Origin of the sequence: Bradyrhizobium sp. CCBAU 11357, assembly GCF_028128865.1 — a bacterium.
Classification (GTDB): domain Bacteria; phylum Pseudomonadota; class Alphaproteobacteria; order Rhizobiales; family Xanthobacteraceae; genus Bradyrhizobium.
In genome coordinates, this window is sequence record NZ_LBJW01000110.1 from 1 (window position 1) to 113,900 (window position 113,900).

At 64.5% G+C, this 113,900-nt stretch carries 108 protein-coding genes and 1 tRNA gene (1 of these 109 running past the window's edge); 54 read left to right on the forward strand and 55 right to left on the reverse strand.

Annotated features, from left to right (window positions below; translation table 11 throughout):
- Together XI05_RS30115 and chpT are read right to left on the reverse strand one after the other, a co-directional pair.
- The coding region (locus XI05_RS30115; protein WP_271508576.1) for an Hpt domain-containing protein at positions 1-317 on the reverse strand (317 nt) is incomplete at its 3' end.
- A 198-nt stretch (positions 318-515) separates the two neighbouring features.
- A complete protein-coding gene (gene chpT, locus XI05_RS30120; protein WP_271508578.1) occupies positions 516-1,169 on the reverse strand; it encodes a histidine phosphotransferase ChpT in 654 nt (217 codons plus the stop codon).
- A gap of 198 nt (positions 1,170-1,367) precedes the next feature.
- Here chpT and XI05_RS30125 point away from each other — a divergent pair, with 198 nt between their 5' ends.
- Complete coding sequence (locus XI05_RS30125; RefSeq protein WP_271508580.1) at positions 1,368-2,198, forward strand: 3'(2'),5'-bisphosphate nucleotidase CysQ family protein; 831 nt, start codon at positions 1,368-1,370, stop codon at positions 2,196-2,198.
- A 10-nt stretch (positions 2,199-2,208) separates the two neighbouring features.
- Here the strand turns inward: XI05_RS30125 and XI05_RS30130 are convergent, their stop codons facing one another.
- Positions 2,209-2,694 carry a YHS domain-containing (seleno)protein gene (locus tag XI05_RS30130; RefSeq protein ID WP_271508583.1) on the reverse strand — a complete coding sequence of 162 codons (486 nt, stop codon included), beginning with the start codon at positions 2,692-2,694 and terminating at the stop codon, positions 2,209-2,211.
- Positions 2,695-2,833: 139 nt separating this feature from the next.
- Here XI05_RS30130 and XI05_RS30135 point away from each other — a divergent pair, with 139 nt between their 5' ends.
- The 3 genes from XI05_RS30135 to XI05_RS30145 all read left to right on the forward strand — a co-directional run bounded on the left by XI05_RS30135 (position 2,834) and on the right by XI05_RS30145 (position 5,092).
- Positions 2,834-3,439: a DUF1134 domain-containing protein gene (locus tag XI05_RS30135; RefSeq protein WP_172788390.1), complete on the forward strand. Its 606-nt coding sequence runs from the start codon at positions 2,834-2,836 to the stop codon at positions 3,437-3,439.
- A gap of 120 nt (positions 3,440-3,559) precedes the next feature.
- Positions 3,560-4,858, forward strand: coding sequence for a hypothetical protein (locus XI05_RS30140; protein ID WP_271508585.1), 1,299 nt, complete (start codon positions 3,560-3,562; stop codon positions 4,856-4,858).
- A gap of 159 nt (positions 4,859-5,017) precedes the next feature.
- Positions 5,018-5,092: transfer RNA gene (locus tag XI05_RS30145), tRNA-Val, on the forward strand.
- A gap of 288 nt (positions 5,093-5,380) precedes the next feature.
- On the opposite strand, the gene XI05_RS30150 is transcribed toward XI05_RS30145, so the two are convergent.
- From XI05_RS30150 to XI05_RS30165, 4 genes are all read right to left on the reverse strand, one after another.
- The gene (locus XI05_RS30150) at positions 5,381-5,923 is read right to left on the reverse strand and encodes a 2'-5' RNA ligase family protein (RefSeq protein ID WP_271508587.1); all 543 of its coding nucleotides are present in this window, start codon (positions 5,921-5,923) and stop codon (positions 5,381-5,383) included.
- Positions 5,924-5,988: 65 nt separating this feature from the next.
- Positions 5,989-6,828, reverse strand: a complete 840-nt coding sequence (locus tag XI05_RS30155) for a universal stress protein (RefSeq protein WP_271508588.1) — start codon at positions 6,826-6,828, stop codon at positions 5,989-5,991.
- A gap of 113 nt (positions 6,829-6,941) precedes the next feature.
- Positions 6,942-7,331 carry a response regulator gene (locus XI05_RS30160; protein WP_260382285.1) on the reverse strand — a complete coding sequence of 130 codons (390 nt, stop codon included), beginning with the start codon at positions 7,329-7,331 and terminating at the stop codon, positions 6,942-6,944.
- Positions 7,328-10,906, reverse strand: coding sequence for a GAF domain-containing protein (locus XI05_RS30165; protein WP_442869339.1), 3,579 nt, complete (start codon positions 10,904-10,906; stop codon positions 7,328-7,330). Before XI05_RS30165 ends, XI05_RS30160 begins: the two co-directional genes overlap by 4 nt.
- A 280-nt stretch (positions 10,907-11,186) precedes the next feature.
- On the opposite strand from XI05_RS30165, the gene XI05_RS30170 reads away from it, so the two are divergent.
- Positions 11,187-11,960 (forward strand): SDR family NAD(P)-dependent oxidoreductase, encoded by a 774-nt coding sequence (locus XI05_RS30170; protein WP_271508590.1) that lies wholly within the window; start codon positions 11,187-11,189, stop codon positions 11,958-11,960.
- Positions 11,961-12,068: 108 nt separating this feature from the next.
- On the opposite strand, the gene XI05_RS30175 is transcribed toward XI05_RS30170, so the two are convergent.
- The 7 genes from XI05_RS30175 to XI05_RS30205 all read right to left on the reverse strand — a co-directional run bounded on the left by XI05_RS30175 (position 12,069) and on the right by XI05_RS30205 (position 16,929).
- Positions 12,069-12,746, reverse strand: a complete 678-nt coding sequence (locus tag XI05_RS30175) for a hypothetical protein (RefSeq protein WP_271508591.1) — start codon at positions 12,744-12,746, stop codon at positions 12,069-12,071.
- 126 nt (positions 12,747-12,872) lie between these two features.
- The gene (greA, locus tag XI05_RS30180; RefSeq protein WP_271508593.1) at positions 12,873-13,355 is read right to left on the reverse strand and encodes a transcription elongation factor GreA; all 483 of its coding nucleotides are present in this window, start codon (positions 13,353-13,355) and stop codon (positions 12,873-12,875) included.
- A 57-nt stretch (positions 13,356-13,412) separates the two neighbouring features.
- Positions 13,413-13,889, reverse strand: coding sequence for a hypothetical protein (locus XI05_RS30185; protein ID WP_271508595.1), 477 nt, complete (start codon positions 13,887-13,889; stop codon positions 13,413-13,415).
- 65 nt (positions 13,890-13,954) lie between these two features.
- Complete coding sequence (locus XI05_RS30190; protein WP_271508597.1) at positions 13,955-14,293, reverse strand: hypothetical protein; 339 nt, start codon at positions 14,291-14,293, stop codon at positions 13,955-13,957.
- A gap of 176 nt (positions 14,294-14,469) precedes the next feature.
- The gene (locus XI05_RS30195) at positions 14,470-14,988 is read right to left on the reverse strand and encodes a hypothetical protein (RefSeq protein WP_172788464.1); all 519 of its coding nucleotides are present in this window, start codon (positions 14,986-14,988) and stop codon (positions 14,470-14,472) included.
- 38 nt (positions 14,989-15,026) lie between these two features.
- Entirely contained in the window at positions 15,027-16,574 is a 1,548-nt protein-coding gene (locus XI05_RS30200) for an acetolactate synthase large subunit (protein WP_271508599.1), read from the reverse strand.
- A 46-nt stretch (positions 16,575-16,620) separates the two neighbouring features.
- Complete coding sequence (locus XI05_RS30205; RefSeq protein WP_271509387.1) at positions 16,621-16,929, reverse strand: hypothetical protein; 309 nt, start codon at positions 16,927-16,929, stop codon at positions 16,621-16,623.
- On the opposite strand from XI05_RS30205, the gene XI05_RS30210 reads away from it, so the two are divergent.
- Positions 16,838-17,413, forward strand: a complete 576-nt coding sequence (locus XI05_RS30210; RefSeq protein ID WP_271508601.1) for a L,D-transpeptidase — start codon at positions 16,838-16,840, stop codon at positions 17,411-17,413. The two genes, XI05_RS30205 and XI05_RS30210, sit on opposite strands and share 92 nt — an antisense overlap.
- A gap of 234 nt (positions 17,414-17,647) precedes the next feature.
- Positions 17,648-18,463: a DUF2927 domain-containing protein gene (locus XI05_RS30215; protein ID WP_442869332.1), complete on the forward strand. Its 816-nt coding sequence runs from the start codon at positions 17,648-17,650 to the stop codon at positions 18,461-18,463.
- A 39-nt stretch (positions 18,464-18,502) separates the two neighbouring features.
- Here the strand turns inward: XI05_RS30215 and XI05_RS30220 are convergent, their stop codons facing one another.
- Complete coding sequence (locus XI05_RS30220; protein ID WP_271508604.1) at positions 18,503-19,630, reverse strand: threonine synthase; 1,128 nt, start codon at positions 19,628-19,630, stop codon at positions 18,503-18,505.
- A gap of 347 nt (positions 19,631-19,977) precedes the next feature.
- Between XI05_RS30220 and XI05_RS30225 the strand changes: the two genes are divergently transcribed.
- The 4 genes from XI05_RS30225 (at position 19,978) to XI05_RS30240 (ending at position 23,524) form a co-directional block, all read left to right on the forward strand.
- Positions 19,978-21,234, forward strand: coding sequence for a GTP cyclohydrolase II (locus XI05_RS30225; RefSeq protein WP_271508606.1), 1,257 nt, complete (start codon positions 19,978-19,980; stop codon positions 21,232-21,234).
- A gap of 5 nt (positions 21,235-21,239) precedes the next feature.
- Complete coding sequence (locus XI05_RS30230; protein ID WP_271508608.1) at positions 21,240-22,478, forward strand: URC4/urg3 family protein; 1,239 nt, start codon at positions 21,240-21,242, stop codon at positions 22,476-22,478.
- 136 nt (positions 22,479-22,614) lie between these two features.
- Positions 22,615-23,244, forward strand: a complete 630-nt coding sequence (gene upp / locus XI05_RS30235; protein ID WP_172788408.1) for a uracil phosphoribosyltransferase — start codon at positions 22,615-22,617, stop codon at positions 23,242-23,244.
- 67 nt (positions 23,245-23,311) lie between these two features.
- Positions 23,312-23,524, forward strand: a complete 213-nt coding sequence (locus XI05_RS30240) for a hypothetical protein (protein ID WP_271508613.1) — start codon at positions 23,312-23,314, stop codon at positions 23,522-23,524.
- An 18-nt stretch (positions 23,525-23,542) separates the two neighbouring features.
- Here the strand turns inward: XI05_RS30240 and XI05_RS30245 are convergent, their stop codons facing one another.
- Both XI05_RS30245 and XI05_RS30250 read right to left on the reverse strand, forming a co-directional pair.
- Positions 23,543-24,652, reverse strand: a complete 1,110-nt coding sequence (locus XI05_RS30245; protein WP_271508615.1) for a M48 family metallopeptidase — start codon at positions 24,650-24,652, stop codon at positions 23,543-23,545.
- Positions 24,653-24,655: 3 nt separating this feature from the next.
- The gene (locus XI05_RS30250) at positions 24,656-25,801 is read right to left on the reverse strand and encodes a YjgN family protein (RefSeq protein WP_271508616.1); all 1,146 of its coding nucleotides are present in this window, start codon (positions 25,799-25,801) and stop codon (positions 24,656-24,658) included.
- A 309-nt stretch (positions 25,802-26,110) separates the two neighbouring features.
- On the opposite strand from XI05_RS30250, the gene XI05_RS30255 reads away from it, so the two are divergent.
- Positions 26,111-27,376 (forward strand): cytochrome P450, encoded by a 1,266-nt coding sequence (locus tag XI05_RS30255; protein ID WP_271508617.1) that lies wholly within the window; start codon positions 26,111-26,113, stop codon positions 27,374-27,376.
- A 25-nt stretch (positions 27,377-27,401) separates the two neighbouring features.
- Complete coding sequence (locus XI05_RS30260) at positions 27,402-28,676, forward strand: cytochrome P450 (RefSeq protein ID WP_271508618.1); 1,275 nt, start codon at positions 27,402-27,404, stop codon at positions 28,674-28,676.
- A 280-nt stretch (positions 28,677-28,956) separates the two neighbouring features.
- Here the strand turns inward: XI05_RS30260 and XI05_RS30265 are convergent, their stop codons facing one another.
- Positions 28,957-29,877 (reverse strand): LysR substrate-binding domain-containing protein, encoded by a 921-nt coding sequence (locus tag XI05_RS30265; protein ID WP_271508620.1) that lies wholly within the window; start codon positions 29,875-29,877, stop codon positions 28,957-28,959.
- Positions 29,878-30,002: 125 nt separating this feature from the next.
- Here XI05_RS30265 and XI05_RS30270 point away from each other — a divergent pair, with 125 nt between their 5' ends.
- The 4 genes from XI05_RS30270 to mdlC all read left to right on the forward strand — a co-directional run bounded on the left by XI05_RS30270 (position 30,003) and on the right by mdlC (position 34,910).
- Entirely contained in the window at positions 30,003-31,172 is a 1,170-nt protein-coding gene (locus XI05_RS30270) for an acyl-CoA dehydrogenase family protein (protein WP_271508622.1), read from the forward strand.
- Positions 31,173-31,181: 9 nt separating this feature from the next.
- A complete protein-coding gene (locus tag XI05_RS30275; RefSeq protein ID WP_271508624.1) occupies positions 31,182-32,282 on the forward strand; it encodes a CaiB/BaiF CoA transferase family protein in 1,101 nt (366 codons plus the stop codon).
- 15 nt (positions 32,283-32,297) lie between these two features.
- A complete protein-coding gene (locus tag XI05_RS30280; protein ID WP_271508627.1) occupies positions 32,298-33,149 on the forward strand; it encodes an FAS1-like dehydratase domain-containing protein in 852 nt (283 codons plus the stop codon).
- A gap of 138 nt (positions 33,150-33,287) precedes the next feature.
- Positions 33,288-34,910 carry a benzoylformate decarboxylase gene (mdlC, locus tag XI05_RS30285; RefSeq protein ID WP_271508632.1) on the forward strand — a complete coding sequence of 541 codons (1,623 nt, stop codon included), beginning with the start codon at positions 33,288-33,290 and terminating at the stop codon, positions 34,908-34,910.
- 24 nt (positions 34,911-34,934) lie between these two features.
- Here mdlC and XI05_RS30290 read toward each other — a convergent pair whose 3' ends face one another.
- Positions 34,935-35,711, reverse strand: a complete 777-nt coding sequence (locus tag XI05_RS30290) for an SDR family NAD(P)-dependent oxidoreductase (RefSeq protein WP_271508635.1) — start codon at positions 35,709-35,711, stop codon at positions 34,935-34,937.
- 75 nt (positions 35,712-35,786) lie between these two features.
- Here XI05_RS30290 and XI05_RS30295 point away from each other — a divergent pair, with 75 nt between their 5' ends.
- Positions 35,787-36,242 carry a MarR family winged helix-turn-helix transcriptional regulator gene (locus XI05_RS30295; RefSeq protein WP_271508639.1) on the forward strand — a complete coding sequence of 152 codons (456 nt, stop codon included), beginning with the start codon at positions 35,787-35,789 and terminating at the stop codon, positions 36,240-36,242.
- A 125-nt stretch (positions 36,243-36,367) separates the two neighbouring features.
- On the opposite strand, the gene XI05_RS30300 is transcribed toward XI05_RS30295, so the two are convergent.
- Positions 36,368-37,162: an SDR family oxidoreductase gene (locus XI05_RS30300; RefSeq protein WP_271508642.1), complete on the reverse strand. Its 795-nt coding sequence runs from the start codon at positions 37,160-37,162 to the stop codon at positions 36,368-36,370.
- A 69-nt stretch (positions 37,163-37,231) separates the two neighbouring features.
- Positions 37,232-37,927 carry a PAQR family membrane homeostasis protein TrhA gene (gene trhA, locus XI05_RS30305; protein WP_271508644.1) on the reverse strand — a complete coding sequence of 232 codons (696 nt, stop codon included), beginning with the start codon at positions 37,925-37,927 and terminating at the stop codon, positions 37,232-37,234.
- A gap of 182 nt (positions 37,928-38,109) precedes the next feature.
- Here trhA and XI05_RS30310 point away from each other — a divergent pair, with 182 nt between their 5' ends.
- Complete coding sequence (locus XI05_RS30310) at positions 38,110-39,579, forward strand: YcjX family protein (protein WP_271508646.1); 1,470 nt, start codon at positions 38,110-38,112, stop codon at positions 39,577-39,579.
- Positions 39,576-40,604: a YcjF family protein gene (locus tag XI05_RS30315; protein WP_271508649.1), complete on the forward strand. Its 1,029-nt coding sequence runs from the start codon at positions 39,576-39,578 to the stop codon at positions 40,602-40,604. Before XI05_RS30310 ends, XI05_RS30315 begins: the two co-directional genes overlap by 4 nt.
- Positions 40,605-40,732: 128 nt before the next feature.
- Here the strand turns inward: XI05_RS30315 and XI05_RS30320 are convergent, their stop codons facing one another.
- The gene (locus XI05_RS30320) at positions 40,733-42,316 is read right to left on the reverse strand and encodes a glycosyltransferase family 39 protein (protein WP_271509374.1); all 1,584 of its coding nucleotides are present in this window, start codon (positions 42,314-42,316) and stop codon (positions 40,733-40,735) included.
- A gap of 389 nt (positions 42,317-42,705) precedes the next feature.
- Here XI05_RS30320 and XI05_RS30325 point away from each other — a divergent pair, with 389 nt between their 5' ends.
- From XI05_RS30325 to XI05_RS30340, 4 genes are all read left to right on the forward strand, one after another.
- Positions 42,706-44,436, forward strand: a complete 1,731-nt coding sequence (locus tag XI05_RS30325) for an adenylate/guanylate cyclase domain-containing protein (RefSeq protein WP_271508653.1) — start codon at positions 42,706-42,708, stop codon at positions 44,434-44,436.
- Positions 44,437-44,772: 336 nt separating this feature from the next.
- A complete protein-coding gene (sorA, locus tag XI05_RS30330; RefSeq protein WP_271508656.1) occupies positions 44,773-45,972 on the forward strand; it encodes a SorA family sulfite dehydrogenase catalytic subunit in 1,200 nt (399 codons plus the stop codon).
- 12 nt (positions 45,973-45,984) lie between these two features.
- Positions 45,985-46,293 (forward strand): SorB family sulfite dehydrogenase c-type cytochrome subunit, encoded by a 309-nt coding sequence (gene sorB, locus XI05_RS30335; protein ID WP_271508658.1) that lies wholly within the window; start codon positions 45,985-45,987, stop codon positions 46,291-46,293.
- 428 nt (positions 46,294-46,721) lie between these two features.
- On the forward strand, positions 46,722-46,922 hold the full coding sequence (locus XI05_RS30340; RefSeq protein WP_008563500.1) for a cold-shock protein: 201 nt from the start codon (positions 46,722-46,724) through the stop codon (positions 46,920-46,922).
- Positions 46,923-47,092: 170 nt separating this feature from the next.
- Here XI05_RS30340 and XI05_RS30345 read toward each other — a convergent pair whose 3' ends face one another.
- A complete protein-coding gene (locus tag XI05_RS30345; protein WP_036009699.1) occupies positions 47,093-47,554 on the reverse strand; it encodes an Lrp/AsnC ligand binding domain-containing protein in 462 nt (153 codons plus the stop codon).
- Between the two features lie 114 nt (positions 47,555-47,668).
- Between XI05_RS30345 and putA the strand changes: the two genes are divergently transcribed.
- The 3 genes from putA to XI05_RS30360 all read left to right on the forward strand — a co-directional run bounded on the left by putA (position 47,669) and on the right by XI05_RS30360 (position 52,829).
- On the forward strand, positions 47,669-50,668 hold the full coding sequence (gene putA, locus XI05_RS30350; protein WP_271508661.1) for a bifunctional proline dehydrogenase/L-glutamate gamma-semialdehyde dehydrogenase PutA: 3,000 nt from the start codon (positions 47,669-47,671) through the stop codon (positions 50,666-50,668).
- A 116-nt stretch (positions 50,669-50,784) separates the two neighbouring features.
- Positions 50,785-51,990 carry a CaiB/BaiF CoA transferase family protein gene (locus XI05_RS30355; protein ID WP_271508664.1) on the forward strand — a complete coding sequence of 402 codons (1,206 nt, stop codon included), beginning with the start codon at positions 50,785-50,787 and terminating at the stop codon, positions 51,988-51,990.
- A 191-nt stretch (positions 51,991-52,181) separates the two neighbouring features.
- On the forward strand, positions 52,182-52,829 hold the full coding sequence (locus XI05_RS30360) for a glutathione S-transferase family protein (protein WP_271508665.1): 648 nt from the start codon (positions 52,182-52,184) through the stop codon (positions 52,827-52,829).
- Positions 52,830-52,838: 9 nt separating this feature from the next.
- Here XI05_RS30360 and XI05_RS30365 read toward each other — a convergent pair whose 3' ends face one another.
- From XI05_RS30365 to XI05_RS30390, 6 genes are all read right to left on the reverse strand, one after another.
- On the reverse strand, positions 52,839-53,003 hold the full coding sequence (locus XI05_RS30365) for a hypothetical protein (protein WP_271508669.1): 165 nt from the start codon (positions 53,001-53,003) through the stop codon (positions 52,839-52,841).
- 101 nt (positions 53,004-53,104) lie between these two features.
- Positions 53,105-54,643 carry a hypothetical protein gene (locus tag XI05_RS30370; RefSeq protein WP_271508672.1) on the reverse strand — a complete coding sequence of 513 codons (1,539 nt, stop codon included), beginning with the start codon at positions 54,641-54,643 and terminating at the stop codon, positions 53,105-53,107.
- Between the two features lie 94 nt (positions 54,644-54,737).
- Positions 54,738-55,760, reverse strand: a complete 1,023-nt coding sequence (locus XI05_RS30375; RefSeq protein WP_271509375.1) for a hypothetical protein — start codon at positions 55,758-55,760, stop codon at positions 54,738-54,740.
- A gap of 382 nt (positions 55,761-56,142) precedes the next feature.
- On the reverse strand, positions 56,143-56,640 hold the full coding sequence (locus XI05_RS30380; RefSeq protein ID WP_271508675.1) for a TPM domain-containing protein: 498 nt from the start codon (positions 56,638-56,640) through the stop codon (positions 56,143-56,145).
- Positions 56,641-56,643: 3 nt separating this feature from the next.
- Positions 56,644-57,570, reverse strand: coding sequence for a TPM domain-containing protein (locus XI05_RS30385; RefSeq protein ID WP_271508678.1), 927 nt, complete (start codon positions 57,568-57,570; stop codon positions 56,644-56,646).
- 136 nt (positions 57,571-57,706) lie between these two features.
- Complete coding sequence (locus XI05_RS30390) at positions 57,707-58,315, reverse strand: LemA family protein (RefSeq protein WP_271508681.1); 609 nt, start codon at positions 58,313-58,315, stop codon at positions 57,707-57,709.
- A 143-nt stretch (positions 58,316-58,458) separates the two neighbouring features.
- Here XI05_RS30390 and XI05_RS30395 point away from each other — a divergent pair, with 143 nt between their 5' ends.
- From XI05_RS30395 to XI05_RS30405, 3 genes are read left to right on the forward strand one after another with little or no spacing between them, the layout of a single operon-like run.
- Positions 58,459-59,313: an enoyl-CoA hydratase gene (locus XI05_RS30395; RefSeq protein ID WP_172788434.1), complete on the forward strand. Its 855-nt coding sequence runs from the start codon at positions 58,459-58,461 to the stop codon at positions 59,311-59,313.
- 5 nt (positions 59,314-59,318) lie between these two features.
- Positions 59,319-60,467: an acyl-CoA dehydrogenase family protein gene (locus XI05_RS30400; protein ID WP_271508682.1), complete on the forward strand. Its 1,149-nt coding sequence runs from the start codon at positions 59,319-59,321 to the stop codon at positions 60,465-60,467.
- A gap of 13 nt (positions 60,468-60,480) precedes the next feature.
- On the forward strand, positions 60,481-61,677 hold the full coding sequence (locus tag XI05_RS30405) for an acyl-CoA dehydrogenase family protein (RefSeq protein WP_271508685.1): 1,197 nt from the start codon (positions 60,481-60,483) through the stop codon (positions 61,675-61,677).
- 108 nt (positions 61,678-61,785) lie between these two features.
- Here the strand turns inward: XI05_RS30405 and XI05_RS30410 are convergent, their stop codons facing one another.
- The 4 genes from XI05_RS30410 to XI05_RS30425 all read right to left on the reverse strand — a co-directional run bounded on the left by XI05_RS30410 (position 61,786) and on the right by XI05_RS30425 (position 67,417).
- Positions 61,786-64,110, reverse strand: a complete 2,325-nt coding sequence (locus XI05_RS30410) for a xanthine dehydrogenase family protein molybdopterin-binding subunit (RefSeq protein WP_271508688.1) — start codon at positions 64,108-64,110, stop codon at positions 61,786-61,788.
- Positions 64,111-64,233: 123 nt separating this feature from the next.
- Entirely contained in the window at positions 64,234-65,340 is a 1,107-nt protein-coding gene (locus XI05_RS30415; protein ID WP_271508690.1) for a S1C family serine protease, read from the reverse strand.
- 171 nt (positions 65,341-65,511) lie between these two features.
- Complete coding sequence (locus tag XI05_RS30420) at positions 65,512-66,387, reverse strand: dihydrodipicolinate synthase family protein (RefSeq protein WP_271508693.1); 876 nt, start codon at positions 66,385-66,387, stop codon at positions 65,512-65,514.
- 64 nt (positions 66,388-66,451) lie between these two features.
- Entirely contained in the window at positions 66,452-67,417 is a 966-nt protein-coding gene (locus tag XI05_RS30425) for a VOC family protein (protein WP_271508695.1), read from the reverse strand.
- A 185-nt stretch (positions 67,418-67,602) separates the two neighbouring features.
- On the opposite strand from XI05_RS30425, the gene XI05_RS30430 reads away from it, so the two are divergent.
- Together XI05_RS30430 and XI05_RS30435 are read left to right on the forward strand one after the other, a co-directional pair.
- The gene (locus XI05_RS30430) at positions 67,603-68,469 is read left to right on the forward strand and encodes a S1C family serine protease (protein ID WP_271508697.1); all 867 of its coding nucleotides are present in this window, start codon (positions 67,603-67,605) and stop codon (positions 68,467-68,469) included.
- A complete protein-coding gene (locus XI05_RS30435) occupies positions 68,466-68,837 on the forward strand; it encodes a response regulator transcription factor (RefSeq protein WP_271508700.1) in 372 nt (123 codons plus the stop codon). Before XI05_RS30430 ends, XI05_RS30435 begins: the two co-directional genes overlap by 4 nt.
- A gap of 11 nt (positions 68,838-68,848) precedes the next feature.
- Here the strand turns inward: XI05_RS30435 and XI05_RS30440 are convergent, their stop codons facing one another.
- From XI05_RS30440 to XI05_RS30455, 4 genes are all read right to left on the reverse strand, one after another.
- A complete protein-coding gene (locus tag XI05_RS30440; RefSeq protein WP_271508703.1) occupies positions 68,849-69,925 on the reverse strand; it encodes a sensor histidine kinase in 1,077 nt (358 codons plus the stop codon).
- Positions 69,912-70,604, reverse strand: a complete 693-nt coding sequence (locus XI05_RS30445) for a response regulator transcription factor (RefSeq protein ID WP_172788444.1) — start codon at positions 70,602-70,604, stop codon at positions 69,912-69,914. Before XI05_RS30445 ends, XI05_RS30440 begins: the two co-directional genes overlap by 14 nt.
- A 97-nt stretch (positions 70,605-70,701) precedes the next feature.
- Positions 70,702-71,148, reverse strand: a complete 447-nt coding sequence (locus XI05_RS30450) for a hypothetical protein (protein ID WP_271508705.1) — start codon at positions 71,146-71,148, stop codon at positions 70,702-70,704.
- A 271-nt stretch (positions 71,149-71,419) separates the two neighbouring features.
- Positions 71,420-73,756, reverse strand: a complete 2,337-nt coding sequence (locus XI05_RS30455; RefSeq protein WP_271508707.1) for a Tex family protein — start codon at positions 73,754-73,756, stop codon at positions 71,420-71,422.
- A 699-nt stretch (positions 73,757-74,455) separates the two neighbouring features.
- On the opposite strand from XI05_RS30455, the gene XI05_RS30460 reads away from it, so the two are divergent.
- From XI05_RS30460 to XI05_RS30480, 5 genes are all read left to right on the forward strand, one after another.
- Positions 74,456-75,706: a tyrosine-type recombinase/integrase gene (locus XI05_RS30460; RefSeq protein WP_271508709.1), complete on the forward strand. Its 1,251-nt coding sequence runs from the start codon at positions 74,456-74,458 to the stop codon at positions 75,704-75,706.
- A gap of 188 nt (positions 75,707-75,894) precedes the next feature.
- On the forward strand, positions 75,895-76,146 hold the full coding sequence (locus XI05_RS30465) for a hypothetical protein (protein WP_271508714.1): 252 nt from the start codon (positions 75,895-75,897) through the stop codon (positions 76,144-76,146).
- Positions 76,147-76,211: 65 nt separating this feature from the next.
- Positions 76,212-77,300, forward strand: a complete 1,089-nt coding sequence (locus tag XI05_RS30470; protein ID WP_271508718.1) for a hypothetical protein — start codon at positions 76,212-76,214, stop codon at positions 77,298-77,300.
- Positions 77,300-78,907 (forward strand): hypothetical protein, encoded by a 1,608-nt coding sequence (locus XI05_RS30475; RefSeq protein ID WP_271508720.1) that lies wholly within the window; start codon positions 77,300-77,302, stop codon positions 78,905-78,907. The genes XI05_RS30470 and XI05_RS30475 overlap by 1 nt, the downstream gene beginning before the upstream one ends.
- A 476-nt stretch (positions 78,908-79,383) precedes the next feature.
- Positions 79,384-79,794: a hypothetical protein gene (locus tag XI05_RS30480; RefSeq protein ID WP_271508722.1), complete on the forward strand. Its 411-nt coding sequence runs from the start codon at positions 79,384-79,386 to the stop codon at positions 79,792-79,794.
- Between the two features lie 245 nt (positions 79,795-80,039).
- Here XI05_RS30480 and XI05_RS30485 read toward each other — a convergent pair whose 3' ends face one another.
- Complete coding sequence (locus tag XI05_RS30485) at positions 80,040-80,330, reverse strand: hypothetical protein (RefSeq protein WP_271508724.1); 291 nt, start codon at positions 80,328-80,330, stop codon at positions 80,040-80,042.
- A gap of 39 nt (positions 80,331-80,369) precedes the next feature.
- Positions 80,370-80,687, reverse strand: a complete 318-nt coding sequence (locus tag XI05_RS30490; protein WP_271508726.1) for a DUF1648 domain-containing protein — start codon at positions 80,685-80,687, stop codon at positions 80,370-80,372.
- A gap of 365 nt (positions 80,688-81,052) precedes the next feature.
- Between XI05_RS30490 and XI05_RS30495 the strand changes: the two genes are divergently transcribed.
- From XI05_RS30495 to XI05_RS30505, 3 genes are all read left to right on the forward strand, one after another.
- A complete protein-coding gene (locus XI05_RS30495; protein WP_271508729.1) occupies positions 81,053-81,979 on the forward strand; it encodes a hypothetical protein in 927 nt (308 codons plus the stop codon).
- The gene (locus XI05_RS30500; RefSeq protein ID WP_271508730.1) at positions 81,976-82,197 is read left to right on the forward strand and encodes a hypothetical protein; all 222 of its coding nucleotides are present in this window, start codon (positions 81,976-81,978) and stop codon (positions 82,195-82,197) included. Before XI05_RS30495 ends, XI05_RS30500 begins: the two co-directional genes overlap by 4 nt.
- A 113-nt stretch (positions 82,198-82,310) precedes the next feature.
- Positions 82,311-83,027, forward strand: a complete 717-nt coding sequence (locus tag XI05_RS30505; RefSeq protein ID WP_271508733.1) for a hypothetical protein — start codon at positions 82,311-82,313, stop codon at positions 83,025-83,027.
- 237 nt (positions 83,028-83,264) lie between these two features.
- On the opposite strand, the gene XI05_RS30510 is transcribed toward XI05_RS30505, so the two are convergent.
- The 3 genes from XI05_RS30510 to XI05_RS30520 form a co-directional block, all read right to left on the reverse strand.
- Positions 83,265-83,762 (reverse strand): cupin domain-containing protein, encoded by a 498-nt coding sequence (locus tag XI05_RS30510; RefSeq protein WP_271508735.1) that lies wholly within the window; start codon positions 83,760-83,762, stop codon positions 83,265-83,267.
- A 50-nt stretch (positions 83,763-83,812) separates the two neighbouring features.
- Positions 83,813-85,471: an Ig-like domain-containing protein gene (locus XI05_RS30515; protein WP_271508737.1), complete on the reverse strand. Its 1,659-nt coding sequence runs from the start codon at positions 85,469-85,471 to the stop codon at positions 83,813-83,815.
- 321 nt (positions 85,472-85,792) lie between these two features.
- On the reverse strand, positions 85,793-86,386 hold the full coding sequence (locus XI05_RS30520; protein ID WP_271508739.1) for an ATP-dependent DNA ligase: 594 nt from the start codon (positions 86,384-86,386) through the stop codon (positions 85,793-85,795).
- A 238-nt stretch (positions 86,387-86,624) separates the two neighbouring features.
- Between XI05_RS30520 and XI05_RS30525 the strand changes: the two genes are divergently transcribed.
- The 5 genes from XI05_RS30525 (at position 86,625) to XI05_RS30550 (ending at position 89,171) form a co-directional block, all read left to right on the forward strand.
- Positions 86,625-86,903 (forward strand): hypothetical protein, encoded by a 279-nt coding sequence (locus tag XI05_RS30525; protein WP_271508741.1) that lies wholly within the window; start codon positions 86,625-86,627, stop codon positions 86,901-86,903.
- Between the two features lie 138 nt (positions 86,904-87,041).
- Positions 87,042-87,590, forward strand: coding sequence for a hypothetical protein (locus XI05_RS30530; protein WP_271508743.1), 549 nt, complete (start codon positions 87,042-87,044; stop codon positions 87,588-87,590).
- 365 nt (positions 87,591-87,955) lie between these two features.
- A complete protein-coding gene (locus XI05_RS30535) occupies positions 87,956-88,369 on the forward strand; it encodes a hypothetical protein (RefSeq protein WP_271508746.1) in 414 nt (137 codons plus the stop codon).
- Positions 88,370-88,471: 102 nt separating this feature from the next.
- Positions 88,472-88,654 (forward strand): hypothetical protein, encoded by a 183-nt coding sequence (locus XI05_RS30540; protein ID WP_271508747.1) that lies wholly within the window; start codon positions 88,472-88,474, stop codon positions 88,652-88,654.
- Positions 88,655-88,826: 172 nt separating this feature from the next.
- Positions 88,827-89,171, forward strand: a complete 345-nt coding sequence (locus XI05_RS30550) for a hypothetical protein (RefSeq protein ID WP_271508749.1) — start codon at positions 88,827-88,829, stop codon at positions 89,169-89,171.
- 32 nt (positions 89,172-89,203) lie between these two features.
- On the opposite strand, the gene XI05_RS30555 is transcribed toward XI05_RS30550, so the two are convergent.
- The 3 genes from XI05_RS30555 to XI05_RS30565 all read right to left on the reverse strand — a co-directional run bounded on the left by XI05_RS30555 (position 89,204) and on the right by XI05_RS30565 (position 90,410).
- Entirely contained in the window at positions 89,204-89,704 is a 501-nt protein-coding gene (locus XI05_RS30555; protein ID WP_271508751.1) for a hypothetical protein, read from the reverse strand.
- Between the two features lie 55 nt (positions 89,705-89,759).
- Positions 89,760-90,170, reverse strand: coding sequence for an HNH endonuclease (locus XI05_RS30560; protein ID WP_271508753.1), 411 nt, complete (start codon positions 90,168-90,170; stop codon positions 89,760-89,762).
- A gap of 66 nt (positions 90,171-90,236) precedes the next feature.
- Positions 90,237-90,410, reverse strand: a complete 174-nt coding sequence (locus XI05_RS30565) for a hypothetical protein (RefSeq protein ID WP_271508755.1) — start codon at positions 90,408-90,410, stop codon at positions 90,237-90,239.
- A 1,165-nt stretch (positions 90,411-91,575) separates the two neighbouring features.
- On the opposite strand from XI05_RS30565, the gene XI05_RS30570 reads away from it, so the two are divergent.
- The 4 genes from XI05_RS30570 to XI05_RS30585 all read left to right on the forward strand — a co-directional run bounded on the left by XI05_RS30570 (position 91,576) and on the right by XI05_RS30585 (position 97,438).
- Positions 91,576-91,788 carry a hypothetical protein gene (locus tag XI05_RS30570; protein ID WP_271508759.1) on the forward strand — a complete coding sequence of 71 codons (213 nt, stop codon included), beginning with the start codon at positions 91,576-91,578 and terminating at the stop codon, positions 91,786-91,788.
- A 626-nt stretch (positions 91,789-92,414) separates the two neighbouring features.
- Entirely contained in the window at positions 92,415-93,404 is a 990-nt protein-coding gene (locus XI05_RS30575) for a hypothetical protein (RefSeq protein WP_271508760.1), read from the forward strand.
- 1,335 nt (positions 93,405-94,739) lie between these two features.
- Entirely contained in the window at positions 94,740-95,843 is a 1,104-nt protein-coding gene (locus XI05_RS30580) for a ring-opening amidohydrolase (RefSeq protein ID WP_271508762.1), read from the forward strand.
- A 119-nt stretch (positions 95,844-95,962) separates the two neighbouring features.
- Complete coding sequence (locus XI05_RS30585) at positions 95,963-97,438, forward strand: amidase (protein WP_271508765.1); 1,476 nt, start codon at positions 95,963-95,965, stop codon at positions 97,436-97,438.
- A gap of 1 nt (position 97,439) precedes the next feature.
- Here XI05_RS30585 and XI05_RS30590 read toward each other — a convergent pair whose 3' ends face one another.
- The gene (locus XI05_RS30590; protein ID WP_271508768.1) at positions 97,440-98,666 is read right to left on the reverse strand and encodes an LON peptidase substrate-binding domain-containing protein; all 1,227 of its coding nucleotides are present in this window, start codon (positions 98,664-98,666) and stop codon (positions 97,440-97,442) included.
- A 182-nt stretch (positions 98,667-98,848) separates the two neighbouring features.
- On the reverse strand, positions 98,849-99,169 hold the full coding sequence (locus XI05_RS30595; protein WP_172788450.1) for a hypothetical protein: 321 nt from the start codon (positions 99,167-99,169) through the stop codon (positions 98,849-98,851).
- A 134-nt stretch (positions 99,170-99,303) separates the two neighbouring features.
- Between XI05_RS30595 and XI05_RS30600 the strand changes: the two genes are divergently transcribed.
- Both XI05_RS30600 and XI05_RS30605 read left to right on the forward strand, forming a co-directional pair.
- Positions 99,304-100,212 carry a PaaI family thioesterase gene (locus XI05_RS30600; protein ID WP_271508771.1) on the forward strand — a complete coding sequence of 303 codons (909 nt, stop codon included), beginning with the start codon at positions 99,304-99,306 and terminating at the stop codon, positions 100,210-100,212.
- Positions 100,213-100,280: 68 nt separating this feature from the next.
- On the forward strand, positions 100,281-100,673 hold the full coding sequence (locus XI05_RS30605; protein ID WP_271508774.1) for a hypothetical protein: 393 nt from the start codon (positions 100,281-100,283) through the stop codon (positions 100,671-100,673).
- Positions 100,674-100,749: 76 nt separating this feature from the next.
- On the opposite strand, the gene poxB is transcribed toward XI05_RS30605, so the two are convergent.
- The 6 genes from poxB to XI05_RS30635 form a co-directional block, all read right to left on the reverse strand.
- Entirely contained in the window at positions 100,750-102,486 is a 1,737-nt protein-coding gene (gene poxB / locus XI05_RS30610; RefSeq protein WP_271508777.1) for a ubiquinone-dependent pyruvate dehydrogenase, read from the reverse strand.
- 109 nt (positions 102,487-102,595) lie between these two features.
- Positions 102,596-103,228 carry a 2-dehydro-3-deoxy-6-phosphogalactonate aldolase gene (locus XI05_RS30615; protein ID WP_271508780.1) on the reverse strand — a complete coding sequence of 211 codons (633 nt, stop codon included), beginning with the start codon at positions 103,226-103,228 and terminating at the stop codon, positions 102,596-102,598.
- 14 nt (positions 103,229-103,242) lie between these two features.
- Positions 103,243-104,157, reverse strand: coding sequence for a 2-dehydro-3-deoxygalactonokinase (locus tag XI05_RS30620; RefSeq protein ID WP_271508782.1), 915 nt, complete (start codon positions 104,155-104,157; stop codon positions 103,243-103,245).
- Positions 104,158-104,295: 138 nt separating this feature from the next.
- Positions 104,296-107,601: an acetyl-CoA carboxylase family protein gene (locus XI05_RS30625; RefSeq protein WP_271508785.1), complete on the reverse strand. Its 3,306-nt coding sequence runs from the start codon at positions 107,599-107,601 to the stop codon at positions 104,296-104,298.
- Positions 107,602-107,609: 8 nt separating this feature from the next.
- On the reverse strand, positions 107,610-109,337 hold the full coding sequence (locus tag XI05_RS30630; RefSeq protein WP_271508788.1) for an AMP-binding protein: 1,728 nt from the start codon (positions 109,335-109,337) through the stop codon (positions 107,610-107,612).
- 160 nt (positions 109,338-109,497) lie between these two features.
- Positions 109,498-111,180: a methyl-accepting chemotaxis protein gene (locus XI05_RS30635; RefSeq protein ID WP_271508791.1), complete on the reverse strand. Its 1,683-nt coding sequence runs from the start codon at positions 111,178-111,180 to the stop codon at positions 109,498-109,500.
- Positions 111,181-111,468: 288 nt separating this feature from the next.
- On the opposite strand from XI05_RS30635, the gene XI05_RS30640 reads away from it, so the two are divergent.
- Complete coding sequence (locus XI05_RS30640) at positions 111,469-111,969, forward strand: hypothetical protein (RefSeq protein ID WP_271508793.1); 501 nt, start codon at positions 111,469-111,471, stop codon at positions 111,967-111,969.
- 14 nt (positions 111,970-111,983) lie between these two features.
- The gene (locus tag XI05_RS30645; RefSeq protein WP_271508796.1) at positions 111,984-112,460 is read left to right on the forward strand and encodes a hypothetical protein; all 477 of its coding nucleotides are present in this window, start codon (positions 111,984-111,986) and stop codon (positions 112,458-112,460) included.
- A gap of 3 nt (positions 112,461-112,463) precedes the next feature.
- Here the strand turns inward: XI05_RS30645 and XI05_RS30650 are convergent, their stop codons facing one another.
- Positions 112,464-113,060 (reverse strand): TetR/AcrR family transcriptional regulator, encoded by a 597-nt coding sequence (locus XI05_RS30650; RefSeq protein WP_271508799.1) that lies wholly within the window; start codon positions 113,058-113,060, stop codon positions 112,464-112,466.
- Between the two features lie 155 nt (positions 113,061-113,215).
- On the opposite strand from XI05_RS30650, the gene XI05_RS30655 reads away from it, so the two are divergent.
- Positions 113,216-113,593, forward strand: a complete 378-nt coding sequence (locus XI05_RS30655; protein WP_271508803.1) for a tautomerase family protein — start codon at positions 113,216-113,218, stop codon at positions 113,591-113,593.
- 37 nt (positions 113,594-113,630) lie between these two features.
- Here XI05_RS30655 and XI05_RS30660 read toward each other — a convergent pair whose 3' ends face one another.
- Positions 113,631-113,900, reverse strand: the 3' portion of a protein-coding gene (locus tag XI05_RS30660; RefSeq protein ID WP_271508805.1) for an urea carboxylase-associated family protein. Its footprint extends 597 nt past the window's final position; only the last 270 of its 867 coding nucleotides appear in the window; its start codon lies beyond the right edge, outside the window; its stop codon occupies positions 113,631-113,633.

Here is a 113,900-nt window from a genome sequence, read left to right on the forward strand (position 1 = left end):
TCGGCCTCGGTCGCCTCCAGGCCGGCCAGAATCTCCTTGATGCGGTCGATCGAGGACAGGATCACTGTCACCGCCTCGGCGGTGACAGGCATGCCGTCACGGAATTTGCCCATCAGGGTCTCGCCGGCATGTGCCAGCGCTTCCAGCCGCGGCAGGCCGAGGAAGCCGCAGGTGCCCTTGATGGTGTGGACCAGGCGGAAGATGTTATCCAGGATCTTGGCGTTGTTCGGCTCCTGCTCGAACTTCACCAGCTGATTGTCCACGGTGTCCAGGCTCTCGCTGGTCTCCGTCAGAAACTCCCGCAACAGATCATCCATGAAAACAGGCCTTCATACAGGAAGGGCGCGCACGAGGCGTGATGCGCCATTTCGGAATGGGGCCAGCTTCACCGCAAAGCGTTTAATATTGGTTGAGTATGTGCAAAAGAACGGAACCAACAAAGAGATAAGGCGCTCCGGACAAGCCGAAGCGCCTCGTCAAGATTGAATTAACGCTTCGCGAGCGACGCTTCGCGTTTACGAAGCGATAACGATGATGGCTTCGCCGTCCGGCTTGAGCGTCACGGTGAGCCCGCAGGCCTGCGCGAGCAGCCGCGTATAATAAGGCTGGATCGCATGCGCATCCGCAGCAGGCCCGCGCTCGCCGCTCAGGAGCTCGGAGATGTTCTGCGGCAGGCGCGCATTGTGTCCGGTCGCGGTGATGCGAAAGCTCATCGCCTCGCCCTCGCCGACCGGATCGACCGTCAGCATGCCGCCGCGCGGGATCGTGTGCTGGGCGACGACCAGCATGTTGAGAAGCAGCTTGACGCGGTTCTTCGGCAGCAGCAGCCGCGGCAGATTCCAGGTGATCGAGCACTTGCCGTCCTCGATATGGCCTTTCGCCATGGTCTGGGCATCGCCGAGATCGATCTGCGCGCCGGAGGAGCCGGCCGCACCGAAGGCAAGACGGCAGAACTGGAGCCGGGCGGAGGCCGTCTTGGCGCTCTTGCGAATCAGGTCGAGCGCGAACTCGCGGTCCTCGGGCTTGGGATCGTCGTCGAGCACTTCGAGCCCGTTGACGATGGCGCCGACGGGGCTGATGAGATCATGGCAGACCCGCGAGCACAGCAGCGCGGCGAGTTCGAGCATATCGGGAGCAGTAGCGGTCGCGGGCGACGAAGCGTCAGACATATAATGGGGTCCTGGAGGGTTCCTGGAATTGCACGGCGCTGGACGCCGCGAATCACGCATGCTTGACGGATGCTGCGGGTTCTAACATTCGCAAGCCCGGGGCAGCTAGCTTGCGATCGGCTCGGGGCGGCCATAAGCCCAAGCGAATCGATCGGGGCGAATCAGTGGACGAGGAACGATTTTGCCGACAGATGAGGCATGCAGGTGAAGCGGATCATTGACGGAGCGGCCGCCTTTGGCCTGATGGAGCCGCTGACCGCGCTGGTGGTGAAGGCGGGCGAGGCGATCCTCGCCATCAACCGCGCTGCCATGCGGATCGACGGCAAGCAGGATGGCTCGCCAGTGACCGAGGCCGACCTTGCCGCCGACCGCATCATCGCGGACGGTCTCGCGCAGCTCGCGGGCGACGTTCCGACGCTGTCGGAGGAGCGGACCCAGCTCGCTTCCCCGCCGTTTCAGGGCAGCTTCTTCCTGATCGATCCGCTCGACGGCACCAAGGAATTCGTCGCTGGCCGCGACGAATTCACGGTCAATCTCGCATTGGTGACGGAAGGCGTACCGCTGCTCGGCATCGTCTCCGCCCCCGCGCTCGGCCTGCTCTGGCGCGGCATCGTCGGCCATGGCGCCGAACGCGTGAGGTTCAACGGCGCGACGATCGCCGCCGCCGAGCCGATCCGCACCCGCAAGCTGCCGACGCGAGGGGAGCCCTGGATCGCGGCGGTGAGCCGTTCGCACGGCGATGCCAGAAGCGAGGCGTTCATCGACAACAGGCCCAGTGCGGTCAGGATGACGTGCGGCTCGGCCGTGAAATTCGGCCGGATTGCGGAAGGCAGCGCCGACATCTATCCCCGTTTCGGGCCGACCTCGGAATGGGACGTCGGGGCCGGCTGCGCGGTCGTGACCGCGGCCGGCGGCAAGGTAACCGACGGCAAGGGCGGCGAGCTCCGATTCGGCCAGCGCAGCGATACCGGCTTCATCATCCCGGAATTCATCGCCTGGGGCGACCCGCAGGCGGTAGGCTGCTACTGACCGGGCTCGCTTACTGCCCGAGCTTCTCCTGCAGGGCCGGCCAGCGCTTGGCCACCTCATAGAGGAAGCGCTCGGGATCGGCGACGAAGGCATCGCGATTGTCCTCCCGGCTAAACAAATAGAGCCGCTGCGCCACGATCGCGAAGAAATGCGGATTGCCGGCGACGATGACGCCGCGGGCGATGTCGGCCGGATCATAGCCGCCGAACTGCGGTCCGTAGATCTCGGGATGGGCCTGGAAAGAGGCGCGGTTGCCCTCGTTCCGGAAGCGCCAGACAGCCCCCCAGAGGTTCGCCTCGAACTCCGCCGTCCCCTGCACGGCCGCGCCGGCGACGAAATAGGCGACGGGGTCGAAACCCTCGATGGCGACGCCGGTGAAGCGGTTGACGACGATCCGCTCGGTGGTGGCGGCCACTGCCGGCCACCCCGCGCCGACGATCCAAATGCCCGCCAGCAGGCAGAGGCGGCGGGTGATCAAGGCAATTCCGGGGCGCAAAGGGCTATCTTCCTGCCGTTGTGCCGTCATAGTTGCTGCGGATAACATCCGAGTCGAGGGGACATCCGGCGCAACCTAGAGCCGTGCCTGTTGGCGTCAGGTTAAGGAAGCGACCGGATTCGGTACCAGGGGTTCTTTTATGACTTTCGCATCACGCCTTGCTGCGCTCGCGCTTGCCGGGATGATCGGCTGGATCGTGCCGGCCTCCGCCCAGCAGGCGCCGCCGCCTGACCTGCCGCCGCCGCAACGGACCCCGACGCCCAACACCTATGGGCCGGACGAGCTCGTCACCGCCGGCCATCGCTTCTTCGGCAACGTCTCGCGCGGGCTCGCCTCGATCATCGAGAAGGCGGTCAGCCAATGGGGCCTGCCGAACGGCTACATCCTGGGTGAGGAAGGCTCCGGCGCCTTCGTCGCGGGCCTGCGCTACGGCGAAGGCACGCTCTACACCAAGAACGCCGGCGATTTGCGCGTCTATTGGCAGGGCCCCTCGCTCGGCTTCGACTGGGGCGGCGACGGCGCGCGCACCATGACGCTGGTCTACAATCTGCCCGCCACCAATGCGATCTACCAGCGCTTCGGCGGCATCGACGGTTCGGCCTACATCATCGGCGGCTTCGGCATGACGGCGCTCACCGCCAACAACATCGTGCTGGTGCCGATCCGCTCCGGGCTCGGCCTGCGCCTGGGCGCCAATATCGGCTATCTCAAATACACCCCGCGGGCGACCTGGAACCCGTTCTAGGCCCTCGCCCTCCCCACTGCCCACCGATCAAGGTTAACGACAGCGCGGGGCTGGCTTTTTGCCGGCCCGCCATGGCATTGTCGTTGGTGAATTTTTCCTTAAGCTTGGGAGTTCTGGCCCATGGTCGAACCGATCATGTACCTGGCGATCGGTTTCCTGCTCTCGATGCTGTGCGGGCTCGCAATCGTGCCGCTGGTGCATAACCGCGCGGTGCGCCTGACCACGCGCCGGTTAGAGGCCGCCACCCCGCTGTCGATGGCCGAGATCCAGGCCGACAAGGACCAGCTCCGCGCCGAGTTCGCCATGTCCGCCCGGCGGCTCGAGATGAGCGTCGAGCAGCTCAAGAACAAGACCACGAGCCAGCTCGCCGAGCTCGGCAAGAAGAGCGACGCCATCAACCGCATGAAGATCGAGCTCGGCGAGAAGAACGCCACGATCTTCGCGCTGGAAGCGCGCGAGAAGGCGGTGAAGGAGCAGCTCCGCGCCACCGAGGAGGAGTTCAGTGCCAAGACGGAAGCCTTGCGCCAGGCCGAGATCGCGCTGGCCGACAAGCAGGCCGAGCTCGCCAAGATCAACTCCGAACTGTCCGACCGCTCGATGATGGCGGAGAGCCGCCAGGTCGAGCTGGTCGCGGTGCGGACGCAAATCGAGGAATTGAAGCATCGCGTCGGCGATGCCGAGAAGGAATTTGCCGCGACGCAAGCGCGTCTCGCACAGGAGCGCACCGAATCCGAGACCGCCTCGCGCGAGCTCAACGAGGCGCGCGGCCGCGTCGAGAATCTGAGCCAGCGCGTCACCGAGCTCGACCGCCAGCTCATCGTGCAGGTCAAGGAGGCCGAGATGCTGTCGGGCCGCGTCGCCGATCTCGAGGGACGCCTTGCCACGCAGGGCAAGCTGCTCGCCGAGCGCGACTACGAGAACAACCAGCTGCGCCAGGCCAACGAGGCCAACGAGCGCACCATCAAGGAGCTGCGCGTCGAGATCGCGGGCCTCAGCGGCGGCAAGTCGTCGGCTGCGATGGAGCAGCTGCGTGCGGAAAAGGCCACGCTGGAGGAGCAGCTGCGCTGCGCGCGCGACGAGCGCGCGAAACTCCAGCGCGACATCAACGCGATCCAGCAGCAGGCCGAGAGTTCCTGGGCGACAGAGCGGATGGAGAACGCGCTGCTGCGCGAACGCATCAACGACATCGCGGCCGAAGTCGCCAAGCTTGCGATGCAGCTCGAAGGCCCGAACTCGCCGATCGAGGCGCTGCTCGCGGCCGAGGCCGGCCAGCCGCCGAAGCCGGCGCCGCGCCCGGCCAATGACGCCGCGACCAACGGCGCTCCGGCGGCCCGCCTGCCCGAAGGCGGCGGAACGCTCGCCGAGCGCATCCGCGCGCTCCAGGCCCACGCCTCCCGCGCCCGCCAGCAGGGCGCGTAACCGGCCAAAATCCGGCTTCCCTAGCAAATGGCGCGACCTGCCGAAGGTTTTCCGCCCCCGCGACGCCTTCAAAACTTGACACCTTCGGCCGGCACTTCTAAATCGCGGGCTCCAATGTGCCGGCCGGCCGAAAGGTCCGGCCGCCTGCATGATGGTCCCGGGCGCATAGCTCAGCGGGAGAGCGTTCCCTTCACACGGGAGAGGTCCAAGGTTCGATCCCTTGTGCGCCCACCACGCTTCGCCGAGGCTTCGCGTGGCGCAGCCACGCCCGATGGTAGCGAAGCGTGTCCGGCGTAGCTCGAAGAGCGTAGACCGACTGGGGGGCTTGCTTCCGCTCTGTCAAAATTCGAAAACAACCCCATGCACAGTAGACGGCATCAGCGGGATCAAGGGGTTACGCCTTTTCCGAAGTCGCGTTGACTTGTCGGGCAAAACAGGGGCAGAAGGGCATCATCGGCAGAGGCCTTACGGATAGTCGTCGCGGCTGGAGCGGCCGGATGCATCGATGAGCGGGAAGTCGGCTCACGGAACCCGAACCGGCAACCGCTGTTCTGCAACCACACGCACAGGCGGAAAAGAAACGCAGTCCACGACATCGAACATCACGCTGATGCTGCCGTTGAATGACTGCGCGAAAGCGATCGCGTCATCACGCTTTGCGTCGGCGGTTTGTGTGCCGAGCGTGCAATGCGGCCGCCAGTTTCCCGGCCGATAGTGCGGCCGACAAAAGGCTGGATCGATCGCAGCGCTGATCGAAGCATGCCACCGGACGAGCGTGTCATCGAATTCGGGCTCCGCCCAGAGCACCAGCGGCGGACCTGCAAACCAGCGAATTCGCTTGAACGCGACCAGCAATTGCCCTTCGCCTTCAACTGCGCGGAGCATGGTCTCCCACGCGATCTCCGCGGTAACCTCGGGCGCATCATAGATGGCGAATGTAAAATGCGGCCGATAGGCGAGAGCCCTCATCGAAGGCTGGCTCTCAAACGCGGCAACTTCATCCCACAAGGCTTCGATCTGCTTTGCCGAGGGATCGTCGGACCGAATGTTGATAGCCAAAGCCAAGCGCTGTCGCTCCGTGAACCAATAGATTGTCTCACCAGCGACGAAAGAACCATGCCTTTTGTGCGCTAGTGAGCCATGAGAACGGGGATATCCGCGTGCTCCAGGATATGGCTGGTCGCCCCGCCGAATATCATCTGCCGTAGCCGCGTGCGGGTGAAGGCTCCCTTGATCAATAGATCGCAACCGTGTGCCCTGGCGGCATCGAGGACCGCCTCACCAGTTTCGCGCCCCTCCAGCTCGACGCTGATCAAGCTGGCCGCAATGCCATTGTATTGCAGTTGCCGAGCGATCTGACCGGCAGACGGTCCCGGCACCGCTTGGCCGCCGACAACGGTTAGGACCGATACCCTTTCGGCCAGACGAAGCAACGGCATGGCAAATGCGTTTGCCCGAGCTTGCTCGGTGCTCCCGTTCCAGTGGATCATGATGTTTGTTGCGACGCTTCTTGGTGCATTCGACGGCGCCAGCAGAACGGGCCTGCCGCTCTCAAACAGCGCGGACTCGATCGCGCGGCGGTGAGGGCCCGCAGCATCAACGTCAGACCGCGCCATCACGATCAGATCGAAAGCGCGCCCATAACTTCCGACAAAGTCTTCGCCCTCAGGCACGTTTTCCAGCCAGCCGAAGCATGGCGGGTTCGACCCTGCGGTGGCTCGAGGAACAACATGCTTCAGCATGAATGCTTCGAAGAAGTTGCGCATGTCGTTCAGTTCGGCTTCGCTCTTCACTTGATACGAATCCAGGAGAATGCCGGTGGCCAATTCGGCGGCCGCATATTGAGGGATGCCGAACCGGAGTGGAAAACCTTCGATATAGGCGCCGGAACGTCGCGCGATATCCAAGGCCACAGCGAGCGTGGCTGTCATCATCGGAATATTCTGAAGCGGGACCAAGAGCGTCTTCATTTTGAATCTCCGATTTTCGTGACGAACAATGACGGAGGATGCCTGCTTTCAATTGGGGTAGCGTCTGCGAAGTTGCACTTTGCGAGCGATTCAGTTTGTCACAATGGCTGCAATCATGCGGCCTGCTCAAGCCTCGTATCGATCTCCTGGCGCAGCGCCGCGAAGTCGATTGGTTTGGTCAGTAGGTCGGCGGCGCCCTTCTCCAGCGCCTTGCGCCTGGTCTCGGCATCACCGTAGGCCGTGATCATGATAACCGGCACATCGGGGCGGGCCGAGCGCACGATAGGCAGCATCTCCAGTCCGCTCATTCCGGGCATGTTGATGTCGGACAGGATCAGAATCAGGGTGGCATCCGCAATCTCTGCCGCGCGCTGCAATGCCAGGGGTGCCGAGGATACAAACTCCATCAGAAAACGACCGGCGCGCAGATCGCGCCGAAACTGCTGGCGGAACAGGGCCTCGACATCGGGCTCGTCGTCAACGACCATTATATAGACGCTCAACTTCTGCCTCCCGTCTGCAACGGTGCCGCCCGCGTGCGTGGCAGCGTAATGATGAACTCGGTATATTCGCCCGGCTCGGTATCGACCTTGATGCTGCCGCCGTGCTGCTTCACGATGATGTCGTGGCAGATCGAAAGGCCGAGGCCCGTTCCTTCGCCGGCCGGCTTGGTCGTGAAGAATGGATTGAATATCTTCTCTCTGACATCGGCCGGGATGCCGGTGCCATTGTCGCGAATGCGGATTTCGACGGCGCCGCCGAGGTCTATGGTCGTCGCGCGCAGCCTCGGCTCGAAGCCGTCACCGGCGGCGTCCTTTTGCTTGCTTGCCGCGTAGAAACCGTTTGAAACCAGATTGAGGAACACCCGTGTGATTTCCTGCGGATACAGCTCGAGCGCGCCCGCAGACGGATCGAGTTTTCGTTCAAGCGTGATATTGAAGCCGGCTCTTTCCGCGCGGGCTCCGTGATAAGCGAGATTAAGACTTTCTTCGAGGATGGCGTTGATGTCCGCCGCGCGGCGTTCGCCAGACCCTTCGCGGGAATGCAGAAGCATATTCTTGACAATGGAATCGGCACGCGTTCCGTGCTGTACGATCTTTTCCAGGTTACCTCTCAGCATGTGTAGCAGCGCGTCGAGGTCCTGCCTTTCCGCCTCGCCCAGGCTGGCTGAGCGCAGCGCGTCACCGACCTCGTCGGTGAGCTCGGAGGACAGCGCAGCAAAATTGTTGACGAAATTGAGCGGGTTCTTGATCTCGTGCGCAATGCCGGCGGTGAGTTGCCCGAGCGAGGCAAGCTTCTCGGTCTGGATCAGCCGATCCTGCGTATTTCGCAATTCCTCGAGCGATTGCGACAATTCCATCGTGCGCTCGCGGAGTTCATTCAGCAGGCGTGCATTCTCGATCGCGATCACGCCCTGGTGTGCGAAATTGGACACGAGCTCGATCTGCTTGTCCGTGAAGGGTTTGACTTCCTGGCGGAAGATCGTGATGGTGCCAATCAGCTCGTCTTCCTTGAGCATGGGCACGATGACGACGGTCCTTGCGCCGGCAAGGTCGGCGAGCGCACGAACGTTGGGGTTGCCTTCGATATAGGGCGGCTGCGTCCTGATGTCGTCGATATGAACCGTCTGATGCGTCTTCTCGACGGTGCCGAGCCCGCTCGCGGGATGTGGGCGAATGTGCTGGTAGAGCCGGGTATCGACATAAGCCTGCGGCGCGTTGTGCAATGCGACGGTACGAAAGCCGCCTTCCTCGTAGAGATTCATGGTGCCAAAGCCGGCGCCGCAAATTCGCGTCGCATTCTCCAGCATCTTGTGGAAGACCGGAGTGAGTGCGCCCGATGAAGCGCTTATGATTTCCAGCACCTCCGACGTTGCCGTCTGCCGCTCCAGCGATTCATTCAATTGCTCGAACAGACGCACATTGCCGATGGCGATGACAGCCTGATCGGCAAAGGTCTGCAGCAGGGTGATCTGCTTGTCGTCGAATGGGCGGACCTCCATACGACGCAGCACGATCGCCCCCATGCTCTCGCCTTCGCGCAAGAGCGGCACACTCAAAACAGTCCGAACGTTGGAGCGAAGCGCATATTCGCGTCCTGTCGGATATTGTTCCCCCTCGGGCCCGAGCAAGTCGTGCACATGAACGGTGCGACGATCGATAATCGATCTGCCGCTAGGCGATTTGACACTGATCGATCGTCGGCTCCACACCAGGGGAACCTCGCCATGGTGCGCCTGGATGACGATATCGTCGCCATCCCTCAGTACGACCAGCGCATCATATGCCTCGCAGAGCCCGCATGCGCTTTCCACGATCGCCTCGAGCACCGGTCCGACTTCGGTCGGGGAGGAAGCGATGACCCTCAAGATATTGGCGCTGCCGGTCTGGTAGGTCAGCGCCTCGGACAGGTCGCGTGTCCTGGTTTGCAATTGTTCGAAGAGCCGGACATTCTCGATGGCGATCACCGCCTGATCGGCGAACGTGGCGACGAGCTCGATCTGCTTTTCGGTGAAGGGCTGCACGCGCTTGCGGGCGATCACGATCGCGCCGATCGGCTCATTCTCGCGCAGGAGTGGGACACCGAGCGCCGTGCGCTGACCAGCCATCGTGATCGACGCCTGCAGGCCGTATTCGGGATCGGCAGCGACGTCGAGGATTTGCACCGGACGGCGTTCGAGGACGGCTCGCCCCGTGACCGTGCCCCGGCCGGGGGCGATCGGATGAGCCTGCAGGAAGGCGATGTAGTCCTCGGAAAACCCGACCGCTGCTCCGGCCTGATATTCATCGCCCTCGCGGCGCATGATGAAGGCCATGTCCGCTTCGCACAGGCGTGCCGCCGAATCCACCAGCGTGTCGAGCACGGTTTGCAGATCGAAGGTCGAGCGGCTGATCACCTTCAGCACATCGGCAGTCGCGGTTTGCTGCTGGAGCGATTCGGCGAGGTCGCGCGTCTTCGCCTGGACCTCATCGAACAGCCGCACATTCTCGATCGCGATCACGGCCTGATCGGCGAAAGTGGAGACCAGGTCGATCTGCTTGTCCGTGAACGAGTTCACGGTCTTGCGGCCCAGGAATAGCACGCCGATCGTTTCTCCGGACCGGAGCAGGGGTACGCCCAGGAGGGTGCGGTAACCGCCGGCCCTCTGTTGCTCGGGATAGGCATAGTCGGGATCGACCAGGACGTCCGGGATCTGAACAGCCTTGCCGCACAGCAGGACGCGCCCGACCAGGCTACCGCGTCCCGCATTGAGCCGAACGCCCGCCGAGGCCTTGGCCCACTCGGGCGAGAAATTGTAGCGAGTTGCATGATAGTAGCCACCATCGCCATCGTGCCGGACGATTGCCGCCATGTCGGCTCCACACAGCCACGCCGCCGATTCCGTCAGCGTGTCGAGAACCGTCTGCAGATCGAACGCGGAGCGGCTGATGACTTTCAACACATCGGCGGTCGCGGTCTGCTGCTGCAGCGATTCCCGCAAATCGTCGGTACGCGCCTGCACCTCGTCGAACAGCCGCACGTTCTCTATGGCGATGACAGCCTGATCGGCGAAGGTCTGCAGAAGCTGCACATGATGCGGAGCGAAGGCCCCCGGCTCGGCTCGCGTTACGCTGATCATGCCGATCACCACGCCGCCGGTCGCGAGCGGAACGAACAACATGCTGCGAAAGCCGCGGGCGCGCGCGATGAATTTGATGTCGTTCGTCAGCGCTTCAGTATCGGGGGTCGGCACCACCTTACCGGCCTCCGCCCTCGCAAAACTCTCGAAATCGGCGATCGGACGCGGAAACATCTTCTTCAAAGCTTCATCGGCGGCCGGATTCGTCGGCGTGAACGCCGCCAAGTGGGCATTGCCGTCGATGAAGCGGAATACGGTCGTCGAAAAGCCGCCGAGCAAGGCATTTGCGCGCCTCGCGATCGCATCGAAGACCGGTTTCACCTCCGATGGCGAACTGGCAATGATCTTGAGAATGTCCGCGGTGGCGGTCTCGCGATCTTGTGCGGCGCGCAATTCGGCCAGGAGCCGCGCGTTCTCCTGCTGCAAATCCGCCACAACGTCCTGAGGAAGCGCGGCCATGATGAAAATCCACGTCGCCAGCCGGGTCGCGGCCGACGTCAAAATCTAATCAAGAATGTGTCGGGAATTATTCCACCATCAGGTGCTTCCGACCAGAGGTACCGTGAGTTGATTTTCGATCGACTACGCGTCAATTCGCCTATCGTGATCGACGAAAGCGGCGAGTTCCGCAAAATGCCGCTGGAGGCCGCTTGGCTTCGGGTCGGCAGGCCTTGGGGGCGCGGGACCCGAGTGCCGCGAGCGCCGTAGATTGCGTGCTGAAACACCCTAGGAGAACCCCATGGCGACCATATTCATCACCGGCAGCACGGACGGCCTCGGCCGGGCGGCGGCGCAATCGCTGCTTGATCGGGGCCACCACGTCGTGCTGCACGCGCGTTCGGCCGATCGTGCTGCGGCCCTCGGCGGACTCACTTCGCGCGCCCGGGGATTGGTGATCGGCGATCTCGGAAGCGCCGGGGAGACGCGGAGCATCGCCGACCAGGTCAACGCGATCGGGCGCATGGATGCGGTCATCCACAATGCCGGCGTCTACACGCGGCCGAGCCGCGGCGCGACCCCTGAAGGCCATGCCGAGACGCTGGCCATCAACACGCTTGCGCCGTTCATGCTGACGGCCCTGATCGCGCGGCCCGCCCGACTGATCTATCTCAGCAGCGGATTGCACCGCGGCGGAGAGGGCTCGCTCGACGACCTCGATTGGACCAAGCGGGCCTGGAATGCGGCCAAGGCCTATGCCGAGAGCAAGCTGCACGTCGTCGCGCTCGCCTACGCGCTGGCGCAGCGCTGGCCCAACGTCCTCTGCAACGCTGTCGATCCCGGTTGGGTGCGCACGAAGATGGGCGGCGCGGGCGCCCCGGTCGATATCGACACGGGGCAACGGACCCAGACCTGGCTGGCGGTGAGCGAGGATCACGCGGCGCGGGTGAGCGGGCGCTACTGGCATCAGCTCGAGCAGCAAGAGCCGGCCCGTGAGGCGACCGATCCGAGATTTCAGCACCAGCTCATCGGCCAATTGAGCGAGCTGACGGGCGTCGAGCTGCCGGAGGCATAATGTTCGATGTAATCCTCGTCATTGCGAGCGCAGCGAAGCAATCCAGCGGAAAGACTCTGGATTGCTTCGTCGCAAGAGCTCCTCGCAATGACGGCGGAGAGCGGCATTTCACGCCGCGCGCTGTGGCCGCCAGGCCGTGTAGAGACCGATCAGCGTCCCGATGGCGACCAGCGCGGCGGCCAGCAGCACCTGCAATTCGCCATCGTCGGTGGGGCCGATGGACGACACCAGCCTGGTCACGATGAGGAACAGAATGCCCACCGCCGCCGCCGCACCCACGCCGAGATAAGCGAGCTCGCGCCTCAGGCTGCGGCCGAGCAGTCCGAGCGCCGTGAAATACATCGCGCAGGCGTTGGGATGAACGAACAAGGCAATGCGGGCATAGGGGCCATAGGCGTCGAACAAGGACTCGCATCGGCGCAGGGCCGCCTTCGAGGCCACCCGCTGCAGGAACGGCCGGAAGAAACGAGCCTGTCCGTAGCTGAGAACGGCGCCCAGGATGATGGCGAGCCACGCCGCGACGAAGACGGAGCCATCCACTGCCTTCGGACTGAGTGCCACGGACATCAGGATGAGGGCGGTGCCGGGAAAATAGCCGAAATACGGAAAGACCGCTTCCACCAGCACGCAGACGAACATGAAGGCCGGAAACCATGCCGACCCGGTCGCGCCATGGACGATGGCGTTCAGGTCGAAGAGGCTCGTCCTGTAAAGTACGAGGTACATGCACATGGCGAGGCCAGCCAGCGCGTAGAACGGCAGCGCTCCCGACAAAAACCGTCTCATCCAATCATCAAGCTTTGTTTGGCGGAGACGACGGCCTCGCGCTGTTCCGGATCATGCTTTAGGCCAATGGGCTTGATGCTGTCGATGGCGCTCTTTGCCACGCAACCGCACCTGGGTTGGCGCACCCTACGAGATCGATAGAATCTCGATCTCCTGCGCGCCAGAGCCGACGACGTCGCCGACCGCTTTTCCCATCAGCGACCTCGCGACCGGCGCGACGAACGAGATCGAGCCGGCCTTGGGATCGGCCTCGTCCTCGCCGACGATGCGGTAGGTCTGCACCCGGCCGTCGGCGCGACTGAAGCTCACGGTGCTGCCGAAGGCGACGATTTCGGTCGCGACAGGATCAGGCATCACCTGCGCCGTCCGCAAGCGTTCGGTGAGATAGCGGAGATCGCGCAGGGGCACGGCCGACTGCCGGCGCTTCTCGTTGACGTCCTCGATGGCTTGCGCGGCTTCGTAGGCCGCGCGCGCTTCGGCAAGCTGCGTCTGCAGGGCCTTGAAGCCTGCTTCCGTCACGAGGTTCGGATGCGGCGAGATCGGGCGGTCCGGCAACAGCGTCTCGGACGCAGTTTCGGCGCTCTCTTCCTTGGTGAAGGCGACGCTCAATTGAAGATCCTGTCGAACTGTTTCGTTGGCGACGCCGTGTGGCGCCGACGTCCGAGACTATATCTCAAGTTCGACGAAACGGCGGAGCTTGAAGACGAGATCCGGCACGGCCTGACGGAACCGGGTTGCGTTCTGGAAACTGGTCGAGAACGGCGCGAAGGTCAGCATCGCGTTCCAGTGCCGGTAACCATAGACCGTGACCGAAACGCCGGAGTTCGGGAAGTTTTCCAGCTTGCGCAGCTCGCCGAGCACGAGATCCGCGATTGCCTCCGCCGGCAGCAGGCGCTTGCCGTCCCGCGTGGTTGCGATTGGCTCGGCCGGCTTTGTGGCTGCCGGTGCCGCATCGGGCGCGCTTTCGGCCTTGGCCGCGGCCGCATCGGACCTGGACGTCTCGACCGGCTCCACGGGGTCGGCCGGCACAATCGGCGGAACCTCGGCGAGCGGCGGCGGTGCAACATGGTCTGCGCGCTTGTTGCCTCCCAGGATGCTGCTGATCATGGCCACAAGGCCGGCATCCTTCACCTCGTCACTCATCATTCCCCCCGGGTCGAATGATCGGCGGCACCACGTTCGCTCGCGTCGCGCCGCCGTGCGATCCGTTACCGTTTGTCGAACGGAATGTACTGCTGGTACTGCTTGGGCACCGAGCTGCGGTAGCGCGCCGGCACGGTGCCGGTGTCGATCGAATGATCGATCTCCTGCTGCCGGGTCATCTTCTTCTTCGCCGGCTTCTTCGACGCGCTCTTCTTGCCGTCAGTGGGCTGGCCGGACGTGTCGGTGGTCGCGCTCGGCGCTGTCGTCGTCGCAGCCGGCGCAGTGCTTGTCGCGGCAGGCGCGGCGGTTCCGCCCGTGGCTGGAGCGCCCTGCGCCAGCGCGAGCGGCGATTGCACCATGAGCACCAGCGCTGCCGTCGCGGCCAGCAAATATGATTTCTGCATCAGAACCTCCAATATGCCTGATCCGAATGGGCCAGCGTAGGCCTCCGGCATCGACGCGTGCAAGTCCGTAGACAATAGGTCCTATCCCATGCCGGAACTGTGGTGGGGATCACATTACCGGCAATGGCCCTATCGTCGTGACATCGCAGCGCGCGTCACTGCGCCGCCGCGCCCCGCTATGCGCGCGCTCCGAGGCCGGTCTCCTCCAGCCGCGTCGCGAACCAGCGCGACAGTGCCTCGTCGACGGCGCCGGAGACATAGACCTCCGACATCGTCACATGGGGCCTGTCCAGCACCAGCAGCAAGCCGATCCAATAGGGAAACCAGACATGGACGTCGGTCAGCGCCCGCAGCTTGTGCTGATCGTGATCGAGCGGCGTGTGATTGCTCGCCTTGCGGATTTCCACCGCGAGCAGATTGTTCGGGATCTCGCGCTGATGCACCACGACATCGGGGTAGATCGACTTGCCGAGATGGTCGTCGGTCGAGATGATGGTGCCGTGCGGCAGATGCAGCGTGCGCTCGCCGAGCCGGTCGTAATTGCAATCGACCGACCAGCCCGAAAACTGCTTTTCCAGATGCACGGCGAAGCGGTGCGTGACCGCCCGCTCGCCGACATCCTTCTCGAACAGGAAAGCCTCTTGGGCGTAGAAATCCCGGAGCGCCGCGATCACCTTGTTCAGCTCGGTCTGCATCGTGCCTCCGGGCTCATGGCGCTCCGTCCGTTGCCGCCCTACATCTGGACTTCGATCAGCCGCGGGCCGGGCTCGGCGACGGCCTCCGCCAGCGCCTTGTTGAACTCGTCGGCGTTGGTGACGGCGCGTCCGGGCACGCCCATGCCCTTGGCCAGCGCCACGAAATCCAGCGTCGGCCGGTCGAGGCGGAGCATGTCGTTGGCGCGCTGGCCGGGCTCGCCGGCGCCGACATTGTCGAACTCGCCGCGCAGGATCTGGTAGATGCGGTTGGCGAACACGATGGTGACGATGTCGAGGTTCTCGCGCGCCTGGGTCCACAGCGACTGGATCGTGTACATCGCGCTGCCGTCGCCGACCATGGTGATGACCTTGCGGTCCGGGCAGGCGATCGCCGCGCCGATCGACAGCGGCGTCGAGAAGCCGATCGAGCCGCCCATGTTCTGCAGCCAGTCGTGCGGGGCGGCCGCCGCCGTCGGCGGGAAGAAGCCGCGGCCGGTGGTGAGGGATTCGTCGACCATGATCGCGTTCTCGGGGATCGCACAGGCAATGGCCTGCGCGATCGAGGCGAAGGTGAGCGCGCCGGTCGGCTTGACCAGTTCCGGCAAAGCCTGCGGCTTGACGTCCCTGGTGCTGGCCTTCACGGCGCCGGCGAGCGCCTCGAGCGCTGCGACCGAATTCTCGCCCCAGGAGGTCATGCGATGCACCTCGCAGCCCTGCGGCTTGAGCATGCTCGGCTTGTTCGGATAGGCGAAGAACGCCACGGGATCGTCGGACTCGACCAGCACGATGTGACGGAATTTTGCCAGCATCGGCAGCGCGTTCTCGATCACGTAATGGATGCGGTCGATCGAGAAGCGGCCGCGGCCGCGCGCCATCTTCGGACGGAAGGTCGGGCCCATCACGGTGCAGCCGGTCTTGCCGGCGATGCGCTCGGCCAGCGCGAGGCCATGCTCGCTCAGCGCGCTGCCGGTCATCAGCAGCAGCGTGCCTTCGCCGTCGCCGTGCAGGATTCTTGCGGCCTGCTCGACCGCCTGCGGCGAATAGCTCGCGCGCTGCTGCTCGGCCGGAACCTCGGCAATGCCGTCGGCTTCGTTCCAGGCGGTGTCGGCGGGCAGGATCAGGGTCGCGATCTGCGGCGGCGCGCTTTTGGCGGCGGCAATCGCGGCCGCGCCGTCGGCTGCGACCGATTTGGAATCCGGGGAGGTGCGGACCCAGGACGACATCGGCCGGGCCAGGCCTTCGATGTCGGAGGTCAGCGGCGCGTTGTAGCCGATGTGGTAGACGGCGTGCTGGCCGACGATGTTGACGATGCCGGAATTGGCCTTCTTGGCGTTGTGCAGATTGGCAAGGCCGTTGGCGAGGCCGGGGCCGAGATGCAGCAGGGTCGAGGCAGGCGTGCCCTTCATGCGGAAATAGCCGTCGGCCGCGCCCGTCACCACGCCTTCGAACAGGCCGAGCACGCAGCGCATGCCGGGGACACGGTCGAGCGCCGCGACAAAATGCATCTCGGAGGTGCCGGGATTGGTGAAGCAGACGTCCACCCCGCCCTTGACCATCGTCCGCACCAGGCTTTCCGCACCGTTCATTCTGTCTGCTCCCGCAACCGGCGTTTCCAGTAATCCGTTCGGTCAATCATTGTTCGCGCGGCCCGTCAAAGCAATAGCGGGCATTGCGGCCCTGCCCCGCGTGACGACGCGCGGATTTGGCTAACGCTTTCCAGCAAATTGGCGCAGTTGCGATTTGGTAACGCCAGTCGTTGACGATGCGACCCTCACGGGCCCGTGGCTTGCGGAACGCGCGCAAATATGGCCTCTGGCTTCGGTTGAATCGTTTTTTTCTGGGGGAAATGATGATCCGGTTTTTTGCCGCACCGATGACCGCAATGGCGCTGTTGCTGGCTGGCGCAGCCGACGCATCCGCGGCGGGGATGATAGACTTCACGGGCACCAGTTCCACCGGCTATCTCGGCCACGGTGCGAGCCCGATTCCCCGCACCACCGTCATGTATAACGGCAGTTACGCCCCCGGCACGGTCGTGGTGAACACCTCCGAGCGGCGGCTCTATTTGGTGCTCGGGAACGGGCAGGCGCTGCGCTACGGCATCGGCGTCGGCCGCGACGGTTTCCGCTGGGGCGGGGTGCACAAGATCACCGCCAAGAAGGAATGGCCGGACTGGACGCCGCCGTCGCAGATGCTGGCGCGCCGGCCGGACCTGCCGCGCCACATGAAGGGCGGCATCGAGAATCCGCTCGGCGCCCGCGCCATGTATCTGGGCTCGACGCTGTACCGCATCCACGGCTCCAACGAGCCGGAGACGATCGGCCAGGCCGTCTCCTCGGGCTGCTTCCGCATGACCAACGACGACGTCACCGACCTCTATAGCCGCGTCTCGATCGGCACCACGGTGGTGGTGCTGAACAACTGACCAGACGCAAACTCTCGTCGGGTGGGCAAAGCCGGAGGATCGCGCGGACGCGCGGTCCGGTCTCTCCGCAACGGGACAATCCCCCAGAGGAAAGAACCCTCACCCGCCGCTACGCGGCGACCTCTCCCGCAAGCGGGAGAGGTTGAGGAGAGCCCGACGTACGGCCGGAACCCGCAGGGCGCGTGAATTTGCGGTCTTGTGCGCGGGGCGCGAATGCGGCAGCGTCGCAGGACGATGAGCGCATCTGTCCCGCCCTCGCCCGGCCTTCGCTTCGCCCTGCTGGTGCTCGTGACGCTCACCTGTGCGCCTGACACCGCTACCATGGCTGCGGCCGGCGAGCTGCCGGCGATCTCCTCGCGCCAACGCGCCGAGAAGAAGAGCTTCACCGACGGCGAGATCGTCGAGGGCTTCCTGAAGACGGCGTTCGGCGCCGAATACCATCTTGCCGGCCGCGTCGACCGCATCCGCAAGTTCGACGGGCCGGTGCGCGTCTACGCCGAGAGCGGCCGCGCCGATCGCAAGACGCAGCTCGCCAAAGTCGTGGCCGACATCGGCAAGCGCGTGCAGCATCTCGACATCGCCATGATCGAGACCAACGAAGCGGCGAACGTGCGCGTGAAGCTGGTGCGCGACCGCGATCTCTTCCGCACCATCTCGAGCTTCTACGGCGCCGAGAAGGCGCGCGAGATCCGCTCCTCGCTCGATCCGCAATGCCTGTCCGGCTTCCGCAAGAACGACAATTTCGAGATCGAGCATTCCGACGTCATCCTCACCGTCGACAACGGCGATTTCACCTTCCTCGACTGCGCCTATGAGGAGCTGCTGCAATCGCTCGGGCCGATCAACGACACCACGAGCGTGCCCTGGACCATGTTCAACGACAACGTCTCGATGGGCTATTTCGACGTCTACGACCAGTACATCCTCAACCTGCTGTACGATCCCCGCATCAAGGCGGGCATGACCGTGGCGGAGGTCAAGGCCGTGCTGCCCGCCGTGCTCAAGGACGTGCGCGCCTGGGTGAAGCGGGTGAATGATCTGAAGGAGTGAAGCGCACTGTCCTCCCCTGGAGGGGAGGTAAGTGCGGCCCTACTGCACGAGATCGGCCACTGTCGTTGCGGCCTTCAGGCCCGTGCCGGTGAGAACAGCGACCGTCGTCTCGTTCGCTCTGATGGCCCCGGCAGCCGCGAGCTTGTCCAGGGCCGCAGCGGCGCTGGCGCTGGTCGGCTCGGCGAACAGGCCTTGCCGCGCGAGGCGGCGCAGGGCGGCGACGATCTCGTCCTCGGTGAGCGCGATGGTGCCGCCGCCGCTCTCGCGAAGTGCGGCGATGATCTCGCGCAGGCGCAGGGGACTCTTGATCGCGGTGCCTTCGGCGACGGTCTTGCTCACCTCGCGCGCGACGGGCGTATCGACGCCGGCCTTGAAGCTTGCATCGATCGGCGAACAATTGAGCGGCTGTGCCGCGAACAGGCGCGGCAGCTTCGAGATCTGCCCGGCCTTCAACAGCTCGCGGAAGCCGAAGGCGCAACCGAGGAGACTGCTGCCGGCGCCGACGGGAACGATGACGTTGTCGGGCGCGCGGAAGCCGAGATCTTCCCAGATCTCGTAGGCCAGCGACTTGGTGCCTTCGAGGAAGAACGGCTGCCAATTGTGGCTGGCGTAGAAGGTCTGGCTCGACTGGCGGATGGCCTCGGCTTCGGATTCCTCGCGCGGGCCCTCTACGAGCTGCACGGTCGCGCCGTAGGCGCGGACCTGCGCGATCTTCGCCGGCGACGTCGAGGCGGGCGCCAGAATCTTGACGCGCATGCCGCCGGCCGCACCCAAGCCGGCCATCGATGAGCCGCCGTTGCCGGAGGAATCCTCCAGAATGGCCGAGATACCGATCTGCCGCAGGAAGGACAGCATCACCGCCGAGCCGCGATCCTTGAAGCTGCCGGTCGGGTTGAACCATTCGAGCTTGAACAGCGGGCGCAGAGCGCCCCATTCCTGCTGGACCAGCGGCGTGCAACCCTCGCCGAGCGTGATCGGGGTCTTGATCTCAACCGGCAGCGCCGCCCGATAGCGCCAGAGCGACCGCGTCCGGCCATCGATGTCCTGGCGCGAGATGCCCACCCCCGGCGTCACCAGTAGCGGCGTGCGCTCGTCCGAGCACCAGCGCGGCTGGTCCAGGGGATAGAGCTTTCCGTTGCGGGGATCGATGTAGCTGGCGGCAGGCATGGCAGTCTCCAAGGCAGGGGTAGCGCGGTGCGCCGAACTTGAAGCCCGCCGCACCAAGCAACACCTCCTTGAAAACACGAAAAACAGAACTATTTCAATTCCTTAAACTGGCCTCCCGGGCGCGGCGGCAAGCTCGATGAGGCGCGGCATCGGATGCCGGCAGGCCTGACGGCCCTCCCGATGCCCGGAATTTGGCCGCGAGCGGCCCCTGCGCCCTGCCACGATTAACTTGTCTGTCGTCACCGGCCGCTACAGTATGTTGGATTGAGCTTGCGCCGCCGGTTCGGCGTCGCAAGCGAGCCAGGCCCGTCCGAGCGGCGGGCCGTTGGCTTTTTGGGAGCCTGGACATGAGCCGTGCCAACCGTACCGACCACATCCGCCTGACCTCCCATCCGGAGCCGGGCAGGAAGGCCGCCTTTCCGATCCATTGGGGCGCCACTGATGCGCGCGCCCGCGGGCCGATCATTGGCACGGTATCGCGCGCCGGGGACCGCAACGTGATCGGTAGCCATGGCGGCTCCTATGCGATGTACCGGGCGCTCGCGGTCTCCGCCGGCGCACTTGATCCCATCAGGCGCCCTGACCTCACCAACACCTTTCCGGCCGCGACCATCGGCCCGTTCCCGCAATGGAGCGATCCCACGAAAATCGTCGCGCTCGATCCCTGGGGGCACCTGGTCGCCGAGAATTTTCGCAAGGAGATAGCCGAGGGCGCGGACATCCGCCCGAGCATCGCAGTGACGCGGGCGCGGCTCGACCTGCCCGAGATCCGCGAAGCGATCGCCGCAAAGCGGCTCCGCGCCGACGGCGAGGTCGTGCACACCAATGGCAGCGTCTCGGTGGTGAAGATCGCGATCGATCCGGTGTGGTACCTGCCGGGCCTTGCGGCGCGCTTCGGCACCGGCGAGACCGAGCTGCGGCGCACGCTGTTCGAGCAGACCGCCGGCATGTTCCCCGAACTCGTGACGCGCCCGGACATGAAGGTGTTCCTGCCGCCGATCGGCGGCACCACGGTCTACCTGTTCGGCGACGTGACAAAGCTGCCGGACCATCGCACCAGGATCACCTGCCGCGTGCATGACGAATGCAACGGCTCCGACGTGTTCGGCTCCGACATCTGCACCTGCCGGCCCTATCTGATCCACGGCATCGAGGAATCCGCGCGCGGCGCGCAGGAGGGCGGGCTCGGGCTCGTCATCTACAACCGGAAAGAGGGCCGCGCGCTCGGCGAGGTCACCAAATTCCTGGTCTACAATGCGCGCAAGCGGCAGGAGGACGGCGATGCGGCCGCTGCCTATTTCGAGCGCACCGAGTGCGTGGCCGGCGTCCAGGACGCGCGCTTCCAGCAATTGATGCCTGATACGATCCACTGGCTCGGCCTCAAGCGCATCGACCGCTTCCTGTCGATGAGCGACATGAAATACGACGCGCTGACCTCGCAAGGCATCGACATCGTCGAGCGCGTGCCGATCCCGCTGGAGCTAATCCCGGCCGACGCCCATGTCGAGATCGCCGCCAAGAAGGCCGCCGGCTATTACTCCACCGACATCGCGCCGGAGAAGGACGTCAACGGCGTGGTCGGGCGTTCGCTGGAAAAATACTGATCGCGATGGCGGACGCTTTGGAATCACAGGCGCGCGCACTGCTCACCGCAAAGGCGGTTCGCGCGCGCGCCGGGCAGATGCTCGAGCTCGGCCTTGCCGGCGGGCTCACCCATTTCACCGTTGATCTCGACCGCATGGATGGCGTTGCCGATGCCGTGCTCGCGGTCACGCGCAAGGCCTATCCGACGCTCGACATTCCGTTCCATGCGCGCTGGCGGCACTTCGTGCTCGGCGGCGTCGACCGCTGGGCCCGGCTTGCCGATGCTACGTCCTGGCCAGATCGCGCGGCGCGGGCGCGCGCCGAGTTCGACCTCGCCATCGTCAGCGTGCTGCTCGACGCCGGCGCCGGCGCAGCGTGGCGCTATCGCGACGCCGTGACGGGAGCAGACGTAGGCCGATCGGAAGGGCTTGCGATCGCCAGCCTCGACATGTTCGCGAGCGGGCTGTTTTCGCACGATGCCCGTGCGTCGTTCAGGGCCGATGCGGAGGTGCTCGCAAGACTGCCCCTCGCCTCCCTCACCTCCGCCTTTCAGGTGACCGACGCCAATCCGCTGCTCGGCCTGGAGGGACGCACCGACCTGCTGCGTCATCTGGGCAAGCAGGTCTCGGATCGTGCGGACGTGTTCGGATTGCACGATACGCCGCGGCCGGGCGGGCTGTTCGATCATATCGCGGCGCGGGCGATCGGCGGCACCGTTGCTGCGCCCGCGATCCTGTCCGCGGTGCTGAACCAGCTCGGGCCGATCTGGCCGTCGCGGCTCGCGCTCGCGGGCGTCCCGCTCGGCGATTGCTGGAGCCATCCTGCGATCAAGGCGGACGACGGCACGGCAGGCCTCGTGCCGCTGCACAAGCTATCGCAATGGCTGAGCTATTCGCTGATCGAGCCGCTGCAGCGCGCCGGCCTCGAAGTGACCGACATCGACGGCCTGACCGGGCTTGCCGAATATCGCAATGGCGGCCTGTTCGTCGACCATGAGGTGCTGCGCCTGCGCCAAGCCGCGGACGCCGCGCGCGCGCATGCGGTGGATTCGCTGCTCGTCGTGGAGTGGCGCGCGCTGACGGTTGCTCTGCTGGATCGCCTTGCCGAACTGGTTCGCGCCAAGCTCGGCCGTACGTCCGAGACATTGCCGCTCGCCAGCATCCTCGAAGGCGGCACCTGGGCCGCCGGCCGCGCCATCGCCTTTGCACGCCGCCCCGATGGATCGCCGCCGCTCAAGGTGATCAGCGACGGCACGGTGTTTTAGAGAATGGATAGAGATTTTCGACCACGCGCGTCATTGCGAGCGCAGCGAAGCAATCCAGGGTCCGACCGCGGAGAGATCCTGGATTGCTTCGCTGCGCTCGCAATGACGCCTCGGTGAATTTCAGGAGCATCTCATTATGGAAGGCGTCACGATCGTCGATCATCCGCTGGTGCAGCACAAGCTGACGCTGGTGCGGGACAAGTCCATCTCGACCAAGTCGTTCCGCGAGCTGATCAAGGAGATCGGCATGCTGCTGTGCTACGAGGTGACACGCGACCTGCCGCTCGCCGACACCGTGATCGAGACGCCGCTGGCGACGATGCATTCGGCCAAGATCGCCGGCAAGAAGCTGGTGTTCGTGCCGATGCTGCGTGCCGGCACCACCTTCGTCGACGGCATGATGGACCTGGTGCCGACGGCGCGCGTCGCCCATATCGGCCTCTACCGCGAGCCGCACAGCTTCGCGGCGGTGGAGTATTTCTTCAAATCGCCCTCTGACCTCGGCGAGCGCCTCGCCATCGTGGTGACGCCGGTGGTCGCCACTGCCAACACCGCCGTCGCTGCCATCGACCGGCTGAAGGAGCGCGGCGCCAGGGACATCCGCCTTGCCTGCCTGATCGCAGCTCCGGAAGGGCTCGAGCGGCTGCGCGGATTGCATCCGGACGTGCCGATCTGGACCGCGGCGGTGGACGAAGGGCTCGACGACAACGGGTTCATCCTGCCGGGCCTCGGCGATGCCGGCGACCGCGCCTACGGAACGCGGTAAGCGCTGCGCGCGCTTTAGGAACAGCTTCCACCGCGCGAGGTTCTCCTGCTCTAGCATGGAGAGCACGATGACCTATCAGAATGATGACCGCAGGACCGACCGTGCACGCCGCAACAGCCCGGTGGGCTGGGCGATCGGCGCGATCTTCGTGATCGCCGTGGTCGCCGCCGTCTTCTTCTACAACGGACGCGAGGTGGGTCCGCAGGCGACGTCGACCAATCCGAACAACACGCCAAGCGTCACGACCGGATCGAATCCACCCGCTGCGCCGGCGAAGTGATGTACTGAGAGCGGGCCCTCACACCTTCCCGCTGCCGCAAATGCCCTTCAGCGCCTGCCACTCCTTGTCGGTCAGCAGCGGTGGGCCGCTGACGGGCCGATCCTCCGTCGTCATGCGCGCGAGGCGGTCCTCGGTCAGCGGATGGCTGGCGAGAATCGTGGCGAGCGAGGAGCCGCCCTCCTTGCCGGTGATGCGGAACATCAATTGCGCCGCAGGTTTCGGCGAACGGCCGAGCGCATGCATGATCTCGATCGCGAAGGTGTCGGCGCCGGTCTCGGCTTCGCGCGAATAGGAGGCCTCGACCAGGCTGCGCGAGGCGAAGATCACGGCCGATGAGCCGGTGATGTCGCCGAACAACAGGCCGATCAGGAACGAGGTGCCGCCGTTGTAGATCAGGCCGCGCATGTTGTCGTGATGCTTGAGATGGCCGAGCTCGTGGGCGAGGATGCCGGCGAGCTCGTCGGGATTCTCGGCCTTGTCGAGCAGGCCCTTCAGCAGGAAAACCTTGCCGCCGGGCAGCGCGAAGGCATTCGGCACCGCGGTCGGCAGCACGCCGGCCGTCATGGTGTCGTCGAGGCCGGCCGCATCGCGCAGGCGATTGACGAGCTTCGTGAAGGCGGCCTTGCCCGCGGGGTCTTCGCAGACACTGCGGCCGAAGATGGTCTTCATCTGGACCTCGGCGGCATCGCCGATGCGCCGTTCCACGGGCTTGGGAACCAGCGGCGCGAGACGGTCGGCGGCAAGCGGCACGCCGAACAGGACGACGCAGACGATGGAGACGGCGGCGGCCACCGACCAGCCCACGATCTTGGCGACGCCGCGGCGCGTCGCCTGGTGCTCGTCGAGGCGTGTGCAGTGGGCGGCCACTTCGGCGGCGAGCGCGGCATCGCGGATCTCCAGCCGGGCCAGAGGCGACGCTGACGTCGCAGCCAGGCGCAGGATTCCGGGGGGACCGTCGGCGCGGCGAATGTCGGCATAGGCCCAGCGAACGGGCGTTGCGCCGTCCTCGGCGATCTCGAGCGCATCGCCGAGGATCAGCGTCACTTGCCGTCTGCGGCTCGACACGCCGTCGAAGAAGATGGTCGGCTTGGCCGACTGCGCCGGGGTCTCGGCAAACACGTCACTCACAGCTCAGAACCCCGCGACATCGAGTCCGTCGGCAAAGCCTTCGCCGAGCGCGCTGGCAAGCTGACCGCTGCCGCGCACGTCCGCCGCGGCCCCGATGTTGTGCACCTCGACGGTCTCCAGCACCTTGGCCCAGAGATCGCGCTGAATATAGACCCGCATGACGATGTTGATGGCAAGGGCGAGCGCGAAATAGCCGATCACCATCATCGCCACCATCGGGATGCTCTTCGTCGCATTGTCGCCGGCGAACATCTCCTCGGCCGGAACGCCGGTCAGCGTGACGACGAGCAAGGCGCTGCCGCCCATATAGGCCGCGAACGCGACCGTGAGCAGCATCCACCAGCCGATCACTTTCCAGTACAGGCCGTAGAAGGCGTCGTGCGGCAGGTTCGAGGACAGGCCGACACCGCCGATGCGGATGCCGTCGAGCCACCAGCGCCATTCGCGCGCCTTGAACTCGGCGTAGAAGAACGGTGCGAGCGGGAAGATGAAGAGCGCGATCGGGCTGAGCAGCCACAGCCACCAGCCGCGCTTGAAGAAGGTCCAGCCGTCGCCTTCGAAATCGCCGCGGAGATCGCCGTAATGGGTGTGCCGCATCTTGTAGCGTTCGAGCGCAGCCTCGCGCCAGGGCAGCGCCAGGCCGAGCGTCAGGAACACCAGCAAGCCCCACAGCATGGCGCGAAACGCGTAGGCCCAGCCCGAGCCATCCATCCAGAACCGGACGCCGCGCCAGACCGTGCGCGTCAGGCGGTAGCGCCGCGCGCGAAAAATCGCGAACTGGCCGAAGGCGTAGAAGGCGATGAACAGCGGCGTCGAGGCAAAGGCCTGCCAGCGCTCGAACTCGATGCCAACGAGAAAATAGGCGAGATAGATCGGCACCAGGATCGCGAGCGCGAACAGGAAGCCGACCAGGAGCTCCTTGGCCCGCCCGGTGTATTCGGCCGCATCGCCGTCGATCGCAGTGTGCGTCCACAGATGACGGCGGATGTCGGTGACGAGCCAGAATCGGTAGAAGCCGAAGGTGACGAGCTCCAGCATGGCACCCTTGGTGACCAGTTTGCGGAACTCGGAGCGGTTGCCGGAGAAATCGACCCGCGTCGGCGGCAGCGGCGGGGGTAAGGGTTCGGACCCGATGGGGGTCCATTGCATGTCGTTCACGGCGGCAACCTCGGGATGCGGATCTCTTCCGGTCAAACTATAGATCAGAGGTTAGTCGATCCCCAAGATGGGCGGGTTCGATTTGGCTGGATTCCAGCCGGTTTCTCGCACGATTCTCTGCCGACCGGCGTGCGGGAGGTCACGGTCGCCCGGCGACGTGACGGTCGTGCAACGCGCGCGTGAAGGCTGGATGTGGCAAAACTCTCCCTTGCCCCGGCGCAGACAACCGGCTGTAATTGCAAATCAAATACCGCAGCGCAGAATTCAACGACGCACGGTTCATATCTAGGGAGAACGGTCATGCACGGGACCATCGAAAGCGCGGCCAAGCTCGACGCCTTGCGCGAGCGCGCCACCTCGCTGCCGCTGGAGCAATTCGATCCCGGCGACCCTGAATTGTTCAGGACCGATACGTTCTGGCCCTATTTCGATCGGCTGCGCCGGGAAGATCCCGTGCACTACTGCAAGGACTCGATGTTCGGGCCGTACTGGTCGGTGACGCGCTACAACGACATCATGGAGATCGAGACCAACCATGCGGTGTTCTCCTCCGCTTCCGCGCTCGGCGGCATCACCATCCGCGACATCGACCCGGATCTGCGCCGTGAGAGTTTCATTTCGATGGACCCGCCGCGCCATGCAGCCCAACGCAAGACCGTGGCGCCGATGTTCACGCCGACGCACCTGGACAACCTCGCCATCAACATCCGCAAGCGCTCGGCCGAGTGCCTGGACAATCTGCCCCGCGGCGAGGTGTTCGACTGGGTCGACCGCGTCTCGATCGAGCTCACGACGCAGATGCTGGCGGTGCTGTTCGACTTCCCCTGGGAGGACCGCCGCAAGCTGACGCGCTGGTCCGACGTTGCCACCACGATTCCCGGCCCCGACGGTCTCGTTGCGACCGAGGACGAGCGGCAGGCCGAACTCGCCGAATGCGCCGCCTACTTCTCCCGCCTTTGGAAGGAGCGCATCGAACAGCCGCCGAAGAGCGACCTGCTGTCGATGATGGCGCATGGCACCGCTACGCGCGACATGGATGCAAAGAACTTCCTCGGCAATCTCGTTCTGTTGATCGTCGGCGGCAATGACACCACCCGCAACACCATGTCGGGCTCGCTCCTCGCGCTGAGCCAGCATCCCGAGCAATATCGCAAGCTGCGCGAGAATCCTGATCTGCTCGACAGCTTCGTGCCGGAGGTGATCCGCTGGCAGACGCCGCTCGCGCATATGCGCCGCACGGCGCTCTCCGACTTCGAGTTCCGCGGCAAGCAGATCAAGAAGGGTGACAAGGTCGTGATGTGGTACGTCTCGGGCAACCGCGACGAGGAGGCGATCGACAAGCCCTACGAGTTCATCATCGATCGCGCGCGCCCGCGCACGCATCTCTCCTTCGGCTTCGGCATTCACCGTTGCGTGGGCCTGCGGCTTGCCGAGCTTCAGCTCAAGATTATTTGGGAGGAAATTCTCAGGCGGTTCGACCATATTGACGTGGTCGGCGAACCCACGCGGGTCTATTCGAGTTTCGTGAAGGGTATCGAGACGCTGCCGGTGAAGATTGCTGCGTGAGTCGAACGCAACTGGAGCCACGATCATGAACATCCAAGCGCCGGTCAAATCCGACAAGGCCGAACGCATGCGCAGGGCCCGCGAGGAGGCCTATGCCACGCCGCTGTCGCAGTTCCACCCCGGCGCGCCCCGGTTGTTCCAGGACGATACGCTGTGGCCCTGGTTCGAGCGGCTGCGCAACGAAGAGCCGGTGCATTACTGCACCAACGCGCCGATCGAGCCGTACTGGTCGGTGGTGAAATACAACGACATCATGCATGTCGACACCAATCACGGCAGCTTCTCCTCGGACTCAAAGCTCGGCGGCATCTCGATCCGCGACGTGCCGGAAGGCTACGACTATCCGAGCTTCATCGCGATGGACCAGCCCAGGCATTCGGCGCAGCGCAAGACGGTGTCGCCGATGTTCACGCCGACGCATCTGGACGAGCTCGCAAAGCTGATCCGCCAGCGCTCGCAGACCGTGCTCGACAATCTGCCGCGCAACGAGACCTTCAACTTCGTCGAGCGCGTCTCGATCGAGCTGACCACGCAGATGCTGGCAACCCTGTTCGACTTCCCCTGGGAGGAGCGGCGCAAGCTGACGCGCTGGTCCGACGTCTCCACCGCGCTGCCCAAGAGTGGCATCGTCGCCAGCGCCGAAGAGCGCCGCCGCGAGATGGACGAGTGCTACGCCTACATGTCGAAGCTCTGGAACGAGCGCGTCAACTCGGCGCCGCGCAACGACCTGTTGTCACTGATGGCCCACAACGAGGCCACGCGGCACATGGACCCCGACAACCTCATGGGCAACATCATCCTGCTCATCGTCGGCGGCAACGACACCACGCGCAACACCATGACCGGCTCGGTGCTGGCGCTGAACGAGAACCCCGAGCAATACGACAAGCTGCGCGCCAACCCGGAGCTGATCGATTCCATGGTGCCGGAGGTGATCCGCTGGCAGACGCCGCTGGCGCATATGCGCCGCACGGCCCTGCAGGACACCGAGATCGGCGGCAAACACATCAAGAAGGGTGACCGCGTCGTGATGTGGTACGTCTCCGGCAACCGCGACGAGGAGATGTTCGAGAAGCCGAACGAGTTCATCATCGACCGTCCGCGCCCACGCACCCACCTCTCCTTCGGCTTCGGTATCCATCGCTGCGTCGGCATGCGCCTTGCCGAGCTGCAGCTGCGGATCATCTGGGAGGAGATGCTGAAGCGGTTCGACCGCATCGAGGTGGTGGGCGAGCCCAAGCGGATCTATTCCAGCTTCATCAAGGGATATGAGACGCTGCCGGTGAGGATACCTGGGTAGGCCGGTCGGAGTGCCTTGAGCCCAAATCGCCTCTCCAAACTCCGCTGTCATGCCCCGCGAAGGCGGGGCATCCAGTACGCCGCGGCCTCTCGGTTCTAGCCGTGCGGCCTCTGGAATACTGGATTGCCCGCCTTCGCGGGCAATGACACCGAGGATGCGGTTGGGAGCACATCGTCCCTAACGCTCAGCTGTTGCACCTCCCCAGCTATAAAATTCCGGCATGACAGCTCGCGCCAGATGCGAAGGCACGATGGGGCGCGGCTGTTCTACCACACGCCATCTAACTCAACTTGATGTCCCACACGCCGTCCTTGCGGCAGGCGGCGACCTCCTCGCGCAACAGCGCGGTGATGGCGAGCGAAGCCGTCGAGGCCGGGCGGTCGATTGGAGAAGCAAAGATGAGCTCGCGCGTCATCGGCTTGGATACGGGGGCGGTTTCCAGCCGCCCGTGCGCGACCTCGGCGTGGACCGAGGACGGCGGCAGCAGCGCGAAGCCGAGGCCCTCCTCGACCAGGCTCGTCAGCACGCGGAACGAATCCGCTTCCAGCTGGACGTCGAGCTTGATCTTGCGCTGGGCCGCGGCGTGCTCGATCAGCGCGCGGAGGCCGTGGGAATGAGAGGGCAGCACCAGGCGCTGCCGCAGCAGCCAGCCGATGTCGACGTTCTTCTTCCGCGCCAGGCCGCAGCCGCGCGGCCCCACCGCGACGATGTTGTCGCGCCCCAGGCTCTGCACGTTGAGATGCAGATCGGCCGAGCGGCCGTAGAGGATGGCGAGGTCCATCTCGCCACGATGCAGCCATTCGACCAGATGGCCGCTGTAGCTTTCGACGATGCGCAGCGAGATGCCGGGAAATTTTTCGACGCAGCGCCGCGCAAAGCGCGCCGACAACACGCAGCTCACCGTCGGAACGAGGCCGAGCACGACCTGGCCCGACGGCGGCCCCTTGGCCGACTGGATGTCGTCGCGGATCTGGTCGATCTGCCGCACGATGCCGGAGGTGCGCACGAGCAGGAGGCGGCCGGCCTCGGTCAGCACCATGCCGCGACCGTTGCGGGTGAAAAGCTCCGTGCGCAGCTCGTGTTCCAAGAGCTTGATCTGCCGAGAGAGCGCCGGCTGCGCCACGCGCAAGGTGTCGGAGGCCTTGGACAGGCTGCCCAGCTCCGCCACGCAACTGAAGGTCCTGAGCTGCCGGAAATCCATGCTTGCCAATCCTGGAAGGCTACTCCATACGCTATAACAAATGAGCATAGGGGGCGGGCATTGTTTTCACAACGCCCGTGGGTTGGCCGGCGTTATCTTAACTGCCGCTGAGAATTGGAAACGCCATGAGTCAAGAACACCACACCGAAGATTACGCCGACATCCGCGAGGCCGTTGCCAAGCTCTGCGCGCAGTTCCCCGGCGAATACTGGCGCAAGCTCGATCGCGAGATGGCCTACCCCAAGGCGTTCGTCGATGCGCTGACCGAGGCCGGCTATCTCTCGGTGCTGATCCCCGAGGAGTATGGCGGCGCGGGCCTGAAGCTGTCGGCGGCCGCGGCGATCCTGGAGGAGATCCAGCGCGCGGGCTGCAACGGCGGCGGCTGTCACGCCCAGATGTACACGATGGGCACGGTGCTGCGGCACGGCAATGCCGAGCAGAAGGCAAAATACCTGCCGAAGATCGCGAGCGGCGAACTACGCCTGCAGGCGTTCGGCGTCACCGAGCCGACCAGCGGCACCGACACCACCTCGCTGAAGACATTCGCGCGCAAGGACGGCAACGACAGCTACATCGTCAACGGCCAGAAGATCTGGACCAGCCGCGCCGAGCATTCCGATCTGATGGTGCTGCTGGCGCGCACCACGCCGAAGGACCAGGTCAAGAAGCGCACCGATGGCCTTTCGGTTTTCATCGTCGACATGCGCGAGGCCAAGAACAACGGCCTCGAGATCCGTCCGATCCGGACCATGATGAACCACGCCACCACCGAAGTTTTCTTCACCGACATGAAGGTGCCGGCGGAGAATTTGATCGGCGAGGAAGGCAAGGGTTTTCGCTACATCCTGTCCGGCATGAATGCCGAGCGCATCCTGATCGCCGCCGAATGCGTCGGCGACGCCAAGTGGTTCATCGCGAAAGCGACGAACTACGCCAAGGAGCGCGCCGTGTTCGGCCGGCCGATTGGCCAGAATCAAGGCATCCAATTCCCGATCGCCAAGGCCTACGCTTCGATGCGCGCGGCCGAGCTGATGGTGAAGGAAGCCACGCGCAAATACGAGGCCGGGCTCGACTGCGGCGCGGAGGCCAACATGGCCAAGATGCTGGCGGCGGATGCGTCCTGGGAAGCGGCGAATGCCTGCATCCAGACCCATGGCGGGTTCGGCTTTGCCGAGGAATACGACGTCGAGCGCAAGTTCCGCGAGACGCGGCTTTATCAGGTGGCGCCGATCTCGACCAACCTCGTGCTGTCCTTTGTCGCCGAGCACGTGCTCGGCATGCCGCGCTCGTACTGAGGTCGGGCCATGGGAGCACTTGACGGGATCAGGGTGATTGCGGTCGAGCAGGCGGTGGCGGCGCCGTTCTGCTCATCGCGCCTGGCGGATGCCGGCGCGGAGGTGATCAAGATCGAGCGGCCCGAGGGCGATTTCGCCCGCGGCTATGACGCGGCGGCCAAGGGCCAGAGCAGCTATTTCGTCTGGCTCAACCGCGGCAAGCAGTCGGTCGTGGTCGATCTCACGACGAAGGAAGGCCGCGCCGAGCTGGAGAAGCTGATCGCGAGTGCCGACGTGCTGATCCAGAACTTGAAGCCGGGCTCGATGGACAAGCTCGGTTTTTCGCGCGAGCGGCTTTTGAAGGACTATCCAAAGCTGATCTCGTGCACGATTACCGGCTATGGCGACGAAGGCCCCTACGCGCATCGCAAGGCCTATGATCTCCTGATCCAGGCCGAGAGCGGACTTGCCTCGATCACCGGCAATCCCGACGGCGCCTCGCGCGTCGGCATATCGATCGTCGACGTCGCGACCGGCGCCACCGCGCATGCGGCGATCCTGGAGGCGCTGATCGCGCGCGGGCGCAGCGGCAAGGGCGCCGACATCCGCATCTCCATGTTCGACGTGATGGCGGACTGGTGCACTGTGCCGCTGCTCAACGCGGAAGCCGGCAATCCGCCCAAGCGCATGGGCCTGCGCCATCCCTCGATCGCGCCCTATGGCGTGTTCACCTCCAGGGACGGCAAGGACATCCTGATCTCGATCCAGAGCGAGCGCGAGTGGAAGACGCTGTGCGCCAAGGTGCTCGACCAGCCGGACCTGCCGGCCGATCCCCGCGTCGCCAACATGGTCGAGCGCGTGCGCAACCGCGATTTCACCGACAAGACGGTGGCCGACATCTTCGGCAGGATGACGCGCGACGAGCTGTTGAAGCGGCTGTCGGATGCCGACATCGCCTTCGCCGAGGTCAACACCATGGCAGACCTCACCAACCATCCGCATCTGCGGCGGATCGCGGTCGACACGCCGAACGGCCGCGTCAGCTATCCCGCGCCGGCGCCGATCATCGTCGGCGAGACGCGCTCTTACGGCGCCGTGCCCGCGATCGGCGAGCGTCCCCAGTCCAAATAGACAGAGCGAGGCGTCATGACCGAGAAGCTCGACATCGATCATCTGCGGCAATGGATCGGCCGCAGCCAGGAGGCCACCGACGTCGTCACCGCGCAGCTCGTGAAGGGCCTGCGCGCGACGCTGTTCCAGGAGGTCGGCGAGCCCAAGGCGGGCGACGCTGCCCCGTTCACGGTGCACTGGTGCCTGGCGCAGCCGGTGTTCCCGATGTCGATGCTGGGCCCTGACGGCCACCCGACCCGCGGCGGCTTCCTGCCGCCGGTGCCGCTGCCGCGCCGGATGTGGGCCGGCGGCGAGATCGAGTTTTTGCAGCCGCTGCGCGTCGGCGATGAATCGACGCGCACCTCGCGTATCGCCGACGTGCAGGTGAAATCAGGCTCGACCGGCACGCTGTGCTTCGTCTCGGTCGAGCACAGCATCTCTTGCCCACGCGGCGTCGCCATCCGCGAGCGGCAGGATATCGTCTATCGCGAGATGACGGGCAGCGCGCCGGCCGGCGGCAAGACCCCGCCTTCGCCGCCGCAGGCGCAGCATCGCGAAACGCATGTGTCCGATCCCGTGCTGCTGTTCCGCTACTCCGCGCTGACCTTCAACGGCCACCGCATCCATTACGACCGCGATTACGTCACTGAGGTCGAGGGCTATCCGGGCCTGATCTTCCACGGCCCGCTGCAGGCGGCGCTGATCGTCGAGATGGCGGCCAAGCTTCGCGGCGGCAAGGCACCGAAGAAGTTTACGTATCGCGGCGTGCAGCCGCTGTTCGAGGGCACGGAGTTCTCGGTCAACGCCAATGACAGCGGCGAGAGTATGGAGCTGTGGACCGCAAATGCGGAAGGGCAGCCGACGATGAAGGCAACGGCGGTGTGGTGATAGTCTCTCCTCGTCATTGCGAGGAGCGAAGCGACGAAGCAATCCAGACTGCCTCCGCGGAGAGATTCTGGATTGCTTCGCTTCGCTCGCAATGACGGGCGGGGCTGGTAGCGCGGCAATGAACAGGGGACGGAAACCATGGCCAAGAACGGCAAGACCGGCAGCAAGTCCGTCACCGTCAAGCAGGCAACGCTGGACCTGCTGCGCGCCTTCGGCATCGACAGGGTGTTCGGCAACCCTGGTTCGACCGAGCTGCCGTTCCTCAGCGACTGGCCTGGCGATATCGACTACGTGCTGGCGCTGCAGGAAGCTTCCGCCGTCGGCATGGCCGATGGCTATGCGCAGGCGACGCGCAATGCCGGTTTCGTCAATCTGCATTCGGCCGCCGGCGTCGGCAATGCGCTCGGCAACATCTACACCGCCCACCGCAACCAGACGCCGCTGGTGATCACCGCGGGCCAGCAGGCGCGCTCGATTCTCCCCTTGCAGGCATTCCTCTATGCCGAGCGTGCGTCGGAGTTTCCGCGGCCTTACGTCAAATACAGCGTCGAGCCGGCGCGGGCCGAGGACGTGCCCGCCGCGATCGCACGGGCCTATTACACCGCAATGCAGCCGCCGTGCGGGCCGACCTTCGTGTCGATCCCGATCGACGACTGGTCCCATGCCTGCGCGCCGATCGAGGCGCGCAAGGTCAGTCGCGAGATCGGGCCAGAGCTGGAGCCGATGAAGGCGCTGGTGGCTGCGCTCGGCTCGGCAAAGCACCCTGCCCTCGTCGTCGGCCCCGGAATCGATCGCGCCGGTGCGGTCGAGTTGATGGTGCGCGTCGCCGAGAGGACGAAGGCGAGCGTCTGGGTCAGTCCGTTCTCGGCCCGCTGCTCGTTCCCCGAGCGGCATCCGCAATTTGCGGGCTTTCTACATGCCTCGCCGGCGCAGTTGTCCGACGCGCTGCGCGAGTACGATCTCATCGTCGTCATCGGCGCGCCGGTGTTCACCTTCCATGTCGAAGGCCACGCCGCGATCTTCGACGGCGGCGCGGGCATCTTCCAGATCACGGATGATGCGGATGCTGCCGCGGTGACACCGGTCGGCACCAGCGTCATCGCCACGATGAAGCCAGCGCTGAGCCTGCTGCTCGACCTGCTGCCCGAGAGCAAGCGCGCGGCGCCAAAAGGCCGCACGCTGCCGCCGGCGCCGCAGGCTGCCGACCCGCTGCCGGTCGAATTCCTGCTGCATACGTTGTCGCAGGCGATGCCTGACGGCGCATCGCTGGTCGAGGAAGTGCCCTCGCACCGGCCGGCGATGCAAAAATTCATGCCAATGCGCGGCCAGGACAGTTTCTACACCATGTCGAGCGGCGGCCTAGGCTACTCCCTGCCGGCCGCGGTCGGCATGGCGCTGGGCAAGCCGAAGCAGCGCACGGTCTGCCTGATCGGCGACGGCTCGGCGATGTATTCGATCCAGGCGCTGTGGACCGCTGCACAGCGCAAGCTGCCGATGACCGTCGTCGTCATCAACAATTCCGGCTACGGCGCGATGCGCTCGTTCAGCCAGGTGATGCAGGTGCGGAACGTTCCTGGGCTGGAGCTGCCGGGGATCGATTTCGTCCGGCTTGCCGAGGGCATGGGCTGCCATGCGGTGCGGGTGACGAAGGCGGCGGAGCTGGGCGAAGCGCTGAAGCGCGGCATGGCGCATGAAGGCACCAGCCTCGTGGAGGTCGTCGTGGATTCAGCGGTGCCGGTGCTGTACGGGCAGAAGCATTGACGCGCGCGCATCCCGGCGACGGCATCACGACGCCAGAAATCCCCCATCCGCGGCGAGCACGTGGCCGACGACATAGGACGAGGCATCCGACGACAGCCACACCACGGCCTCGGCCACCTCCTCCGGGCTGCCCATCCGCCGCAGCGGCAGGCCTGCGCTGACCGTCGCGACATCGCCGACGCCGGCGCGCAGCATCATGTCGGTGACGACGCGGCCGGGCGCGACGGCGTTGATGCGGATGCCGCGCGGCGCGTTCTCCATCGCCGCCGAGCGCGTCAGCGAGATGGCGGCAGCCTTGGAGGCCGAATAGAGCGAAAAGCCGGGATTGGGATTGCGCACACCGCTGACGGAGGCGTTGACGACGATGCTGCCGCCGCCTTTCGCCAGCATCGCCGGCAATTGATGGCGCAGGCACAGGAACAGCGCGCGAACATTGGTGTCGAATACGCTGTCGTAGATCTCCGTGCCCTGTTCCTCCAGCGGCGCCCGGCGCTCCTGGAAGCCGGCATTGTTGAAGGCGACGTCGAGCCGGCCGCAGCGCTCGACTGCCGTGCGGACGAGACGCGCGACCTCGTCTTCCTTCGTGATGTCGGTCTTGAGCGCGATCGCCTCCGTGCCCAGCTCGCGGCACGCGGCGGCGGTGGCCCCGATCTCGGCCTCGCGCCGGCCGGCGACGATGACCGCTTCCGCCCCTTCGGTAGCCATCCGCAAGGCCGTGGCGCGCCCGATGCCGCTGCCGCCGCCCGTGACCAGGCAGACCTTGCCGCTCATCCGATGACCTGCCGGCAAAGCTCCGCTCATGGTCCACTCCAAAACACTTGCGCGCCCCGTTGCGCGCATATAGTTGTATGATACAACTATATGCCCGGAGTCAAGATGGCCGAGCTTTCGCTGATCGACGACATCCGCGCCGCCTCACGCCTGATGGTGCGCGAGCTCGGCTTCATGGACGCCACGGTGGCGGCCTCGGGCTATCCGCCCTCGGCGGTCCATACCATCCTGGAGATCGGAATCCGCGGTCCGATGACGTCGGGCGAGCTCGGCGATTTCCTGCGGCTGGAGAAATCCAGCGTCAGCCGCCTGGTGCGCAAGCTGATCGATTGCGGCGAGCTCAAGGAGACGCCGGACGAGGCGGATGCGCGCAGCAAGCGGCTGTCGCTGACGGCAAAGGGCCGGCGCACGCAGGAAGCACTGCATGCGTACGGTCGCCAGCAGGTGCGCGGCGCGCTGGCGGCGCTGACGCCGGCCGAGCAGCGCACTGTGCGCGAGGGCATGATGCTCTATGCGCAGGCGCTCAGGCAGAGCCGGGTGGAGGATGAGGCCCTGGTGTAACCACACTCTCGGTGTCATCGCCCGGCTTGACCGGGCGATCCAGTACTCCGAGACGTCAATGGTTCAATCGACAGGCCGCGGCGTACTGGATGCCCCGCCCCCCGCCAGCGTGGGAGCACCGACGGTCACTTCCGGAACTCGTCCCGCATCTTGGCCTGAATCTTGGCCATGCCGCCGATCCAGCGGTCGTAGTTCTCGGTCTTCTTGCGCATGTAGCCGAGCACTTGCGGGTGCGGCAGGATCAGGAATGTTTCCTGCTCGAGGCCGGCGAGCACGTCTTTCGCCACCTGCTCCGGCGTCAGGTCGCCGTCGCCGGATTGCGGGCCCTTGGGGATCGAGCGCAGCATGTTGGTGTCGACACCCTGCGGACACAGGATCGAGACCTTGATGTTGTGGGCCTTGTGCGAGATCGCGAGGTTCTCGGCAAAACCGACCGCGGCGTGCTTCGTCGTCGAATAGGCCGGGCTGCCGACCTGCGACAACAGGCCCGCGGCCGAGATGGTGTTGAGGAAATAGCCGCCGCCGCGCGCCTTCATGCGGGGGATGAGATGCCGCGCCGCATAGACATGCGCCATGACGTGGATCGCCCAGCTGCGCTGCCACGGCTCGTCGGACGCGCCGCCGGCATTCTCCGACATCGGATCGAAGCCGCCGCCAATGCCGGCATTGGAGCAGAACAATTCGATCGGGCCGAACTGCCGCTCGGTCTCCTCGATGACGTGGACGATGTCCTTTTCCTGCGCGACGTCGCATTTGAAGGCGGCGCCATCGACCATGGCGGCGACCGCTCTCGCATTGGCGGCGTCCATGTCCGCGACCACGATCTTGGCCGCACCCGCGTTGTGAAAGGCCTCGCACAGCGCCTTTCCGATGCCGTTTGCGCCGCCCGTGACGACCACGACCTTGCCGGTCACCTGCATGCGACGTCTCCTCTTGTCTTGTATCGTCTTGTACCGCTTTATACCGCGCCGCTTATTCCGCGTCGCGGGTCAGCTCAACACGAGGTCGAGCACCGCGGTATAATGGCATGCCGCGCCGGCCAAGACAAAGCCGTGCCAGATCGCGTTCTGGAAGCGCAGCCGCCGCCAGGCGTGGAAGATCACGCCAAAGCTGTAGAGCAAGCCGCCGGCAAGGATGAAGCCCAGCACCAGCGCGGGCAACGCCCTGACCACGGAATCGTAGAGCATCATGCCGCTCCAGCCCATCGCGAGATAGATGCCGACCGAGACGCGGTCGAACCGGCCGGGATAGAGCAGCTTCAGCACGATGCCAAGAATTGCCACGAACCAGACGCCGGCGAGCAGCACCAGCGCGAACACGCTGTCCTTCAGCTCCAGGATGAACGGCGTGTAGGTCGCGGCGATCAAGAGATAGATCGCGGAATGGTCGAAGCGACGCAGCAGCCATTTGGCCGGCGAGACCGGCCAGAGATTATAGGTCGCCGACAGCACCAGCATCGAAAGCAGGCCGGCGACATAGATCGAGACGCCGACGATGTCGGTGGCGTCGGCATAGACCGCCGTCAGCACCACCAGCACGGTTGCGGCGATGAGGCCTGAGAGAACACCGATCGCGTGGACGATGCCGTCGGCGATCAGCTCGGCGCGATCGTAATCCCAGCCGATCGCGTCGGCTGCGGCGTGGACGGAATTGGACGCGAACTGTTTCATTTGGAAGACGGTCATGGCAATCCGCAAAGCGTGGCAATGCCCTCTTGGATGGGTCTCTCGGGATCGGCGCATCGTTCAAACGGCTGATTTGCCGACAAAGGCGGTGGAAGTATGAAAGCTTGAATTTCCTCAGGCAATTGCCACTTTTGTGACTAGTCCAATTTGCGTATCCCTCGCCCGAGATCCCCCACGTTCATATGGCATTCAGTTTCCAGGATATGGTCGAGGAGGCGAGGCTGTCGGCCCGGGCGCTGATCGACTATGGCGAGCACTTCTTCAACCCGACGGTGCGGCTTGGTGTCACCGGCCTGTCGCGCGCCGGTAAGACCGTATTCATCACCGCGTTGATTCACGGGCTGACGCGCGGCGGCCGGTTTCCGGTGTTCGAGGCCTATGCCTCGGGCCGGATCGCGCGGGCGCACCTGGCGCCGCAACCGGATGATGCCGTGCCGCGCTTTGCCTATGAAAGCCATCTGCGCGCGCTGATCGAGGAACGGCGCTGGCCGAACTCGACCGTGGACATCAGCGAGCTCAGGCTCGTGATCGACTACCAGCGCCCGAACGGCGCCGATCGCACGCTGACGCTCGACATCGTCGACTATCCCGGCGAATGGCTGCTGGACCTGCCGCTGCTCCACAAGAGCTACGAGCAATGGTCCGCGGAGAGCCTGGCCCTGTCGCGCGAGGCGCCGCGCGCGCATCTCGCGGCCGAGTGGCACACCCATCTCGCAACGCTCAAGCCCGATGCGCGCGAGGACGAGCAGGCGACGCTGACGGCCGCAAAGCTTTTCACTGATTATTTGCGCGCCTGCCGCGACGAGCGCTTTGCGATGAGCCTGTTGCCGCCCGGCCGCTTCCTGATGCCCGGCAATCTCGCCGATACGCCGGCGCTGACCTTTGCGCCGCTGGATTTGCCTGCTGGCGGAGAGGCGGGCGAGGGATCGCTGTGGGCGATGATGGTGCGGCGCTTCGAGGCCTACAAGGACGTCGTGGTGCGGCCGTTCTTCCGCGATCATTTCGCGCGGCTCGACCGCCAGATCGTGCTGGCCGATGCGCTCTCCGCGTTCAACTCCGGCCCCGAGGCGCTGCACGATCTCGAAGCCGCGCTATCAGGCATTCTCGACTGCTTCAACATCGGCCGCAGCACGATCCTCTCCAGCCTGTTCCGGCCACGCATCGACCGCATCCTGTTCGCGGCCACCAAGGCGGATCATCTGCATCATTCCAGCCACGACCGGCTCGAGGCGGTGCTGCGCCGCGCCGTCTCGCGCGCGGTCGCCCGCGCGGAAAACACCGGCGCAGCGATCGACGTCGTTGCGCTCGCCGCCGTGCGCGCCACGCGCGAAGCGCAGGTGGCGCGGGGCCGCGACAAGTTGCCGTCGATCCTGGGAACACCGGCCGCAGGCGAAAGCGCCGGTGGCGAGTTCTTCGACGGCAACACCGAGGTTGCGACCTTTCCGGGCGATCTGCCCGTCGACCCCGAACCGCTGTTCAACGGCACAGATGCGTTCCGCGGGCTCGCGAGGGAGGCGGCGGGGAACAGCGATTTCCGCTTCCTGCGCTTCCGCCCGCCGAAGCTCGAACGCGAGGGTGCCGACGAGCCGACGCTGCCACACATCCGCCTCGACCGTGCCTTGCAGTTCCTGATCGGAGACAAGCTCGCATGAACGACCGATCGAAGCCCCGGCGGCCGGCGACGTTCCGGCTCGACGATCCCGGCGTCGTCGTTACCGAGACCGACGAGACCAGCCGCCTCAGTCGCGCCATCATCCAGATCACGCCGGAGCCCGATCCGGCGATGCTGCCGGTGCCGGTGCAAGCCGCACTGCCGGCGCGGCGCGGCTTTCCCTGGGGCACGCTGTTCTGGTCGGGGCTCGCGGGATTGACGCTGCTCGGCACCGGGCTCGGCGTCGTCCGCCTGATCGAGGATCTGTTCGCGCGCAACGAAACGCTCGGCTTCGTCGGTCTTGCCTTCGCCGCCGTCACCGCGCTGGCGCTCGCGGTGGTGATCGGGCGCGAGGCGTTCGGGCTGGCGCGGCTTGCGACCATCGAGAAGCTGCATCAGCGCGCTGCGGCCGTGCTTGCCAGCGACGATCGCAAGGAGAGCCGCGTCATCGTGCAGGACCTGCTCAAGATCGCGCACCAGAACCCGCAGCTGGCGCGCGCCCGCGCGACGCTGGAGAGCCATGCCGGCGAGATCATCGACGGCGCCGACATGATCCGCCTCGCCGAGCGCGAGCTGATGTCGCCGCTGGACGCGGAAGCGCGACGGCTGGTGTCGTCAGCGGCGCAAAAGGTCTCGATCGTCACCGCGGTCTCGCCGCGCGCCGCAATCGACGTGCTGTTCGTGTTCGTGGCGGCGCTGCGCCTGATCCGCCAGCTCGCTTATCTCTATGGCGGCCGTCCCGGCGCGCTCGGCATGATCCGCCTGCTCCGCCACGTCATAACCCATCTCGCCATCACCGGCGGCATGGCCGCGAGCGACAGCCTGGTGCAGCAGATGCTCGGCCACGGCATCGCGGCGAAGCTGTCGCAGCGGCTCGGCGAAGGCGTGCTGAACGGATTGTTGACGGCGCGGCTGGGATTGGCCGCGATCGATGTCACGCGGCCGCTGCCGTTCGCGGCCCTGCCGCCGCCGAAGCTGTCGGATCTGGCGACGGATCTGCTGCGGAAGAAGGACGGGGAAGAGTAGCGGCAAAACGGGTGGAGGATGCTCCCTCCGCGAGACCGGAATCGTAGGGTGGGCAAAGGCGCACTCGCGCCGTGCCCACCATCTCTTTCGATCGCAAAAATGCGTGGGCACGCTTCGCTTTGCCCACCCTACAATACTGCCCGAGCGGGGAGATCACCCCACCCGCTCGCGCTACGCGCGATCGACCACGGACGAGCTACGCTCGTCCCGGACTCCTCCAGGGGCGGGTACGCTCCCGCCAGCACCTTCCACAAAAATAGCGGCGAGTCCTTCGGCGGTGACAGCTCCGGGGTCCAGCCGGTGAGCTTCTCCAGCACATAGGTGTCCGTCACGACGCCACGCCAGCTGCGCGCGGCTTGGCCGAGCGGCTCGCGCTTCACAGGGATGCTCTCCCACAGCGATGAACGATCGTCCGGCTCGCGCCCGACATAGATTCCGGCGTGGCCCTTGATCTTGTCCATGCCGGGATCGCGGAAATCCTGGAAGCGGCCGCGCTCGTTGATCTCGATCACGGGCACGCGGCCACGGAACAGCCAGCGCATCATGGCGTAGGTGCGGTAGTCCGTGGTCGCGATCCAGGTCGCGCCGGTTTCGTCGAGCGCAGCTTGTGCGCGCGCGGCCACCTGCTCGTAGCCGGCTTCGGCACCGATCGGGTCGAGCTTGCCGAGCAGATTCCAGGGCGCGGCGACGTAGTAGAGGAACACGATGATGGTGAAGCCGATGCCTGAGACGATCGCTGTCCTGACCCAGAACAGCGAGGATTCCAGCATCCGGGCGGACCATCCCTCTTTCCTCATCGTGACGAGATTGACCGCGGTGGCGGCAAAACCGACCGGCCACATGAACATTGGCCAGGTGTCGCCGACGCGAAGCGTCAGCGACTTGAAGAAGAAGTAGACGAACGGCACCAGCACCGCGGTCGACAACAGGATCGCGACCGGCTCGCGCGTGCGATAACCGCGCCATGCCGTCAGCACCAGGCCCGTCAACACCACCGGCAGCATGACGAAGCCGACCAGGCCGAATTGCAGGCCGATGTAATCGCCGATCGTACGCAGCGAGAGGCCGTAATTGGCGGTCGCGCGCACGCCCTGGAAGCGGAACGAGGCCCAGTCGTGCTGCGCGTTCCAGATCAGCACCGGCGAGAACGCGGCGATCGCGACCAGGACGGCGAGATAGGGGTAAGGACTGCGCAGCCAGCGCCAGCGCCAATCCGGCACCAGCAGAAAAGCGGCAACCGCCGGCGCGAACATGATCACGGTGAATTTCGAGAGCATCGCGAGGCCCGCGAACAGCCCCGCCGCCAGCCACCAGCCTCCGTCGCCGCTTTGCGCCAGCCGCACCAGCGACCACATCATCGCGACCGCGAACGGGATCATGGCGACGTCGGGCGCGACCTTGGCCATCAGCAGGCCGTAATAAAGCGCGGCTTCCGGCATCAGCACCGCGAACACGATCGCGCGCACATCATGGGTGAGGCGGCGGACGATGTCGGCGAGCAGCAGCTGCGTCACCAGCATCGCGACGATGCCACCGAAGCGAGCGCCGAGATTGGTGTCGCCGAAGATCGCGGTTCCGAAGCGGATCAGCCAGGCGATGCCGGGGGGATGATCGAGAAAGCTGAGCGCAGCCTCCTTCGACCAGGTCCAGTAATAGGCTTCGTCGGTGCGCAGCTCGATGACGGAGGCGTAGACGATGCGGAGCAGCGTCATCGCGGCGATGATCGCTGCAGCAATCAGGATGAGACGGCGTTCGGCGCCGTCTGGCTTCGCAGAGATGTCGGGAGCGATCGTCACGGCCGCGCTTTTCCCCGACTTGGGAGGGGGAGTCAATGTAGGGAGCGTACCACTTATACCGCTGTGGCCCGGGCAAGCGTCAGCGCAGACCCGTGACCCATAACCACAGGGGCCGTAGGGTGGGCAAAGCGAAGCGTGCCCACGGTTATTGAGGATAGAGATCGTGGGCACGGCGCGCCGGCGCGCGCCTTTGCCCACCCTACGGTTTGGTAACCTTTGCCGCGCATGTGACCTTACAACCTGTCCATATCGGGAATTTAAAGCTACGCTGGCTGTTCTCCTCCATGAACTGATACAACCGAATCATGGCCACCGCTCCCAGACAGATGTCCGTCGTCCGCGCCACCGGCGTGCGGCAGGTGCGGCTCGTCTGCGGCATCATCCTGTTCGCCTATGTGGTCAGTCATTTCCTCAACCATGCGCTCGGCAACATCTCGATCGATGCCATGGAGACCGGGGTCTACTACCACACGCTGTTCTGGCAGTTCCTCCCGGTCGCGATCGTGTTCTACACGGCCGCACTCACCCATATGGGGCTCGGCCTCTACGCACTGTATCAGCGCCGCCAGTTCCGCTGGCGGACGATCGAGCCGCTCCAGCTCGTGCTCGGCTTGAGCATCCCCGTGCTCGTCATGGGCCACGTCATCGGCGTGCGGCTCGGACAGACGCTGTACGGACACCAGAAGCTCTATCCGCAGGAGCTCTATCTGTTCTTCGTCGCGGCGCCGGGCCGACTCTGGCAGATGACGATCCTGCTTCTCATTGCCTGGGTGCACGGCTGCATCGGCATCTATTTCTGGCTTCGGCTGAAGCCGTTCTTCACGCGTGCGGCGCCCTATCTGCTCGCGGCCGCCGTGCTGATCCCGACGCTGTCGCTGCTCGGCATCTACCAGGGCGGCCGCAGCGTCGCCGCCGACAGTGACGACGGCGAATGGCGTACGCACAATCTCACCCGCCGCCAGGTCGGCACGGTTGCGGAAGGCAACACGCTCGACCGCATCGCGGGCGGTCTCACCATCGGCTATTTCGGACTGCTGGGACTGGTGCTGGTGGCGCGCGGCGCGCGCGCCTTGCGCGAACGGCGCGGCGGCATGATCGCGCTGTCCTACGGCAACGGCAAGACGGTGCGCGTCCCCAAGGGCCTGTCCGTGCTGGAAGCGAGCCTGCGCCACAACGTGCCGCATGCCAGCGTCTGCGGCGGCCGCGCCCGCTGCTCGACCTGCCGCATCCGTATCATCGGCGATCATGACACCCTTCCCACACCGTCGCAGCGGGAGGCCTTCGTGCTCACCCGCGTCGGCACCGCCGATCCCTCGATCCGGCTGGCCTGTCAGCTGCGCCCGACCTCCGACCTCTCCTTCTTCCAGCTCTTCACGCCTCACACGCATGGAGCGGACGGGCAGGCCTCGACATCCGCCAGCATCGGCCAGGAGCGCTATCTCGTCAGCCTGTTCGTGGACATGCGCGGCTCGACGCAGCTGGCCGAGAAGCGGCTGCCGTTCGACACGGTCTTCATCGTCAACCGCTTCCTCGGCGCGGTGTCGCAGGCGGTGATCGAGAACGGCGGCCAGCCGAACCAGTTCGTCGGCGACGGCATGCTGGCCCTGTTCGGCCTCGCGGCCGACCCGCAAACCGCGTGCCGGCAGGCGCTGAAGGCCGCAGCCGGAATCGCCACGCATATCGACGCGCTCAACGACCTCCTGAGCCACGATCTGCGCCAGCCGATCCGCTTCGGCATCGGCATCCACGGCGGCGAGGTCATCATCGGCGACATCGGCTATCGCGATCACATCGTCTTCACCGCGCTCGGCGATGCCGTCAACGTCGCGGCCCGACTGCAGGACATGACCAAGACGCTGGCCTGCGAGGCGATCGTCTCGGAAGAAATCCGCCGCACCGCTGATATTGCCGAGGACGCCCTGCCGCAGCAGGAGGTCGCCATCCGCGGCCGCGACGAGGCGCTCGCGGTGCGCGTGGTGGCGAATGCGAGGGAGCTGGCGGGGCTGGTCGACCGCAGCGCGCTGGTGGCGGCGTAAGGAGCGAGCGGCAAGCTCGATGCGCTCCCTCCCCCGCTTGCGGGGGAGGGCTGGGGAGAGGTTGTCTCCGCAACGGGACACTCCCCTAGAGGAGAGAGCCCTCACCCGGCGCTCCGCGCCGACCTCTCCCGCAAGCGGGAGAGGTGTGGCACACCGCCGCCGCCGCTACAGCAGCTCGGCTCAATCTCCTACAAGCGCAACACCGGCCTGCTGCAACGCAGCGGCATGGGCTTGCTGCGAAAGCACGAATTGACATCGTCGAAATCGAGGCGACAGATGAGCGCGGGTCTCGCGGTGATGACCGCGGTCAGAAGAAAAGCTCCGGGAGGAGACCACATGTTCGATCGACGCGACCTGCTCAAAGCAGCGGGCCTCGCCGCGCTGGCGGCAGGATTGGGCGCCACCAGAGCGCTGGGCCTCGACACCGTGACCCTGCCCTTCGCCAACGGCGAACGGCCGATGGTGAAGTATCCGCAGAAGCGGCCGATGATCGGCCTGACCAGCCGGCCGCCGCAGCTTGAGACACCGTTTGCGGTGTTCAACGACGGCCCGATCACGCCGAACAACGCATTCTTCGTGCGCTATCACCTCTCCGACCTGCCCTACGATCTCGACCCCGACAAGTTCACGCTGGAGGTCAAGGGCAAGGTCGACAAGCCGCTGAAACTGTCGCTGAATGACATCAGGAAGATGAAGGCGACAGAGCTCGTCGCCGTCAACCAATGCTCCGGCAACAGCCGCGGTTTCTTCGAGCCGCGCGTCGCCGGCGGGCAGCTCGCCAACGGCGCGATGGGCTGTGCGCGCTGGCGCGGCGTGCCGCTGAAGGCGGTGCTCGAGATGGCGGGCGTGCAGGCCGGCGCCAAGCAGGTGACGTTCAACGGCATGGATGGGCCGGTCAACGACAAGACGCCGGATTTCGTCAAGGCACTCGACATCGATCACGCCAGCGACGGCGAGGTGATGCTGGCCTATGGCATGAACGGCGAGGACTTGCCGTTCCTCAACGGCTTCCCGCTGCGCCTGATCGTGCCCGGCTATTATGGCACCTACTGGGTCAAGCACCTCAACGAGATCACCGTCATCGACAATGTCTATGACGGCTTCTGGATGAAGTCGGCCTATCGCATCCCCGACACGCCGAACAACGCGGTCGAGCCGGGCACTGCGCCGAAGGCGACCATCCCGATCAACCGCTTCACCATCCGCTCCTTCATCACCAGCATCCCCGACGGTGCCAAGCTGAAGGCGGGAGCCGTGACCCTGCGCGGCATCGCTTTCGATGGCGGCAAGGGCGTCAAGGCGGTCGAGGTCTCCACCGACGCCGGCAAGACCTGGGTCAGCGCCAAGCTCGGCAAGGATCTCGGCAAGTACGCCTTCCGCGAATGGAAGCTGCCGGTGAAGCTCGCGGCCGGCAGCCACGAGCTCAAGGTCCGCGCCACCGGCAATGGCGGCGAGACCCAGCCGGACACGCTGCGCTGGAACCCGGCGGGCTATTTGCGCAACGTCGTCGAAACCGTCCGCGTCAGCGTGGCCTGAAGGAGACTGATCATGCAGCGCACCGTTCTCCTCGCCATCACGCTCGCCGTCGCCGCATTGATGGGCTCGTCACTTGCAGCGCCGGTCAATTACAAGACCCCCGACGAGGTCGCGGCCTTCAAGCCCGGTCCCAATCTCGAGGTGGTGCAGGGCAATTGCGGCGCCTGCCATTCGTCCGACTACGTCGCCACGCAGCCGCCGATGAAGGACAAGAGGGCCTTCTGGCAGGCCGCGGTGACCAAGATGATCAAGGTCTATGGCGCACCGATCGACGATGCCGATGTCGGCAAGATCGTCGATTATCTGGCTGCGACGTACTGACGGACGGCACGCGCGCACTTACCCTCCCCTGGAGGGGGAGGGTCGATCGCGCGCAGCGCGAGCGGGGTGGGGTGATCTCTCAACACGGACAGTGTTCAATGTGGAGAAACCGTCACCCCACCCCGCTACGCATTGCGCTGCGCTCCATGCGTAGCGACCCTCCCCCTCCAGGGGAGGGTAAGGAAGAATGACGGGCAGCGGCAGCACTGCGACCTATTGACGGACGCCGGCACGCGTGCCGGCCATTTGACCGCGAAACGGGCAAAAGCGGCAAAAACGCCGCGAAGTTGAGCGGAATTCGGCGAAATGGCGATGTGGTTTGAGCTACCAAGCCTGCCACATTCCGCGTATCCTGTTAGGACCGAACCGGCCGGTTGGCGGGGACTGGCGGTTCGAGATCTCGGAGGAAGACCCGCGGAGAAGTCGTGATGGCTAAAGGTACGGTCAAGTGGTTCAACCCGACGAAGGGTTATGGATTTATCCAGCCTGCGTCGGGTGGCAAGGATGTGTTCGTGCATATCTCGGCAGTGCAGAAGGCCGGTCTGTCGACCCTCAACGAGGGACAGACGGTGGAATACGAAGAGATCGCAAACCGGGGCAAGACCTCCGCGGAGAACCTCAAAGTATAAGCCCGCGCCAGCCTTTGCTGCCTCCCGGATTTGTCCGGGAGCGGGCCAATAAAATTTAAGAAGACGGCCGGTGCATTCGACGACAGGCGTTGCGACTGCACAAGGATAGCTATTTTTCCTGCGAAGACCGCTTATCGAACCACAGCAATGACAATCGCGACTGCACTTCGCTAACCCACCGGCAGCGGTGCGTCGCGCTTGATCTCCTCCATCACCGCATAGGTCCGCGTCTCGCGCACGCCCGGCATCGACAGCAGGGTCTCGCCGAGAAAGCGTCGATAGGCGGTCATGTCGGCAAGCCGCGCCTTCACAAGATAGTCGAAGCCGCCGGCAACCATGTGACACTCCAGCACTTCGGGGGCGAGCCTCACGGCCCGTGCGAACCGCTCGAAATTGTCAGGCGTGGTCTTGTCGAGCAGCACCTCGACGAACACCAGGAGCCCAAGGCCGAGTCGGTGCGGGTTGAGCCGCGCGCCATAGCCTTCGACAAAGCCCTCGCGCTGCAGGCGCTTCAGCCGCTCGCCGATCGAGGTCGGCGACAGCCCGATGCGCTCGGCGAGCTCGACATTGGCGATGCGCCCATCCTCCTGCAAAATCGAGAGGATTTTCCGGTCGGTTCGATCCAGTTCCATAATTTATGAGGCCAAGCTGCTTCTTGTCTTCATTTTCTAAGGCAAACCAGCTAGATTGTCTATCGAACTGCGGTCACGCGGGCCTTATCCTGGATGTCAGCCACAGGACACGCCATGCCGAACATCCCGCCGCCCTTCTCCGCCCCTTACGCCCCCGATGACGTCGAGATCGCCGCAAAGCTTCTGCCGGCCTCGCATCTCGTCCCGGCGCAGGAGGCCCGGATCGACCGCACCGCGACGCGGCTGATCGAGGCGATCCGCAAGCGCGACGACCGGCTCGGCGGGGTCGAGGACATGCTGCGGGAGTTCGCGCTCTCGACCAAGGAGGGGCTGGCGCTGATGGTGCTGGCGGAAGCGCTGCTGCGCGTGCCCGATGCACGCACCGCCGACCAGTTCATCGAGGACAAGCTCGGCGAGGGCGACTTCATCCATCACGAGACCAAGTCTACGGCGTTCCTGGTCAACGCCTCGGCCTGGGCACTCGGCCTGTCCGCCCGGGTGATCCAGCCCGGCGAAACGCCCGACGGCACCATCGGCCGGCTGGTGAAGCGGCTCGGCGCACCGGCGGTGCGCACCGCGACGCGCCAGGCGATGCGGCTGATGGGCAATCATTTCGTGCTGGGCGAGACCATCGAGCAGGCGCTGGAGCGGGGCCGGCCGCGCTCCGGCCAGAAGCCGCGCTATTCCTTCGACATGCTCGGCGAAGGCGCGCGCACGGCCGCCGACGCCAAGCGCTATTTCGACGCCTATGCCAGCGCGATTGAGACGATCGGCAAGGCGGCGGGCAACCATGCCCTGCCCGACCGGCCCGGTATCTCCGTCAAGCTCTCGGCGCTGCATCCGCGCTTCGAGGCGATCAGCCACGACCGCGTGATGCGCGAATTGGTGCCGCAACTGCTGGATCTCGCGCAGCGCGCCAAGACCTACGATTTGAACTTCACCGTCGATGCCGAGGAGGCCGACCGGCTGGAGCTGTCGCTCGACGTGATCGCGGCGACGCTCGCCGATGCGTCACTTGCCGGCTGGGACGGATTTGGCCTTGCGATCCAGGCCTATCAGAAGCGCGCCTGCGCGGTGATCGACTATGTCGATGCGCTTGCCCGCGCGCATGACCGCAAGCTGATGGTGCGCCTGGTCAAGGGCGCCTATTGGGACACCGAGATCAAGCGCGCGCAGGAGCGCGGGCTCGACGGCTATCCCGTGTTCACGCGCAAGGCGATGACCGATCTGAACTTCATCGCCTGCGCGACGAAGCTTCTCGCCCTGCGGCCGCGCATCTTCCCGCAATTCGCCACCCACAACGCGCTGACGGTCGGGACGGTGCTGGAGCTCGCGCAAAATGGCGGCGGCTTCGAGTTCCAGCGCCTACACGGCATGGGCGAAGCGCTGTACGAGCAACTCGCCAAGGATCATCCTGAGATCGCCTACCGCACCTATGCGCCGGTCGGCAGCCATCGCGACCTGCTCGCCTATCTGGTGCGACGGCTGTTGGAGAACGGCGCCAACTCGTCCTTCGTGGCGCAGGCGGCCGACTATCGCGTGCCGGTGTCTGCGCTGCTGCAGCGCCCGGCGGATGCGATTGGTCGGCCGCAACAGGCACCTCATGCCAACATACCTTTGCCGGCAGATCTGTTTGCGCCGGAGCGGCGCAATTCGCGCGGCGTCGAATTCGGTGAGCGCGCCGCACTGGACCAGTTGCTGGCCGACGTCAGGGGCGAGGCGGTCGATCTCAAGCCTGTCGCTGACGCAACACCGGATCAGGCCAATGCGGCGGTGACGGCGGCGCGCGCCGGCTTTGCCAGCTGGAGCCGGACGCCTGCAGGCACACGCGCGGCGGCGCTTGAGCAGGCCGCGCATCTCCTGGAAAGCCGCCGAGCCCGTTTCATCGCACTGCTGCAAGCCGAGGGCGGCAAGACCCTCGACGACGCGCTGTCCGAGCTGCGGGAGGCCGCCGACTTCTGCCGCTATTACGCCGCGCAGGGCCGAAAACTGCTCGGCGTTGATGCGACCATGCCGGGCCCGACCGGCGAGAGCAACGCGCTTAGCCTTCGCGGCCGTGGCGTGTTCGTCGCGATCTCGCCCTGGAATTTTCCGCTCGCGATCTTCCTGGGCCAGGTGACCGCGGCGCTGATGGCCGGCAACAGCGTGGTGGCAAAACCCGCCGAGCAGACGCCGCGCATCGCGCGCGAAGCCGTCGCCTTGCTGCACGAGGCCGGCATCCCCACAAGCGCGCTGCATCTCGTCACCGGCGATGGCCGTATCGGCGCCGTGCTGACCGCGCATCCTGACGTCGCCGGAATTGTCTTCACCGGCTCGACCGAGGTTGCCCGCGGCATCAACCGAACGCTGGCGGCTAAGGATGGGCCGATCGTGCCGCTGATCGCAGAGACCGGCGGCATCAACGCCATGATCGCGGACGCCACCGCGCTGCCCGAGCAGGTGGCCGATGACGTCGTCACCTCCGCGTTCCGTTCCGCCGGCCAGCGCTGCTCGGCGCTGCGGCTCCTGTTCGTGCAGGAGGATGTGGCCGACCGCATGATCGAGATGATCGCGGGCGCCGCGCGCGAACTCAGGATTGGAGATCCCGCTGATCTTGCGACTCACGTCGGTCCAGTGATCGATGACGAGGCCAAGCAACGCCTCGATGCGCATGTCGCGCGGATGAAGGGCGAGGCGCGGCTGCACTTTGCAGGCCACGCGCCGGATGGCTGCTTCGTCGCGCCGCATATCTTCGAGCTCAAGGAGGCCGGTCAGCTCACCGAGGAGGTGTTCGGCCCGATCCTGCATGTCGTGCGCTACCGCGCGGAAAGCCTCGAGCGTGTGTTGCAAGCGATCGCGCGCACCGGCTACGGGCTTACCCTCGGCATCCATTCCCGCATCGACGATACGATCGAGGCCATCATCGACCGCGTCCAGGTCGGCAACATCTACGTCAACCGCAACATGATCGGCGCCGTGGTGGGCGTGCAGCCGTTCGGCGGCAGCGGCCTGTCCGGAACCGGCCCCAAAGCCGGCGGCCCGCACTACCTCGCGCGCTTCGCCACCGAGCAGACCGTGACGATCAACACCGCGGCTGCCGGCGGCAATGCCGCATTGCTTGCGGGAGAGGAGTGAGGCCCTGCGCCAGGCGCCGTTGCATCCCGGCAAAACATCGGTCTAATGCTCCCACTACCTGCCCGCGCCAATTTCCAGCGCGCGGGAAACGACTGAAGCGAGGGAGCGACGCCGCGATGGAGAAGGGCATTTTTGCAGGCCTGAAGGTTCTGGACTGCGCAAGCTTCATCGCAGCGCCCGCGGCCGCGACCGTGCTGTCGGATTTCGGTGCCGACGTCGTCAAGATCGAGCCGCCCGGCGCCGGCGACCCCTACCGCAATCTGCCCAACATTCCGGGCTATCCGGGCGGCGAGCACAATTACGCCTGGCTGCTGGAGGCCCGCAACAAGAAGAGCATCGCGCTCGACCTGTCCAAGCCTGAAGCGCAGGCCGTGCTCTACAAGCTCGTGGAAGAAGCCGACGTCTTCATCACCAACATGCCGCCGCCGGTGCGCGCCAAGCTCGGCATCACCTATGACCATCTCGCTCATCTCAACGACCGGCTGATCTACGCCTCCTTCACCGGCTATGGCGAAAAGGGCGAGGAGGCCAACAAGCCCGGCTTCGACAGTAACGCCTATTGGGCGCGCTCCGGCCTGATGGACCTGGTCCGCGCCGACATCGACACGACCCCGGCCCGCTCGGTCGCCGGCATGGGCGACCACCCCTGCGCCATGGCGCTCTACAGCGCGATCGTCACCGCGCTCTATCAGCGCGAGAAGACCGGCAAGGGCTCGCATGTCGCCTCCAATCTGATGGCGAACGGGGTATGGGCCGCGGGCACGCTGGCGCAGGCCAAGCTCTGCGGCGCCAAATTCGCCGAGAGACGGCCGCGCGAGCGCGCGCTCAACGCGGTCGCCAACCACTACCAGTGCAGGGACGGCCGCTGGCTGATCCTGTCGCTGCTGAGCGAGGAGAAGCAGTTTCCGACGCTGGCCAAATGCCTGGGACGCGAAGACCTGATCAATGATCCCCGTTTCGTCACCAAAGCCGACCGGCACGCCCGCTCGGTCGAGCTGATCAAGATCCTGGACGAAACCTTCGCCACCAGGGATCTCGCCGAATGGCGAAAAATCCTCGACGGCAATGGCCTCGTGTTCGGCGTCGTCGCGATTCTGGACGACATCCCGAACGACAAGCAGATGATCGACAACGAGGTGCTGGTGCCGTTCGAGAACGACACCATGCTGACCATCAACAGCCCGATCTGGATCGACGGCGCCAAGAAGGTGCAGCCGCGCAAGCCGCCGGCCGTCGGCGAGCACAGTGATGAGATTTTGCGCGGGGCGGGATATGACGAGGCGGCGATCAAGCAGCTGCGGGGCTCGAGAGCGGTGGGGTAGGCCCGTCGTCTCCACAAACTCCGTCATTGCGAGCCAACGGGTCCGCGCGGAGCGCGGCCCGATGACAGGCTCCGCGAAGCAATCCAGGGTGTCTCCGCGGATGCATTGCTGGATTGCTTCGCTGCGCTCGCAATGACGATGCCAAACGATCTCGCTATAATCTTACGACAAAACGCCCTGCGCGAGGTCTCATGCCCAGCTATCGCCTGCACTACTTCCCCGAATCCGGCAACAGCTACAAGCTGGCGCTGATGCTGACGCTCTGCGGCGAGACGTTCGAGCCGGTCTGGACCGATTTCGCCGGCGGCGTCACGCGCACGGCGGAGTGGCGCAAGGCCGTCAACGAGATGGGCGAGATTCCCGTGCTCGAGGTCGACGGCGTGAAGATGACGCAGACCGCGCCGCTGCTGCTGAAACTGGCCGAGCAATACAGCCGTTTCGGCGCCGGAACGGAGGACGAGAAGTTCGAGCTGTTGCGCTGGCTGTTCTGGGACAACCACAAGCTCACCGGCTACATGGCGACCTACCGCTTCATGCGCGCCTTCACCGAGAAGAACGACCCGCAGGTGCTGAAGCATTTTCGCCGGCGGCTCGAGGACTTTCTCGGTATCCTCGACGGTCATCTGCAGCACAATGATTTCGCGATCGGCGCAAGGCCGACGGTCGCCGACATCTCGATGATGGCCTATCTGCATTATCCGAGCGATGAGCACGGCTTCGATTTCGCTGCGAGCCATCCGGCCATCCATGCCTGGCTCGGCCGCATGGCCGCGCTGCCGGGCTGGAAGCCGGCGTACGAGCTGCTGCCGGGAAAACGGATGACGAATTGCGCGAAGTGACGGCTCCGATCACCTCAGCGACAGCCAGCCCAGCGTGAGCAGAATCCCGCCGATGATGACGGCTACCGCGACCGCCCAGATGCTGACGCGCGCGCTGCCAATGACCTGCTTGGCTTCCTCATTGCGCGCAATCTCGCGATTGCGCTCCTTGTTGGCTTCGCTGGTATTCGTCATGGGTCATCCAAATCGCTTGCGGGCATTATTTTGCGCGTGATCTTTCCGGAAAACCGCTACACACTTTGCGCTAGCGCGGCCCTCCGGGTCCGGATCACGCGCTAACGCGTCTTGATGAAGCACATGCCGATGCGGCGCGAGGCCGCGGCGGCCTGGCAGGTCAGACCGTTAGCACAGCTCCATGACGTAAAACTCTTGTCCGGCGTGCCCGATCCCGCATCTTGCAGGGAACAATGCGCGCCCCAGCCGTCCTGATACTCGCTGCCGGCCAGCTCGCTTCTGCCGCGGGTCTGCGGCCTATCGGCAAATCCGCGTGAGAAATCAGGGCTTTTTCCGGCCGCGAACGCGGTCAGGATGTCGCGGCGGCGGAGCTGGTCGCCGAAGAAATGCGGCGAGGCCGGCACGATGGTGGAACTGGACGGCTTGTCCGCAAGCCAATCGACGCCCGGGAAATGGAAGCCGCCGATGCCGCGGGTCTGGTGGCAGCCGGCGCAGGTGACGTCGTTGAGACGGCGCTGGAAGCCTGCAAGCGAACGGACGTTCTGCATATCGAGGCCGCGGGCCGCCGCCTGCTTCAGCGCGCCGACCACGTCATTGTCGGTGAAGACGGGATCGCCTTTGCCCTCCCCCTGCATCAAGCCGAACTCCGGCTGCAAGGCCGAAGCGTCGAGGCCGGCGGGGGTCGGCACCATTGCGGCCTTGGCCAGGAATCTCTCCGGGATCAGCACCGTGCCGCGATCGAACTCGCGCAGGTTCTCGGGCGCGAGCATCCAGGCCTTGAAGTCGCGCCGCAGCGTATCGTCGGCGAGAATGCGGTCGCGGTCGATCTGGTTCTCCAGCGTCGATTCCCCGAACGTCCTGGTGGCAGCGTCGTACTTGAACACCTTCAGAAGATAATCCGAGCGGAAATCGTGCAGCGCCGATTTCGGCGCGACCGAGACCTGGATGTTGATCTCGATCTGGTCGAGCATGGCGTCGTCAGGCGGGAAGCGGCTGCCGATCAAACCTTGCCAGTCGCCATTGTCGAGCCAGCGCCGCGCGATCTCGGCGCAGCTGACCGGCTTGCCGTTCGCATCCGCCTGGCGCGCGTCGCGCGCCTTCATCACCAGGTTGAACGTCATCGGCAGGCGCGTTGCGGTCTTGCTGCCATCCGGCCCGCTATCGAACCGCGCGAGACGAAAGATCAGCCGGATCTCGCCGCAGGACTCTTGCGAGACATAGGCACGGTCCATGCGATTGACGATGCCGGCCAGCACAAACCGCGCCTCGCGCGATTTCAGATTGGCCCGATCGAACAATTGCGCGTCGAACCCCTCGCCGACGCCGATGGTCTCGCCCGGATAGGTCGCCTTGTACCAGGCGATGTACCGTTCGAATTCCGCATCGATCGCGGGCAGAATCGCCTTCAGCTGCGGCAGCGAGGCGAACATCAGCTCGGTCGTGAGCGGGACGTCCGAAGTCCGCTCCGGCGACAAAAGGCGCGAGATCGTCAGCGTATTGTTCTGGTCGAGCTTGCGCAGGAGAGCCGGATCGGTGATCGAGGTGCCGCGGGTCAGCGCTGTGCTGTCCGCTGCGAAGAGCGAAACGACACCGCCCAGCAATGCGGCGGCAGCAACGAGAATTCGCAAGGCGTGGCCCATGCCTGAGGTAACACCGCACAGAGACGCCTATTCAAGCAAAAAAGGCGCCTCACATCGCGGTGAAGCGCCTCTTCGAAAGTCGGATACCGGACGCTCAGCGTCCGGTGATCAGCCCCCTGCTGGTGACGACCACCCAGCGGCCATCCTGGCGGCGGATCGCATCGACACGGCCGACGCCGGGAATGGGATCGCCGGGATAGACCTCGTAGAGGCCGTCGCGGCCCTCGATCAGCGCGCCGCCATTGCTGGCGTTGCGCAGCCGCCAGCCCTCGATCGTCGGCAGACGTCCGACTTCGGTCTTGGGAGCTGCGGGCGCCGGAGCCGCCGCGGCCGCCGCGGTCGAGACCTGGGTCTGGGGCTGGGTCGGCGCGATCGAGCCGGTGGTCTCCTTGGGCATCGCTGCTGCGGCCTGCGCGGGCGCGGCGGGCGGCGTGGCGCGGAGCTTGTCGACGGTCTCGGACAGCTTTGCGATCCTGGCCAGCGGCTCGGCCTGCGCCTTTTCGAGCTTGTCCAGCCGGTCGTTGGCGCGGTTGAACTGGCTCAGGCCGGACTTGGAGCTCTGCTCGACATTGGCCTTCAGTGCGACGAGGTCGGCATCGATACGCGCGACCGAGGCATCCAGCGCACTGGTGTCGGCGACCTGGACCGGCGCCTGGGCTGGAGCAGCGAAATGCATCATGCCGGCGGTCGCAAGCGCGCCGCTGATCGCGCCGACGCTGGCGGCAATCGCCACCACCGCGGCCATCGCCGACAGGCGACGCTTGCTGCCGGCCTCGCGCGGTTCGTCCGCCTTCACATGGGGGGCGAAGTCCTCACGGTCCCACGAACGATCCGTGGGCGCCATGACAATCAGCTTGCCGGGCTTCGGCTCAGTCTTGACCTCAGTCTTGACCTCAGTCTTGACCTCAGTCTTGGCTTCGACCTTCGGCACTTCGATCCGCGGCGGCTCAATCTTCGGGGCGTCCGCCTTGACCGGATCCGGCTTGACTGGATCGGGCTTGGGCGGTGCTTCGTGGTCGGGGGCGATCGAGGGGGCGTCGATACCGGCGGCAACCCCGACGGCCTGCGGCGCTGCGGCGTCGACAGCACCGGACTCCTGGGCAGCCTGCTCGGGCATGGGTTCGCTCACGGCTCAAATACTCCAGTCTCGGTTGACCTTTTGGTAACTTTCATTGCTTGCGAAATCCTTACCTCGGGACCCGCTTACCGAAATTTTAGGAAGTTATCCGGGGCCGAATTGGGCCGGGAAAGTGGAACCGGTGTGGCGGGCGTGAAACAATTCGTAATTGGGGGAAGATGAACGGAGGCGGAATGGGAATGCCGTCGCCCTTCGAGGCTCGCTGAAAAAACGGCCACCTCAGGTGACGGTCAGGGAGTTGGGCGCGCCGCATCTATGTCGTCATTGCGAGCGTAGCGAAGCAATCCAGAATCCCTCCGCCGATGCAGTCTGGATTGCTTCGCTACGCTCGCAATGACGGAGTGGATGATCGGCCAGGCGTTCACATCACGACCGGCGCATCCGGCAGCTCGTTCGCATGCGGGCCTTGCGGCGGAAAATGCTTTGCCAGCTCGCGCGACACTGCCTCGATGCCATTGATCACGCCATGTTCGAACCGGCCCGACCTGAACTCGGCCTCCATCGCGCGGCAGATCGTCTCCCAACCGTCCGCGCCAACCTTCGCATCGATGCCGCGATCGGCGATGATCTCGACGTCGCGGTCGGCGAGCAGGAGATAGATCAGAACGCCGCTGTTGTGCGCGGTGTCCCAGATACGCAGATGCGAGAACACGTCGAGCGCGCGCGCGCGGGCCGGCTGGTTGCGGAACAGCGGACGGCCGTCGAGCGCCCCTTCGACGACGAAGCGGACCTGGCCGGAATGGGTGGCTTCGCCGCGCTTGATTGCCTGCTCGATGCGGTCGAGCACGGCTTGCGGGAAAATCTGCTTCGCCCGCCAATGATGCTGCACAAGATGCGTGGCAATGCGCTTGATGCTCATGTCCTACCAGCTCCCCGAGGCACCGCCGCCGCCAAAACTGCCGCCACCGCCGCTGAAGCTGCCGCTGTCGCTGCTGCTGGAAGATCCGCTGCTCCAGCCACCCGAGGAGCCGCTCGACCACGAGCTGCCGCGCGAGCGTCCCGTGCCCGGCGTGATCGCCGAAAACAGATCGGCGATAAATCCGATGATGAAGCCGAGCACGCCGACGGCCGCGGCGAGCGCAGCGGAGCCGAGGATGAACCAGGTCACCGCTGCGATGATGCCCCCGGTCACCAATGATCCGAGCAGCCGCCCCAGGACCGCGCGGAAAAAACCGCCGACGCCGATCGAGGCGAACAGCGCCACGGCAAAGACCGGCGCGAGATCGTCGAGATTATGGGCGAAATTGACGCTGCGCGAGGGTGACGGCAGCGGCTCGCCGTCGATCACCCGCATCATGCGGTCGACGCCTGCGCTGATGCCCGCGGCAAAATCGCCGCTCCTGAACTTCGGGGTGATATCCTCGTCGATGATGCGCCGCGAGGTGACGTCGGTGAGCACGCCTTCGAGACCGTAGCCGACCTCGATGCGCAAATGCCGGTCGTTCTTGGCGACGACGAGGATCGCGCCGTCGTCGACCTTCTTGCGGCCGATCTTCCAGGCCTCCGCGACCCGGATCGAGAATTGCTCGATCGTCTCCGGCTGCGTGGTCGGGACGATCAGGACGGCGATCTGGCTGCCCTTGCGGTTCTCGAAATCGCGCAGCTTTTGCGTGAGCGTGGCGATGTCGCTGCTGGAGAGCGTGCCGGTCTGATCGACGACGCGGCCGGTGAGCTGGGGGACGGCGACGTCGGCGTGGGTGGGGGTGGAGATAACGCTGGCGAGCAGCAGTGCGACGATGAGGACGACCGAAGAGAGGGCCGGACCAGCCCACCACACCCTCGGTGTCATCGCCCGGCTTGACCGGGCGATCCAGTATTCCAGAGACGCCGGCGGGATGCGGAGAGGCCGCGGCGTACTGGATTCCCCGCTTTCGCGGGGAATGACAGGGGTGGGTGGGGTTAAGAGCATTCGCGAAACGACGCAGCTACTTCGACGGCGCCGGCGCCGTGTTAAAATCCACCTTGGGCGCGGTCGAGATCGCCTTCTCGTTCTCGACCGAGAAGTTCGGCTTTTCCTTGTAGCCGAACGCCATCGCGGTGAGATTGGTCGGGAATGAGCGGATGGTGACGTTATAGTCCTGCACCGCCTTGATGTAGCGGTTGCGCGCCACCGTGATGCGGTTCTCGGTACCCTCGAGCTGCGACATGAGGTCCTTGAACAAGGCATCGGACTTCAGCTGCGGATAGTTCTCGGTGACGACCAGGAGGCGCGACAGCGCGCTGGAGAGCTCGCCCTGCGCAGCCTGGAATTTCTGAAATGCGGCCGGATCGTTCAGCACCTCCGGCGTTGCCTGGATGCTGCCGACCTTGGCCCGCGCATTGGTGACGCCGAGCAGCACGTCCTTCTCCTGCTGGGCAAAGCCCTTCACCGAGTTGACGAGGTTGGGCACGAGATCGGCGCGGCGCTGATACTGGTTCACGACCTCGGACCAATTGGCCTTGATCTGCTCGTCCTCGCTCTGGATCGCGTTGTAGCCGCAATTGGTCAGGCTCAGCGAGGCCAGGGCGGCCAGCACGGTCAGGATCTTGCGCATTAAATTTCTCCCGGTGGAATCCGGCGCAAACTACCAGATTGCGCGCCCGAGAAAAGCAGCCGGCTGACGCAAGCCTCTTGCCTATCGCAGGCCGACATAGTCAACTCCCGCAAAACAAAAGCGGAAAAGCCAGGGGGAACGCGATGTCCTCGTTCGAGACCATCCTCGTGGAACGGCCGGAGCCGGCGATCGTCCGTGTCGTGATGAACCGGCCCGAGGCGCGCAACGCGCAGAACCTGCAGATGACCTACGACCTCAACGCCGCGTTCGATGCGGCGGTGCAGGACGACGCAGTCAAGGTGATCATCCTCGCCGGCAACGGGCCGCACTTCTCCTCCGGCCATGACCTGCGCCCCGGAGACAAGAATACCGCAGGGGTCGATTTTCCGCCGATTGGAAATTGGGGTGGCTTTGCCGAGCCGAACGCCCATGGCCGCTTCGCCCGCGAGCAGGAAATTTATCTCCAGATCACGCGGCGCTGGCGCAACCTTGCGAAGCCCACCATTGCCGAGGTCCACGGCAAGTGCATCGCCGGCGGCCTGATGCTGGCCTGGGCCTGCGACCTCATCGTCGCCAGCGACGATGCGCAGTTCTGCGATCCCGTCGTCACCATGGGCGTCTGCGGCGTCGAATGGTTCGTGCATCCCTGGGAGCTGGGTGCGCGCAAGGCCAAGGAGTTCCTGTTCACCGCCGACAGCTGGAGCGCCGAGGAGGCGCACCAGCTCGGCATGGTCAACCAAATCGTGCCGCGCGCCGAGCTGTCGTCGCGCGTGCTGGAGCTGGCACGAAGGATCGCGACAAAGCCGTCCTTCGCGCTGAAGCTGACCAAGGAGGCGGTCAACCGCTCGGTCGACGTCATGGGCCAGCCGGCCGCGATCGACCAGGCTTTTGCGCTGCATCAGCTCTGTCACGCCCACAATCTCCAGGAGTTCGGCATGATCGTCGATCCATCCGGCCTGCATCCCTCCGTGCGGAAGCCGCCGGCCGCCGCGGAGTAGACGCGATGGATCTCAATCTCAGTGACGAGCAAAAGTTGCTGCGCGAAAGCGCGGAACGCTTTGTAGTCGAAAGCTATGACGCCGATCATCGCCGCAAGATGACGAATGACCCACTCGGCTTCAGCCCGGCCGTTTGGAAGCAATTCGCCGAGCTCGGCTGGCTGGCACTGCCGCTTCCCGAAGAGTATGGCGGGCTCGGCGGCAACGCGGTCGATATCGGCATCCTGATGGAGGCCTTTGGCCGCGGCCTGGTGTCGGAGCCCTATGTCGCAACGGTCGTGCTCGGGGCCGCGCTGATCGCCAGATGCGGCACCAGCGAGCAGAAGCAGGCGAGCCTGCCCAAGGTGGCGGACGGATCGCTGAAGCTTGCCTTTGCGCATGCCGAGCGCGCCGCCCGGTTCGATCTTGCCAGGGTCACGACCAGCGCCAACAAGACAGGACAAGGCTGGCGCCTGTCCGGCAGCAAGATCGCCGTGCTCGACGGACATGCCGCCGACGAGATCATCGTCTCCGCCCATATCCACGATCATCGGGGACCCCAGGGGCGGATCGGCCTGTTCCTCGTGCAGGCGACGACGCCCGGCCTCGTCATCAGTGATTATCCGCGTCTCGGCGGCGGACGGGCCTGCAACATCGAGCTGCTCGAGGCGCATCTGCCGGAAGACGCCCTGCTCGGCGACGGCAGCGACGCCCTGCCCGCGATCGAATGGGCGGTCGATCGCGCCATGGCCGCGTTAGGGGCGGAAGCTGTCGGCATCATGCAGACGCTGCTCGACACCACGCTCGACTACACCAAGATCCGAAAACAATTCGGCCGGCCGCTCTCGGCCAACCAGGTGATCCGCCACCGCCTCGCCGACATGGCGATGCAGGTCGACGAGGCGCGCTCGATGGCGCTGCGGGCTGCGTTGAAGGCCGATAGCGCGCCGATCGAGCGGGCCCGGGCGGCGTCGGGCGCAAAGGCGAAGATCGGAAAATGCGCGCGCTTCGTCGGCGAGCAGTCGATCCAGCTCCATGGCGGCATGGGCGTCACCGAGGAGCTCGAGGTCGGCGCCTATTTCAAGCGGCTGGTCGCCTTCGACACGCTGTTCGGCGGCACCGCGCATCACTATGCCCGCCACGCCGAGCTGGGCCGCAGGGCCATCTCGGCCTAACAAGGAGCGCATCATGGACCTGTCGTTCAATGCCGAGGAGCGCGCCTTCCAGGACGAGGTGCGCGGCTTCATCGCCAAGAATCTCACCGAGGAGATGAAGCGCGCGACCGGGCTGACGCCATCGGTGTTCTCCGATCCTGATATCGGCATGGCCTGGCAGCGCGCGCTGCACGCCCAAGGCTGGGGCGCGCCGGGCTGGCCGGTCGAATATGGCGGCCCCGATTGGACGCCGGCGCAGCGCTGGATCTTCGAAACCGAATGCGCCCGCGCCGGCGTGCCCAATGTCAACGTGATGGGCGTCAAGATGGTCGGGCCCGTCATCATCGGCTTCGGCTCGCCGGAGCAGAAGAATTTCTACCTGCCGCGGATTCTCTCCGGCGAGGATTATTGGTGCCAGGGCTATTCCGAGCCGGGGTCCGGCTCCGATCTCTCCTCGCTCAAGACCCGCGCGGTGCGCAACGGCGACGACTACGTCATCAACGGCACCAAGATCTGGACCACGCACGCCCATCACGCCAACCGCATGTTCGCGCTGGTGCGCACCAGCGACGGGCCGCGGCAGCAGGACGGCATCAGCTTCATCCTGATCGACATGAAGACGCCGGGCATCACCACGCGCCCGATCCTGACCATCGGCGGCGACCACGAGGTCAACCAGGTGTTCTTCGACGACGTCCGCGTGCCCGTCGCCAACCGCGTCGGCGAGGAAGGCAAGGGCTGGACCTACGGCAAATACCTGCTCGAGTTCGAGCGCGGCGCGGGCATCGCCTCGGCCAAGCTGCGCGAAGGATTGAAGGCGATCGCGGACCTCGCCGAGTCCGACCTCACGGGGCGGGCGATCGACAGCCCCGACATCGCAACGCGGATCTCGGAGGTGGAGGTCGATATCGACGCGCTGGAGATGACCGAGCTGCGCGTGCTCTCGGCGCTGCAGACGGGGCAGAATCCCGGCGCGGTGTCGTCGATCCTGAAGCTGCGCAACAGCGAGATCCGCCAGGCCGTGACGCGGCTCGGCGCCGACGTGATCGGCCACGACGCCCTCGCCGTCGAGCCGATGCGCCCGCTCTACAAGCTCAACCACGAGTCCGCGATCCCTGAGGAGATGCTGACGGTGATGCCGGAATATCTCAACGGCCGCGCCTACACCATCTTCGGCGGCACCTCGGAGATCCAGCGCGACATCATCGCGAAGATGATGCTGGGGATTTGAGCTCAAGGCTCTCTCCGCCGTCATTGCGAGGAGCTCTTGCGACGAAGCAATCCAGAATCTTTCCGCGGAGAGAAACTGGATTGCTTCGCTACGCTCGCAATGACGGTGCTACCCCACCGCCTTCGCGTCCCGGATCGCCTGCCAGATCTTCTGCGGCGTCAGCGGCGTGTTCAGCTCGGTGATGCCGAGCTCGGCGAGCGCGTCCATCACGCCGTTGGTGACGCAGGGAGGTCCGCCGATGGCGCCGGATTCGCCGCAGCCTTTGGCGCCGAGCGGATTGGTGCGGCAGGGCGCGGTGTCGTCCAGCGTCACCACGATCGGCGGGACGTCATCGGCGCGCGGGATGCAGTAATCCTGGTAGCTCGCCGTGAGGAGCTGGCCGTCGGCATCGTAGGAGACGCCTTCATACAGCGCCTGGCCAATGCCCTGCGCGACGCCGCCATGGATCTGCCCCGTGACTAGCATCGGGTTCACGGCAACGCCGACGTCGTCGACGGTGGTGTAGCGCACGACCTTGGAGACGCCGGTCTCGGGGTCGATCTCGACCTCGCAGATATGCGTGCCGTTCGGCCAGCTCGGTCCGTCCACCTCGCCTTCGGAATCGACGCTGAGCCTGGCGCCGTTCTCCCTGTCGGCGAGGTCGAACAGGCTGATGCGGCGGTCGGTGCCGACCACGGTGAGCATGCCGCCCTGATATTCGATGTCCTCGACCGAGGTCTCCAGCACGTTCGCCGCCTTCTCGCGCGCCTTCTGGATCAGATCGTTGGAGGACACCGCGACCGCGGTCCCGCCGACGAACAGCGAGCGCGAGCCGACGCTACCGAAACCCATGGCGAGATCAGTGTCGCCCTGGACGACGTCGATCTTGTCGAGGGGAATACCGAGCGAGTCGGAGATCATCTGGGTGTAGGTGGTCTGCAAGCCCTGCCCCATCGCCATGGTGCCGGAATGCAGCACGACGCGCCCTTGCGAGGTCGCGTGCAGGCTGACCTTCTCGGTGTGGGCGCGGCCGCCGGTCCACTCGATGTAGGAGGTGAGGCCGCGGCCGTAGAGCAGGCCCTTCTTCTTCGCCGCCTTCTTGCGCGCGGCGAAGCCGTCCCAGTCGGCAAGCTTCGCGGCGCGATCGAGCATGTGCGCGAAGGCGCCGGAATCGTAGACCTGCCCGGCCGCATTGGTGTAGGGCAGCTGCGCCGGCTTGATGTAATTGGCTTTGCGGATCGCACGCGGATCCATGCCGATTTTTCGCGCAGCAGCGTCGAACAGGCGCTCGACGATGAAGACGGCCTCAGGCCGGCCCGCGCCGCGATAGGCGCCGACAGGCGCGGTGTGGGTCATCACCGTCTTCACCTCAAAGTGCACCAGCGGCAGGTCGTAGACGCCGGTCTGCACGAACGGCCCGAGCACCAGCGGGATGATGTTCGCCGCACCCGAGGAATAGGCCCCGGTGCAGCCGATCGACTTGACGCGATAGGCCAGCACCTTGCCCTTCTCGTCCAGCGCGAAAGAGGCCGTCGAGGTCAGATCGCGGCCGTGGGTGCCGCCGACGAATTCGTCGGTGCGATCGCCGCGCCAGCGAATCTTCTTGTTCAGCTTGGTCGCGGCATAGGCGACGATGCCGTCTTCGGGATAGAGATTGGTCTTCTGGCCGAAGCCGCCGCCGATGTCGCCGACCAGCACGCGGACGCTGTCCTTCGGGCGCTTGAGCACGGCTTCCGCCAGCACGTCGCGGGTCGAGGCCGGCGTCTGCGACTGCACGTGCAGAAGGAGACGGCCGGACTTCTTGTCGATCTCGGCAATAGTCGAGCGCGGCTCCATCGCCGATGGCACGAGGCGCTGGCTGACGATGTCGAGCTCGACGGTGTGCGCCGCCTTGGCAAAGGCCTCGTCGACCTTGGCGGCATCGCCGTAAGCCATGGCGCCGACGATGTTGTCGGGCGCCTCCGGCCACACCACGGGCGCGCCTGATTTCACCGCCTCGACGGGATCGACCACCGCGGGCTGCACGTCGTATTCGACCGAGATCGCCTCAGCCGCGGTCTGCGCCTCCACGCGCGATGATGCCACCACCGCGGCCACGGCCTCGCCGGCATAGCGCACGACCTCGTGGGCGAGCAGCCGGCGCGGCGGCACAGTCATCGGCTTGCCGTCCGGGCGCTTGAAGATGTTCAGCGTCGGGATCGTGCCGATGTCGTCCTTGATGAGGTCCGCGCCGGTGTAGATCGCGGCGACGCCGGGCATCGAGGCCGCGGCACTGGTGTCGATCGAGACGATCTTCGCGTGGGCGTGCGGCGAGCGCAGCACGTGCAACCACAAGGCGCCGTCCGCCGGCTTGTCGTCGATGAACTGTCCCTTCCCGGTGAGTAGCCTCTGATCTTCCAAACGCTTGACGGGCTGCCCCGCTCCGAAACGCAAATTGCCGGGAAGAATGTTCATTCCACTGTATCCTCGAGACCGGAAAACGACCGCGGCGGTTTTAACCGATTTTGCGCGCCAGACAACCGAGCCCCGGCACATCTGCAATGCGCATCAAGGCCTTTGCAGGCGCGGATTGGGCGGCTAGGACCGGTCGATATCGACGATGCTCACATTCACATCGCGGCTGTCCGAGCCGCGCTTGACCGTGAGCCGAACGGTCTTGCCGGCCCCGGCCTGCTCCAGCGCATCGGTCAGATCGGAGAGGCGGCGCACCGGCTTGCCTTCGGCCGCGGTGATGATGTCTCCGACCGCGCCCGTCGAAAAGTTGACGCCGCGAATGCCTGCCCGCTCGGCAGGACTGCCGGGGGCCGTGCGCACCACGATCAACCCCTCGACGCCAAGCCGCGTCGCGACATCCTCGCCGGCGGCCACGATGCCGATGCCGGGCGTCGGCACCCGGCCGTTGCGGATGAGCTCGGGCACGATCCGGTTCACGACATCGACCGGCACCGCAAAGCCGATACCGGCGTTCGAGCCGGACGGCGATATGATCGCGGTGGTGACGCCGATCAGCCGGCCGGCGGAATCCAGCAACGGCCCGCCCGAATTGCCGGGGTTGATGGCGGCATCGGTCTGGATGACGTTGGCGATCTCCCGGCCGCCATGGGTCGGGAGTCGGCGCTTGAGCGCGCTGATGATGCCGGAGGTCATCGACTGATCCAGCCCGAAGGGATTGCCGATCGCGAAGGCGGATTGCCCGACCTTCAGGTCGCTCGAGCTGCCGAGAGCGATCGGCGACGGAAGCTGACGCACGCTGCGAATGCGCAGCACCGCGAGATCGTAATTGGGAGCCGTGCCGACCAGGTCGACCTGGGCCACTTCACCCGACGCAAAGCGCACGGCGATCTCGCCGCCATTGGCGATGACGTGATTGTTCGTCACCAGGTGACCCTCGCCGTCCCAGACGAATCCCGTGCCGGAAGCGCCGCCACCGCCCTGGCTCTCCTCGCCCATGAGGGGACTTGCCGCCGACCTGGCCGCGACCTGAACGACCGACGGCGATACGCGCTCGAAGATGTCGATGGTCGCCCTTTCTCCGTCCCACAGCGGGCCGCGTTGCTCGACGGCACGTGCGGAGGGCGCCGACCAAGGGACATACGAGATCGGGACATGCAGGATCTTCGCGGCTGTGACGGCGAGCAGCAGGGCGGCGAAGGCTGCTGCAGCAATCGCGTAGCGACGATTCATTGGTGACCACCGTGTCTTGTGCTGAACGCGGGCTCTGACATGCGCATGCGTAGGCGACAGAGGTCGCTGACGCAGCAACGTCGCAAACGGACGGAAGTTTCTCGGTTGGGCAGGTAAGGGCCTTTTTGGCTCCCGCAGGGGTGCCGGGGCATATTGCCGCGTGGCAAGCAGCTATGTCAGCTCCCGCAACGCCGCTTCCACCACCTTGCGCGCCTCGGCCGTCAGCGGTGCCTGCGGCGGGATGGGCTCGCCAACGTCATAGCCCTGGATCGAAAGACCGGCCTTGATGCAGGCTGCGAGATTGAAGCGGGCGAAGGCTTCGTTGATCCGCCAGAGCCGGCGCTGCAGCGCCATCGCCTCGTCCCAGCGGCCGGCCTTGCTGAGCTCGTAGAGCATCACGCTCTGGCGCGGGATGATGCAGGCAGGTCCCGCCATCCAGCCGCGGCCGCCGATCAGCATCACCGCCGCCGGAATGTGGGCGGACGCGGAGAACACGCGCAAGGCGTCGCCGCAGCGGTTCATGATCGAGAGCAGCCGACCGGTGTTGGTCGAGGCATCCTTGATGTAGCCGATGCGCGGATGCTCGGCGAGACGCGCGATGACGTCGAGGGTGAGATCGGAGCGCTGGAATTGCGGATTGGTGTAGATGACGACGGGAATGTCCACGGCATCGGCGATGGCGCGGAAGTAGGATTCGACCTGCGCATCGGCCAGCGGGAAATACGCCTCCAGGATCGCCAGGATGCCGTCGGCCCCACACTTCTGGTAGGCTTTCGCCTGCGCCACCGCATCCGCCGTCGAAGTCGAGGCGACGCCGGCGACAACAGGCACGCGGCCCTGCGCCGCCTCAATCGTGGTCTGCACGACCGCCGTGCGTTGCGCGGCGTCGAGATAGGCGAATTCGCCGGTCGAGCCCAGCGGCGTCAGTCCGTGCACGCCGGCGCCGATCAGGTCGTCGCAGAGTTTTGCCAGCACGTTGGTCCGCACCGTGCCGTCGGCATCGACGGGCGAGACGAGGTACGGAAAGACACCGTGGAATTCGGACATGTCGGCGCGGATCCCGGTCGATTGGTTTGCGTCTGACCGCTCTTACCAATGCCTGCGCCGGCGATCAAACCCTGAGCAGACGCACCCGCGTGCCCCAGGGATCGACCGCCTCCACCCCGTCCGCGAGCGGCGTGACTTTCGCGCCGCCCTTGCGCAGCCGTTCTTCCTGCGCGGCGAGCAGCTCCGGCTTTGCCATCACCAGCGAGAACCAGGCAAGGCCGGTCGCGGATTCGTCGCGCTGGCCGGCGCCCTGGCTCTGCCAGACGTTCATTCCGAGGTGATGGTGATAGCGACCCGACGACAGGAACGTTGCGCCGTTGCGCTTGCGGGTCGGGTCGAGGCCGACCGTGCCGTGGTAGAAGCTCTCGGCCTGCGCGAGATCGCCGACGCGCAGATGCATGTGGCCGATGCGCATTCCGTCCGGCGCCTTGGCGTAATCAGGCACGCGCGTGTTGGTCAGCGACAGCAGGTCGGGAATGTTGAGCTCGTCGGTCGCCATCTTCACGCTGCCCTCGCTCCACTGCCATTGCGAGGGGTCGCGGTCGGCATAGACCTCGATACCGTTGCCTTCGGGGTCGTCGAGATAGACGGATTCGGAGACGAGATGATCGGCAAAGCCCGACAATGGCACGCGGTGCGAGGCGGCGTGAACCAGCCAGCGCGCCAGGTCCTTGCGCGTCGGCATCAGGAAGGCGGTGTGGTAGAGGCCGGCGGTGTTGCGCGGCTCGATTGCTGCATCGGGCCGGGCCTCCAGCACCAGCAGCGTGAGGCCTGATGTGCCGAGCCTGGCCGTGGCCGCCGAGCGCTCCATTACGGTGAGGCCGATCACGTCGCGGTAGTAATCGGCCACCTTGTCGAGGTTCTTCACCCGCAGCGTCACCATGCCGACCCGCATCGGCGTGCGGCTGGCAAACGTCGGGCCGCCGCCCTGCGGTGTGCCCTCGGCACGGGCTGCGGCTGCGGCGGCCATCGCGAGCGAGGTGGCGCCGGCGAGCTGCAGCAGGGCGCGGCGGGTGAGATCGATGGTCATGAGGGCTCGAAGTCCTTGAGGCCACGGGGCGCAATTTCGGGATTGCTACACGTTCCCGTGAGGCGCTCCCAATCACATGTTCGTCGGCCGTGGTCCTACGGAGGCCTGCCCCTTTCCTGGCCACCCGGCCAGTTTCGCAATCGCCCGCGGCATCCCAGATTGAGGACAACTTACAGGAGCCCGCCATGACCGATCTCAGCCCCCTGTCCTCACTGTCGTCCGCGTTCGCGGAATTGGCGGCGCGCACCGCGCCGTGCGTCGTCTCCGTGCATTCGCATCGCTCCCGCGCCACCGGCTTTGTCTGGAAGAGCGGCCTGATCGTCACCGCCGACGAGGCACTGGCCGACGAGGGCGAGGTCGAGATCGGCCTCGCCGACGGCAGCCGGGCCGCCGCCACGATCGCCGGGCGCGACCACACGACCGACATTGCCCTGCTGCGCACCGAGGCCGCGGTCACGCCGGTCAAGCTTGCCACCACGGTCCCACCGCTTGGCACGTTGTCGATCGTTGTCGCCACCAACCGCGAGACGCCGAGCGCCGCGCTCGGAATGGTCTCAGCGTCCGGCAAGGGCTGGCGCTCCCTGCGCGGCGGCGACATCGATGCCCGGATCGAGCTCGACGTTCGCCTGCGCGAAAGCCAGCAGGGCGGCCTGGCGCTCGATGCGTCGGGCGACGCCTTCGGCATGGCCGTGCTGGGGCCGCGGCGGGTGCTCGTCATACCGACGGCAACGATCGAGCGCATCGCGCCGCAGTTGGAAAGCCGCGGCCGCATCGCGCGCGGCTATCTCGGCCTTGGGCTGCAGCCGGTGCGGCTCGACGACGGCATCGGCGCGATGGTGATGAGTGTCGACAAGGCCGGTCCTTCGGCCGCGGCCGGCATCCGCCAGGGCGACGTGATCGTGGCGGTCAACGACCAGAAACTGTCGGGCGTGCGCGCACTGTCGCGGACGCTGGGACCTGCGAGCGTCGGCGCGGTGGTCGACGTCGCCGCGCGCCGCGGCGGCGAGCCGGTCAGCTTCAAGGTCACGGTCGGCGAGAGGCCGGAGGCGTGAGCGAGGACAAGACGGCCGAGATCGTACTCGCCCTGGAGATCGACGATCCCGCCCTCGCCGATCGCCTGTCGGCCCTGCTCGGCAATGTCGCCGGGCTTCGCCTCGCTGCGCCCGGCGAAGCCGCCGCGGCGACGATTGTCGCCCGCGATCCGCGCATCAGCCCTGCGGACATCGCGCTGACGCAGCGCGAGCTCGACGTGCTGGCGCTGATGGCCGAGGGTGCCTCCAACAAGATGATCGCGCGGCAGCTCGGCATCTCCGTGCACACCGTGAAATTCCATGTCGGCTCGCTGCTCGACAAGCTCGATGCCACCGGTCGCACCGATGCAGTCGCGCATGCGGCACGCCGCGGCGTGATCGAGCTCTGAGTCACCGAGCCTCACTTCGCCGAAGTCGGCGGGAAGCTGAGCTCGACCTTCAGGCCCGGTGCATTGTCATGCAGCGCAATCTCGGCGCCATGAAGCCGCGCGACCGCGGCGACGAGGCTGAGACCGAGGCCGTTGCCCGGCGTGTAGCGGCTCTGCTCAAGCCGGTAAAAGCGCTTGAAGACATGATCGCGCTGCTCGGCGGGAATGCCAGGACCGTCGTCGGCAATCGAGATCACCGCACCGCCATCGGTCCTGCGGCAGCTCACGATCACCTGCCCGCCCCTGCGGCCGTGCTTGATCGCGTTGTCGACGAGATTGGCGATGGCGTCGAACAAGAGGTCGCGGTCGCCGGTGATCGCGACCTCGCGGTCGCCGTCGAGGCTGAGGCGCGTGGCAATTTGCTCGGCGGCAGCATCGTAGAGCTCGACCACCTCGGCGGCGATCTCGGAAAGATCAAGCACGCGGAAGGCGCCGGTGCGGGCGCGGGTCTCGATCTCCGAGATCCGCGTGATGGAGGCGAACATGCCGAGCACGGCATCGAGATCGGCGATGGTGTCGCCGATCAGCGCGGCGTCCGTCTCGCTGTTGCGCTCGTGGTGATAGGCCTTCTCCAGCCGGCCGCGCATCCGCGTCAGCGGCGTGCGCAGATCGTGCGCGACATTGTCGCTGACCTGCTTGACCTCGCCCATCAGCGTCTCGATGCGGTCGAGCATATGATTGAGGTTTTCGGCGACGCGATCCCACTCGTCGTTGCTGCCGCGCAAGGGGATGCGCTGGTCGAGGCCTGCGAGCATGATGGCGCGGCTGGTGGCATTGATCTGCTCGATCCGGCCCACGGTGCGCCGCGTCACCAGCACGGCCGCAAGCCCGGCGAGCACCAGCAGGAGCGCGGCGACGGCAGCCATCGCGAGCTCGATCATGGCGGTGAAGCCGTCATGATCGCCGACCGTGCCGAGCCGGCTCTCCACATAGGCCAAGGTGCCGAAATAGACGTACGCCATGATCGCCGCGACGATCATTCCGAACGCTGCGATCGCGATCAGCGCCAGGCGGAAGGTCGAGGAGCGGAGCGTCTTAGCCAGGAGCACGGAGGCAATATCCGATGCCGCGGATGGTGTGGATCAGCGGATAGGCCTGGGCATCGTCGACCTTGCGGCGGACGCGGCCGACATAGACATCGATGATGTTGGTGGAGGGATCGAAATGCAGGTCCCAGACGTGCTGCAGCAGCATCGCGCGGGAGACGACGCGGCCCTCGTTGCGGACGAGATATTCGAGCAGCTGGAATTCCCGCGGCAGCAGCGGGATCTTGCGGCCGCGGCGAGAGGCGCTGCGCGCGATCAGGTCGACGGCGAGATCGCCGACGCGCAGCAGCGTTTCCTTGGCGATGGTCTCGCTGCGGCGGCCGAGCGCCTCGAGCCGCGCCAGCAATTCGGTGAAGGAAAACGGCTTGACGAGGTAGTCGTCGCCGCCGGCGCGCAGGCCGCGCACGCGGTCGTCGACTTCGCCGAGCGCGGAGATGATCAGGAAGGGGGCGGCAACGCCGTCGTCGCGCAGCTGGCGCATCACGCTGATGCCGTCGATATCGGGCAACATGCGGTCGATGGTGATCACCGCATAGTCGCGCGCGGCGCCGTGGCTGAGAGCTTCGCGCCCGGTGGCGGCGAGGTCGACGTCGTAGCCCGAAACCGTCAGCTCCTCGACGAGCTGGCCTGCGGTCTCCGGATCGTCCTCGACGACCAGGATGCGACGGTGACCTCCGGTCATGCAAAACTCCGCGCGACAATCGCCACCAGACTATCCCGTTCCGGGGCTGGACGGAACCGCCCGGTGGCGATCGCGACAATGGTGCGGCACGGCGATGCTAGTACCAATAGTCTCCGCACACATTGACCCATTGCCATCCATAGGGCGTCCAGCTCCTGCGCCAGCAGCCGTCATTGTAGCCGGCGTAGACATAGGGGGCGCCGAAGACGGCGAACCGACGGAAATGGTGGTGATGGCGGAAGCCGTGATGGCCATGCCAGCCCGCGCCGGCGAAGCGCGGCCCGATCGCCGCATGCGCGAAGCGGGCGCCGCCGACGTGGGCGAAACGTGCGCCTCCCATGCCGGCAGCCCGCATGCCGCCGAAGCCGCCGGCGTGCATGCCACCGCCGAAATGCCCAGCGCCCCCGAAATGGCCACCACCGCCATGGCCGCCGCCGCCATGGCCGCCACCGCCAAAGCCGCCGCGCGCGAGCGCCGGTGACGCGACCGCCATCATGGCCGCGATCACGCTCGCCGTGAGGCCTTTGAGAAGCCTGTTGTTCATCGAAGCGTCCTCCTTGCAGTGCGGCCGCCTTGGCGCCGCCCGAGGACGATCATGTGAGAGCAAGGGACCGGCATCTTCAACTTACAAACGCGCCAGATTCTGACGCGGGAGTTAGGGGGGGCGCTACTCTCACCTCGTCATTGCGAGCGCAGCGAAGCAATCCAGAGTCTTTCCGCGGCGGGAGTCTGGATTGCTTCGCTACGCTCGCAATGACGACGTGGATGGAGCGAGGTCCGACCTCTCCCCGCAAAGAGAGGGGAGAGGTAAAGCGTCACGCCCGCTTGCCGTTGTTCTTCTCCGCCGCGCGGCGCAGCGCTTCGGCGAGCGCGCCGCCGCCCGAAGACTCCTGCTTGCGCGGCGCGGACGAGGTCATGCGGCTCGCGTTGCGCTGATTGTTGTCGCGCTGCATGCCGGGGGCGTCCTTCTTCGCGCCGACCTCGTCGTCAAGGCGCAGCGTCAGCGAGATGCGCTTGCGGGCGACCTCGAAGTCCAGCACCTTCACCTTGACGATGTCGCCGGGCTTCACCACCTCGCGCGGGTCCTTGATGTAGGTCTTGGACATCGCCGAGATGTGCACGAGGCCGTCCTGGTGCACGCCGATGTCGACGAAGGCGCCGAAGGCGGCGACGTTGGTCACGGTGCCCTCGAGGATCATGCCCTTCTTGAGATCCTTGATCTCCTCGACGCCTTCCTTGAACACCGCCGCCTTGAACGCGGGGCGCGGGTCGCGCCCGGGCTTTTCCAACTCGCGCAGGATGTCGGTCACGGTCGGCAGACCGAAGGTCTCGTCGACGAAATCCTTTGGCTTCAAGGTGCGCACGACGTCGCCGTTGCCGATCAGCGCCTTGATGTCGCTCTTGGTCGCTTCGAGAATCCGCCGCACCACGGGATAGGCCTCCGGATGCACGCCGGAGGCATCGAGCGGATCCTCGCCGCCGAGGATGCGCAAGAAGCCCGCGCACTGCTCGAACGCCTTCGGCCCGAGCCGCGGCACGTCCTTGAGCGCCTTGCGCGACTTGAACGGACCGTTGGCGTCGCGATGCGCCACGATGCTCGCGGCGAGGCCGGAGCCGACGCCCGAGACGCGCGCCAGCAGCGGCGCGGAGGCGGTGTTGACGTCGACGCCGACCGCGTTGACGCAATCCTCGACCACGGCATCGAGCGATTTAGCGAGCTTGGCCTGGCCGAGGTCGTGCTGATATTGGCCGACGCCGATCGCCTTCGGCTCGATCTTGACGAGCTCGGCGAGCGGGTCCTGCAGGCGCCGCGCGATCGAGACCGCACCGCGCAGGGTGACGTCGAGGCCGGGCAGCTCCTCGGAGGCGAAGGCCGAGGCCGAATAGACCGACGCGCCGGCTTCCGACACCACGATCTTGTTCATCTTCAGCTCGGCCAGGCCCTTGACGAGATCGCCTGCGAGCTTGTCGGTCTCGCGGGAGGCCGTGCCGTTGCCGATCGCGATCAGCTCGACACGGTGCTTCAGCGCGAGCTTGCCGAGGATCGCGAGCGACTCGTTCCACTGCCGCTGCGGCTCGTGCGGATAGATCACGGCGGTATCGACGACCTTGCCGGTCGCGTCGGTGACGGCGACCTTGACGCCGGTGCGGTAGCCGGGATCGAGCCCCATGGTGACGCGGGTGCCGGCGGGCGCGGCCAGCAGCAGGTCGCGCAGGTTCGAGGCGAACACGCGCACGGCCTCGGTTTCGGCCGAGTTCCACAGCCGCATGCGCAGATCGATATTGAGATGCACCTGGATCTTGGTGCGCCAGGCCCAGCGCACGGTGTCGATCAGCCAGCGGTCGCCGGGGCGCTTGAGGTCGGCAATGCCGAAGCGCTTCATGATCTTCAATTCATAGGCGCTCGGCACGCCCGGCGGCGGCGCCTCCGCCTCGGCCTGGATTTGCAGATCGAGGATCTCTTCCTTCTCGCCGCGGAACATCGCGAGGATGCGGTGCGAGGGCAGTTTCGTCAGCGGCTCGGAGAAATCGAAATAGTCGGCGAATTTTTCGCCCTCGGTCTTCTTGCCGTCGCGCACCTTGGAGGCCATGCGCGCATTGGTCCACATCTCCTCGCGCAAGGCGCCGATCAGGTCGGCGTCCTCGTCGAAGCGCTCGACCAGGATGGCGCGGGCGCCGTCGAGCGCGGCAGCGGCATCCGCGACGCCCTTCTCCGCGTTGAGGAATCCTTCGGCGACAACCTTCGGATCATTGCCGGGCTCGGCCATGAGCTGGTTGGCGAGCGGCTCGAGGCCGGCTTCCTTGGCGATCTCGGCCTTGGTGCGGCGCTTCGGCTTGAACGGCAGATAGATGTCCTCGAGGCGGGCCTTGCTGTCGGCCGCCATGATCGAGGCCTCGAGCGCGGCATCGAGCTTGCCCTGCTCGCGGACCGATTCGAGGATGGCCTTGCGACGGTCCTCGAGCTCGCGCAGGTAGACCAGGCGCTCATCCAGGGTGCGCAATTGCGCGTCGTCGAGCGCACCGGTCGCTTCCTTGCGGTAGCGGGCGATGAAGGGAACCGTGGCGCCGCCGTCAAGCAGAGTCACCGCCGCCTCGACCTGCTCCGCCCGTACCCCAAGCTCCTGCGCAATTTTCTGGTTGATGTTGGCCACGCGAGATTCCCTCTATCCTAGCACGCGGGCGGGGGCGAACCACCGGCCGCGGGACGCCGCTTATGGACCAACCAAGGTTGATTCATCAAGGTGCGGCGCGCAACCGTCGACAGAGGATTTTTTTTGCCCGACCGATGCGATCTCGCCACAATCCTCGATATGAGGCCGCGCTCTCGTGTCCCGGACGCGCTGCGTCCGGGGCACGAGAGCGGAATATGTCGCGCACACTCTCCTCCTCGTCATTGCGAGCGAAGCGAAGCAATCCAGAGTCTTTCCGCGGAGGGATTCTGGATTGCTTCGTCGCTTCGCTCCTCGCAATGACGGGAACAAGGGGCCGCATCGCCAGCTTCCAATCCACATTCAACGCGCAGACATGCCTTTGCATCCTCGCGGCGGAACAGGCCCGAGCTTTGCGCTGGTCGCGACACCCTCTGTCAGAGGGCGCAGGGAAGACCGGGTGCCGGCCGGGCACCCACGGTCCACTGTGCGAAGGTTGCGCTACAAGAGGCTGCACAGCGGCATACAGGTGAAGCCAAACATCCGGCCTTCCCTGCGCAGGGGAAAATAAATACCCGCATGTACATGTAGAGACCTGTATGGACCAGCCAACGCGTTGATCCAACGCAGCTTATTGCCATATTGTGCCACACGCATCCCTCCGCATTCCCACACACCATTGGGACAAAACCGGGGACACACATGGCACGCAAAGTTCGTCATAGCGCCCTAGAGAGCCGCAGCGCGCGTCTGAAATTGCAGGCTCGTCGCAAACCTTATCCGGGGCCGTCGCTTGCGCGCGGCGTCTCGCTGCTCTACCGCCGCAACAAAACCAACGGCACCTGGGTGCTGAAGGCCAGCGACGGCCACGGCGCCTATTGGACCAAACGTATTGGCGACGCGGACGACTACGCGGACAGCGACGGCAAGGCTGTGCTGACGTTCTATGAGGCGCAGGACGTAGCGAAGCGGTTGGCGCGTGGCGATGACGGCACCGGCGACAATGCACCTGTCACGGTGGACGGCGCCCTGACCGCCTATGAAACTGATCTCAAAGCGCGCAGCGCCAACCCCTACAACGCACAATGGCCACGGGTGCACCTCACATCCGTACTGATCGCCAAGCCGGTCGCCCTGCTCACTTCGAACGAGTTGCAGAAGTGGCGCGACGGCCTGCTGACCAAGATGGCGCCTTCAACGATCAACCGGCTCTGCGGTTGCGTGTGTGCGGCGCTGAAGCTGGCTGCACAGCACGATCAGCGCATTCAGAACAAAACCGCATGGGACCTTGGTCTCGCCGGTCTGCCGGACGCGCAGGAGGCCCGCAACGTCGTCCTGTCCGATCACAAAGTACGGGAGTTTGTCGCCGCCGCCTACACAATCGATGAGAAATTAGGACTGCTGACCGACACGCTGGCGATCACAGGTGCGCGCCCGAGCCAAGCCGTGCGCCTGCGCGTTGCCGATCTGGACGCCCACCCAGTGCGGCCGAAACTCTCGATGCCGAACTCAGCTAAGGGCGGCGGACGCAACCGCGCCAAGAAGAAGGCCGAGCGCTACAGCGTGCCGATCACCGCGCAGCTCGCGACCAAGCTGAGAGAGGCTGCGAAGGGCCGCGCCGATGACGAGCCGCTGCTGTTGCAGAGCGATAGCACGCCTTGGAGCGCGAACCCCGGCCAGACCTATCATCGGCAGATCGACAAGGTCGTCACATTGATCGGGCTCGACCCTTCCGTCGTGACGATCTATGCACTGCGGCATTCGAGCATCGTGCGCATGCTGTTGAAAAATGTGCCGATCAGGTTGGTTGCATCATTGCATAACACCTCGGTCGCCATGATCGAACGGACGTATTCGAAATACATTACCGAGCACAGCGACGACATCTCGCGCAAAGCCCTACTGCACGTTGAGATACCGACCGGTGACAACGTGCTCCCGTTGGCGTCGTAGGACGAGAATTACCACTTCGGACAGCGCGACAAGATAATCACATCGGCGATAGCTACTGCCGTCGGCTTGGGGCTCTGCAAATTTTGACAATATCGGTAACTCGACGAACTTATCGGTAAGTCCATTCAAAAATCGAAGCAGGCGGCCTACTCCTCGCATGTACCCACGTGGACGCGAGAGAATTCCGAATGGCACGCCCCGAAGTCACCGGCTGCAAGCCGAACAATTCCAAAACGAACATCGACCCTGATGCCTACAGCGTTGACGAATTCTGCCAGCGTCATCGCATCAGCCGGCAGCTTTTCTACAAGCTCAAGCATCAGGGCCTGATGCCTGTGACGTTTAATCTTGGCACGCGCGTGTTGATCTCGCGCGAAGCTGCTGCGGTCTGGCGCCGTGCGCGCGAGCGGGCGTCTCAGAAGGCAAATAGCGCCGCGTAGTCGCGGAAAAGGCGGCCCGCCACAGGCCGCCTCTCCATCATCATCTTCTTCACAGGACCTTCAAAATGTACCTCACTGATACCAGCGCGAGCGCCTGCGCGCAAGCCAGCGACACGCACCAGAATGCCATCGGCCCCATCGATTTCCTCAAGGCTCTGTTTGTCAACACCACCGGACTGATCTACACGTGCTCGTTCACGAATGAGCGCGGCGCCGGCGCCGAGCGCCACGTCATCAGCCGCAAGCCCGGCCACATCACGAGCTTCATCAAGAAGTGGAACAAGGCTGGTCGCGGCACGTTCTTCTGCGTCTCCACGCAGAAGGAAGGCGCGCAGAAGCGCAACAAGCGCAGCAGCCTGGAGACCAACTTCCTCCATGCTGACATCGACTTCAAGAATGTCGATCTGCTCGGCGCCGATCCGCTGCGCGACGTGATGCGTCATCTCGCGCGTCTGCGCATTCTGCCGAGCGTCACCGTGTCGTCGGGCAACGGGGTGCATGCCTATTGGCGCCTGACGGAGCCGCTCGACACGCACGAGAACATGGAGCGCATCGAGGCCGTGCTGCGCCAGCTCGCAGACATCGTTGCCGGCGATCTCGCCGTCTGCGAGGTCAGCCGCGTGATGCGCTTGCCGCGCTCGCACAACAGCAAGGATGGCGACTGGAAGGAGGTCGTCGTCACGTCGTTTCATCCCGAGCGGTGCTACGAATTCGACGACATCGAGGAGTGGCTGAGCGAACAGTCCCCCGTCATGCTCCGCCGCAGCCGTGAGCGCGCTGAGACTGCTGAAGAGTACATGGCTGGCCGCGACCACCTGGCGGTCGGCGAGAGCGACTTCTTCGCCGAGTATGCCAAGAGCATGGGCTTCAAGCCCCGCATCAATGTCGAGCAGCGCTTGCGCGCCATGATGTACATGGCTGGCGGCGAGAACTCCATCCACACCACGCAGCTCTCGGTCACGGCATCACTCCTCAACGCCGGTGTGCCGATGGATGATGTTGTCGAGCGTGTCCTGATCGCGACGCGGGCAGCGGCGGGCGAATACGGCACCCGCTGGAACTGGCGCCGCGAGGAGCGCAAGGTCCGTGGCATGTGCGAGACGTGGTTGGAGAAATGTCCGCGTCGTAACCGCAAGAAGCGGGGTGGCCGGTGATGAGCACCACAATCGACAAAGGCAACGTCGTGGATTTCCGGCGCGCCGTTGGTATCCCCAAGGGCGAGATGCACGCCTTCGTGGGCGATGCCGTGCTCGACTATCTGCGCTCGCAGGGCGAGACCTTGATCAATGGTAAGGGCGGCGCGTGGCTCTATTCTCGGGGCGTCTGGGAGTTGCGTACCGACATCGACGCGTGGCTCGGCGTGCGCATCGAAAAGGTGTGCGAAGGCTTGGGCATCACCAACACGAACAAGTTGACCGGTGAGGTTCGCAACCGCATCTTGCGCAGCCCCGAGCTGTGGCGCGACGATGACATCCCGTGGGATCAACACGGCAAAATCCCGACCCGCTCCGGTTTGATTGATCCGCGCACGGGCGACCTGGAGCTTGCGCGGCCAGATCACTTCTGCACGTGGCGGATCGATGTCGAGTACGACCCCGCCGCGAAGTGCCCGTGGTGGGAGACGATGATCGCCGACATGTTCGGCGACAAGGTTGCTGGCGAGCGCGACGCGCTGGTCGGCGTCGTGCAAGAGCTGATGGGCGCCGCGCTGATCGACAAGAAGCCGCGCGGCCTTCGCAAAGCGTGCGTGTTCTGGGGCAACGAGAACCGCGCGAAGTCTGGTGTGCTCGACGTGGTGTCCGGCATGTTCGGCAATCAGCCGATCACGGCGGGCATCGGCACGGTGGACGGCACGCACGGCCTGATGCCGTTCGTGCGCCGGGCGCCGTGGGTGCTGCACGAGGCGTTCACCGGCCAATGGCACATGTCGGCGACGGTGAAGGCGATCGTCACCGGCGAGCCGGTGCAGATCAACATCAAGAACGGGCCGATGATGCAGCAGATCGTGCGGGCGCCGATCTTCTGGGCGACCAATTTCCAGCCGCAGTTCAAGGAGGCGACGCGCGCCATCGTGTCCCGTATGATCGTGTTTGAGGTAACGCGGGCCTTCGATGAGAAGAAGCCCATCGGCGCCGCCGCCGAAGCGATCAAGCGCGGCTTCAGCAAGCCTGGCGAATTCATCGTCGCCACCGAGCTGCCCGGCGTCCTGAATTGGGCGATTGCCGGGCTTCGCAAGGCGCTGGAGCGCGGTTCTATTGCGGAGACCGACAGCATCGCCGAGACGGCAAAGGCCATCCATCAGGACAGCAACCTAGCCGCGGGCTTCCTTGAAGACTGTGTCGAGTTCGATCCGATGGCGCGCTTGAAGATTGCCGACTTCTGTCTGGCGCATTCGGCGTGGTTCGTGGAGATGAAGGGCGAAGACCGGCGCCTCCCGAGCAATGAGGCGATCAGCAAAGCGCTCCAGGCAATCGGCGATGCTCGCATCGGTATGCACAGGGAGGAAATGCGCGACGGCAAGAGCCGCTACTATTGCGGCGTCGCGCTCAACCATGCAGGTCTTGACTATCACAAAATCGGCTACCAGAGCCGGCTGTTCGAGGGCAAGGTCGGGAATGCCACCGATCCCACGGGCGAGGTCAATGGGCTGATCCCGCCATCTTGGGACAACAAGGAGAGCGTGATCAAGATGCGCGAACACCACGCAGATCGGGTCACAAATGACCAGAATGATGATGCTCGTGAAGTGCCGGGTCACTGACCAGTGACCCGAGAAGGTCGGTGTGGGCGCCGAGTGTCACCAACTCGGTCATCGACACAAGGCTTTGAGCGCATTCGTCTTTCGGGCGTTCGTGACCGTGGTGACCAGTTTTGATCCTATTGGTTTGAGAAATGAGAAAAGGAAGCAAGAGGCAGGGATAAAGTAAAGTTTAGAGAAAGGGCGTTTCTCGGGGTCAGGGTGGTCATCGGTCACAGGGCGTCGATGGCGCGCTCGGTGGAGCGGCCAGCGGTGGCTTCGGCAACTTCGTCACGCGGCGAACTTGACCAGCGGACCGGAAAGCAATGGGAGCATCGGGGTCCTTCCGGCGTCCCATGCCAATGCGGGTGGCGCCCGCGCCCTGTGCGAGACCAGAGATGGAACTCGCTAAGGGGTTTTTATTACCTGGCTACTGCCGCTGAAGCTGCCGTGGGAATTGACCCTTGAGCTTCACGAACGACGACCAACGAGAAGTTGCTATGACTGATGATCAGAACACGCTCGCCGCCGAGCTTGAGCGCATTGCCGACGCGTCGCAGCGGCTCGCTGATCGCGTGCGCCAACGCGAAAACGAAGGCAGCGTGATCGCCCGAATTCTACGCGGCGAACTGTTGAACTTGGAGCAGGCGGCCGATGTTGCCGAATGCTCCGACGAAAAGCTCCGCAAGCACTGTGAGCTGACCGCCGGAACGAGCCGCCCCCTTGGCATCAAATTCGCGGGCAGGTGGATGGTCGGGAAGCTGGAGCTGCTCGATGATCTTGAGCAGGGCAAAATCGACCGTCGCCGTGGTCCAGAAGTCCGCCAACGCGCCGAGGAGCGTGCGCGCAAATACGAAGGGTGGGCGCGGCCACAGGAGCAACTTAACGTGGTGGAGCGTGCGGCGGGTTAGGTCTGCTTACGAGGTCCATGCGGAATTGTTTTGATCGATCAGATCATTACCGCTCGTGACCCTGGCTGTGTGAAAACTCAAAAATCGCAACGCGGCGAAGAATGGTATTTTCCAGTCCCACCTCTAAGTTTAATCCGCTTGCGCGTTGAGCGATTAAAGCGGTCTTGGACGAATAACTTCTTCTATCACGATTGCGCATGTTGGCGTTTTCACACAGCCAAGACCCGAAGCGGTCATCCCGTTGATTACGAGCCGCGCTTCGCCGACGTGATAGCAGCACGAACAGCGTCGCCCAAGTCTATACTCAAGCGTGCCCGTGCTTCGAATGGGTCCTGAGCTTGCTCAACGAAGGGTACCCTCGGCAGAATGACGGAAAGTACGCGCACGATGGCTCCCTGCTCAATTTCTTGTCCCTCATCGTGCGGGTCGTCCGGGGTCAAAGCCATCTTCTTCATTCTCTCCCAGATACCGGGAGTGTGGTCTTCCAACGCCGCAATCGCTTCCTGCATCTGCTCGTCGGTAAAGAACGTGCCCATGAGAAACTCGCACCGCAGTTTAGGTGGGATAGCCGTCGTTTAGCGCACCGCTCTCGCCTTCATCAACACGAAGACGTGGGAGCCGGCGGCGATTACCGAAAAAATGACTATGCCTAGTTCAACACTGTGCACACTTTGCGGCGCATATGTCGAAGCCAGCCATATAAGGAGCCGTACTGCCACCATGAAAGCGGGCATGCCCCACATCGCCAACCATTTTGGAGCGTACCAGGTTGGCTCGCCGCTGGGGCCCCATTGCATCGCAACGCGCTCGCGTTCGATCCGCCGGCCTAGATAAAAGTTGGATGCGACGACCAAGGCAACAGCAATGCCAAAGACGTAATCTGCGGGCAGCATGCTTTGCACCTTTCAGAGTGCGGCCAGCTTATCGTGAAGCGGCCGCGCAATCTATGCTTGTCGGAGTGGAACCGCTCGCGTCCAATTGGTTATGGTTGCTATCTGGTTGACCGGCCACCCGACGACCGCTTCTGGCCCCCAGCAGCCGCTGGAGAGCGTCCGCTATTCCGCCGCTTATAAGGGACAAGTGGACGCGCGCGACCTGATCTGAATTCGCGGATTTCCAGACCCTTATTGGGCATCACCACAACAATTACGCTTGAACGCTCAGCCATGTGGCGCGCGCCATATGTCGAGCCTTCGCAAACGGCTTTGCTCTCCGTAAGCTCGGACGTATGGCACCATTCTTCCGACGAAAATCACCCATGGAAAAGCTCGAAGCCGAACTGGCCTCGCTGCGTGCGCGCGCCGAGACCTTGAACAGCCGCCATGCGGCTGCCGACGCGGAGTTCTTTGACGCCAAGTCAAAGCTCCAACGCCACCACCTCGAAGCCGATCTCAATGCGGACAACAAAGCTCGCGCGAAGTTGGAGGCGACGGTCGCCACGTGCGCGGTGACCCGCGACGGTTACGCCGATGCGCTCGCGGAGGTGCAGGCGAAGGTTGCCGATGTCGAGCAGAAGCTCGCGGCCGAGCGCGCCACCGTCGAACGCAAGGCGGCGAGCGAAACACTGGCGGGTGATCTCGATGCGGTCGAACATGCGCTGCCGGACTATCTGGCGGCTTGCAAGCGCTTTGCCGACGCCCTGGAGAAACTTCACTTCCACCCCGAGAGCGGCGCAATGGTGCTTTTTATCGGCAACACCGCGACGCAGGTCGAAGTCGCTGCGGGTTTCGCGCTCGTTGAGCTGCGCGGTATGGTGGACGCGATCCGTGACGGCATCGCGCCGATCCCGGCAGCCAAGCCTGAAGCCACTTCCGTGCCGATGACCGAGCCGTCCGCGCCGATGCAAACGGTGTTCATGATGAAGTCAGCGAAGTACCGTGACCATGAGGGCCGGTCTCGCTTCGCCGGGCAATTTGAAGACGCGACAATGCCCGTGATGTCCGCGCAGCGTGCTCTGCGTATGGGTGTGGCGGTCCCGGTCACCGATCCGCGTCGTGCACAGCTTCGTGGTTCGCGTGGCGGTGACTTCAACCCGCGCGCACCTGATGTTGTCGATCTCGACGCGGTCGAGGAGCAGAAGCCCGAGAGCCTTCCGCACGTCAATCCGGTGGTGCGCGAAGCCAACTTCACTCCACTGCCTACCAAGGCACCGCGCACGATCCTGATCGACGTGCCGCGCTCATGAAAGCAACACCACCGGGCTGGCTGGCCCACGAGATCACGCACAGAGTTGATGGCTGGATCGCCGATCCGGATTACAACGGCCGCATCCCGGCGGCCGTCGCGAAGCTGATCGCACGCGCCATGCCGGGTCTGCGCGGCTATTCGGTCGCCGATGTTCGTGCACGGATGCTCGCTCGTCAACGCATGCACGATGTACTTTCAAAGCTCAAAAATGGGTAGCGCTCCCGCTCGCCCGGAGGCGGCGTCGCGATCTTCCCTAGCGCGGTGCCTGTGGCGTCGGTGGAAGGCGGCCAGCTCATCCGGTCCGATGAGCTGGCCGCAGGAGTGTAAGCATGAACAATGAGACCGATGGCTTCGACAACGAGCATGACGAGTACGATGATATGCTCGCCGAGCTTGGCCGCACCGAAGAAGAGGACGAGCGCATTGCCATTCATGAAGCGGGCCACGCTGTGGCCGCACGCCTGCTGGGTAAGCCGCTCGGCGGCGCGACAATCAATCCTGATCCGAATGGCAAGTACGGGGGTCTCGTCTGGGGTCCGCGCCACAGCGTCGCCTTCGGCAGTGATGACGACGCCGACACCGTGCCAGACTTGTGCGACAACTTGCGGGAATTGATGCCGCAGAACGGCGAGGCTCGCGGCGACGCCGCCGATATGTACTTGCATGTGCTCGACCGTTGCATCGAGCTGGCTGCGGCATCGGTCGCAGAGCGCATGCTTCTGCCGGGCGAGCCTGTGCCGTCCGTGAGCGATGTTGAGCAAGCGGTCTCGCTCGCATCATTGATCTGCAAGTCGGCGGACGCGGTCGAGCGTTTTCTGGCATTCTGCGAGCAACAGGCGCACGACCTGTTGCGCCCGCATGCGCCTATCATCATGGCCTTAAGCATCGTGTTAAAGATCCGTCGCACCTTGACGGGCGCTGAGATCGACGACGTGATCGCTGGCACCCACGCGCGCCTTCAATTAGCTGCTGAGCAGGCGCGGCGCCGCGAGTGGCGCAAAGGCGAGCTGGCGGCCCAGCGCTTTCGTGCCACATTTTCACGCTGATGCTGTAGCTTTGCCATGATCTGCACCAGATCAGATGCGGTAATCGGCGATATCAAGGATCATAAGGCACGGCGGATGTACCCAGCCCGATGATCTTGAAGGGCCCGACGTGCAACATCGTCGGGGCCTTGTCGCGTACTCGTTGACGGTCAGACATCGCCTCTTGGGCGCGAAGCTGAGATAGAATGTGGCGACCCAGCCATCCGAATTTATTGATCTCTGCTTCTCGCTCAGCCGCTATTTGGTGGCCTGCTTGCTCGGATCATCGGCAGGGTTGACGTAGTTGATAGCGAACGGCCCGGGTCCAGCGATCTGAACCACGGTTTCTTCCGTGGTCCAGGCATAGTGGTTCATGCCTGCTGGCATTTCGACGAAAGCTCCGGCCTTGAGGGATTGCCCCTTCTCCATATCGAGCTTGTCGCCGAGACCAGCTCGGAAGTCACCTGAGATGACCGTCACGAACTCGTCCGTGGGATGATTATGGGCCGGGACTTTGTAGTTGGCTGGCATCTTGAGCCGGATCGTGAACAGCCCCTCCTTGCTGGGGTCACCAGCGATGACGGCGAGTTGCGCGCCGGGTGGGATGGTCGGCGGAGCTGGGCCCCACTTTATGTCTTCCATATTGACTGGAGGCTTCATTTGCATCTCGGCGGCGTGCAGCGCCGGTAGGATTTGTACTGCTGCTACGACAGCAAGGCCAGAAGCAACAGCAAATGATACGATTGATCGCCTCATTTCCTTTCCCTCCTTGTGGCTTCCTTCTCTTTTCACTCGCCACGAGCTAGTCACACGAAGAAGAAGTCATTCGCGTGTAGCTGAGACGGAACGACGCCGGTCAATGTAATAGTATCGTTCGCATCATACGTGATCACTGTATTACCTTGCCCGTCATTGACCGCATGAGCCTGCACGGCCGCGAAGTTAGCGAACAAGGCATCATCAATCTGGATGTGATCCGCATTTGGCTTGAAATCGGTAATCACGTCCTTGCCGAAGTTCGAGTTGAACACGAACGTGTCCGCGTCCTTGCCGCCGGTAAGGGTGTCGTTGTCCCGTCCGCCGATTAGCGCGTCGGCGCTGTTTCCGCCCTTGAGTGTGTCGTTGCCGGTGCCTCCATCAAGAACGGCCCCTTTCGCACCTCCCGACAGCGTATCATTGCCGTCCGTCCCCTTTACATAAGTCTGACCGTTGCCAATGACTGAGACGGTTAGCGTGGCCGTGCTAGTACCGCCATGCCCGTCATCAACCGTGTACGTAAAGTTATCCTGCGGCAGCCCCTGTGATGCGCTGCCGCCCTTCGCGGTGGAATAGCTGTAGCTGCCGTTAGCATTCAACGTCAGCGTCCCATAAGCGCCAGCCAGTGCATGGCCGACATTGCCGGCTACGCCATTGACGGCGCTGACATGCAAGGCGTCGGTGTCCGGGTCGGTATCGTTGGCGAGCACGCCCTGAGCGGCATTGGCGGTGAGGACCTTCCCCTTTGTTACGCCGGCGATGTCGTCTTTCGCGACTGGGGGTAAGTTGGTCACGGGTGTTGCGAGAAAGCCGTGCGTGAAGCCGGTGCTGTCGGTGTAAGAGCCAACGATCTGACCATTGTCGTTGATGCCGAAGGCGGAGGTGCCGTTGGTTCCGAACGGATCATCGATGGTGGTGTAGTTGCCGCCGCTATAGAGGAAACCCTGCCGCAAGCCGCCGTTGTCGCCGAAATAGCCGGTAATCTGGCCCGAGGTGTTGATGTCATAGGTGAATGTGTCGTGGATGCTGAACGGAGGGTCGATGGTGATGTAGCTGCCGCCGCTGTAGAGGAAGCCGTGGCTGCCGCCGGTACCGTCGAAGTAGTAGCCAGTAATCTGGCCCGAGTCGTTGATGCTTTGGGCAATGGTCATGGTGGCGAACGGAACGTCGATCGTGGTGTAGCTGCCGCCGCTATAGAGAAAGCCGTGGGTGCTGCTGCCTTCGTTGTAAAAGCCCGTGATCTGGCCCGAAGTGTTTATGTCCAGGGCGGTAGTGCCGCTGGTTGCGAACGGATCATCAATGGTGGTGTAGCTGCCACCGCTATAGAGGTAGCCGTGCACGACAAAGCTGCTGTCTTGATAGAACCCGACGATTTGGCCCGAGGTATTGATGCTTCGGGCATCTGTGTAGATCGCGTCGAACGGATCGATGGTGGTGTAGCTACCACCGCTGTAAAGGAAGCCGTGCAGGGAGCCGCTGCTGTCGTTGTAAGACCCTGTGATCTGGCCCGAGGCGTTGATGTCAAAGGCGAAAGTGTTGGTTCCGAACGGGTAATCGATGGTGGTGTAGCTGCCGCCGCTGTAGAGGAAGCCGTGATAGTAGCCGTCCCCTATGTAATACCCGGTGATCTGGCCCGAGGCGTTGATGCTGTCGGGAAAAGTGCCGCCGGTGGCGAACGGATCATCGATGGTAGTGTACGCATACGACATGTCGGCCCTCCTGTAAGGCATAGTCGGGCAGGCACTAAAGTCCTGCCTTCGCTCTGCAAGGAATTCCGAAGCGTAACTGGTGCGGCACTAAAATCGTGCTCGCCGAAGGCACAAGACTGCCCATAGATTGAAATCTTTCGGCACATCGGCCGATTATGTCGGGCTTAAACCCGAGGGTAGGCAGCTCTCCCAGAATTCGAGCATAAGCCGACGAGACGTATCCACTACGCGGCCCAACGTCGCAGTCCTACGGCGTGATCTCGCGTCGATGTAAAACCTCTGCGATCTTCTTTTCCGAGGGAAGTGCTAGGGTAAGACGCGTCAAAACATGTCGCCTCGATCCATCGCCGGATGCTGCCGGTTCTTCACCTTGATCCAGTGCTTGGTCCTGCCGCCCTGATACGGCCGGTCGCGCCGCTTTGATACCAGCCCTTCAAGTCCTAGCTTGCAGGCCGCTCGAAACAGATCAGGCCCAAGCTCGCCGCGTTCGAAGGGATTGACGAAGACGCCTTCAGGGCGCCGCGCAAGCAGACGTTCCAAGTTCGTCTTTCGCATTGACAGGGGAAGCATGCGGAGGTCGTCACCGCCTTCGGCGAGAATATCGAAGGCGCAGAACTGCACTTCATGATCGTGCTTGCGCGAGTGCAGCGCGTTAAAATCTGAGATGCCATCGACGCCGAGCACGACCGCTTCGCCGTCGAGCACGAATTGCTTCTGACGGACCTTACGAGCGGCTTCCACGATCCATGAATAACGGCTCGCCCAATTGTAGCCGCCGCGCGTGATCAGGCGCACGCGGTCGCCATCGCGCTCTAGGCGGAGACGGTACCCATCATACTTTACTTCATGCAGCCAATCGGCGCCGTCCGGGACCGTAGTGCCCTTGGTCGGCAGGCAAAACTCAAATGAACGCATGCGGGAAAAATAGGCACATTCCGCCTGATCGCTAGGGTTCCGAATGCCGGAACCAAATCAGCCGCCGTGCAACCGAAGTCCGCTCCAGACCGATCAGCGGACCTATGCGGCTTTCCGAACCTCTTCGCCTTCGGGCCAATAGGCGAAGTCTGGCGTTCGGCCGCAAGCTGGTCTGATGCAGCTAATTTGAGCCGTTTGAACAACACTATTTACAAAATTATATGGGAACAGGCTGGGGATGGACTGGATCATTGCCCTTGCGTTCTTCGGCTATTGTTGGTGGCGCGTAGCACGAGCGCACGAACATACCGCTGAACTCGCAGCAACAGGAATTTTGCGCTCACCGTTGTACTGGATGTCGAACGCGCTGGTTGCCATCCTTCTAGCGCTGGTGCTGTACATCGCCCACATTCACGGTCAATCGCCAGTTCCAGCTTTCCTTTGGTTCGCCGCCTTTGTGATCATCGTGGCTTTGCTTTTCTTGCGGCGCGCGTTGAAATGGCGCTACCCCGTATAGGCAACCAATAGGGCCGACTTGAGCAACCCTCGCAGCTCCGCAGCATTTGACAGCCTTCAGCTTCGCCTCTGGCTGGCGACCCTTTCGGCGGGCGATCTGTCCGTCAATGAAGGCGCTGCGGCTTGTCCCGGAGGCACGATGATAACGTCAGTAGGCAGCGCCAACGATGCGCTGTGGTCGCAGATGGAGCATGCAGGTTGGACACAGCGGATCACGGCGGACGCGCTTTCCATACCAGGCGTAACAAGCGCCTACGCGCTAACCGAGACCGGTGCCCGTGCCGTGGCGAAGGCGCTTGCTGAACTCGTCTCCTGGAATGCCCAGATATTGGAACTATTCAACCGCTTCGACCTGCACAGCGCGCCAGAGCACATGCGACAGTTGTGCAGCCTGCATGGCCGATTAACTCTTCGAGCAGCGGCTCAACTGGCCATCGCAAAGAAGGTGAAGCCCGGCTCCGAGGAAGCTCAAACTCGGCAACGTGACTGCATCTTCGCTCTCGACGAGGTAAGCAAGGGTCTCCTGACGGCCGGGCAATACATCGTTGAAGCCATTGCGTTAGGCCCCGAGAGCGATGCTGGACGGGACCGCTTGGAGCGGGTCAATAAAGGCCTGCGGTATGCCGAGCAGTGCCTGACGGAGTGGGCGACTGAGATGCGCATTAAGCAATCCGGACGGCCCTCCTGAGTTATGGCAGCGGAGACGCGGACAGGCTGACCAAGGTCCGCTGTGGGTCTTGGCTGTGTGAAAACGCCAACGTGCGCAATCGTGATAGAAGAAGTTATTCGTCCAAGGCCGCTTTAGTCGCTCAATTCGGAAGCGGATTAAACTTAGGGGTGGGACTGGAAAATACCATTCTTCGCGGCGTTTCGATTTTTTAGTTTTCACACAGCCAGGGTCAAAAGCAGCGGTCCAAGCTCTCATGGGCCTAGTCTGGTTCACCTGTAACAGCGGACATATCCACACCCACGATTGCGGGTAGCTCATCCCCGGTACCATCCCCAACAGATTGACAATTTGCGTCTCGGCCGCCGCCGCGCTTTCATATGCTCATGGGTACCAAGTCACGAGAGAGCATCTATGGCGCCTCAGTCCGCGCGTCGGCAGAGCGGGCGATGGAAGCCCGCAAGGTCGCCGACCGGCTTGCCTGCGAAGCCTGGAATAAGCGCATGCTTGCCTTCCAAGGACCGGCCCAGCCGTCGCCAGCGCTCGGGGATGCCCTTAACGCTGGGTATCTGTATCTCGAAGTGAAGTGCTTTGGGTGCGACACCCATCAGACCGTCGCGCTGGATATTGTACGGCGACCGAAGACGACGCCGATCCATGAGCTGGAGCGGTACATGCGTTGCAAGGATTGTTCGGAGGTACGGCGTTATCCGTATAAGCGGAGCCATCTGGTTGCGTTGCGGCGGACCAAGATTTCTGCAAGCGATCCGCCATCGCATTGGTGGCCGGGTGAGCAGTGAGAAAAGCGATTGGAGAGCGTATAAGAGGCATCAAGCAAGAGCTGGCTTGCAGGCAGGACGCAGCCTGCCTGGTTAGACTAAGGCAATCAGGGAGACTTCATAATGAGAAATCTTGTTACCGTTATCATCGACCGCGTGGATGGGTCCAACGTTCAAGAAGCGAAAGGCGCGATCGAGGAAGTGCTCAAAGCGTTGGCACCCTTGCAGCGCAAACGTGACCTTCGTGTGCGGGTCACACGGTCACACCGAACCTTGGTGGAAGACAAGGCTTGGAAGAAGAAATAGGGCCTGGGACGATGGAGCGCGATGTTTGGATACGCGGAGAGGTCAAGGCGCTACAACGGCCGTTGCCGGATGATGCGCTCCGGATCGTGATGCGAGGGACGCAGAAGGAAGATCGTGCTGCAGCCTAATTCTTGTTATAGAGGGAAGAAGTCAACGCTTAAGGGAGCGGATGATGCTGCATTTGAACACCCCAGCCAAGCAAAGGCAGTTTGCCGCACAGGCCATCAAGCGCGTTCGACACCATGCTCCGAATGTGGAAGAAATTGCCCCTGTTGTAATCCGGGCGGTCTTTGACCATGCGGACAGCGTTTACGGGCACCAATACGCTGGCGGGCTGACGGGCAGTGGTTGGGCCGAGTTCGGCGAACGCCGCGTTTGGGGCGGGTATAACCGCAATCTGAAACAGATTGAGTTTCGCGAGGAGAGTCGCCGGGGCAAACCAATCGCTCGGTTCGACAACGACTCTTCGAGGAGCGAGGTCGAGCGGCAAATCCGCGGACTTAAACGGCGAGGATGACCTGACGTTTCAGACATCGGATCAGCTTTGGATTACTGCGCGTCGTCGGTGATCCCGTTCCGCGGGAGCCGAGGGATTATTTTGAGCATTTCGTTGTGAAAGCGTGTTTGCTGGCCCATGCCCGGGAATGGCACGCCAAAGACCTTGGCGTTGCTCTCAGCGGCCTTTGCGGCCGCTTCAACAATTCCCTTGATGCTGACGAGCACGGAGACAATAGCAAGAGGGCGATAGACGGCAATACGATCTCTCAGGCTGTCGGTGGCAGCGAGACATGTCGCTCGACGTTCAAGCGGCGGCAACTTGTCAACCGGCGTCAGCACCAGATCATCTAAGTACCAACCGTAACCTTTAAAGCGCTCAAGAAAATCACCACCTTCGCCGAGCACCGCCTCTGTGGCGCGTTGCATATGTCGCAGCATGGCGTTGTTTCCATAGTAAAAAAACTCGCCGCTGGCAGGCGCGCTCTCACCGACGAACAGCGTGGTAATTCGGTCTGGACGATAGCTCGCCCGGATAAACTCAACGTCCAACATTTTTAGCCGCATCCCGAAGTGTGACGATTGATCGTGATCTGCGAACCGCGCGCGGCTAAGATTTTGGGGGCTGCACATTTCCAGCCTTCAACGCATTAGCTCTCCGGGTCGCAACAGCCTTGCGAGCGGCCTCGCTACGCAACTTCGCTGCGGCGTTTGCCGCTCGCGTAACCGCGGCCTTTTTGCCAGCGTCTTTCATGAAAGCGTTTGTTCGCTTACCCTTCATCTCTTGCCAGTGAGCGCGTTGTACCTTCAACGCGGCAAGCGAAAACAGACCAACGTCGTACATCCAGTGATGGTGATTGCAAAGCCACGCGAGGTTTTCTGGATCGTTGTTAGAAGCCTCGTGATCGAGATGGGCAAGCTCCTGACCGATAGTCTGGCCGCACAAGCAGCACCCCGGATAGGGATACGCGGCTTTCGCAATTTGCCTAGCCTCGCCTTGGTTCCGCACTCTCTTGATCATACTGTAGCTCCCTGAAGCCAAGCTATGCGCCGTACAGGATATGCGGGCAAGGGACACCCTCCCAAACTATGGATCGTGCTTGTCAGTAATTTCTCGAACAGCCAAACTAAGCTCAAGCTCCCTGATCTGCTCGATCAAGAGTTCTACGATTTCCTCGTAGTCCGCCGCTGATAGCGAATTCACGCCGCGCACGGCCATCTGGTCTCGGAGAATGGCCGCCATCAAGGCTTTGACGCTCATGCGTCCTCATCGAAAAAGTATCGTCATAAAATCTATCTGAAGTAGATGCTAAAGATCGCGGATGTGCAACGGCCGTAAAATTACGGGCGCCGCGCGGAGCCGCGACGAAGTTCGCAGTGCAGCACGGGATGCCGCGTCGATCTTGTGGGGGTCGAAAGATGGGGGCATCAGCCAGACCGTTCCGGGCCTTTGGGCAGGCTACTTCTTCAACAGCAGTCCCAACATTCGCGCCATGCGCCTCACCGATCCGGCGTGGCGGCCGAGTTCGGCGGCTATCCTCGAGTGCCAAATCCTCGCCGGGCGAGCCTGACTAATCGCCGGACCTCTTGGTCGGCCCATTGCTTTGGCTTTGGTGTTTTCATGATGCGGCGCTCGATCCGCACCAGTTAACCAGCAAGCATAATGACCGACACTTGGGAAATTTACGGGAGGTCTACGTCGTCACCTTAGAGCCGATGCCCGGCGTGTCTTACCCGACTAACCAGTCCCTGTGGTCTGCAGCATGGAGCCCGGACCGAGCCTGATGCTCGTGCGCTGAGGCTTGCCCTATGGCTGCGCACAGGCGGCCCGCCGGTCAGCAATATTCGGCACATCGGGGCGACGGCCGTTCCAACGTCTACGCCCTCGCGCCCGCGTCCGCACATCGCACCCGTTAAGGAACTGGTTACTGGTCGCTGTCACCATTCGCTGTATTACGTCGCCATATACCGCAGCGCATTCCGAGAACGTTTGATACTTCGATACGCCCAGTTGGCGGTCTCTTGAAGGAGAGGCCCAATGTTTAAGGGCTTCACAGTTGCAGTTGTCGCGCTGATTAGCACAGCGCAGGTCGATTACTACCTACCAACGTCGGTACACCGACGCGGCCACGGCTATGCTGCGGCAAATCAGGCACGCGTTTGGGTTTTAGATAATTGTTTTAGCGCGGAGCCGCGTGATGGACATCTCATGGGCTGATCTCGACAGCGATGAACGGCGCACCATTGCGGTGTTGGGAGCCGGACTTTCGATCGAACTCTGTGACCCTGTTGCGCTCCAGACGTTAAGGCGGCTCGGTCTCATCATAGGGTCCCATTTGACCGCTGCCGGACACAATCTGCGAAGGGATGCCGTAGTGAAGAGTGTCGCGGGCTAAGCGTTGCGGGGTGGGGACTAGGGGCGAGGGATGCCAAACGCGATCGAGCTTATTGTGAACGGATACGTTAGCCTGAACGATAGGAGGGCTCTCGACGATTTGCGCATGCAGCGCCGGAAGCTGGCCTTGGACCTGAAGGCGCGCACCGACTTTGACTGCCGGACAACCATTCAGCAGATCGAGGAAGATATCATCGTGATCGAGGCTGGGCTGGCACAGATGGATGGTGCGGCGAAGACCTAACTACCCAAGTCATTTCGTGCTCAACCGATCATCCGCTCCTTGGTGACCCGCAAGCTGCGAACGTAATAGCCCTGTCTCAACTCAGCTTGATCGGGCCCTCGGTTTGCAGGCGTTCGATCTGTCGCCGGTCATGCGAAAGCGAGCCCCCGGACTGGGAGCAACATCTGGATTTGTGGCGAGGCGGCAGAGCTGCGTGGCGCGTGATCGATGCTGCAGCGCTTAATGGTTGATCCCCGGAAACGCCCGGATGTTGCGACCAAGTGACATTGTCTGAAAACGAGCCAATATAGACAAAGATTCGCACAGATAACAGGCAGGTGCCTGTTCGTAAGTTCACGAGTGCCTACGATGTGCGTTGCGTCGAGTTGGCACCCGGGTGTCCAATGATCGTCATGTGCTCGCGCTGATTCGAAACGGCCTGAGGAACGGTCCGGTAACGGCTCTCGTTTCAGCTTGAATAGCACAAAGCCGAAAGGCGGCCCCGTGTCACCGGAAGCCGCCTTTCATGTTGAAGCCTAGACCACGGCGCAAACCGTATTCCGACTCCCCTTGTCAAGAGTCGTTGTACAGTTACTGCACATAAAGTCCAGTGCGCCGTGGTCACATCCAAAGAAGGATTGATTCACGTGTCTTTTGAGTTTCCCCCGAAAAAGCCCACCGAGGAAATCAGCCTGCGCGCCAACAAGATCAAGGTCTTGGCACCTAGAATCGGCTCAAAGGAAATCACCCCGGTACAGTCCAGTTTGCCCCTTGGGATCGAAAAAATCGCCGACGTCAACGGCATCGGAATGGGTGTGCTGTCTGACGGTACGCCTTACCTCAATCAGCGCGGTCTTGCTGCACTCTGTGGAGTGCAGAACGCGCACATCGGTACAATCAGCAGCCAGTGGGGTGACGACGACAAGCCCCGCATCAAGCTCATCAAGACGACCTTGGCCAAAGCTGGTTACACGTCGCCGTCGGCGCATGTGGAGGTGATCCACGGCGGGCAAGTCCAGTACTGCTACCCTGCCGAGATTTGCCTTGCCGTCCTCGAATACTACGCGTTCGACGCGGGCACGAATTGCCAGCCAGAAGCGCGCGACAATTTCAGGCTTCTTGCCGGATCAAAGCTGCGCGAGATGATCTTCCGTCAAGTCGGTTACGATCCGACTCGGTCGAGGAAGTTCGATAAGTGGCACGAACGCATCGCGCTGAACTTCCAATCCGCGCCGAAGGGATTCTTTCACGTCTTCAACGAGGCTCACACAGTGATCTATGAATTGATCATCGCGGGTGCCGACATCGGCGAGAAGAACGTAGTGGACATCTCGATTGGGCAGCACTGGTCAAAGCACTGGTGTGACAACGAGCTTGAGGCGATCTACGGCGAGCGCGAGAAGTATCCACACCACTATCCCGATAGCCATCCGCAATCTAAATCAAACCCGCAAGAATCGTGGTGCTATCCGCTAGCTGCTCTGGGTGCATACCGAGAATGGCTGCAGGATATCTACATCGAGGGCGGCAAATTCAGCAACTATCTGAAGGGCAAAGTCTCTAGAGGCGAGTTGGCCCCTTCTGTCGCGCAGCTTGCTGTCTCCGCTCTGGTGCCACCACAAATCACGGCGCGTTGAGCAGCTTGTGAGTGAAGACCGCGCGGATCGGGTGGACGGACCCGACGCGCGGTCTTTTTCAACCCTGTCACGTGACACAAGTGATAATGGTGGCTGGAAACGCATCGTGTGACACGGTACACCATGTTCGCGCGTCGGCCCTCACTCTCGAAATGTCGGCCGCACCTCCGCGCCACGCTGTGTGCGCTTCAGCGGTCGGGGATGTGGAACGGTGAGACGGCTTCCAACTGCGCGCCCGTCTCTTGACACATTCCGCAAGGTGCACTCGACTCCGCCACCGCCGACGGATTCAATCGTCCCCGCCTTGAATATGCGACGACGCTGGGCCGCCCTGTGTTCGTTCATGGTGGAAGCTTGATCAGATTTCGTAAATGGACCCTTGATCCACCTCAAGCCTTCCAAAACCGCGTATCGCGACGATCCGGTCATGACTTCGTCGGATGACAGAGCGCCACCCCGGCCGAAACCAAAGCCCGCACCCAAGCCGCGCAGGCGGTCGCTGGACGAGGCGCTGCAGAACCTTGAGCAGTACGCAGCCGGTCTTCGGGAGTTGATCAGGAAGCTCCGGCGGCGACTGCTGCATTGACGAGGCGGCGCCTTCGGCCGGCGGCTCGCGGACGGACGAACACCAAGTTTCCTCGATATCTCTCGAAAAAAATTCAGGCATAGCGGATTGGGACACGAACGAGGACACACCAGGCAAATCGCGTTGATTTACCTTTGCTTTTTGCCAATTGCGAAGCCCTGCGCAGTGGTTTGACGGCTTATGCCGAGCTCTCCCCGGGGAGCGATGCACTATTGCCCCCGTCGCCTTGCCGATAACTGACGCGCGCACCCGGTTGGGCCGCCACATCACCGCAAGACTTGACGCACAGACCCCGGGCGCCAGGACGACACGGTTTTGCCGTACGCCGATCACACCGGTCGTGTGCGCGAGGTATTTCGCTCACGGTTGCCCGCCCTGCAAAACCCTTCGCGCCGGTGTAACTAGCGTCCACCACGGCTCACCCCACGTTCGTGACGATCGCGATACGCCCCTCTGACCGGGATGAGGTGGCGGGAGAATGCGACAAATCAGAAATTCTGTAAAGGCGAATATTTTCGCGCATGCGGATTGACCAGCCGATCGGGTGTTTTGCCCGTCGGGCAACGCAAGATCTTGTAGGGCGGATTAGCCGAAGGCGTAATCCGCCGCTTTGATCCCCGCGGAGACAGAAGAGGCGGATTACGCTTCGCTAATCCGCCCTACGCACTTCCGTCGGGGCTACGGTCTTGACATCACCCCCGTTCCACGGCTGGTGGGCTCGCCGGACCACCGAATTCCAAGGACCAATCATGCGTACGACATCGGTCGGCGTCTTCAGGATCGCCACCAGGGGCCCCGGCGACGTCTCCGGCCTGATGGACTTGATCGGCTCCGGGGCGATCGATCCCAACTCGATCCTTGCCGTTCTGGGCAAGACCGAAGGCAATGGCGGCGTCAACGATTTTACCCGGGAGTACGCGGTGGCCGCGCTCTGTACGGCGCTGGCGCCCAAGCTCGGCCTGTCGCCGGAGGCCGTCGAGCAGCGCATCGCCTTCGTGATGTCGGGCGGCACCGAGGGCGTGCTGAGCCCGCACATCACGGTGTTCACGCGGCGTGAAGCCGAGCGCCCGGCAGGCCTGTCCGGCAAGCGCCTGAGTATCGGCATGGCGCATACGCGGGATTTTCTGCCGGAAGAGCTCGGGCGCTCCGCGCAAATCACCGAGACGGCCAAGGCCGTGCAGGCTGCGATGGCGGATGCCGGCATCGGCGATCCCACTGATGTTCATTTCGTGCAGATCAAGTGCCCGCTGCTGACCAGCGACCGCGTCGCGGCGGCACATGCGCGCGGCAACACAACCGCGACGACGAGCTCTTACAGCTCGATGGCCTATTCGCGCGGCGCCTCCGCGCTCGGCGTTGCGGTCGCGCTCGGCGAGATCGCCTCCAACATCAGGGACGAGGACGTGCTGCGGCGCTACGACCTGTTCTCGAAGGTCGCCTCGACCTCGTCGGGGATCGAGCTGATGCACAACGTCGTCATCGTGCTCGGCAACTCGGTATCTTCAGCGAGTGAGTTCGAGATCGGGCATGCCGTGATGAAGGATGCCATCGATGCGGCGGCGGTGACCGCGGCGTTGGAGAGCGTCGGGCTTGGTGCAAATCCGCAGCCGGGCCGCGCGCTCGTCAACATCTTCGCCAAGGCGGAGGCCTCGCCTGACGGCAGCGTGCGCGGCTTTCGCCACACCATGCTGGAGGACACCGACATCAGCTCGACCCGCCACGCCCGCGCCGCGGTCGGCGGCCTGATTGCAGGTCTCGCCGGCACCGGTACGGTCTATGTCTCCGGCGGCGCCGAGCATCAGGGGCCCGCCGGTGGCGGACCGGTTGCAGTGATCGCACGACTGTCGGATTGATACGGCCTTCGTCTGCGACCTCTCCGTCCCATGCAACCCTGCCCCTCGCGGCGGCTCGGTTGATTCACGCGGTCCCTTGCGAAAAAGGTGACGCCGCACCTTAAGGGGACTTTGACTTCATGACTTTGCCGATGAGCTGGAATGAATGGGCGCAGCACGATGGCGTCGCGCTGGCGGGACGCGTCCGCAAGGGCGAGCTGACGGCGAAGGAGCTGGCGCGCCAGGCCGCCGCCGGCGTTGCCAAGGTCAATCCGGCGCTGTCGGGCGTGGTCGAGCTGTTCGAGGACGTGATCGCCGATCCCGCCAAGGACGGCGCCAATCTCGCAGGTCCCTTCGCCGGCCTGCCCTTCCTGATGAAGGACCTCGGGCCGACCATGAAGGGCCGGCTGCAGGAGATGGGCTCGCTGCTGATGCGCGGCAATCGCGCGAGCGCCGATACGTTCCTCACCGGTAAATTCCGCCAGGCGGGGCTCAACCTGATCGGACGCACCACGACACCGGAATTCGGCGTGTGCTCGTCGGCCGACAACCCCGCCGTCTATGTCACCCGCAATCCCTGGAATACCGACTACACCACCTGCGGCTCGTCGGCGGGCAGCGCCGCGATGGTCGCCGCGGGCGTGGTGCCGATCGCGCATGCGACCGATGGCGGCGGCTCGATCCGCATTCCCGCCGGCGTCAACGGCAATATCGGCCTGAAGGTCTCGCGCGGCGTGTTCTCGCTGGCGCCGCACATGTCCGATCTCACCGGCCTCGTCTCGATCCAGGGCTGCCAGTCGCGCAGCGTGCGCGACACTGCCGCCTTCGTCGATCATGCGCGCGGTCCTGCGCCCGGCGAGTTCATGCCGTTCTGGACCACGGCGCAGCCCTATTGCGAGATGATCAAACGCGACCCGGCAAAGCTTCGCATCGCGCTGTCTCACACATGGGGCAATTACACCGCGACGCCCGAGATCGCCACTGAACTGGAGAAGGCCGGACGCTTCCTCGAAGGCCTCGGCCATCACGTCGATTATGCGCTGCCGGAGATCGACCTCCCCGCCGCCTTCGAGGCGCAGACCACCTGCTACATCTCGAATTTCGCGGTGGTGATCTCCAACATGCTCGCCGCGCGCGGGCTCACGAGCCCGCCGGAGGACCTGATCGAGCCGATGAACATCCGCATCTGGGAAGCCGGGCGCCATACCAGCTTCGCCGAGCGGGCGAAGATGCAGGCCGTGTTCAACACGACCTCGCGCGGCTTCGGCAGCTTCTTCGAGCAATGGGACGTGATCCTGACCCCGATCACGGCGCTGCCGACGCCGAAGGTCGGCACCAGGGAATATCTCACCATTTCCGACAACCCCGATGTGCGCGACTGGTTCGACAATCTCTGGCGCTTCTTCGCCTTCACGCCGCTCGCCAATCTCTGCGGCATGCCGGCGATCTCGATGCCGATGGCAGCGCAGGACCACGGCCTGCCGCTCGGCATCCAGGCGATCGCCAAGCAGGCCAATGACGGCCTGCTGCTGCAGCTCGCCGCCCAGATCGAGCGCGCGCTCGACGGCAAGTGGAACGGCGGCAAGACCGCGAAGGTGCATGTGACGAAGACGTGAGTTAGCCTTTCTCTTTGCCCGCCAATCGCACAACGGCCTTGTCTACGCGAAAGCGCGACACGCCCTGATCGGCGAGCATGCGGGCTGCAGGGCTTCGCATCTCCGGAAAGAGAGCAACGAGCGCATTGACCCCGGTCACTGCGGGATTGCCCACCTCCTGCGCGTGAAGCACGGCGCGCTGGTCGACTCGCTCGAACGCCGGCGTAGGCACGGCGCTTCCGCCCTCGATCACGATGTGCTTGAGCTCATTGTCGAGATACTGCGTAAGGCTTTGTCTCAGCTTGCCAAGATCGGCGTCGCAGGCGCTCATCACGGCGGAGGCGTCCGCATCATCGGTCAGGGCGAGCAGCAGATGCTCGAGCGTCGCGTATTGATGGCGACGCCGGTCAGCATGATCGAGCGCCCGTCGTTTCGTGGCCACGTAATTTGCCGAAACCGGGCGCTGCGGCAGGTCGAGCAATGCTTCGATCCGCTCGAGCCGTGTCATGGGATCGAGCGTTGCCAACAACTCATACTTGTCCTTGATCGGCAACTTCATCCGCGTCGCAACGATATCGGCGATCTGTCCGGGATCACGGGTTTGATCAAAGAACAGCCAGATATCCGGCACAATAATCCCGTGAACCGCCGTGTAATCCTGGAAGCGCTGATAGATCCTTTGGATGAGATCCCTTGCATTGCGGGCAACTCCCTCGCTGACGTCGACCACCTCAGCCCAATAGGCGGCCGATTCGCTAGCGAAGCCGCGTAGCTCAACTCGCCGCAGTCCCCGCGTCAGCACCCTGAAAGTGCCATCTGCGAGCGGTTCGAGTTCGAGCAGCTGGGCCACGATACCGATGTCGTAGACGTCGGAAAATCGGGGATCATCGACGCCCGCTTCCCTCTGAACCGCCAGCACGACCTCGCGTCCGCCTTCAAACGCCTGGTTCAGGGCCTGGAAGGAGCTCTCTCGGCCCACAAACATCGGATATGTCGCATTTGGAAACGGAACGAGATCGCGGAGCGGAACAGCGGGATAGAGCGCCGTTGTGGTCTTTGGCTGTGCGACCGGCGCCGCCGTGTCACGCCGTTCGGCGTGAAGCAGCGCTGAGAGCGTATTCCAGTCAGCAACACCCAGCATCCTCGATACGAGCTCGAGGCTTTCGCTGTGGCTGATGGTGACGGCCTTGGTGGTCAGGGATTCGCGCAGGGTGTGCGCCATAGCCTTGGCATCGCGAAAATCGCGCATCGGTTCGTCCTCTGCATGAGCGATCCAGGTGTGTCAGGTGGTTGCGTTGCTGACCCGGTCGCTCGGGCAAAGGGGGCCGATCAGGGCTCGATACGTTCACCATTCCACGGAGGGTGCAACCGGCAGGTCGTATCAACCTGCGCGAAAGGTGGCGCAAAGAAAGTTTGCTGTCAATTGCGATCTCAGTTCTTCACTGCCGGTATCTCCTCCGCCACCGGCTGCTTCTGACCCTGCTGATACATCGCCAGCGCCTTGTCGAGGGCTTCGCGCAGTGCCAGCGCCGCAGCCACACTGCAACGTAAGTGCGCGGTCTGGACCACGTCGACCCTGACGGCGGCGCCGACCGGCATCAACAGGTTCGCGGCGAGCTCGATCTGGATCGCGCCGTTGTGGTGGCCGAAGCAGGATGCGCCGTCGAAATAGATGATCGGCGCCCGCTCCGAGCTGGAGCTCGAAATGGTGACGGGCCCCTGATTGGTGGCGGGCGTTTCGGGGTCGGCCATGGGCGCTCCTTGCAGTTCATCGACGAACGAAGCGCCCACCATCGGCGCTTCGGCCCGCCCTGTCGAGACCAAACCGCCCCGGGCGTGGCTCATTCGGGGTTTTGCGCGGCCCGGCACTGGTCTAGAACGTCCCCATGAACACCTTACCGACCACGCTTGCCTTCGAGGAACTCGCCGAGGCCATCAAGGACCGCCGCTCCGATTATGGCCACATCAGCGGGCTCCAGCTCGACCGCTTCGCGCCGGCCGAGGCCTGGTCCAGCCTGCCCTACCGTGCGGTCTTCGTCGGCGACACCGAGACCGGCGTGCTGCACGGCGGCGTCGTCACTGCGATGCTGGACGAGAGCTGCGGCATGGCGGTGCAACTTGCGCTCGACGGCACGCGCGCCATCGCAACCCTCGATCTGCGTATCGACTACCAGAAGCCGGCGACGCCTGGTCTCGACATCAAGGCGCATTCGGTCTGCTACCGCACCACGCGCTCGATCGCCTTCGTACGCTCCACGGCCTATCAGGAGTCCGAAGACGATCCGGTCGCGACCGCAACCGCCTGCTTCATGATCGGTGCCAACCGCACCAACATGCTCGCCGACCGCCGGATGGATGCGCGCAGCATCCCGACGCTGGAGGCGCCGGAGGATCCGGACGGGCCCTTTGCGCGCAGCCCGTTCGCGCGGGCGCTCGGCATCCGCATCAACGATGACGGCACGCTGACGATGCCGTTCTCGCCGCAGATCATCGGCAATCCGATCCTGCCCGCGATCCACGGCGGCATGACCGGCGCCTTCCTCGAGACCACCGCCATCATCGGGGTGGCGCGCGAGCTCGGCGCTGCCGCACCGCCCAAGCCAATCGGCCTCACCGTCAACTATTTGCGCTCCGGCCGCGCGCTCGACACGTTTGCCGACGTCTCGATCGTGAAGCAGGGCCGACGCATCGTCGCCTTCGAGGCGCGGGCCTGGCAGGACGATGCTGTGAGGCCGATCGCCACCGCTTTCGGTCACTTCATGCTGCGTCCGACGCCTGGAAGCGACGAGGAATAAGCTCATTTTGACTTGACGGCCGCAGGTCCGGCCACAACGATAGCGCGCGCTTCGCGAGAGGAATTGGATTGCGGCATCCGCTCGACATCGTCGCCATGTTCGCCGCACTCTGGCTGCTGGCGTCGATGGTGCTCGACGCGCTGACGCCGAAGGAGCTGACGGCGATCATGATCGGCATCGCGATCGGACCCGCCATCGTCGTCACCGCCGTGTTCTACTATTTGCGCTGCCCGCGAACGGATTTTGCGGTGATGTTCGCAGCGCTGTGGCTGATCTCCGATATCGCCATCGCCTTCATCTCGCCGAAGGAGCTGCCGCATTTCCTGATCGCGCTCGGCTTCGTGCCGGCGCTGCTGATCGGCATCGTGCTGCACTGGCAGACCTTCACCTCTCCCCAGCGGGGAGAGGTCGGATTGCGCAGCAATCCGGGTGAGGGGCCGCAGCACCCGGCGAAACCTTAACCCCTCACCCGGATCGCATTTTCAATGCGATCCGACCTCTCCCTTCGGGAGAGGTGAACCACCGCGCCAGCTGATATCACCGCGGCAAGAGATTCGTCTTCGCGAGGTCCAGCACCTCGTCGCCGCGCCCGTTCATCACCGCGCGCAGCACCCAGAGGCTGAAGCCCTTGACCTGCTCGGCCGTGATGGTCGGCGGCATCGACAGCTCCTGCTTGGCGGTGACGACGTCGAGCAGCGCCGGCCCATTGTGCGCCAGCATCTCCTTCATCGCGCCCGGAAGCTCGCCGGGATCCTCGACGCGCTTGGCAAAGATGCCCATCGCGCGCGCCATCGCGGCGAAGTCCGGGTTCTCCAGGTCGACATTGGTGTCGACGAAGCCCGCGGCCTTCATCTCCAGCGCGACGAAGCCGAGCACGCCGTTGTTGAAGACGACCACCTTCACCGGCAACTTTTCCTGCGTCAGCGTGATCAGGTCGCCCATCAGCATGGTGAACCCGCCGTCGCCGGAGAGCGAGATGACCTGGCGCCCCGGCTGGGCGGCCTGCGCGCCGATCGCCTGCGGCATGGCGTTGGCCATCGAGCCGTGCACGAAAGAGCCGATCAGGCGGCGGCGGCCGTTCATGTCGAGATAGCGCGCCGCCCACACCGTCGGCGTGCCGACATCGGCAGTGAAGACGGCATCGTCGGAGGCATGGTCGCTGATCACCTTGGCGAGATATTGCGGGTGGATCGGCTTGGCTCCCGGCGTGCCCTTGGCGAGCGAGTCCAGACCCTCGCGGGCTCTCTTGTAATGCGCAACGGCGGCGTCGAGATGCTTGCGCTGCGTCTTCGTCTTGAGCAGCGGCAGCAGCGCCTCGATGGTGAGCTTGACGTCGCCGACGAGCCCGAGATCGATCCTGCAGCGCCGTCCCAGATTTTCCGGGCGGATGTCGATCTGCGCGACCTTCGCATCATCAGGGAAGAACTGCTTGTACGGAAAATCGGTGCCGAGCATCACCAGCGCGTCGCAGGCATGCATCGCGGCGTAGCCGGAGGAGAAGCCGATGAAGCCGGTCATGCCGACGTCATAGGGGTTATCGTATTCGACATGCTCCTTGCCGCCGAGCGCGTGCACGATCGGGCTCTTCAAGGTCTCGGCAAGCAGCATCAAAGGCGCATGCGCGCCGGCGCAGCCGCGGCCGCAGAACAGGGTGATGCGCTCGGCGCCGTTGAGAAGATCGGCGAGGGCCTTCAGCTCATCCGCCTGCGGCACGACCTGTGGCGAAGCCAGCGCAAGGCTGCGCGTCGTCGACAGCGCGCGCTTCGGGGGACTACGGAACGCGACATCGCCGGGCATCGCGACGACGGCAACGCCGCGCAAGCCCACCGCCGCGCGAATCGCATTCTCCAGCACGTAAGGCAGCTGGCTCGGGTCCGAGACCAGCTCGCAATAATGGCTGCATTCGCGGAACAGGTTTTGCGGATGCGTCTCCTGGAAATAGCCGCCGCCGATCTCGGCGGTCGGGATCTGCGCCGCGATCGCCAGCACGGGAACGCGGCTGCGATGCGCATCGAACAGGCCGTTGATCAGATGCAGATTGCCGGGGCCGCAGGAGCCCGCGCAGACCGCGAGGCTCCCGGTCATCTCGGCTTCGCCGGCCGCTGCGAAGGCCGCGACCTCTTCGTGCCGGACATGGATCCATTCGATCGTGCCGCGGCGGCGCAGCGCCTCGGTCAGCGCGTTCAGGCTGTCGCCGACGATGCCGTAGATGCGCTTGACGCCGGCCTGCTCGAGCGTTGCCACGAACAGGTCGGCCACGTTGTTGATCGCCATGTCGGTCTCCTGATTCAGCCAGTCGCATAAGATGATGCGCGCATGTCGGCGTCGCGACACCATATGGCAGAATAAGCTATGTCAGGATCACGGCTAGTTTATTGTCGGTTCAATCGCTCTGAATTGCCCGATCGTAAGCGGCAATTGTCACCTCTGCGCGAGCTGCGACATCCGCTGCACTCATGCCGGGCTTGTAGAGGCTGGAGCCGAGCCCGAATGCGGTCACGCCGCCCTTGATGTATTCGGCAAAGTTCCGGTCGGAGACGCCGCCGACGGCGGCGATCATCACGCCTGCCGGCAGCACGGCGCGGATCGCGGCGATGCCGGCAGCGCCAAGCACGCTCGCCGGAAAGAATTTCAGGCTCGACGCGCCAGTGCGCGCCGCCAGCAGCGCTTCGGTCGGAGAGAACACGCCGGGCATGGTCACCATGCCGTGCTGATGCGCGCGCGCCAGCACCTCGGTGTCGACATTGGGCGAGACCATCAGCCTGCCGCCGACCTCGTTGAGGCGATCGACGTCTGACGTGGTCAGCACCGTGCCAGCGCCGATCAGCACGCCTGATGGCGCCTGCTTAACCGCCATCCCGATCGAGCGGAACGGATCGGGCGAGTTCAGGGGGATCTCGATTGCGGTCATGCCGGCCTGGATCAACACGCCGACGATCGCCTCGGTCTCCTCGGGCTTGATGCCGCGCAGGATCGCGACCAGCGGCCGCTGCATCGGCGGAAAGGGAACGCTCATCTCTCGCAGTCCTTCTACTTCGTCCAGATCGCGGCAGCCGCCATCGACAGACCGCGACGGACGGCTTCATCCGCATCGACCGGCTTGGCGGTTATCGACAACGCCTCGAAAGCCAGCCGATACAGCATTGCAAGCCGGCCCGAGGCAATCAGCGTGACACCTTCTTTCGGTACTGCACCGGAAAGCCCCGCTGCCAGCTCGGCACCGATCAACGTGCCCGACAGCGTCTCGCGCGCCGCGGCGGGCGTGCCGCCGAACAGCAGCTGGCGCGAGCGCGCCGTGAACAGCAGGTTGGCGGCGAAGGCCGGGGCGTCGAACGCGGCCTTCACGGCCGCCTTGAAGCTCGCAATATCGTCGGCGTCATCAGCGCCGGCGACTGCGAGCGACAGGATGGTCTCGCGCGAGACAGCGCTGAACAGCTCGCCGGTCATGAAGGTGGAAAACCGTTCGACCGTGCCGTCCTTCACGCGAACCCATTTCGAATGCGTGCCGGGCATGCAGACCAGCGCCTCGCCCGCGGCATCGAGGCCGAGTGCGCCGAGCAATTGCGTCTCCTCGCCGCGCATGACGTCCGGCGCCTTGGCGTCGCGCTGGGCGATGCCCGGCAGGATGCGGATGTCGCGCGCTTCGCCGGGGACGCGCACGGCCTGTTTCAGGACGGCCAGGAGCCGTGCCGGCGTGTCGACATAGCCGGCCTCGACCCAGCCGGACTTTGCGCCGGCCATGCCGCAGACCAGAACCGGCAGATGATCCGGCGCCTCGACCGCGGCCAGATGCGCTTGCAGCACGGCGGGAAAGCCGGTCTTCGCCGCCGCCAGCAAGCCCTCGCCGCTGCGGCGCTCGGCCAACACCTGGCCAGCGCGATCGACCAGCCAGAGCCGGAAGCTGCTGGTGCCCCAATCCACCGCGACATAAGCGGGTTCGGTCATCGCAACGCGTATCCTTCGTCTCACCGGCAAGACGCCGTCTCGAGGACGATGAGACGGCGATGCGCAAATCTGCCCCGGGATACCGGCTATTGCTGCCGCAAACCAGCGTTTTCTCGCAGGTACTGGGGCGCGAGACCCTCACCACGTGTCGATGCAAGGCCGCTTCTTCGCCGTCCTCGGCTCGGGCTTCGGCACCGTGCGCAGACCGGCCATGATCCAGCGCCGCGTTTCGGCGGGGTCGATGACGTTGTCGATCTCGAACACGGAGGCGATCGAGACCGCCTTGCCGTTGGCATAGAGCTCGGCGACCTTGTTGCGGTAATAGGTCTCGCGCTCCTCGGGATCGGCGATCGCCTCCATCTCCTTGCGGAAGCCGAGGCGGACATAGCCTTCGAGGCCCATGCCGCCGAACTCGCCGGTCGGCCAGGCCGCCGTGAAGAACGAGGCGTGGAAGCCGCCGCCGATCATCGATTGCGCGCCGAGACCGTAGCCCTTGCGCAGCACGATGCCGAACAGCGGCACGGTGAGGCTGGCACCGGTCACGAACATGCGGGAGACGTGGCGCACGATTGCGGTCTTCTCCGCCTCCGGGCCGACCATGAAGCCGGGCGTGTCGCATAGCGAGACAACCGGCAGATCGAAGGCGTCGCAGAGCTGGAGGAAACGCGCAGCCTTGTCGCCGGCATCGGCATCGATAGCGCCGCCGAGATGGCGCGGATTGTTGGCGATCAGGCCGAACGGCTTGCCCTCGATGCGGATCAGCGCCGTGATCATGCCGACGCCGTAGTCGCGGCGCAGCTCCAGCACACTGTCTTTGTCCGCGACGAGATCGATGACGCTGCGGATGTCATAGACGCGCAGGCGATTCTCGGGAATGGCGCGGCGGAGCAGGCGCTGGTCGGCGGCCTCCCACTGCGTCACCGCGCCCTGGAAATAGGACAGGTATTTCTGCGCGACAGATGTCGCCTCCTCCTCATCCTCGACCAGGATGTCGATGACGCCGTTCGGCGACTGGAACGATGCAGGGCCGACTTCGGCCGGATGATAGACACCGAGGCCGCCGCCCTCGATCATCGCCGGGCCGCCCATGCCGATCGAGGCGTTCTTGGTCGCAATGATGACGTCGCAGCAGCCGAGCATCGCGGCATTGCCGGCAAAGCAATAGCCGGAAACGACACCGACCACTGGGACGAGGCCCGAGAGCCGTGCGAACTGCACGAAGGACGGACCGTCGAGGCCGGTCATGCCGAGCCGGTCGGTATCGCCGGGCCGGCCGCCACCGCCTTCGGCATAGAACACCAGCGGCACGCGCCAGTCTTCCGCGAGGCTCAGCATGCGGTCGATCTTCTTGTGGTTCATGTGGCCCTGCGTGCCCGCGAGCACGGTGTAGTCATAGGCGACGACGATGCAACGCGCGCCTTCTGGCCCGAACTTCTCGACATTGACCGTGGCGACGCCCATGACGAGGCCGTCGGCCGGCGTGTTCTTGATGAGATCGTCGAGCTTGCGCCGACGGCGCTGCGCCGCAATCGCGAGGCTGCCGTACTCCATGAACGAGCCGTCATCGACCAGCTGGGCGACGTTCTCGCGCGCCGTGCGCTGGTTGGTGTTGCGACGGCGCTCGACCGCAGCGGGGCGGTTCTCGTCGAGCGTGTTGGCCTGGCGGGCGATCAGCTCGGCGAGGTCGGGGCGGATGTGATCGAGATCGACATCGGCTTCCGCCGTCGTGCTGTCGGCGGCGACGTCGAGCGGCTCGAGATAGAGGATCGGCTCGCCATGCAGCAGCGTGACCCCGTCGCCGGCGACGAGTTTTGTCACCCGGCCGCCCTGCTCGGCCATCACCAGATGCTCCATCTTCATGGACTCGATCACGGCGAGCTGCTGGCCCGGGCGGACGATCTCGCCTTCCTTCACCTGGATGGTGACGATGGTGCCTTGCAGGGGCGCCGCGACCATCACCGTGCCTTCGGGCACGGCTTGCGCGACGTGCACCTCCGCGCTGTGGCCACCGCTGCGCTCGGCTGCTGCGAAATAGAGCGGCTTGGCGGCGCCGTCCGATGCTTCCACGAGCTTGGCAATGTTGCGGTCGATGAAATCGGTCGCGATGCGGTTGGTCCTGAAATCGGGATGCGCGAGCACCGCCTGAAGGAACGCAATGTTGGTGACGACGCCGTCGATCCGGAACTCGCGTAGCGCACGCGAAGCTTTCGCGACCACGTCATGCCAGGCCTCGCCGGGCGTGTGCACGATCACCTTGGCCAGCAGCGAGTCGAAAGCGGCGCTGGTCTTGTAGCCGGCATAGCCGAAGCTATCGACACGGACGCCGGGTCCCGACGGCGGCTCGAACACGGCGAGCACGCCGCCGGTCGGATGCGTGGCGCCGGTTTCGTCCAGCGTTTCCATGTTGACGCGAAGCTGCATGGCATAGCCGCGCGGCTTCGGAATGGATGCTTGCGCAAGACCCAGCGAAGCCAGCGTGCTGCCTGCGGCGACCGCTAGCTGGGCGCGGACAAGATCGACCCCGAGCACCTCTTCCGTGACGGTGTGCTCGACCTGGAGCCGCGGATTGGCCTCGATGAAGGCGAAGCTGTCCTCCGCGGTGCCGTCGACCAGAAACTCGAACGTGCCGAGATTGTCGTAAGACGCCGCACCTGCCAGCTGCTTTGCCGCTTCGATGATGCGGCCGCGCAGGGCATCGCTCAATGACGGGCTCGGCGCCACCTCGATCAGCTTCTGGTGCCGGCGCTGGATGGTGCATTCGCGCTCCCAGAGATGGGAGATCGCACCATGGCTGTCGCCGATGATCTGGACCTCGATGTGGCGTGCCTGCCGGATCAGCCGCTCGGCATAGACGCCGTCGAAGCCGAACGCGGCCTTGGCCTCGGACTGGCAGCGCGCATAGGCTTCCGCAAGATCGGACGCGTTCTCCACCACGCGCATGCCGCGGCCGCCGCCGCCGGCCATCGCCTTGATCACGATCGCAGCGCTGCTGCCGAGCGAAGCGAAGAACGCGGTGATCTCCTCGAGGCTCGACGGCCCGCTGGTGCCGGCAATGACCGGCACGCCGCAGCGTTTCGCCAGCTGACGTGCCGCGACCTTGTCGCCGAACAGTTCGAGCGCGGCCGGTTTCGGCCCGACGAAGGTGATGCCGACATCGGCGCAGGCCTTCGCGAATGCCGCGTTCTCGCTGAGGAAGCCATAGCCGGGATGCACGGCATCGCACGCCGTGCTCTTCGCCGCCTTCACCACGGCCTCGATGTCGAGATAGGCCCGCGCGCCGCGGCCGGGGATCTCGATCGCCTCGTCCGCGACGCGCACGTGCAGCGACAGCGCATCGTCGGCGGGATGGATCGCGACCGTCGCAATACCGGCATCGGCCGCCGCACGGGCGATGCGGATGGCGATCTCGCCGCGATTGGCGATCAGGAGCTTCTTGAACGACATCGTATCTCTCACTGGACGGCAGGAGGATTTGGATTGAGGTCCTGCTTTTTGACCTTGCCCGTCGCCGTCAGGGGCAGCGCATCGATAATGCGGACTTCCGGAACCTTGTAGACGGCCATGCGCTCGGCGCACCAGGCGCGCAATTCCTGTTCCGAGACCGTGCCGATCGCTTCGGGCTTGAGCTGGATATAGGCGACCGGCACCTGGCCCTTGTCCGGATCGTCGCGGCCGACCACGCCCGAGCCCAGCACCTTCGGATGCTGACCCAGTAGCGCCTCGATCTCCGGCGGAAACACGCTCATACCCTTTACTTTCAGCATCTCCTTGCGCCGGCCGAGGAAGTGCAGAAAACCGTCCTTGTCGATGGTGCCGATATCGCCGGTGCGCAACCAGCCGTCGACCAGCGACTCCGCCGTCGCCTCCGGCTTGTTCCAGTAGCTCTTGAGCAGCGACGGCGTGCGCACGCGGATCTCGCCTTCTGACCCGAGAGGCAGCAGCGCGCCGGTCTCGAAATCGGTGATCTTGAACTCGGCGCCGGGCACCGGCAGGCCGACGAAGATCGGCTGGCTGTTGAGGTCGAAATCCCCGTCCTGGAAGCCAGCGGTGAAAGTGTTGGACGTGTGCGTCTCGGTCATGCCCCAGGCCGCCTCCATCAGGATCGTGCCGGTGAGATCCTTCCAGCGCCTACGATAGCCGGCATTGAGCTTCTTGACGAAGGAGACCACGCGCACCTGCTTCAGCGACGACAGGTCGAACTCGCTCCAGCGCGGATGGTCCATCATCTCGACCGCGCTGTCGACCGGCATCGCCGTGATCGTGACTTTGTACTTGTCGATCGCCGCCATCGCACCGACGGCGTCCCAGCGCGCGAGCAGAACCAGCGTGCCGCCAGAGAACAGTGGAAAGATCAGGCCGGAATTCTCGCCCGCAATCCAGAACTCCGGAAAGAACGACAGGAACACGCTGCTCTCGTCCGAGGGAAGCGAGATGCCGTAATTGGCAGCGGCCGTGTAGACCATGTCGCGATGGGTATGGACGCAGCCCTTCGGCATGCCGGTGGTGCCGCCGGTGTAATTGAGCGCGGCGACATCATCGAGGTGAGGCGGCGGCAGCGGCAGCGGCGTCGGTGCGGGCATTGCCGCAAGCGCCGGCAGGAGATCAGTCGCGCCAGCGATCGCGACGCGCGGCGTGCGGATCGAGTCCGGCGCGGGAAACGCAGGCGCCGCCGGCACGACATCGGCAAAGCTGGTGACGATGATCTCGCGCAACCGCACCTCGCTCTTCACCTGCTCGACGACAGGGATCAGCTGGTCGAGCGCCACGATCACATCGGCCTGGGTGTCGTTGAGCTGGTAGGACAGCTCGAACGCGCGCGACAGCGGGCTGATGGGAACGTGGACCGCGCCAAGCTTCAGGATACCGAAGAACACGACGTGGAATTGCGGGCAGTTCGGCAGGAAGACCGCGACGCGATCGCCTTTGCGCACGCCCTTCGCCTGCAACAGCGCCGCAAAGCGATCGCTCTGCCGGTCGAGATCGGCATAAGTGGTCACATGGCCGTAGAAGATCACGGCGGGCCGCTCCGGACTCCGCTTCGCCCAGGCGCGCAGATATTCCGTCAGGGGAACTTCGCCATGCAGATAGTTCGGCGAGCGCGGCAGGCCCGTCGGCCAGGCCTTGTCCCACAGGCCGCGCAAGGTGGCGAGGTAGTCCTTCTCGTCGAGGCCCGTGTTCATGACGTTCCTTCCCGTGTTGCTTTTCTTTTCGGGACGGCACGCACGTGCCGCCAGTCGACGTCGTTACACGTCGAGCACGGCAGACTTCATGTCAAGGAAAACAGTCTCCGCATCACGGCCGATGCCGCGACGCGGAAAAAGATCACCTGCAGCGCTTCAGCTACGCCGCCCGCACGCCCGCAACGAAGGCGCTGACCTCGTCCTGCAGCGATTGCAGCTTCTGCGTCAGCCGGCCGCTCGATTGCAGCACGAGGCCGGCGGCCTGGCCGGTCTCGGCGGTCGCATCGGTGACACCGGAGATGTTGTGCGAGACCTGGTCGGTGCCGGAGGCCGCCTCCTGCACGCTGTGCGCGATCGCCTTCGTCGCGGCGCCCTGCTCCTCGACCGCCGCGGCGATCGACGAGGAGATCTCGTTGACCTCCATGATGGTGGCGCGGATGCTCTCGATGTTGCCGACGACCTGATTGGTCTCGGCCTGGATCGCGGTGATCTGCGCGCCGATCTCGTCGGTCGCCTTCGCGGTCTGGCTCGCCAGCGACTTCACCTCGCTCGCGACCACCGCAAAGCCCTTACCGGCCTCGCCCGCGCGAGCCGCCTCGATGGTGGCGTTGAGCGCGAGCAGATTGGTCTGCGAGGCGATCTGGTTGATGAGGTCGATGACCTCCCCGATCTTGTGCGCGGCGGCGGCAAGGCCCTGCACGGTGTCGTTGGTGCGCTGGCCGTCGGCGGCGGCCTTGTCGGCCACTGTCGCGGCCTGTGCCACGCGCTGGCTGATCTCGGCGATCGAGGCCGACAATTCGCCGGCGGCGGAGGCCACCGTCTGCACGTTGCTCGAGGCCTGCTGGCACGCGGTGGCGACGAAGCTGGCACGATCGCTCGCCTTGTTCGCGGTTTCCGACATGCCCTGCGCGGCCTGCTGCATCGCGCGCGCCTCGTCGAAGACGTCGCGGACGACGGCCTGGACGCTCGCCTCGAACTTGCCGGCGAGATCGGCCATCGTCGTGCGCTTCTCGTCGTCGGCTTTCTGTTTCAGCTCCTGCTGCTCGGCATGCATCCGGCTCACGGCCGATGCGTTGTCCTTGAACACGGCGAGCGCCTTGGCGAGGCCGCCGACCTCGTCGCGGCGGTCGGTGTAGGGCACGTCGAAGGCGCTGTCGCCGCCGGCGAGGCGCTCGGTCAGCGCGGTGATACGGGCCAGCGGCCGGGTGACGCTGCGGCCGATCAGGAACGAGGCGCCGAGCACCACGACCAGCACCGCGAGACAAATATAGGCGAAGGTCATCGCGTTCTGGCGGAAGGCGGCGTCGACGTCGTCGAGATAGATGCCGGTGCCGATGATCCAGCCCCAGGGCGCAAAGCCCTTCACATAGGAGATTTTCCCGACCGGCTGATCGAAGCCGGGCTTCGGCCAGAGATAGCCGTAGAAGCCCGCACCGTGCTTGGTGACGACGTCGACGAAGCCCATGAACAGCGCATTGCCGGCGGGATCCTTCATCCCGGAGAGATCCTTGCCGTCGAGCTCGGGCTTGATCGGGTGCATGACCATCCTGGGGGTCATGTCGTTGATCCAGAAATACTCGACCCTGTCGTAGCGCAGGCTCTTGATCTCGGCCATGGCGCCGGCCTGCGCCTGCTCGCGCGAGAGTTTTCCTTCGCTCTCGAGCTTCTGGTAGTGCGCCAGGATGCCGAAGCCGACGTCGACCATGTGCTGGGTCTTGGCCTGGCGGTCGGCGACCATCTGCGTGCGCAGGGTCGAGAGCGCGACCGGCGCCAGCGCGATCATGCCGAGGAGGCTGATGCCGACAATCAGGACCAGCTTGAAACTGATGCGGGAGAAAATCATCGGTGCTCACAGGAATTGGAAAGGCTGATATGCCAGTTTATCCCGCGCCCCTTAGCAAAGCCTTAAGCATTCGGGTTCCGGCATCCGCAATTGTGCGGGGGCGGTCGGCCCCGCTGCTCATCGCTGCGGGGCGAGCGACCGACCGCGTCCGAGATACGAATTCTTCCAAACTAGAACACCTCGACATCGCCTCTCCGCGCGTTGACTTGGAGAGCTCTCTGGCAGAACGATCGGCGCAGATCATCCGCGCCAGCGCTGGCGCGAGCGCAGCCAGAGGCGAGAGGCACAATGCATCGATCGACAGACACTGGGCTCCTCGACCTTCCTGCGCTGAGCGCGGCGGAGCGGCTCTTCATCTGGGGATTTCGCGCGAAGGCCCGCAGCGGAAGCGCCGTCCCCACGGCGGCCGATATCAAGCAGGTGTACGACCATTTCCGCGTCGGCGATGCCGTGCTGTCGCTGGAATCCATCATCGAGATCTTTGCCTGCACCGCGCATACGGCGATCGAAGTGCACTGCCCCACCTGTCCGCGCATGTCCGACAGCGAGCACGGAGTCCTGCGCGCGATTGCCGCGGCCCAGCAGGATCGCGTCGATGTCGCGCGCGAGCAGTTCGAGCGCTGGCTGCCGCCGGTCGGCGCCGATTGGGCACTCGCGCCGGTTCGGGGGCTTGCAACGATCTTCCGCATGGCCGGCCTCATCCTGCCCGACCGGCACGTGCAGCCTTTCGAGCATGACCGGATGATGACGATGAAGAGCTGGCTCGTCGGCAGCGCGACGTTGCATTGACGAGATCACTCACGATGCGGGCCATTTGCGATTCTGCGCCGGAGCCGGACGCGGTCGAGCCGCTGCTCTGTCCGCTTCAAGCCGCGCTGGCGACCCGGCCGAGCATCGACAGCTACGATGATTTTTCCCGCGTCGCGCTGGCGCTGTTCCGCTTCATCGGAGCGGCCTACGCGACCGGCGCATCGGATTGCTGGGAAGCGGCCTATCGCTTTGCCGAGGACGCTCCCGGCATTGCCGACAGCCCGCTGCTGGTTGCGCGCGCGGCAGCGCTCGTCAGGATCCTGCACAGCGGCCGGGCCTGCGAGCTGTGCTTCATGCCGCCGTCCTGCAGACGGCTTTCCAAGGACGAGGCGGAATTGATGCGCCTGCTGGCAGTCGCGCGCCGCAAGCAGCCGGGCGAGCTCGGGTCGGTGGTCTGCCAATTCGTCGGCTCCGGGAAAGAGGATGCGACAACGCGGGCGATCAACGCGCTGGCGCTGGCCTGCAGCTGACACCTAACCTCCCTTCTCGAGCACGAGATCGATCGCGTGCGCGGCGATCTTGCGCAATTGGGGCTCATCGTCGAAGGCACGCTCGAGCACGGCGAGGCCGCGCGTCACCGTGACGATGTGCAGCGCTGCGGCCGCCGGATTGCCCTTGAACTCGCCACGCTTGGCGCCCGCCGACAAGGTGTCCTGAACCAGCGCGGTGATGCGGGAAACGAGGCTCGCAAAGGCCTGGCGCGCCTCTTCGTCCAACCCTTCGCCTTCCGCCGCGCCGAGCTCCATCAGGCCGCGCGTGGTCGGGCATCCCCGCGGCGGCGAGCCGGCACGGAAATTGGTGATGGTGAGGTCGAAGAACGCGGTGAGGCGTTTGCGCAAAGACCCCGTCCCGAGCGCTTTTTGCAGGGCGAGCAGATAGTCCCCCGCGTAGCGCTCATAGGCCTGCAGGAACAGCGCTTCCTTGCTGCCGAACGCATTGTAGAGGCTGCCGCGCTGCACACCGGCGTCGCGCGCGATGTCCGATAGCGAGGTGCCGCGCACGCCCTTGCGCCAGAACTGGTCGAACGCGATGCGCAGCACTTCGTCATGGTCGAACTCGCGCGGCCTCAAATGTTGCTCCTCAAAATATTTGACACTCCGTCAAGAACATGCTTTCTCGACATCGTGTCAAAAACAAATTGGGATTGATATCCCGTTTCGTCAAGCCGACGGCCGGCGCGGACCATGTGCCTGGCAGATCAGGCCCGCATGCAAAGGGACGTACGATGCCTCTCCTCCACATCTCGATGCGTGCCGGAAAGCCGGACGACTACCGCCAGGCCATCCTCGACAGTCTCTATCGCGCCGTGCGCGAGGCGCTGAACGTGCCCGAGGGCGACGAGTTCATGACCATCAGCGAGCTTTCGCCTGCGAACTTCCGCTGCGGCAATGCCTACGGCGTCACGCGCAGCGAGGACGCCGTGCTGATCCAGATCACTGTGTTCGCCTCGCGCACCCCCGAGCAGAAAAAGGCGCTGTACCGGCGGATCGCCGAGTTGCTCGGCGAGAGCCCGGGCATCCGGCCCGAGGACGTGTTCGTGAACGTGCTCGACGCCCCCAAGGAGAACTGGTCGGTGGGACACGGCATCGCGCAATTCGCATGATGCGCACGGCGACGGACTACCGGTCGAGGACTGAGATTCAGCTTCCCGCATGCATCCCGTGGTGACGGTGATAAGCACTCGGCGAGGGCCAGGTCCAGCCCTTCAGGGTCGTTCGATCCGGCTCGAAGATTTCGATCTTGAGCGGATGGCATGCCGCGGCGTCGCTGGAATGGGTTGCGCTGCAGTCTCCGCCCGGACAGGCCGACAACGCGCCGAGCAGGTCGATCTCCGCGAAAAACTCGATGAAGTCGCCGGGGCGGACCGGACTTGCCTTCATGAAATACTGGTGCGTGTCCTTGGTGAAGCC

Coding starts and splice junctions, on each gene's coding strand:
- XI05_RS30280 (WP_271508627.1), top strand. CDS start 32,298: ATGACCGAGAAGCTCGACATCGATCATCTGCGGCAATGGATCGGCCGC.
- XI05_RS30640 (WP_271508793.1), top strand. CDS start 111,469: ATGCATCGATCGACAGACACTGGGCTCCTCGACCTTCCTGCGCTGAGC.
- XI05_RS30290 (WP_271508635.1), bottom strand. CDS start 35,711: ATGAGCGGAGCTTTGCCGGCAGGTCATCGGATGAGCGGCAAGGTCTGC.
- XI05_RS30585 (WP_271508765.1), top strand. CDS start 95,963: ATGACTTTGCCGATGAGCTGGAATGAATGGGCGCAGCACGATGGCGTC.
- XI05_RS30475 (WP_271508720.1), top strand. CDS start 77,300: ATGAGCACCACAATCGACAAAGGCAACGTCGTGGATTTCCGGCGCGCC.
- XI05_RS30385 (WP_271508678.1), bottom strand. CDS start 57,570: ATGACACCGAGGGTGTGGTGGGCTGGTCCGGCCCTCTCTTCGGTCGTC.
- XI05_RS30495 (WP_271508729.1), top strand. CDS start 81,053: ATGGAAAAGCTCGAAGCCGAACTGGCCTCGCTGCGTGCGCGCGCCGAG.
- XI05_RS30255 (WP_271508617.1), top strand. CDS start 26,111: ATGCACGGGACCATCGAAAGCGCGGCCAAGCTCGACGCCTTGCGCGAG.
- XI05_RS30140 (WP_271508585.1), top strand. CDS start 3,560: ATGGTCGAACCGATCATGTACCTGGCGATCGGTTTCCTGCTCTCGATG.
- XI05_RS30565 (WP_271508755.1), bottom strand. CDS start 90,410: ATGAGCGTCAAAGCCTTGATGGCGGCCATTCTCCGAGACCAGATGGCC.
- XI05_RS30155 (WP_271508588.1), bottom strand. CDS start 6,828: ATGAAGACGCTCTTGGTCCCGCTTCAGAATATTCCGATGATGACAGCC.
- XI05_RS30355 (WP_271508664.1), top strand. CDS start 50,785: ATGGAGAAGGGCATTTTTGCAGGCCTGAAGGTTCTGGACTGCGCAAGC.
- XI05_RS30325 (WP_271508653.1), top strand. CDS start 42,706: ATGGCCACCGCTCCCAGACAGATGTCCGTCGTCCGCGCCACCGGCGTG.
- XI05_RS30630 (WP_271508788.1), bottom strand. CDS start 109,337: ATGAACACGGGCCTCGACGAGAAGGACTACCTCGCCACCTTGCGCGGC.
- XI05_RS30530 (WP_271508743.1), top strand. CDS start 87,042: ATGATAACGTCAGTAGGCAGCGCCAACGATGCGCTGTGGTCGCAGATG.
- XI05_RS30310 (WP_271508646.1), top strand. CDS start 38,110: ATGGCATTCAGTTTCCAGGATATGGTCGAGGAGGCGAGGCTGTCGGCC.
- XI05_RS30425 (WP_271508695.1), bottom strand. CDS start 67,417: ATGACCATCGATCTCACCCGCCGCGCCCTGCTGCAGCTCGCCGGCGCC.
- XI05_RS30375 (WP_271509375.1), bottom strand. CDS start 55,760: ATGCCCGAGCAGGCTGCCCAGGAGTCCGGTGCTGTCGACGCCGCAGCG.
- XI05_RS30580 (WP_271508762.1), top strand. CDS start 94,740: ATGCGTACGACATCGGTCGGCGTCTTCAGGATCGCCACCAGGGGCCCC.
- XI05_RS30390 (WP_271508681.1), bottom strand. CDS start 58,315: ATGCGCAAGATCCTGACCGTGCTGGCCGCCCTGGCCTCGCTGAGCCTG.
- XI05_RS30185 (WP_271508595.1), bottom strand. CDS start 13,889: ATGAGTGACGAGGTGAAGGATGCCGGCCTTGTGGCCATGATCAGCAGC.
- XI05_RS30230 (WP_271508608.1), top strand. CDS start 21,240: ATGGCGGACGCTTTGGAATCACAGGCGCGCGCACTGCTCACCGCAAAG.
- XI05_RS30175 (WP_271508591.1), bottom strand. CDS start 12,746: ATGAGACGGTTTTTGTCGGGAGCGCTGCCGTTCTACGCGCTGGCTGGC.
- XI05_RS30510 (WP_271508735.1), bottom strand. CDS start 83,762: ATGAGGCGATCAATCGTATCATTTGCTGTTGCTTCTGGCCTTGCTGTC.
- XI05_RS30540 (WP_271508747.1), top strand. CDS start 88,472: ATGAGAAATCTTGTTACCGTTATCATCGACCGCGTGGATGGGTCCAAC.
- XI05_RS30250 (WP_271508616.1), bottom strand. CDS start 25,801: ATGCAATGGACCCCCATCGGGTCCGAACCCTTACCCCCGCCGCTGCCG.
- XI05_RS30415 (WP_271508690.1), bottom strand. CDS start 65,340: ATGAATCGTCGCTACGCGATTGCTGCAGCAGCCTTCGCCGCCCTGCTG.
- XI05_RS30400 (WP_271508682.1), top strand. CDS start 59,319: ATGGATCTCAATCTCAGTGACGAGCAAAAGTTGCTGCGCGAAAGCGCG.
- XI05_RS30625 (WP_271508785.1), bottom strand. CDS start 107,601: ATGTCGTTCAAGAAGCTCCTGATCGCCAATCGCGGCGAGATCGCCATC.
- XI05_RS30550 (WP_271508749.1), top strand. CDS start 88,827: ATGCTGCATTTGAACACCCCAGCCAAGCAAAGGCAGTTTGCCGCACAG.
- XI05_RS30645 (WP_271508796.1), top strand. CDS start 111,984: ATGCGGGCCATTTGCGATTCTGCGCCGGAGCCGGACGCGGTCGAGCCG.
- XI05_RS30395 (WP_172788434.1), top strand. CDS start 58,459: ATGTCCTCGTTCGAGACCATCCTCGTGGAACGGCCGGAGCCGGCGATC.
- XI05_RS30635 (WP_271508791.1), bottom strand. CDS start 111,180: ATGATTTTCTCCCGCATCAGTTTCAAGCTGGTCCTGATTGTCGGCATC.
- XI05_RS30590 (WP_271508768.1), bottom strand. CDS start 98,666: ATGCGCGATTTTCGCGATGCCAAGGCTATGGCGCACACCCTGCGCGAA.
- XI05_RS30430 (WP_271508697.1), top strand. CDS start 67,603: ATGACCGATCTCAGCCCCCTGTCCTCACTGTCGTCCGCGTTCGCGGAA.
- upp (WP_172788408.1), top strand. CDS start 22,615: ATGGAAGGCGTCACGATCGTCGATCATCCGCTGGTGCAGCACAAGCTG.
- XI05_RS30410 (WP_271508688.1), bottom strand. CDS start 64,110: ATGAACATTCTTCCCGGCAATTTGCGTTTCGGAGCGGGGCAGCCCGTC.
- XI05_RS30240 (WP_271508613.1), top strand. CDS start 23,312: ATGACCTATCAGAATGATGACCGCAGGACCGACCGTGCACGCCGCAAC.
- XI05_RS30295 (WP_271508639.1), top strand. CDS start 35,787: ATGGCCGAGCTTTCGCTGATCGACGACATCCGCGCCGCCTCACGCCTG.
- XI05_RS30520 (WP_271508739.1), bottom strand. CDS start 86,386: ATGCGTTCATTTGAGTTTTGCCTGCCGACCAAGGGCACTACGGTCCCG.
- poxB (WP_271508777.1), bottom strand. CDS start 102,486: ATGGCGATCAACAACGTGGCCGACCTGTTCGTGGCAACGCTCGAGCAG.
- XI05_RS30470 (WP_271508718.1), top strand. CDS start 76,212: ATGTACCTCACTGATACCAGCGCGAGCGCCTGCGCGCAAGCCAGCGAC.
- XI05_RS30165 (WP_442869339.1), bottom strand. CDS start 10,906: ATGGCCGCGCTTCCTCAGGACGTTGTGGCGGATTTGCAGCAGGAGAAC.
- sorA (WP_271508656.1), top strand. CDS start 44,773: ATGTTCGATCGACGCGACCTGCTCAAAGCAGCGGGCCTCGCCGCGCTG.
- XI05_RS30445 (WP_172788444.1), bottom strand. CDS start 70,604: ATGACCGGAGGTCACCGTCGCATCCTGGTCGTCGAGGACGATCCGGAG.
- XI05_RS30505 (WP_271508733.1), top strand. CDS start 82,311: ATGAACAATGAGACCGATGGCTTCGACAACGAGCATGACGAGTACGAT.
- XI05_RS30515 (WP_271508737.1), bottom strand. CDS start 85,471: ATGTCGTATGCGTACACTACCATCGATGATCCGTTCGCCACCGGCGGC.
- XI05_RS30620 (WP_271508782.1), bottom strand. CDS start 104,157: ATGACCGAACCCGCTTATGTCGCGGTGGATTGGGGCACCAGCAGCTTC.
- XI05_RS30600 (WP_271508771.1), top strand. CDS start 99,304: ATGAACACCTTACCGACCACGCTTGCCTTCGAGGAACTCGCCGAGGCC.
- XI05_RS30360 (WP_271508665.1), top strand. CDS start 52,182: ATGCCCAGCTATCGCCTGCACTACTTCCCCGAATCCGGCAACAGCTAC.
- XI05_RS30655 (WP_271508803.1), top strand. CDS start 113,216: ATGCCTCTCCTCCACATCTCGATGCGTGCCGGAAAGCCGGACGACTAC.
- XI05_RS30490 (WP_271508726.1), bottom strand. CDS start 80,687: ATGCTGCCCGCAGATTACGTCTTTGGCATTGCTGTTGCCTTGGTCGTC.
- XI05_RS30365 (WP_271508669.1), bottom strand. CDS start 53,003: ATGACGAATACCAGCGAAGCCAACAAGGAGCGCAATCGCGAGATTGCG.
- sorB (WP_271508658.1), top strand. CDS start 45,985: ATGCAGCGCACCGTTCTCCTCGCCATCACGCTCGCCGTCGCCGCATTG.
- XI05_RS30215 (WP_442869332.1), top strand. CDS start 17,648: ATGAGCGCATCTGTCCCGCCCTCGCCCGGCCTTCGCTTCGCCCTGCTG.
- XI05_RS30190 (WP_271508597.1), bottom strand. CDS start 14,293: ATGCAGAAATCATATTTGCTGGCCGCGACGGCAGCGCTGGTGCTCATG.
- XI05_RS30200 (WP_271508599.1), bottom strand. CDS start 16,574: ATGAACGGTGCGGAAAGCCTGGTGCGGACGATGGTCAAGGGCGGGGTG.
- XI05_RS30300 (WP_271508642.1), bottom strand. CDS start 37,162: ATGCAGGTGACCGGCAAGGTCGTGGTCGTCACGGGCGGCGCAAACGGC.
- XI05_RS30270 (WP_271508622.1), top strand. CDS start 30,003: ATGAGTCAAGAACACCACACCGAAGATTACGCCGACATCCGCGAGGCC.
- XI05_RS30125 (WP_271508580.1), top strand. CDS start 1,368: ATGCAGGTGAAGCGGATCATTGACGGAGCGGCCGCCTTTGGCCTGATG.
- XI05_RS30170 (WP_271508590.1), top strand. CDS start 11,187: ATGGCGACCATATTCATCACCGGCAGCACGGACGGCCTCGGCCGGGCG.
- XI05_RS30370 (WP_271508672.1), bottom strand. CDS start 54,643: ATGGGCCACGCCTTGCGAATTCTCGTTGCTGCCGCCGCATTGCTGGGC.
- XI05_RS30465 (WP_271508714.1), top strand. CDS start 75,895: ATGGCACGCCCCGAAGTCACCGGCTGCAAGCCGAACAATTCCAAAACG.
- XI05_RS30195 (WP_172788464.1), bottom strand. CDS start 14,988: ATGCAGACCGAGCTGAACAAGGTGATCGCGGCGCTCCGGGATTTCTAC.
- XI05_RS30135 (WP_172788390.1), top strand. CDS start 2,834: ATGACTTTCGCATCACGCCTTGCTGCGCTCGCGCTTGCCGGGATGATC.
- XI05_RS30450 (WP_271508705.1), bottom strand. CDS start 71,148: ATGAACAACAGGCTTCTCAAAGGCCTCACGGCGAGCGTGATCGCGGCC.
- XI05_RS30420 (WP_271508693.1), bottom strand. CDS start 66,387: ATGTCCGAATTCCACGGTGTCTTTCCGTACCTCGTCTCGCCCGTCGAT.
- XI05_RS30480 (WP_271508722.1), top strand. CDS start 79,384: ATGACTGATGATCAGAACACGCTCGCCGCCGAGCTTGAGCGCATTGCC.
- XI05_RS30555 (WP_271508751.1), bottom strand. CDS start 89,704: ATGTTGGACGTTGAGTTTATCCGGGCGAGCTATCGTCCAGACCGAATT.
- XI05_RS30485 (WP_271508724.1), bottom strand. CDS start 80,330: ATGGGCACGTTCTTTACCGACGAGCAGATGCAGGAAGCGATTGCGGCG.
- XI05_RS30260 (WP_271508618.1), top strand. CDS start 27,402: ATGAACATCCAAGCGCCGGTCAAATCCGACAAGGCCGAACGCATGCGC.
- XI05_RS30315 (WP_271508649.1), top strand. CDS start 39,576: ATGAACGACCGATCGAAGCCCCGGCGGCCGGCGACGTTCCGGCTCGAC.
- XI05_RS30225 (WP_271508606.1), top strand. CDS start 19,978: ATGAGCCGTGCCAACCGTACCGACCACATCCGCCTGACCTCCCATCCG.
- XI05_RS30405 (WP_271508685.1), top strand. CDS start 60,481: ATGGACCTGTCGTTCAATGCCGAGGAGCGCGCCTTCCAGGACGAGGTG.
- chpT (WP_271508578.1), bottom strand. CDS start 1,169: ATGTCTGACGCTTCGTCGCCCGCGACCGCTACTGCTCCCGATATGCTC.
- XI05_RS30570 (WP_271508759.1), top strand. CDS start 91,576: ATGCCAAACGCGATCGAGCTTATTGTGAACGGATACGTTAGCCTGAAC.
- XI05_RS30320 (WP_271509374.1), bottom strand. CDS start 42,316: ATGACGCTGCTCCGCATCGTCTACGCCTCCGTCATCGAGCTGCGCACC.
- XI05_RS30525 (WP_271508741.1), top strand. CDS start 86,625: ATGGACTGGATCATTGCCCTTGCGTTCTTCGGCTATTGTTGGTGGCGC.
- XI05_RS30615 (WP_271508780.1), bottom strand. CDS start 103,228: ATGAGCGTTCCCTTTCCGCCGATGCAGCGGCCGCTGGTCGCGATCCTG.
- XI05_RS30210 (WP_271508601.1), top strand. CDS start 16,838: ATGATCCGGTTTTTTGCCGCACCGATGACCGCAATGGCGCTGTTGCTG.
- XI05_RS30535 (WP_271508746.1), top strand. CDS start 87,956: ATGGGTACCAAGTCACGAGAGAGCATCTATGGCGCCTCAGTCCGCGCG.
- XI05_RS30345 (WP_036009699.1), bottom strand. CDS start 47,554: ATGGAACTGGATCGAACCGACCGGAAAATCCTCTCGATTTTGCAGGAG.
- XI05_RS30595 (WP_172788450.1), bottom strand. CDS start 99,169: ATGGCCGACCCCGAAACGCCCGCCACCAATCAGGGGCCCGTCACCATT.
- XI05_RS30500 (WP_271508730.1), top strand. CDS start 81,976: ATGAAAGCAACACCACCGGGCTGGCTGGCCCACGAGATCACGCACAGA.
- XI05_RS30275 (WP_271508624.1), top strand. CDS start 31,182: ATGGGAGCACTTGACGGGATCAGGGTGATTGCGGTCGAGCAGGCGGTG.
- XI05_RS30380 (WP_271508675.1), bottom strand. CDS start 56,640: ATGAGCATCAAGCGCATTGCCACGCATCTTGTGCAGCATCATTGGCGG.
- XI05_RS30460 (WP_271508709.1), top strand. CDS start 74,456: ATGGCACGCAAAGTTCGTCATAGCGCCCTAGAGAGCCGCAGCGCGCGT.
- XI05_RS30560 (WP_271508753.1), bottom strand. CDS start 90,170: ATGATCAAGAGAGTGCGGAACCAAGGCGAGGCTAGGCAAATTGCGAAA.
- mdlC (WP_271508632.1), top strand. CDS start 33,288: ATGGCCAAGAACGGCAAGACCGGCAGCAAGTCCGTCACCGTCAAGCAG.
- XI05_RS30220 (WP_271508604.1), bottom strand. CDS start 19,630: ATGCCTGCCGCCAGCTACATCGATCCCCGCAACGGAAAGCTCTATCCC.
- XI05_RS30340 (WP_008563500.1), top strand. CDS start 46,722: ATGGCTAAAGGTACGGTCAAGTGGTTCAACCCGACGAAGGGTTATGGA.
- trhA (WP_271508644.1), bottom strand. CDS start 37,927: ATGACCGTCTTCCAAATGAAACAGTTCGCGTCCAATTCCGTCCACGCC.
- XI05_RS30265 (WP_271508620.1), bottom strand. CDS start 29,877: ATGGATTTCCGGCAGCTCAGGACCTTCAGTTGCGTGGCGGAGCTGGGC.
- putA (WP_271508661.1), top strand. CDS start 47,669: ATGCCGAACATCCCGCCGCCCTTCTCCGCCCCTTACGCCCCCGATGAC.